Annotated in this window: 116 protein-coding genes, 1 tRNA gene and 1 other RNA gene (1 of these 118 running past the window's edge); 51 read left to right on the forward strand and 67 right to left on the reverse strand. The window is 61.0% G+C overall.

Translation table 11 applies throughout. The features are described from left to right. Both ASG19_RS24120 and ASG19_RS18150 read left to right on the forward strand, forming a co-directional pair. Window positions 1-531: hypothetical protein (locus ASG19_RS24120; RefSeq protein WP_062460583.1), on the forward strand; the 531-nt coding region annotated here is incomplete at its 5' end. A gap of 131 nt (window positions 532-662) precedes the next feature. After that, complete coding sequence (locus ASG19_RS18150) at window positions 663-1,166, forward strand: CopD family protein (RefSeq protein ID WP_180215467.1); 504 nt, start codon at window positions 663-665, stop codon at window positions 1,164-1,166. On the opposite strand, the gene ASG19_RS18155 is transcribed toward ASG19_RS18150, so the two are convergent. Next, window positions 1,144-1,644, reverse strand: coding sequence for a DUF2231 domain-containing protein (locus ASG19_RS18155; RefSeq protein WP_062460587.1), 501 nt, complete (start codon window positions 1,642-1,644; stop codon window positions 1,144-1,146). The genes ASG19_RS18150 and ASG19_RS18155 overlap by 23 nt on opposite strands. 60 nt (window positions 1,645-1,704) lie before the next feature. Between ASG19_RS18155 and coxB the strand changes: the two genes are divergently transcribed. Genes coxB through ASG19_RS18170 form a run of 3 tightly spaced genes read left to right on the forward strand, consistent with a single transcriptional unit; the run spans window position 1,705 to window position 5,222 of the window. Next, on the forward strand, window positions 1,705-2,373 hold the full coding sequence (gene coxB, locus ASG19_RS18160; protein WP_280136959.1) for a cytochrome c oxidase subunit II: 669 nt from the start codon (window positions 1,705-1,707) through the stop codon (window positions 2,371-2,373). Then, window positions 2,370-4,877: a cytochrome c oxidase subunit I gene (gene ctaD, locus ASG19_RS18165; protein WP_062460590.1), complete on the forward strand. Its 2,508-nt coding sequence runs from the start codon at window positions 2,370-2,372 to the stop codon at window positions 4,875-4,877. Before coxB ends, ctaD begins: the two co-directional genes overlap by 4 nt. Continuing rightward, on the forward strand, window positions 4,878-5,222 hold the full coding sequence (locus ASG19_RS18170; RefSeq protein WP_062460593.1) for a hypothetical protein: 345 nt from the start codon (window positions 4,878-4,880) through the stop codon (window positions 5,220-5,222). A gap of 21 nt (window positions 5,223-5,243) precedes the next feature. On the opposite strand, the gene ASG19_RS18175 is transcribed toward ASG19_RS18170, so the two are convergent. Further along, window positions 5,244-5,753, reverse strand: a complete 510-nt coding sequence (locus ASG19_RS18175) for a sigma-70 family RNA polymerase sigma factor (RefSeq protein ID WP_062460596.1) — start codon at window positions 5,751-5,753, stop codon at window positions 5,244-5,246. A 199-nt stretch (window positions 5,754-5,952) separates the two neighbouring features. Here ASG19_RS18175 and ASG19_RS18180 point away from each other — a divergent pair, with 199 nt between their 5' ends. Beyond that, window positions 5,953-6,387, forward strand: coding sequence for a pyridoxamine 5'-phosphate oxidase family protein (locus ASG19_RS18180; RefSeq protein ID WP_062460598.1), 435 nt, complete (start codon window positions 5,953-5,955; stop codon window positions 6,385-6,387). 95 nt (window positions 6,388-6,482) lie between these two features. Here ASG19_RS18180 and msrA read toward each other — a convergent pair whose 3' ends face one another. Continuing rightward, a complete protein-coding gene (msrA, locus tag ASG19_RS18185) occupies window positions 6,483-6,986 on the reverse strand; it encodes a peptide-methionine (S)-S-oxide reductase MsrA (protein WP_062460601.1) in 504 nt (167 codons plus the stop codon). A gap of 161 nt (window positions 6,987-7,147) precedes the next feature. Here msrA and ASG19_RS18190 point away from each other — a divergent pair, with 161 nt between their 5' ends. Both ASG19_RS18190 and ASG19_RS18195 read left to right on the forward strand, forming a co-directional pair. Next, window positions 7,148-7,591, forward strand: a complete 444-nt coding sequence (locus tag ASG19_RS18190; RefSeq protein WP_062460604.1) for a hypothetical protein — start codon at window positions 7,148-7,150, stop codon at window positions 7,589-7,591. Between the two features lie 32 nt (window positions 7,592-7,623). Next, a complete protein-coding gene (locus ASG19_RS18195) occupies window positions 7,624-8,001 on the forward strand; it encodes a PH domain-containing protein (RefSeq protein WP_062460606.1) in 378 nt (125 codons plus the stop codon). A 110-nt stretch (window positions 8,002-8,111) separates the two neighbouring features. Here the strand turns inward: ASG19_RS18195 and ASG19_RS18200 are convergent, their stop codons facing one another. The 5 genes from ASG19_RS18200 to bdcA all read right to left on the reverse strand — a co-directional run bounded on the left by ASG19_RS18200 (window position 8,112) and on the right by bdcA (window position 12,552). Continuing rightward, entirely contained in the window at window positions 8,112-9,275 is a 1,164-nt protein-coding gene (locus tag ASG19_RS18200; RefSeq protein WP_062460610.1) for a zinc-dependent alcohol dehydrogenase, read from the reverse strand. A gap of 55 nt (window positions 9,276-9,330) precedes the next feature. Next, complete coding sequence (locus ASG19_RS18205) at window positions 9,331-10,206, reverse strand: SDR family oxidoreductase (RefSeq protein ID WP_062460613.1); 876 nt, start codon at window positions 10,204-10,206, stop codon at window positions 9,331-9,333. Window positions 10,207-10,491: 285 nt separating this feature from the next. Continuing rightward, window positions 10,492-10,863, reverse strand: coding sequence for a hypothetical protein (locus ASG19_RS18210; protein ID WP_062460616.1), 372 nt, complete (start codon window positions 10,861-10,863; stop codon window positions 10,492-10,494). Between the two features lie 9 nt (window positions 10,864-10,872). Then, entirely contained in the window at window positions 10,873-11,673 is an 801-nt protein-coding gene (locus ASG19_RS18215) for an alpha/beta fold hydrolase (RefSeq protein ID WP_062460619.1), read from the reverse strand. A gap of 165 nt (window positions 11,674-11,838) precedes the next feature. Beyond that, window positions 11,839-12,552: an SDR family oxidoreductase gene (gene bdcA, locus ASG19_RS18220; RefSeq protein ID WP_062460623.1), complete on the reverse strand. Its 714-nt coding sequence runs from the start codon at window positions 12,550-12,552 to the stop codon at window positions 11,839-11,841. A gap of 74 nt (window positions 12,553-12,626) precedes the next feature. Between bdcA and ASG19_RS18225 the strand changes: the two genes are divergently transcribed. After that, window positions 12,627-13,217 (forward strand): TetR/AcrR family transcriptional regulator, encoded by a 591-nt coding sequence (locus tag ASG19_RS18225; RefSeq protein ID WP_062460626.1) that lies wholly within the window; start codon window positions 12,627-12,629, stop codon window positions 13,215-13,217. Window positions 13,218-13,316: 99 nt separating this feature from the next. On the opposite strand, the gene ASG19_RS18230 is transcribed toward ASG19_RS18225, so the two are convergent. Together ASG19_RS18230 and ASG19_RS18235 are read right to left on the reverse strand one after the other, a co-directional pair. Next, window positions 13,317-14,618, reverse strand: a complete 1,302-nt coding sequence (locus tag ASG19_RS18230) for a sorbosone dehydrogenase family protein (protein ID WP_062460629.1) — start codon at window positions 14,616-14,618, stop codon at window positions 13,317-13,319. 156 nt (window positions 14,619-14,774) lie between these two features. Continuing rightward, complete coding sequence (locus ASG19_RS18235) at window positions 14,775-15,485, reverse strand: FCD domain-containing protein (RefSeq protein ID WP_062460632.1); 711 nt, start codon at window positions 15,483-15,485, stop codon at window positions 14,775-14,777. A gap of 157 nt (window positions 15,486-15,642) precedes the next feature. Here ASG19_RS18235 and ASG19_RS18240 point away from each other — a divergent pair, with 157 nt between their 5' ends. From ASG19_RS18240 to hydA, 5 genes are all read left to right on the forward strand, one after another. Continuing rightward, on the forward strand, window positions 15,643-16,440 hold the full coding sequence (locus tag ASG19_RS18240) for a transporter substrate-binding domain-containing protein (protein ID WP_062460636.1): 798 nt from the start codon (window positions 15,643-15,645) through the stop codon (window positions 16,438-16,440). A 78-nt stretch (window positions 16,441-16,518) separates the two neighbouring features. Beyond that, complete coding sequence (locus ASG19_RS18245) at window positions 16,519-17,190, forward strand: amino acid ABC transporter permease (protein ID WP_062460639.1); 672 nt, start codon at window positions 16,519-16,521, stop codon at window positions 17,188-17,190. Further along, window positions 17,190-17,939: an amino acid ABC transporter ATP-binding protein gene (locus ASG19_RS18250; RefSeq protein ID WP_062460642.1), complete on the forward strand. Its 750-nt coding sequence runs from the start codon at window positions 17,190-17,192 to the stop codon at window positions 17,937-17,939. Before ASG19_RS18245 ends, ASG19_RS18250 begins: the two co-directional genes overlap by 1 nt. A gap of 26 nt (window positions 17,940-17,965) precedes the next feature. Then, window positions 17,966-19,234 carry a cysteine desulfurase-like protein gene (locus ASG19_RS18255; RefSeq protein WP_062460645.1) on the forward strand — a complete coding sequence of 423 codons (1,269 nt, stop codon included), beginning with the start codon at window positions 17,966-17,968 and terminating at the stop codon, window positions 19,232-19,234. 14 nt (window positions 19,235-19,248) lie between these two features. Continuing rightward, a complete protein-coding gene (hydA, locus tag ASG19_RS18260; RefSeq protein ID WP_062460648.1) occupies window positions 19,249-20,667 on the forward strand; it encodes a dihydropyrimidinase in 1,419 nt (472 codons plus the stop codon). Window positions 20,668-20,774: 107 nt separating this feature from the next. Here hydA and ASG19_RS18265 read toward each other — a convergent pair whose 3' ends face one another. The 9 genes from ASG19_RS18265 to kdpF form a co-directional block, all read right to left on the reverse strand. Continuing rightward, a complete protein-coding gene (locus ASG19_RS18265) occupies window positions 20,775-21,200 on the reverse strand; it encodes a plastocyanin/azurin family copper-binding protein (protein WP_062460651.1) in 426 nt (141 codons plus the stop codon). Window positions 21,201-21,300: 100 nt separating this feature from the next. Next, on the reverse strand, window positions 21,301-22,119 hold the full coding sequence (locus ASG19_RS18270; protein ID WP_062460654.1) for a GGDEF domain-containing protein: 819 nt from the start codon (window positions 22,117-22,119) through the stop codon (window positions 21,301-21,303). Window positions 22,120-22,326: 207 nt separating this feature from the next. Continuing rightward, window positions 22,327-22,998 carry a DUF2161 domain-containing phosphodiesterase gene (locus ASG19_RS18275; protein ID WP_062460656.1) on the reverse strand — a complete coding sequence of 224 codons (672 nt, stop codon included), beginning with the start codon at window positions 22,996-22,998 and terminating at the stop codon, window positions 22,327-22,329. 75 nt (window positions 22,999-23,073) lie between these two features. Beyond that, window positions 23,074-23,763 carry a response regulator transcription factor gene (locus ASG19_RS18280; RefSeq protein ID WP_062460659.1) on the reverse strand — a complete coding sequence of 230 codons (690 nt, stop codon included), beginning with the start codon at window positions 23,761-23,763 and terminating at the stop codon, window positions 23,074-23,076. Continuing rightward, window positions 23,760-26,462: a sensor histidine kinase KdpD gene (locus tag ASG19_RS18285; RefSeq protein ID WP_062460662.1), complete on the reverse strand. Its 2,703-nt coding sequence runs from the start codon at window positions 26,460-26,462 to the stop codon at window positions 23,760-23,762. Before ASG19_RS18285 ends, ASG19_RS18280 begins: the two co-directional genes overlap by 4 nt. 55 nt (window positions 26,463-26,517) lie before the next feature. Further along, a complete protein-coding gene (gene kdpC, locus ASG19_RS18290) occupies window positions 26,518-27,084 on the reverse strand; it encodes a potassium-transporting ATPase subunit KdpC (RefSeq protein WP_062460665.1) in 567 nt (188 codons plus the stop codon). A gap of 12 nt (window positions 27,085-27,096) precedes the next feature. Further along, window positions 27,097-29,184: a potassium-transporting ATPase subunit KdpB gene (kdpB, locus tag ASG19_RS18295; protein WP_062460668.1), complete on the reverse strand. Its 2,088-nt coding sequence runs from the start codon at window positions 29,182-29,184 to the stop codon at window positions 27,097-27,099. A gap of 206 nt (window positions 29,185-29,390) precedes the next feature. Beyond that, window positions 29,391-31,094: a potassium-transporting ATPase subunit KdpA gene (kdpA, locus tag ASG19_RS18300; RefSeq protein WP_062460671.1), complete on the reverse strand. Its 1,704-nt coding sequence runs from the start codon at window positions 31,092-31,094 to the stop codon at window positions 29,391-29,393. 33 nt (window positions 31,095-31,127) lie between these two features. Continuing rightward, window positions 31,128-31,217 (reverse strand): K(+)-transporting ATPase subunit F, encoded by a 90-nt coding sequence (gene kdpF / locus ASG19_RS18305; protein WP_062460674.1) that lies wholly within the window; start codon window positions 31,215-31,217, stop codon window positions 31,128-31,130. Window positions 31,218-31,622: 405 nt separating this feature from the next. Between kdpF and ASG19_RS18310 the strand changes: the two genes are divergently transcribed. The 3 genes from ASG19_RS18310 (at window position 31,623) to ASG19_RS18320 (ending at window position 35,348) form a co-directional block, all read left to right on the forward strand. After that, window positions 31,623-32,087, forward strand: coding sequence for a hypothetical protein (locus tag ASG19_RS18310; RefSeq protein WP_062460678.1), 465 nt, complete (start codon window positions 31,623-31,625; stop codon window positions 32,085-32,087). A gap of 195 nt (window positions 32,088-32,282) precedes the next feature. Beyond that, complete coding sequence (locus ASG19_RS18315; protein ID WP_082471999.1) at window positions 32,283-34,229, forward strand: AI-2E family transporter; 1,947 nt, start codon at window positions 32,283-32,285, stop codon at window positions 34,227-34,229. Window positions 34,230-34,352: 123 nt separating this feature from the next. Next, window positions 34,353-35,348, forward strand: a complete 996-nt coding sequence (locus tag ASG19_RS18320) for an MDR family oxidoreductase (protein ID WP_062461830.1) — start codon at window positions 34,353-34,355, stop codon at window positions 35,346-35,348. A gap of 50 nt (window positions 35,349-35,398) precedes the next feature. Here ASG19_RS18320 and ASG19_RS18325 read toward each other — a convergent pair whose 3' ends face one another. Beyond that, a complete protein-coding gene (locus ASG19_RS18325) occupies window positions 35,399-36,844 on the reverse strand; it encodes an aldehyde dehydrogenase (RefSeq protein ID WP_062460680.1) in 1,446 nt (481 codons plus the stop codon). Between the two features lie 409 nt (window positions 36,845-37,253). On the opposite strand from ASG19_RS18325, the gene ASG19_RS18330 reads away from it, so the two are divergent. From ASG19_RS18330 to ASG19_RS18355, 6 genes are all read left to right on the forward strand, one after another. After that, window positions 37,254-38,378 carry a metallophosphoesterase gene (locus ASG19_RS18330; protein ID WP_062460683.1) on the forward strand — a complete coding sequence of 375 codons (1,125 nt, stop codon included), beginning with the start codon at window positions 37,254-37,256 and terminating at the stop codon, window positions 38,376-38,378. 185 nt (window positions 38,379-38,563) lie between these two features. Beyond that, entirely contained in the window at window positions 38,564-39,868 is a 1,305-nt protein-coding gene (gene ugpB, locus ASG19_RS18335; protein ID WP_062460687.1) for a sn-glycerol-3-phosphate ABC transporter substrate-binding protein UgpB, read from the forward strand. Between the two features lie 68 nt (window positions 39,869-39,936). Then, on the forward strand, window positions 39,937-40,818 hold the full coding sequence (gene ugpA, locus ASG19_RS18340) for a sn-glycerol-3-phosphate ABC transporter permease UgpA (protein WP_062460690.1): 882 nt from the start codon (window positions 39,937-39,939) through the stop codon (window positions 40,816-40,818). An 8-nt stretch (window positions 40,819-40,826) separates the two neighbouring features. After that, window positions 40,827-41,675, forward strand: coding sequence for a sn-glycerol-3-phosphate ABC transporter permease UgpE (gene ugpE, locus ASG19_RS18345; protein WP_062460693.1), 849 nt, complete (start codon window positions 40,827-40,829; stop codon window positions 41,673-41,675). Next, window positions 41,675-42,724: a sn-glycerol-3-phosphate import ATP-binding protein UgpC gene (locus ASG19_RS18350; protein WP_062460696.1), complete on the forward strand. Its 1,050-nt coding sequence runs from the start codon at window positions 41,675-41,677 to the stop codon at window positions 42,722-42,724. The genes ugpE and ASG19_RS18350 overlap by 1 nt, the downstream gene beginning before the upstream one ends. A 130-nt stretch (window positions 42,725-42,854) precedes the next feature. Then, window positions 42,855-43,100 (forward strand): hypothetical protein, encoded by a 246-nt coding sequence (locus tag ASG19_RS18355; RefSeq protein WP_062460699.1) that lies wholly within the window; start codon window positions 42,855-42,857, stop codon window positions 43,098-43,100. Window positions 43,101-43,241: 141 nt separating this feature from the next. Here ASG19_RS18355 and ASG19_RS18360 read toward each other — a convergent pair. The 3 genes from ASG19_RS18360 to ASG19_RS18370 form a co-directional block, all read right to left on the reverse strand. Continuing rightward, window positions 43,242-43,318 (reverse strand) — tRNA-Met (locus ASG19_RS18360). 156 nt (window positions 43,319-43,474) lie between these two features. Then, complete coding sequence (gene mnmA, locus ASG19_RS18365; protein WP_062460702.1) at window positions 43,475-44,671, reverse strand: tRNA 2-thiouridine(34) synthase MnmA; 1,197 nt, start codon at window positions 44,669-44,671, stop codon at window positions 43,475-43,477. A 178-nt stretch (window positions 44,672-44,849) separates the two neighbouring features. Then, window positions 44,850-45,983, reverse strand: coding sequence for a mechanosensitive ion channel domain-containing protein (locus ASG19_RS18370; RefSeq protein ID WP_062460705.1), 1,134 nt, complete (start codon window positions 45,981-45,983; stop codon window positions 44,850-44,852). Window positions 45,984-46,089: 106 nt separating this feature from the next. Between ASG19_RS18370 and ASG19_RS18375 the strand changes: the two genes are divergently transcribed. Beyond that, window positions 46,090-46,530, forward strand: a complete 441-nt coding sequence (locus tag ASG19_RS18375; RefSeq protein ID WP_062460710.1) for a DUF1810 domain-containing protein — start codon at window positions 46,090-46,092, stop codon at window positions 46,528-46,530. On the opposite strand, the gene ASG19_RS18380 is transcribed toward ASG19_RS18375, so the two are convergent. The 3 genes from ASG19_RS18380 to ASG19_RS18390 form a co-directional block, all read right to left on the reverse strand. Beyond that, a complete protein-coding gene (locus ASG19_RS18380; RefSeq protein ID WP_062460715.1) occupies window positions 46,531-47,604 on the reverse strand; it encodes a Tim44 domain-containing protein in 1,074 nt (357 codons plus the stop codon). A gap of 244 nt (window positions 47,605-47,848) precedes the next feature. Continuing rightward, complete coding sequence (gene serA, locus ASG19_RS18385) at window positions 47,849-49,444, reverse strand: phosphoglycerate dehydrogenase (protein ID WP_062460720.1); 1,596 nt, start codon at window positions 49,442-49,444, stop codon at window positions 47,849-47,851. 92 nt (window positions 49,445-49,536) lie between these two features. Next, a complete protein-coding gene (locus tag ASG19_RS18390) occupies window positions 49,537-50,715 on the reverse strand; it encodes a phosphoserine transaminase (protein WP_062460723.1) in 1,179 nt (392 codons plus the stop codon). Window positions 50,716-51,083: 368 nt separating this feature from the next. Between ASG19_RS18390 and ASG19_RS18395 the strand changes: the two genes are divergently transcribed. Further along, a complete protein-coding gene (locus ASG19_RS18395; RefSeq protein WP_062461833.1) occupies window positions 51,084-51,347 on the forward strand; it encodes a hypothetical protein in 264 nt (87 codons plus the stop codon). 23 nt (window positions 51,348-51,370) lie between these two features. Here the strand turns inward: ASG19_RS18395 and ASG19_RS18400 are convergent, their stop codons facing one another. Further along, the gene (locus tag ASG19_RS18400; RefSeq protein ID WP_062460726.1) at window positions 51,371-51,670 is read right to left on the reverse strand and encodes a hypothetical protein; all 300 of its coding nucleotides are present in this window, start codon (window positions 51,668-51,670) and stop codon (window positions 51,371-51,373) included. 264 nt (window positions 51,671-51,934) lie between these two features. Further along, complete coding sequence (locus ASG19_RS18405) at window positions 51,935-52,768, reverse strand: outer membrane protein (protein ID WP_062460728.1); 834 nt, start codon at window positions 52,766-52,768, stop codon at window positions 51,935-51,937. Between the two features lie 549 nt (window positions 52,769-53,317). Here ASG19_RS18405 and ASG19_RS18415 point away from each other — a divergent pair. Next, window positions 53,318-55,153, forward strand: coding sequence for a glycoside hydrolase family 15 protein (locus tag ASG19_RS18415; RefSeq protein WP_062460734.1), 1,836 nt, complete (start codon window positions 53,318-53,320; stop codon window positions 55,151-55,153). A 73-nt stretch (window positions 55,154-55,226) separates the two neighbouring features. Here ASG19_RS18415 and glmM read toward each other — a convergent pair whose 3' ends face one another. The 10 genes from glmM to ybgC all read right to left on the reverse strand — a co-directional run bounded on the left by glmM (window position 55,227) and on the right by ybgC (window position 66,691). Continuing rightward, window positions 55,227-56,582 (reverse strand): phosphoglucosamine mutase, encoded by a 1,356-nt coding sequence (gene glmM, locus ASG19_RS18420; RefSeq protein WP_062460737.1) that lies wholly within the window; start codon window positions 56,580-56,582, stop codon window positions 55,227-55,229. A 252-nt stretch (window positions 56,583-56,834) separates the two neighbouring features. Next, the gene (ftsH, locus tag ASG19_RS18425; protein ID WP_062461836.1) at window positions 56,835-58,769 is read right to left on the reverse strand and encodes an ATP-dependent zinc metalloprotease FtsH; all 1,935 of its coding nucleotides are present in this window, start codon (window positions 58,767-58,769) and stop codon (window positions 56,835-56,837) included. Between the two features lie 103 nt (window positions 58,770-58,872). Next, window positions 58,873-60,207 carry a tRNA lysidine(34) synthetase TilS gene (gene tilS, locus ASG19_RS18430; RefSeq protein ID WP_082476441.1) on the reverse strand — a complete coding sequence of 445 codons (1,335 nt, stop codon included), beginning with the start codon at window positions 60,205-60,207 and terminating at the stop codon, window positions 58,873-58,875. A gap of 10 nt (window positions 60,208-60,217) precedes the next feature. Continuing rightward, window positions 60,218-61,240, reverse strand: a complete 1,023-nt coding sequence (gene ybgF / locus ASG19_RS18435) for a tol-pal system protein YbgF (protein WP_062460743.1) — start codon at window positions 61,238-61,240, stop codon at window positions 60,218-60,220. Window positions 61,241-61,545: 305 nt separating this feature from the next. Then, window positions 61,546-62,088, reverse strand: coding sequence for a peptidoglycan-associated lipoprotein Pal (pal, locus tag ASG19_RS18440; RefSeq protein WP_062460745.1), 543 nt, complete (start codon window positions 62,086-62,088; stop codon window positions 61,546-61,548). Between the two features lie 173 nt (window positions 62,089-62,261). After that, a complete protein-coding gene (gene tolB, locus ASG19_RS18445) occupies window positions 62,262-63,566 on the reverse strand; it encodes a Tol-Pal system beta propeller repeat protein TolB (protein ID WP_062460748.1) in 1,305 nt (434 codons plus the stop codon). Between the two features lie 11 nt (window positions 63,567-63,577). Next, on the reverse strand, window positions 63,578-64,759 hold the full coding sequence (locus ASG19_RS18450; protein WP_062460751.1) for a cell envelope integrity protein TolA: 1,182 nt from the start codon (window positions 64,757-64,759) through the stop codon (window positions 63,578-63,580). A 9-nt stretch (window positions 64,760-64,768) separates the two neighbouring features. After that, window positions 64,769-65,227 carry a protein TolR gene (gene tolR / locus ASG19_RS18455; RefSeq protein ID WP_062460755.1) on the reverse strand — a complete coding sequence of 153 codons (459 nt, stop codon included), beginning with the start codon at window positions 65,225-65,227 and terminating at the stop codon, window positions 64,769-64,771. Between the two features lie 27 nt (window positions 65,228-65,254). Beyond that, window positions 65,255-65,974: a protein TolQ gene (tolQ, locus tag ASG19_RS18460; RefSeq protein WP_062460759.1), complete on the reverse strand. Its 720-nt coding sequence runs from the start codon at window positions 65,972-65,974 to the stop codon at window positions 65,255-65,257. Window positions 65,975-66,241: 267 nt separating this feature from the next. Continuing rightward, complete coding sequence (gene ybgC / locus ASG19_RS18465) at window positions 66,242-66,691, reverse strand: tol-pal system-associated acyl-CoA thioesterase (RefSeq protein WP_062461839.1); 450 nt, start codon at window positions 66,689-66,691, stop codon at window positions 66,242-66,244. 122 nt (window positions 66,692-66,813) lie between these two features. Here ybgC and ASG19_RS18470 point away from each other — a divergent pair, with 122 nt between their 5' ends. Genes ASG19_RS18470 through ASG19_RS18480 form a run of 3 tightly spaced genes read left to right on the forward strand, consistent with a single transcriptional unit; the run spans window position 66,814 to window position 69,717 of the window. Continuing rightward, entirely contained in the window at window positions 66,814-68,034 is a 1,221-nt protein-coding gene (locus tag ASG19_RS18470) for an NAD-dependent epimerase/dehydratase family protein (protein ID WP_062460762.1), read from the forward strand. Window positions 68,035-68,041: 7 nt separating this feature from the next. Then, complete coding sequence (locus ASG19_RS18475; RefSeq protein WP_062460765.1) at window positions 68,042-68,851, forward strand: glycosyltransferase; 810 nt, start codon at window positions 68,042-68,044, stop codon at window positions 68,849-68,851. After that, complete coding sequence (locus ASG19_RS18480; RefSeq protein ID WP_062460768.1) at window positions 68,848-69,717, forward strand: NAD(P)-dependent oxidoreductase; 870 nt, start codon at window positions 68,848-68,850, stop codon at window positions 69,715-69,717. The genes ASG19_RS18475 and ASG19_RS18480 overlap by 4 nt, the downstream gene beginning before the upstream one ends. Window positions 69,718-69,736: 19 nt before the next feature. Here ASG19_RS18480 and ASG19_RS18485 read toward each other — a convergent pair whose 3' ends face one another. The 6 genes from ASG19_RS18485 to ruvC form a co-directional block, all read right to left on the reverse strand. Then, on the reverse strand, window positions 69,737-70,162 hold the full coding sequence (locus tag ASG19_RS18485) for a hypothetical protein (protein WP_348271498.1): 426 nt from the start codon (window positions 70,160-70,162) through the stop codon (window positions 69,737-69,739). Further along, window positions 70,155-70,376: a DUF2945 domain-containing protein gene (locus tag ASG19_RS18490; RefSeq protein WP_062460771.1), complete on the reverse strand. Its 222-nt coding sequence runs from the start codon at window positions 70,374-70,376 to the stop codon at window positions 70,155-70,157. The genes ASG19_RS18485 and ASG19_RS18490 overlap by 8 nt, the downstream gene beginning before the upstream one ends. A 55-nt stretch (window positions 70,377-70,431) precedes the next feature. Then, window positions 70,432-70,920 carry an NUDIX hydrolase gene (locus ASG19_RS18495; RefSeq protein ID WP_244476243.1) on the reverse strand — a complete coding sequence of 163 codons (489 nt, stop codon included), beginning with the start codon at window positions 70,918-70,920 and terminating at the stop codon, window positions 70,432-70,434. Between the two features lie 31 nt (window positions 70,921-70,951). Further along, entirely contained in the window at window positions 70,952-71,992 is a 1,041-nt protein-coding gene (ruvB, locus tag ASG19_RS18500; protein WP_062460777.1) for a Holliday junction branch migration DNA helicase RuvB, read from the reverse strand. A gap of 211 nt (window positions 71,993-72,203) precedes the next feature. Then, window positions 72,204-72,821 carry a Holliday junction branch migration protein RuvA gene (gene ruvA, locus ASG19_RS18505; RefSeq protein WP_062460779.1) on the reverse strand — a complete coding sequence of 206 codons (618 nt, stop codon included), beginning with the start codon at window positions 72,819-72,821 and terminating at the stop codon, window positions 72,204-72,206. Window positions 72,822-73,002: 181 nt separating this feature from the next. Next, complete coding sequence (ruvC, locus tag ASG19_RS18510; protein ID WP_062460782.1) at window positions 73,003-73,512, reverse strand: crossover junction endodeoxyribonuclease RuvC; 510 nt, start codon at window positions 73,510-73,512, stop codon at window positions 73,003-73,005. A gap of 218 nt (window positions 73,513-73,730) precedes the next feature. On the opposite strand from ruvC, the gene ASG19_RS18515 reads away from it, so the two are divergent. Beyond that, a complete protein-coding gene (locus tag ASG19_RS18515; protein WP_062460785.1) occupies window positions 73,731-74,582 on the forward strand; it encodes a methyl-accepting chemotaxis protein in 852 nt (283 codons plus the stop codon). A 129-nt stretch (window positions 74,583-74,711) separates the two neighbouring features. Next, window positions 74,712-75,722: an LLM class flavin-dependent oxidoreductase gene (locus tag ASG19_RS18520; protein WP_062461844.1), complete on the forward strand. Its 1,011-nt coding sequence runs from the start codon at window positions 74,712-74,714 to the stop codon at window positions 75,720-75,722. A 57-nt stretch (window positions 75,723-75,779) separates the two neighbouring features. Here the strand turns inward: ASG19_RS18520 and ASG19_RS18525 are convergent, their stop codons facing one another. Further along, window positions 75,780-76,526, reverse strand: a complete 747-nt coding sequence (locus ASG19_RS18525) for a YebC/PmpR family DNA-binding transcriptional regulator (protein WP_062460788.1) — start codon at window positions 76,524-76,526, stop codon at window positions 75,780-75,782. Between the two features lie 141 nt (window positions 76,527-76,667). Between ASG19_RS18525 and ASG19_RS18530 the strand changes: the two genes are divergently transcribed. Next, window positions 76,668-77,180 (forward strand): pyridoxamine 5'-phosphate oxidase family protein, encoded by a 513-nt coding sequence (locus ASG19_RS18530; RefSeq protein WP_062460791.1) that lies wholly within the window; start codon window positions 76,668-76,670, stop codon window positions 77,178-77,180. A 33-nt stretch (window positions 77,181-77,213) separates the two neighbouring features. Here the strand turns inward: ASG19_RS18530 and ASG19_RS18535 are convergent, their stop codons facing one another. The 8 genes from ASG19_RS18535 to ASG19_RS18570 all read right to left on the reverse strand — a co-directional run bounded on the left by ASG19_RS18535 (window position 77,214) and on the right by ASG19_RS18570 (window position 84,528). Beyond that, a complete protein-coding gene (locus tag ASG19_RS18535; protein WP_062460794.1) occupies window positions 77,214-78,077 on the reverse strand; it encodes an MBL fold metallo-hydrolase in 864 nt (287 codons plus the stop codon). A 142-nt stretch (window positions 78,078-78,219) separates the two neighbouring features. Continuing rightward, complete coding sequence (locus ASG19_RS18540) at window positions 78,220-78,558, reverse strand: hypothetical protein (protein WP_062460796.1); 339 nt, start codon at window positions 78,556-78,558, stop codon at window positions 78,220-78,222. A gap of 1 nt (window position 78,559) precedes the next feature. Then, window positions 78,560-79,384 carry a TIGR00282 family metallophosphoesterase gene (locus tag ASG19_RS18545; protein WP_062460799.1) on the reverse strand — a complete coding sequence of 275 codons (825 nt, stop codon included), beginning with the start codon at window positions 79,382-79,384 and terminating at the stop codon, window positions 78,560-78,562. Between the two features lie 11 nt (window positions 79,385-79,395). Then, the gene (locus ASG19_RS18550; RefSeq protein WP_062460802.1) at window positions 79,396-79,998 is read right to left on the reverse strand and encodes a 5-formyltetrahydrofolate cyclo-ligase; all 603 of its coding nucleotides are present in this window, start codon (window positions 79,996-79,998) and stop codon (window positions 79,396-79,398) included. A 13-nt stretch (window positions 79,999-80,011) separates the two neighbouring features. Next, window positions 80,012-81,292, reverse strand: a complete 1,281-nt coding sequence (locus ASG19_RS18555; protein ID WP_082476442.1) for a hemolysin family protein — start codon at window positions 81,290-81,292, stop codon at window positions 80,012-80,014. Window positions 81,293-81,547: 255 nt separating this feature from the next. Further along, on the reverse strand, window positions 81,548-82,579 hold the full coding sequence (locus ASG19_RS18560) for a sensor histidine kinase (RefSeq protein WP_062460805.1): 1,032 nt from the start codon (window positions 82,577-82,579) through the stop codon (window positions 81,548-81,550). Between the two features lie 9 nt (window positions 82,580-82,588). Then, on the reverse strand, window positions 82,589-83,032 hold the full coding sequence (locus ASG19_RS18565) for a response regulator (RefSeq protein ID WP_062460808.1): 444 nt from the start codon (window positions 83,030-83,032) through the stop codon (window positions 82,589-82,591). Next, a complete protein-coding gene (locus ASG19_RS18570) occupies window positions 83,029-84,528 on the reverse strand; it encodes an ATP-binding protein (protein WP_200933928.1) in 1,500 nt (499 codons plus the stop codon). Before ASG19_RS18570 ends, ASG19_RS18565 begins: the two co-directional genes overlap by 4 nt. A gap of 223 nt (window positions 84,529-84,751) precedes the next feature. Between ASG19_RS18570 and ASG19_RS18575 the strand changes: the two genes are divergently transcribed. After that, window positions 84,752-85,030, forward strand: coding sequence for a BON domain-containing protein (locus tag ASG19_RS18575; RefSeq protein WP_062460811.1), 279 nt, complete (start codon window positions 84,752-84,754; stop codon window positions 85,028-85,030). Between the two features lie 96 nt (window positions 85,031-85,126). Here the strand turns inward: ASG19_RS18575 and ssrS are convergent. The 3 genes from ssrS to ASG19_RS18590 all read right to left on the reverse strand — a co-directional run bounded on the left by ssrS (window position 85,127) and on the right by ASG19_RS18590 (window position 86,039). Then, a non-coding RNA gene (gene ssrS / locus ASG19_RS18580) (6S RNA) lies at window positions 85,127-85,285 on the reverse strand. Between the two features lie 99 nt (window positions 85,286-85,384). Then, window positions 85,385-85,756 (reverse strand): cell division protein ZapA, encoded by a 372-nt coding sequence (locus ASG19_RS18585; protein WP_062460814.1) that lies wholly within the window; start codon window positions 85,754-85,756, stop codon window positions 85,385-85,387. 10 nt (window positions 85,757-85,766) lie between these two features. Further along, window positions 85,767-86,039: a DUF4164 domain-containing protein gene (locus ASG19_RS18590; protein WP_062460818.1), complete on the reverse strand. Its 273-nt coding sequence runs from the start codon at window positions 86,037-86,039 to the stop codon at window positions 85,767-85,769. A gap of 319 nt (window positions 86,040-86,358) precedes the next feature. Here ASG19_RS18590 and tkt point away from each other — a divergent pair, with 319 nt between their 5' ends. Together tkt and gap are read left to right on the forward strand one after the other, a co-directional pair. Beyond that, the gene (tkt, locus tag ASG19_RS18595; RefSeq protein ID WP_062460821.1) at window positions 86,359-88,335 is read left to right on the forward strand and encodes a transketolase; all 1,977 of its coding nucleotides are present in this window, start codon (window positions 86,359-86,361) and stop codon (window positions 88,333-88,335) included. A 74-nt stretch (window positions 88,336-88,409) separates the two neighbouring features. Further along, on the forward strand, window positions 88,410-89,420 hold the full coding sequence (gene gap, locus ASG19_RS18600) for a type I glyceraldehyde-3-phosphate dehydrogenase (protein WP_062460824.1): 1,011 nt from the start codon (window positions 88,410-88,412) through the stop codon (window positions 89,418-89,420). Between the two features lie 126 nt (window positions 89,421-89,546). On the opposite strand, the gene ASG19_RS18605 is transcribed toward gap, so the two are convergent. Next, window positions 89,547-89,780: a hypothetical protein gene (locus tag ASG19_RS18605; RefSeq protein WP_062460826.1), complete on the reverse strand. Its 234-nt coding sequence runs from the start codon at window positions 89,778-89,780 to the stop codon at window positions 89,547-89,549. Window positions 89,781-89,971: 191 nt separating this feature from the next. Here ASG19_RS18605 and ASG19_RS18610 point away from each other — a divergent pair, with 191 nt between their 5' ends. From ASG19_RS18610 to ASG19_RS18630, 5 genes are all read left to right on the forward strand, one after another. Then, a complete protein-coding gene (locus ASG19_RS18610) occupies window positions 89,972-90,532 on the forward strand; it encodes a histidine phosphatase family protein (RefSeq protein ID WP_156466566.1) in 561 nt (186 codons plus the stop codon). 366 nt (window positions 90,533-90,898) lie between these two features. Then, on the forward strand, window positions 90,899-92,725 hold the full coding sequence (locus ASG19_RS18615) for a potassium/proton antiporter (protein WP_062460829.1): 1,827 nt from the start codon (window positions 90,899-90,901) through the stop codon (window positions 92,723-92,725). 118 nt (window positions 92,726-92,843) lie between these two features. Further along, complete coding sequence (locus tag ASG19_RS18620; RefSeq protein ID WP_062460831.1) at window positions 92,844-94,043, forward strand: phosphoglycerate kinase; 1,200 nt, start codon at window positions 92,844-92,846, stop codon at window positions 94,041-94,043. Between the two features lie 273 nt (window positions 94,044-94,316). Then, a complete protein-coding gene (locus tag ASG19_RS18625) occupies window positions 94,317-95,213 on the forward strand; it encodes a fructose bisphosphate aldolase (protein WP_062460834.1) in 897 nt (298 codons plus the stop codon). A 232-nt stretch (window positions 95,214-95,445) separates the two neighbouring features. After that, window positions 95,446-96,363 (forward strand): PhzF family phenazine biosynthesis protein, encoded by a 918-nt coding sequence (locus ASG19_RS18630; RefSeq protein WP_062460837.1) that lies wholly within the window; start codon window positions 95,446-95,448, stop codon window positions 96,361-96,363. Here ASG19_RS18630 and ASG19_RS24260 read toward each other — a convergent pair whose 3' ends face one another. Then, window positions 96,364-96,528, reverse strand: a complete 165-nt coding sequence (locus tag ASG19_RS24260; RefSeq protein WP_174196147.1) for a hypothetical protein — start codon at window positions 96,526-96,528, stop codon at window positions 96,364-96,366. 207 nt (window positions 96,529-96,735) lie between these two features. On the opposite strand from ASG19_RS24260, the gene ASG19_RS18635 reads away from it, so the two are divergent. From ASG19_RS18635 to ASG19_RS18645, 3 genes are all read left to right on the forward strand, one after another. After that, window positions 96,736-98,013, forward strand: coding sequence for an MFS transporter (locus ASG19_RS18635; RefSeq protein ID WP_062460840.1), 1,278 nt, complete (start codon window positions 96,736-96,738; stop codon window positions 98,011-98,013). An 18-nt stretch (window positions 98,014-98,031) separates the two neighbouring features. Continuing rightward, complete coding sequence (locus ASG19_RS18640) at window positions 98,032-98,223, forward strand: DUF1192 domain-containing protein (RefSeq protein ID WP_062460843.1); 192 nt, start codon at window positions 98,032-98,034, stop codon at window positions 98,221-98,223. Between the two features lie 441 nt (window positions 98,224-98,664). Continuing rightward, the gene (locus ASG19_RS18645; protein ID WP_062461855.1) at window positions 98,665-99,177 is read left to right on the forward strand and encodes a DUF1465 family protein; all 513 of its coding nucleotides are present in this window, start codon (window positions 98,665-98,667) and stop codon (window positions 99,175-99,177) included. A 56-nt stretch (window positions 99,178-99,233) separates the two neighbouring features. Here the strand turns inward: ASG19_RS18645 and ASG19_RS18650 are convergent, their stop codons facing one another. Both ASG19_RS18650 and rpmE read right to left on the reverse strand, forming a co-directional pair. After that, complete coding sequence (locus ASG19_RS18650; RefSeq protein WP_156466567.1) at window positions 99,234-99,770, reverse strand: AAA family ATPase; 537 nt, start codon at window positions 99,768-99,770, stop codon at window positions 99,234-99,236. Window positions 99,771-99,835: 65 nt separating this feature from the next. Further along, complete coding sequence (gene rpmE / locus ASG19_RS18655) at window positions 99,836-100,057, reverse strand: 50S ribosomal protein L31 (protein WP_062460846.1); 222 nt, start codon at window positions 100,055-100,057, stop codon at window positions 99,836-99,838. Between the two features lie 187 nt (window positions 100,058-100,244). Here rpmE and ASG19_RS18660 point away from each other — a divergent pair, with 187 nt between their 5' ends. Next, a complete protein-coding gene (locus ASG19_RS18660) occupies window positions 100,245-102,041 on the forward strand; it encodes an ABC transporter transmembrane domain-containing protein (protein WP_062460850.1) in 1,797 nt (598 codons plus the stop codon). After that, window positions 102,041-103,294: a glucoamylase family protein gene (locus ASG19_RS18665; protein ID WP_062460853.1), complete on the forward strand. Its 1,254-nt coding sequence runs from the start codon at window positions 102,041-102,043 to the stop codon at window positions 103,292-103,294. Before ASG19_RS18660 ends, ASG19_RS18665 begins: the two co-directional genes overlap by 1 nt. 21 nt (window positions 103,295-103,315) lie before the next feature. On the opposite strand, the gene ASG19_RS18670 is transcribed toward ASG19_RS18665, so the two are convergent. The 4 genes from ASG19_RS18670 to ASG19_RS18685 form a co-directional block, all read right to left on the reverse strand. Then, window positions 103,316-103,537: a hypothetical protein gene (locus ASG19_RS18670; protein ID WP_062460856.1), complete on the reverse strand. Its 222-nt coding sequence runs from the start codon at window positions 103,535-103,537 to the stop codon at window positions 103,316-103,318. A gap of 1 nt (window position 103,538) precedes the next feature. Then, complete coding sequence (locus ASG19_RS18675; protein WP_062460859.1) at window positions 103,539-104,570, reverse strand: peptidoglycan -binding protein; 1,032 nt, start codon at window positions 104,568-104,570, stop codon at window positions 103,539-103,541. Window positions 104,571-104,573: 3 nt separating this feature from the next. Continuing rightward, the gene (locus tag ASG19_RS18680) at window positions 104,574-105,644 is read right to left on the reverse strand and encodes a hypothetical protein (protein WP_062460863.1); all 1,071 of its coding nucleotides are present in this window, start codon (window positions 105,642-105,644) and stop codon (window positions 104,574-104,576) included. A 154-nt stretch (window positions 105,645-105,798) separates the two neighbouring features. Then, window positions 105,799-106,599 carry an inositol monophosphatase family protein gene (locus ASG19_RS18685; protein ID WP_062461861.1) on the reverse strand — a complete coding sequence of 267 codons (801 nt, stop codon included), beginning with the start codon at window positions 106,597-106,599 and terminating at the stop codon, window positions 105,799-105,801. Window positions 106,600-106,807: 208 nt separating this feature from the next. Between ASG19_RS18685 and ASG19_RS18690 the strand changes: the two genes are divergently transcribed. After that, window positions 106,808-107,164 carry a hypothetical protein gene (locus ASG19_RS18690; protein WP_062460866.1) on the forward strand — a complete coding sequence of 119 codons (357 nt, stop codon included), beginning with the start codon at window positions 106,808-106,810 and terminating at the stop codon, window positions 107,162-107,164. A gap of 9 nt (window positions 107,165-107,173) precedes the next feature. Here ASG19_RS18690 and ASG19_RS18695 read toward each other — a convergent pair whose 3' ends face one another. Both ASG19_RS18695 and ASG19_RS18700 read right to left on the reverse strand, forming a co-directional pair. Next, a complete protein-coding gene (locus ASG19_RS18695) occupies window positions 107,174-108,310 on the reverse strand; it encodes a tetratricopeptide repeat protein (protein WP_092659857.1) in 1,137 nt (378 codons plus the stop codon). After that, the gene (locus ASG19_RS18700; protein ID WP_062460869.1) at window positions 108,310-108,963 is read right to left on the reverse strand and encodes a thiamine phosphate synthase; all 654 of its coding nucleotides are present in this window, start codon (window positions 108,961-108,963) and stop codon (window positions 108,310-108,312) included. Before ASG19_RS18700 ends, ASG19_RS18695 begins: the two co-directional genes overlap by 1 nt. Window positions 108,964-109,099: 136 nt before the next feature. On the opposite strand from ASG19_RS18700, the gene ASG19_RS18705 reads away from it, so the two are divergent. After that, window positions 109,100-109,885 carry a sulfite exporter TauE/SafE family protein gene (locus tag ASG19_RS18705; protein WP_062460872.1) on the forward strand — a complete coding sequence of 262 codons (786 nt, stop codon included), beginning with the start codon at window positions 109,100-109,102 and terminating at the stop codon, window positions 109,883-109,885. 107 nt (window positions 109,886-109,992) lie between these two features. Then, window positions 109,993-110,250, forward strand: coding sequence for a metalloregulator ArsR/SmtB family transcription factor (locus ASG19_RS18710; protein WP_062460875.1), 258 nt, complete (start codon window positions 109,993-109,995; stop codon window positions 110,248-110,250). Window positions 110,251-110,368: 118 nt separating this feature from the next. On the opposite strand, the gene ASG19_RS23650 is transcribed toward ASG19_RS18710, so the two are convergent. After that, window positions 110,369-110,545: a DUF465 domain-containing protein gene (locus ASG19_RS23650; protein ID WP_082471995.1), complete on the reverse strand. Its 177-nt coding sequence runs from the start codon at window positions 110,543-110,545 to the stop codon at window positions 110,369-110,371. A 229-nt stretch (window positions 110,546-110,774) separates the two neighbouring features. On the opposite strand from ASG19_RS23650, the gene ASG19_RS18715 reads away from it, so the two are divergent. The 3 genes in view from ASG19_RS18715 to ASG19_RS18725 are tightly spaced (at most 22 nt apart) and all read left to right on the forward strand, a layout consistent with a single transcriptional unit that may run on beyond the window. Next, entirely contained in the window at window positions 110,775-110,978 is a 204-nt protein-coding gene (locus ASG19_RS18715; protein WP_062461867.1) for a YdcH family protein, read from the forward strand. 22 nt (window positions 110,979-111,000) lie between these two features. Next, window positions 111,001-111,498 (forward strand): 5-(carboxyamino)imidazole ribonucleotide mutase, encoded by a 498-nt coding sequence (gene purE, locus ASG19_RS18720; RefSeq protein ID WP_062460878.1) that lies wholly within the window; start codon window positions 111,001-111,003, stop codon window positions 111,496-111,498. An 8-nt stretch (window positions 111,499-111,506) separates the two neighbouring features. Further along, window positions 111,507-111,608, forward strand: the beginning of a protein-coding gene (locus tag ASG19_RS18725; RefSeq protein WP_062460881.1) for a 5-(carboxyamino)imidazole ribonucleotide synthase. 972 nt of this gene lie beyond the right edge of the window; the window shows 102 of its 1,074 coding nt (coding positions 1-102); the start codon lies at window positions 111,507-111,509; the stop codon falls past the right edge of the window.

Raw genomic sequence — 111,608 nt, forward strand, 5'->3', positions numbered from 1 at the left:
GAGATCCGCGCGCGCCTGCCTGCCGCTTCGCGCAAGTTGCTGGATCTCGATGGAGGCAGCCTTGTGCTTGCGATGCCCGAGACGTCGAAGACCGAATTCCGTTTTGTGTCGGGCGTTGTAAGCCAAGCGCTCGTCGGCATCGAAGGCCTCGCCGTGATACCGCGCGAAATCCAGGATATCCTGACGATTTCCGCGACCGAAAGACTTCGCTGGCTCACCGATGGCCGCTTGCCCAGCGCCGGAACTCGCACCGTGCGGCTGGCGGGACGCGCAAAGAAGATCACCTTCCATGTCTTCGATCCACGCCTCGTCGAAGAACTCCTCGACGGTGGCACCGTCGACGAGTGGCGGGAGGACGACAAGGCGATGGCGGCGGAAAACAGACGGCGGGCCGCGCTCAAGACGAAGCTGACCCGCTCGCTGAAGACCGCCGCCAAACGCCAATCGACGGCTGGAAAAACGGCTGATGACAACGAGGGCGCGGGCCTGTCGGGCTGGGAAGAATTCGGGCGCGACGGGTTGCTCGGATAGTCCCACAGCCTTCGATCTCGCCGCGCACGGACGGCCGCTACGAGGTCCTCACAGATTCGTGTCCTGGAAAGACGGGTACACGGCTCCATTTACGCACGCTTGCACCACATCCGTCATGCATTGGGCCGGTATTGATCATCGCATTCCTGAAATTCGTTCACATCACCACGATTGCCATCTGGGCAGCCGGGTTGATCAGCCTGCCGGGCCTTTACGTGCAACGTGCCCATGTGAAGGATAAGGATGCGCTTTACCGTCTTCAGATGATCGTACGCTACGCCTATGTGGCGATCATTTCGCCCGCGGCTTTCGTGGCGGTGGCCAGCGGCACGGCTCTGATTTTTGGACAGCAGACGTTTGCTGGCTGGTTTTCGATCAAGCTGCTGTTCGTTGGCCTGCTTGCCATCTTGCATGTCCTGACCGGCCTGATCATCATCCGGCTTTTCAAGGAGGGGGAGACGTATCCCGTCTGGCGCTTTGTTGCGGCAACCATCGTCACCACCGCGGTCGTCGGAGCAATCGTTTTCGTCGCACTCGCCAAACCGTTTATCGGACTGGAATTGCCCGGCGAATTCATGCGCCCGGGCGGCCTGCGCACGCTGGCCGAACGCATCAGTCCTTGGCCGATACCATGAGGCCGACACCATGATCGAAAATCAGCTTGCCGCCATGCCATCCAGCCATGCCCGTCATGATGCAGGTGAGCAGAGACACAAGAATTCCATGCGGCAACACGTCGCCGGCGCCAGTGACCCGCAGACCCCAGTTGAGACCGGCGCAGGCGATCAGCGTCACCGCGGCGATCGCATGTGCCCAGCTGGCGACGCGGCCGCGAATGCCCGGCACCGACAAAAGCTCGATCGTGCCGACAGCACCGGCTGCGAGACCGAAGAAGAAGACGCCACCGGAACTCCAGAGACCGGCCCGCAGCCAGAACGGATCGGCGGACCACCAGAACAGCGCATCGACCGCAAGCGTTATGAAGGCAAGGGCGATCGGGAAGTGCACGCTCATCGCATGCAGCGGGTGCCCGGCGACGGCAATTGCCGAGCTGGCATCCTTGTCCCTGACATCGGCCACGACCGGGTTCGTCGTTTCTGTATCGTCTTTCATTACGTCCCTCCGTTCGCAGGGCAAATCCATCAGGTCCGCACTTGGTTCCGCGTCCTCGCGCTGGCTGCTGTTTCTGCAGCGCTCAGCAGTTGCACCGGCGACCTCTCGGCGCTCGACCCCGCCGGACCATCCGCGGGTTCGATTGCCCAGCTGTGGTGGGTGATGCTGTGGGGGTCTGTCGTCCTCTTTACACTCGTCGTCGGGCTCTTTGCCGCCACCCTGTTTCACCCGCGCTTTGGACGCGGCCTCTCCCAGAGCGGCTGGATTGTATGGGGCGGCCTCGTTCTTCCCCTGCCCGTCCTCACCGCACTGACCTTCTACGCGTTTTCTCAAGGCGAATTTCTGTTGAATGGCGGCAGCGACAAGACCGAGGACGTGCTGGAGGTCAGGGCTGTCGGCAGCATGTGGCAATGGCAGTTCTCCTACCCGTCCCTGCCGGGCAGCCGGACCGCAACCGACCTCCTGCATATCCCGGCGGGCAGAACCATCGAAATCATCGCCGAAAGCGAGGACGTCATTCACAGTTTCTGGGTTCCCCGCCTTGGCGGCAAGATTGATGCCGTTCCCGGCCATGCCAACCGGCTGCGCATCCACGCCGACCAACCCGGACGATATGGCGGCGTCTGCTCGGAATATTGCGGCACCGGACATGCCGGCATGCGTTTCGAGGTGCGGGCGCACACGGCTGACGATTTCGAAAAGGCAATCATCGGGGAACTCGCCCGATGACCGACCCCACGTCGCCCGGGCACGACCCGATTGCGCTGCATCGCGCGCTGGACCGCTTATGGGCTGGAAAGCCCGGCTGGGGTCGTCTCGCCGCCGTCAACCACAATGTGGTTGGCGTCCGTTTCATGCTGACCGCTCTCGTGTTCTTTGCGATCGGCGGCATCCTGGCAATGTTGATCCGCACCCAGCTTGCCTCCGCCAACAGCGTGTTCATGGACGCCGAGACCTACGGGCAGGTGTTCACGATGCATGGCACCATCATGATGTTCCTGTTCGCGATCCCCTTCTTCGAGGGCATGGCGATCTACCTCTTGCCGAAACTGCTCGGCACCCGCGACCTCGCCTTTCCCCGTCTCGGGGCCTACGGCTACTGGTGCTACCTGTTCGGCGGCATGATCCTGATCGGCGCGCTGATCGGCGGCGTTGCGCCCTCCGGCGGCTGGTTCATGTACACGCCGCTATCTTCTTCGGTCTATTCTCCCGGCATCAACTCCGACGTCTGGCTGCTCGGCATCACTTTCGTGGAGATCTCTGCCCTCTCCGCTGCGGTCGAGATCATCGTGACGATCGTGAAGATCCGCGCCGCCGGCATGTCGCTTGACCGGATGCCGATCTTCGCCTGGTACATGCTCGTGGTCGCAACCATGATGCTGGTCGGATTTCCGCCGCTCATCCTCGGATCGATCCTGCTCGAGGTGGAGCGCGCCTTCGACCTGCCGTTCTTCGACCCCACGCGCGGCGGCGATCCGCTTTTGTGGCAGCACCTTTTCTGGCTGTTCGGTCACCCGGAGGTCTACATCATATTTCTGCCAGCAGCAGGCGCGATCTCGACCATTCTGCCCGTACTCTCAGGCACGCCGCTTGCGGGTTACCGGGTGATTGTCGCGGCCATCGTCTCGATGGCGTTTCTGTCCTTCGGCCTCTGGGTGCATCACATGTATACGGGCGGCATACCGCATGTGGCGCTCTCCTTCTTCTCGGCGGCAAGCGCGCTGGTCGCGGTGCCGACGGCCGTCCAGATCTTTGCCTGGCTCGCCACCATGGCGCATGGGCGCCCGCGCTTTTCCATTCCGATGCTGCATATCTTCGGGTTCTTCTTCGTCTTCGTCATCGGAGGCCTGACGGGTGTCATGCTGGCCATGGTGCCGTTCGACTGGCAGGCCCACGACACCCATTTCGTGGTCGCCCACCTGCATTATGTTCTCGTCGGCGGCTTTATCTTCCCGATGCTGGCGATGGCCTATTACTGGCTGCCGCATCTGACCGGAAAACAACCCGTTCAACACCTGTCGAATGCGGCGTTCTGGATGATCTTCATCGGGTTCAACGTCACCTTCTTCTTCATGCACCTGACGGGTCTGCTCGGCATGCCGCGGCGCGTCTTCGAATATCCGACCGAGTTCGGATGGGAGACCCTGAATTTCATCTCGTCGATGGGAAGCTTCATCATGGCGATGGGGTTTGCGCTGGTGGCGCTCGATTTCATCCTTCTGTTCAAGTTCGGTCGGCCGTTCAGACGAAATCCGTGGAAGGCCGGGACGCTGGAATGGGCGATGCCGACACCCCCTCCGTCCTACAACTTCGCTTCCATTCCGAGGGTGAACAAACGCGCGGACCTGCTCGATCCCGATACGCTCGGCCCCTACCTTGCGTCTGGCCGCGGCTACCTCGGCATGCCGCGCAATGATCGCATGGAAGTGCTGGGCGTGGATCCGGTAACGGGAGAGCCGGACCAGGTGGTGATGCTGCCGCGCCAGACATACCTGCCGCTCTGGACCGCGATCGCCACAGGCGCATTTTTCCTGATGATGCTGTTCAAGCTTTATTGGGCAACGCCCCTGGCGCTGATCTCCATCATCGCCTGCTTCTGGCTTTGGACACGCCGCGACCCCCTCCCCGTCGAAAACGATCTCGTTCCGATCGGGCATGGGTTAAGCGTGCCGGTTCACCTGCATGCGAGCACGCCGCCATCCTATCTGGCGATGGTGCTCACGCTCGTCGCCGATGCGACGCTCTACATATCCCTGTTGTTCGGCTGCCTTTTCCTATGGGTTTCCGCGCCCAACTGGCCGCCGGCCGGCTTTGTCGTCGACGTGAAGCTGTTGGCGCTCGCGGTCGGCGGGGTGATCATGAGCTGTGTCGGAGGTCGTCTGGCCGCACGTCCCAACGGGGCGGTGATGGTGGGCAGTGCGCTGGCGCTGCTCGGACACCTGATCTCGACCGGGCTGTTCCTCGCCATCGCGTTGCTGGTCCTCCCCGCGCCGTCGGGCCATGCCGCGATCGCCTCCGTGTTCGTGATCTTCATCTACGCCGCCCTGCACGGCACCATCGGCGCCGTGTTTGCGGCCCACGCCCTGTGGACGAGCCTCGGAAACAGGAAGGCTATTCTTTCCCTCGATCTCAGGATTGGCAGGCTGTGGCATGACTATACGGCAGCAGCAGGCATCTGCGCCGCGGCTTTCTATCTGGCTCTGCAAAGCCTGATCGGCGAAGGAGGCCTCTAGATGCGCCATCCGCTTCTGCTTGCTATCTCGGCGTTCGTGGTCTGGAGTGGAGCATTCCTGACGATCTACGCGGTTCAGGCGACCGGCTGCAGCCTGGACTGGCAGAGTGGCAACCTTGGAGCCTGGACATCGCCGCTCCGGCTGCTGTTGATAACGATGATGGTCGCCAGCGTTGCGGCGGTTGTCGTCATCCTGCTGCGCCAGTTACGACCGCGCCTGAAGGCACCGGTTTCCGAGACCTCCAGCTTTATCAACGGGGTTGCGATCTACGTATCGATCGCCGCCCTGTTCTCGACCGCCTTCTGCTTCACCGGCGTCGTCTGGCTGACACTGTGTTCAGCCTGACGCGATCCGGTCATCTGGCATTCAGATCGATGCCACGGTGGAAACAGTCTCGCCCATCTGGGCGGCGAGGAAATGCCTTGCGCGGCTGATCCGGCTCTTCACCGTACCGACGGCGACATTGCATTTGTCGGCTGCAACGTCATAGGACTGGCCGTCCTCAATCACCAGCTTGTAGGCATCCCGGTACGTCTCCGGCATCGCCATCAATGCCCGGTCGAACTCGCTCTTGCGGATGGCCCACTCCTGGGGCGAAGACGCTGCAGGCATGAGGTGCTCGAGATTTTCGGTTCCGATGCTCATGCGCTTTGCCCGCTGAAAGGCGGTATGATGGGTGTTGCGCATGATCGTGAACAACCATGATTTGAGGTTGGTCCCGGTGGCGAACGAAGGCAGCGCCGCAAGGCCCCGGAGCAAGGTTTCCTGGACAAGGTCGTCAGCATCGGTCGCGTTTCGATGGAAGCGCATCGCAAAGCGCCTCAGCGCTGGAATAAGTGCTACGACTTCGTGGTGCAATCTGAGATCGGCATCCATTCTCGTCTCCTCCTACTAGAGGTAACTCAAGTCGCAGTTGCGCTCATCGTTCCGTTCGATGACGCCCAATCCGGGAAGGGTACGTTAACGTACGTAGGTAAGTGACCGGATGCCGGTCTATGGCGCCCGAGACTGGCGCACCGGAACCAACGAGAGAACCGCCAGTTCCTACTCCATTCGAGCAACACCTGGAGCAACCATGTCCGAACTTACGCTGCACGACCTGTCGAAGAAGATGGCAAAGCTGGACTTTGCCATGCTGACCACCACGACATCATCCGGCAACCTCACTTCGCGGCCGATGAGCAACAACGGCGACGTCGAGTACGACGGCGACAGCTATTTCTTCGCCTACGAGCAGTCGAAAAAGATTGCGGAAATCCGCGCCGACAGCGCAGTCGGCCTTACCTATACGGGCGCAGTCGGCATGCTGGGTGGTTCGCCGCTCTTTGTCGGCGTTGAAGGCTCGGCAACGCTCATCACCGACAAAGCGACATTCAAGGATCACTGGACCAAGGACCTCGACCGGTATTTCCCGGAGGGGATCGACACCCCCGGTGTCGTGATGATCCGCGTGACGGCTAAGACGATCCGCTATTGGGACGGCAGCGACGAAGGCCAGATCTCGCTGTAAGCTGATCTGTCCCCAAGTGGGATGGCATTACGACTTGGGCCCGGTGTTTCCACCGGGCCCAAGTGCGTTTCGGGATAATGTTATCGGGCGACCCGTTACGCTGCACGCTTCGGCAGCCGCCAGTTGGGCCGCGGGAAGTGGCAGGTATAGCCATTGGGGATTCGCACCAGATAATCCTGATGCTCAGGCTCCGCCTCCCAGAATTCCGCCTCAGGCACGACTTCCGTCACGACCTTGCCCGGCCAGATACCGGACGCATCCACATCGGCGATCGTGTCAGCGGCAACATTCTTCTGTTCGTCACTGGTGAAGAAGATCGCGGAGCGATAGCTCGAGCCGACGTCGTTACCCTGCCGATTGCGGGTGCTTGGATCGTGGATCTGGAAGAAGAACTCCAGCAGGTCGCGGTAGGTCGTCTTGGTCGGATCGAAATTGATCTCGATCGCCTCCGCGTGGCCCTCGTGATTGCGATAAGTCGCGTTTGCAACACTTCCGCCCGTATAGCCCACGCGTGTGGATTGGACACCGGGAAGCTTGCGGATCAGATCCTGCATTCCCCAAAAGCAGCCGCCTGCTAAAACTGCGCGTTCGGTTGTCATGATGTATCTCCTGTTCGTCCGTCTCGCCAATATATGGTGTCGCCTTCCGCATTTAACCAGACGGCTCGAACGACTGATCGCAGCACTTGTCGGTAAACGAGCAGAGCAGTGGAACTGTGCAACCCGCCGTCAGTTCGGGAACCTTGCAGGAGAAAAGCGCAATGTCTGATATCGACGACATCCACGGTGACAAATTCTCGGACACCTCGATCAGCGAGACAAGGGTTGGGCAATCGGTCGAAAGCGAGGCCCAGATCAGAGACGCGTCGGTGACGACCACGCCCGGCGAAACGCTCAACATCTACAGGCTCGAGCCGACCGCCCGTAGCGACGATCCGCGGTGGCAGAATGCTCCCATGCAGGGCGCAGTCACGGTTGCCGCAAGGACTGCCGGCGATGCACGGATTGTAGCGACCAGCCAGGAAGTTGACTTCCAGCAAGTTGATGCAGCGCCTGCCGAAGGCGTCAGCACCGACTTCGCCAGCGCGTTCCGCGACGAAAAGCTCTACACCGTCATTGAAATTGCGCGTGGCCGAACCGATCTCTCTCGCGGCGTCATCGACGCCGGTGGTGTGATCGAGATGATCAAGCCGCTTCAGGACTAAAAACCCAAAACCTTTGCCGGGAGATTGCAATCATGGGCCTTTTTGACGGATTTCTGGGCCATGGATCGACAGTCGACCCGGCAGACCTGAACAAGCGTCTCGATGGCGTGCTGATCGATGGAGAACAGCCGCAACTCGCCTTCAAACTCATCCGCGATTTCTTCGTCTTCACCCAGTATCGCATCATTATGGTCGACATCCAGGGGATGACGGGAAGTAAGGTCGACTACATGTCGATTCCCTACCGGTCGATCACCCGGTTTTCGGTCGAGACTGCGGGAACGTTCGATCTGGATTCGGAGCTGAAAATCTGGGTATCGGGTAGCGACAGCCCGATTGCGAAAACGCTGAAAAAGGGCACCGATGTGCGCGGCATACAGCGCGCGCTCGCGACCGGCATCTTCCGTTAAAATCAAGGTATCAAAACGACAATGCGGTTGAATGCCCGGTGCTTCGCCGCATCCTCTTCATGCTTACAAGAGAATGGCCTGCGGCAGATGCCGCAGGCCATTCGATTTGATTAGCCGTTCGGGCGTATCACGACCTTGACGCAGCCGTCCTGCTTGTCGCGGAACGTCTTGTAGGCCTCCGGACCTTCCTCAAGTCCGATGCGGTGCGTGATCAGGAATGACGGATCGATCTTGCCATCCTGGATCAGCTTCATCAGCGGCTCGAGATAACGCTGAACGTGGGTCTGACCGGTCTTCAGGGTCAGGCCCTTGCCCATGAAGGCGCCCAGCGACGTCGGAACGGCCGGACCGACAAACACGCCGGGAAGAGAGACCGTACCACCGGGCCGGCAGGCGAGGATGGCCTGGTTGAGCGCGTAAGGACGCTCGGTTGCCGACAGTTTGGTCTGAAGCGTTTCCATCACGCCACCGGCGCCATGGCTCTCAAGACCCACCGCCTCGATGACCGCATCTGGCCCAAGACCGTTCGTCATGTCGAGAATGCGCTGCTGCAGATCCTCATCCGCATAGTCAAGCGTCTCGGCACCGGACTGTTGAGCAAGCGCTAAGCGCTCCGGCACGGTGTCGATCGCAATCACGCGCTCTGCACCGAGCAAGAACGCCGACTTGATCGCAAACAGGCCGACCGGACCACAACCGAACACGGCAACCGTCTGGCCCTGCTTGATGTCGCAGTTTTCGGCCGCCATGTAGCCTGTCGGGAAGATGTCGGAGAGGAACAGGACCTGTTCGTCGGTCAATCCATCCGGCACCACGATCGGCCCGACATCGGCGTAGGGAATGCGCAGGTACTGGGCCTGGCCGCCCGGGATCTGGCCGTACATTTCCGAGAAGCCGAACAGGCCGGCCGTCGGATAACCGATCTGCTTGGCCTGCATCGCGCCGTTGGGGTTCGATCGTTCGCAAAGCGAGAACTGACCCCATTTGCACTGACGGCACTCGCCGCAGGAAATCGTGAACGGCACGACCACGCGGTCGCCGACCTTGAGCTTCGAGTTTCCGCGGCCGACTTCGACCACCTCACCCATCGTTTCATGGCCCATCACGTCGCCTGCGTGCATGCCGGGAACGAAACCACCATAAAGGTGAAGATCCGAGCCGCAGATGGCGCAGCTCGTGACCTTGATGATCGCATCGCGGTCATGCTGAATGATTGGATCGTCTACTTCTTCGCAGCGGATATCACCGCTGCCGTGCCATGTAAGAGCTTTCACGTTCTAACCTCCGGTCGTGTTGCATTCGCGTTGGTGTTCATGCGCATGTTCATGTTCAAGGTTGCCCGCTGCCACCGGCAGCACCGTAGATCTGTCCCGTCGAGAAGCTTGCGCCGTTGTCGGCAAGCTGGACGTAGATCGAGGCAAGCTCGGCAGGCTGACCCGGTCGGCCGAGCGGCGTATCGCCACCGAACTCGACCAGCTTTTCCATCGTCGCGCCGCCCGACACCTGCAGCGGCGTCCAGACCGGGCCCGGCGCAACGCCGTTGACGCGGATGCCTTTCGGGCCGAGCTGCTTGGCCATCGACTTCGTGAAGCTCATGCCGGCCGCCTTGGTGATGGCGTAATCGACGAGGTTCTCGGACGGATCGTAGGCCTGTTCGGACGTTGTCTGGATGATCGACGATCCCGGCTGCAGATGCTTGAGCGCCGCCTTGGTCAGCCAGAACATCGCGTAGATGTTCGTCTTCATCGTCGCGTCGAAGGCTTCGGTGGTGATATCAGACAGCGACTGGGCCTGCTGCTGACGGCCCGCATTGTTGACCAAAATGTCGAGACCACCCAGAGCCTTTGCGGCATCTTCGACGAGCTTCACGCAGAATGCCTCGTCGCGCAGATCGCCGGGAAGTGCGATGCCCTTGCGACCTTCCTTTTCGATCAGGGCGATGACTTCTTTGGCATCCGGCTCTTCATCGGGCAGATAGTTGATCGCGACATCGGCACCCTCGCGGGCATAGGCAATGGCAGCCGCACGGCCCATCCCGGAATCGCCGCCGGTGATCAGAGCTTTGCGACCAGCCAGCCGGCCAGACCCCTTGTAAGACGTCTCACCGTGATCCGGCTTCGGCGTCATCTTGCCGGCCAGTCCTGGAAATGGCTGGGTCTGCTTCTGAAACGGAGGCTGCGGGTACTTGGTCGTCGGGTCTTCCATACTGGATGCCTTTACAGTCGTATCTTGAGAAAATGCCGGCAACGCCGAAGCGGCGAGCGCCGCTGTGGTGGACGCAAGCATGTGTCGGCGGGAAAGAATGAGCGATGGGAATGTCGGCACGATAATGTTCCTGGATTATAACCCAAGAACTAAGGTGGACGGGGAGTGTTCCCACATTCGCCTGTCTATCTTCACGGGAGGCTTCGTTCAGCCACCAGACCAGGCGTAATCCATGCAAAGAATGCACCGGCCGCAGCTCTGCTGCCGGTGCAATATGTCAGTGGTTCAGCGGATACGGCTGAGAAGCTGTCCGGCGATCAGCGGAACGGCAGCCGTCCCCACGGGTCCAAGCCGCAACCGTTGTGCAAGCCGACCAAGAACGAAGGTTGCCGTGGCGGTTCCGATCAGCTTCACCCACGAATTTTCTGGGGTCTGGGAGGACGGCAATGCACGCCGGGTCTGGCCCTCGCCTTCGATCTCGGCAATCCGGTTGCGCAGATAGACGACTTCCCGACGCAGCCGTTCCATTTCGGCTTCGCTGCCGGACATGGCCCCGGCCGATGCGCCGCGCTCGCCATAGGCGACGTCGTCCAACTCGTCGAGATGTTCATTGAGAAGAGCGGTGCTTTCGAACCCGCGTGCTTTGATATTGGTCATGGTTGTCCCTCAGATCGCGCTTGGAGCATAGATACGGTTGTCGACGTCGAACCGGTTCTGCTGAAGCCAGCCGTCGATATAGGCGGCGACCTCTTCCCAGCCGGGTTCACCGCAGATGTAGTGGCCACGGTTGGGGAACTCGCGGAAGTCGGTCACGCTGCCGGTATTCTCGTAGGCCTTGAAATTCTTCTCGTTGAGATCGGCGGGAATGATCTCATCCTTCTCGCCGGCAACCAGAAGCAAAGGTTCATGCGGACGGCTGAGATCGATCTTGCCGGACGAACCCATGCAGTCGCGCAGAACGTTGCGGCTGTCGTGGGTCGCCGTCTTCTCGAACTCGACAGCCGCCTGCTCTTCCGATAGCGTGTTGGCGAAGGAGCCATGGAACGTCTTTGCGTCCATGTAGACCGGCTCATCACCCTTCAGCGGATTGGTGATGATGGCGCTGTTCTTGATGAAGCCCCAGTCGAAATCGAGCATGGCATTCGGCGCAACCGACGAGATCGCCACCGCACCCGAGACGTGGCCATCCGCGAGCAGCTTCTGCGCGATGAGACCTCCGACAGAGTGACCGATGACGACAGGCTTATCGAGGCCTGCGACTGCCGATTTGATGGATGCATAGATGGCATCGAGGCTCAGCTCACCGAGCCCGGCTGGCGGGTTGTCGCGCAATGCCTTCGGATCGCCATCGTGGAGAGGCCATGCCGGGGCGCTGCAGTCGTAGCCTTTGTCGCTGAAGTAGCGAACCCAGTTGTCCCAGCTTTTGGGATTTTGAAACATGCCATGCACGAAAACGATCTGCGTCATCGATAATCCTCTCTTTTCTGAGAGAGAGGAACCGAAAACCCGCGCCGTTGTTCCCACGCGCTGAAAGACTTGGGCAAGCAGATCGCAGATTGCTGAGTCCAGAGCTGTAAGGCCAGTCGTGCGACTGGCCTTATGCGATGTCGCCCCGGATGGGGTATGCCGGGATTACGCTCCGAACGCACCGTCGATCGTGTGCATTGCCCCGGTCACGAACCCCGCCTCCGGGCCGGCGAGCCAGGCGACCATTCCGGCAACCTCTTCCGGACGACCGTGGCGCTTGATCGCCATGAAGCTGTGCATCAGGTCTTTCATCGGTCCGTTTTCCGGATTGGCATCCGTATCGATCGGCCCCGGCTGAACGACGTTGATGGTGATGCCGCGTGGCCCGAAATCGCGCGCCAGCCCGCGGGCCAGTCCCTGCAGGGCAGACTTGCTCACCGCATAGGAGGCCATGCCCGGAATGGGCATCCGGTCACCATTGACGGAACCGATGACGATGATCCGCCCGCCGTCCGGCATCTGACGCGCCGCTTCGACCGAGGCGTGATAGGGCGCATGGATATTGATCTGGAAAAGCCGGTCGATCGCGTCCGGATCCTGTTCAAGCGCATCGCCGAAGACAGCAATTCCGGCATTGACCACCAGCACGTCCAGCGGGCCGCTTTCTCGCACCCGGGCAATCACGGCATCGCGGCTGGAGCTGTCGGTCTGAACAGCCGTAGTCTTGGTCTCTGCCGCCAGCTCATCCGCCGCCGCGCGAGAGCCGGCATAGGTGAAGGTCACGTTGGCACCGTCGTTTGCAAACCGCCGCACGATGGCGGCGCCGATACCCCGGCTACCGCCGAGAACCAGAACGGATTTTCCCTGAAAAGTCGTCATCTGAGATCCTTGAGAAATACAGTAATGACTGCTACATAAATCATCAGGGTTCATCGTCAAGGTATTTTGTAATAATGACTACAGATATTCCGCGTACCCGCGGTCGCCCACGTCGTTTTGATGCCGACCAAGGTGTGGAGATCGCCCAGAAGCTGTTCCATGCGCGCGGCTATGATGCCGTGGGGGTTGCCGATGTCACGCAGGCACTCGGCATCAATCCGCCCAGCTTCTATGCCGCCTTCGGCAACAAGGCCGGCTTGTACGCGCGCGTTCTTGAACGCTACTCGCTAACGGCGGCGATTCCGCTTGCTGATATCCTGAGGCCCGACCGCCCGGTTGCCGAATGCCTTGCGGCCGTGCTGGAAGACGCCTGCCGGCGCTATGCGTCCGACCCGGCTACCGCTGGCTGTCTCGTTCTGGAGGGAACCCATTGCGATGATCCGGAGGCACGCGCGGCGACCCGTGCATTGCAGGCAGCAGCGGAGGATGTGATCCGCGGCTTTATCGCAGCGCGGCATCCGGAAAAGGCGGAAAGCGTGACCGATTTCGTCTCGACCACAATGACCGGCCTCTCCGCCAAGGCCCGCAGCGGATTGGAACTGGACCGCCTCATGGCCATTGCCCGCCTTGCCGGACGGATCCTGACGCAAGAGCTTGCGGATTGATCATCGCCGCTGCGGTCGGGCCTGCAGCGACGGAACGCGATTGCTGCGCACCCATCGGGTGGCACGCAGCAATCAACTCAAATGTTCTACGTCGCGCGATCAAGCGCCGGTGACGCGCCAGATGACATCGCCCACATCGTCCGCCATCAGCACGGCACCGTCGGCGGCGAGAGCCACTCCGACCGGACGGCCGAAGGAGTGCTTTTCGTCCTTGGACAGGAAGTCGGTGAGGATTTCGCGCGGCATTCCCACGGGCTTGCCGTTCTCGAAAGCGACGAAGGCGAGCTTGTAGCCGGAAAGCTTGGACCGGTTCCACGACCCGTGCTGGCCGATGGCCATCCCCGCCGGAAAGCCCGGCAGCGTGCCCGCCGGCAACCAGCAGAGCCCGAGCGACGCCGTATGGCCGCCCAGCGCATAGTCGGGCTGCTGCGCGGATGCCACCTTTGCGGCATCCTGCGGAACCCGGTCGTCCACGACCCGGTTCCAGTAGCAGTAGGGCCAGCCGTAGAACCCGCCGTCGCGAACCGATGTCAGATAATCCGGCGGCGTCTCGTCACCCAGGCCGTCGCGTTCGTTGACAACCGTCCACAGCATGCCGCCTTCAGGCTCGAACGCCATGCCGACGGGATTGCGAAGACCGCCGGCAAAGATGCGCGACTGGCCCGTCTGAAGGTCGTATTCGTGAATGCAAGCGCGGTTTTCTTCCACGCCCATGCCTTCGTCGGCGATATTGCTGAGCGATCCCACGGCCACGTAAAGCTTGGTACCGTCCTTGCTGACGATCAGGTTGCGCGTCCAGTGTCCGCCGGGCACCAGATCCATCAACTTCTTCGGCTGCGCGGTGATCTTCGTCGCGCCGGCTACGTAAGGATAGGCCAGAAGCGCGTCACTTGCTCCCACATAGAGCGTATCTCCGACAAGCGCGATGCCATAGGGCTGGCGCACGTTTTCGATATAGGCGAAACTTTGCTCGGCCACGCCATCGCCATCCGCGTCACGCAGCAACGTCACACGGTTGGGGCTGTCGCCGGAAGCGCGCGCCCGCTGCATCGTCGCGGACATGGCATGGTCGAAGAGGCTGCGCGGATTTCCCCGCTCGCCCATCGATTCCGCCACCAGCACATCGCCATTCGGCAGAACATGCATGTTTCGCGGATGTACGAGCCCGCGCGCGAAGGCATTGACCTTGAGGCCCGCCGCTGCCGTCGGCTTGTGATCGCCCTCCCAGCCCTTGGCTGTCGGCATCTTCAAGGTCGGGATCTTGCCCTGCGGCTTTGCGGCCGGAATGGCAGGCGTCGTGCCGAACACCGGCTGTCGCGGGCCATCCCCTGAATGACGAATAAGAACGGCGCCCTGGCCGATAAAGGCGACGACGCGGGCAAACAGAGAAGGCTCAGTCATGGGGGAACTCTGACATTGAGGAATCCGAAAAGCAGAACGCTAAAGCCTTTATGCAACAGACACTAGAGGGCAAAGGCACAATTTATCAGAGCATCCACCGCGGCCAGGGTTGCCGCCCGGGTGACCCTTCGGCCACCGGATGCGGCCCCTTCCTGCCTATGGCTGAAGACCGGCACAGCGCGCGGTGTTGCGGATATGCGTTTCCATTTCACTCTTCGCCAAAGCCGCATCGTTCGCTCTCAAGGCCGCAATGATGCGCCGGTGCTCGGCGATCGACTGTCGCATCCGCTCGGGATCGGTCATCGGAATCGGTTGCCGCTGCGTCTCGGTGACCTGGTCGCGCACCGTCTGGTAGAGCGCCTTCAGCATCGTGTTGGCGCAGGCCGAAACGATCGTGCCGTGGAAATCGAGATCTGCGTCGACGTTTGCGAGCAGGTCCTGGCGGGCCCAGCAATCCTCCATCGTCTGCGTCGCCATTTCCATCTTCTCGAGCTGCGCCTGCGACAGGCGGCCCGCGGACAGACGCGCGATCTCCCCTTCCAAGAGGATGCGGGTCTGGAACACGTCGAACACCGAATAGCTGTCCGAGTAACGCCACGGCGCCATGTGACCGGACTGGCTGATGGCGCCGTCCGAGACCGAGCTCGAACCCGCCGTCACGAACGTGCCGCGACCGGCTTCGGTCTTCAAAAGGCCTAGCGTTTCCAGGGTCAGCAGCGCCTCGCGCAAAGACGCCCGGCTGATCCCGAACTTTTGCGAAAACTCACGCTGTGACGGGATCTTCTCCCCGGCCTTCAGCTGGCCGGCCTGGATCATCGTCTGGATTTCGCGGGCCACCGACTGCGGAACGAGCGTTTTGTTGAGCATGCGAACCTATTCCAGCTGGGCCCCTGCGGCCTGTCAGATATATTTTTCCCCGACCTATCTTGCAAAGCCCAAAGTGCCGTGCTTGTTTGGTCGGACTGGTCTGACCAGTTAGACCAACATAGATTGCGTCTCATCATAAAAACAAGGGGTTCTCTCAATGCTACACGCGTCACGCATCAAAACCACTCTTCTCGCCGGCCTGTTTACAGCGCTCGGCGCAATCGGCGTTCATGCCGCCGATCTTACCGTCGGCGCCAATATCGGCAATGTGCCGTGGGAATTCGAAGACGCCAGCGGCAAGGTGACCGGTTTCGAGATCGATCTCGTCAACGAAATCGCGAAGCGCCTCGGCAAGACCGTCGAATTCGTCAACACGCCGTTCAACGGCCTGTTCCCGGCGGTCCAGTCGGGCCGCATCAACATGGCGGTGTCGTCGATCACCATCACCGAGAAGCGCCTGCAGTCGGTGTCCTTCGCCCAACCCTATTACGACAGCGACCAGTCGCTGACCGTCACGGCCGCTTCCGGCATCACCGGCCTCAAGGGTATGAGCGGCAAGGTCGTCGGCGTCGATACGGGCTCGACCGGCGACATGTGGGCAGACAGCCACAAGGGCGAATACAAGCTCGGCGAAATCCGCCGTTTCGAGGGCCTGCAGCCGGCCATGCTCGATCTCGTTGCCGGCCGTGTTGACGGCTACATCTCAGACATCCCGGCCCTGCTCTACTACGCCAAAGACAAGCCGGAGCTGAAGGTTGTCGAGCGCATTCCGACCGGCGAGAAATACTCGATCATGTTCAACAAGGGCGATCCGCTCGCAGCCGAAGTCAACGCCGTCATCACCACGCTGAAGGGCGAAGGCTTCATCGCCAAGCTGCACCAGACATGGTTCGGTGCCAAGGCCGAAGACACGACCTCGACCGTCGCCGTCCTCGACATGCCGAAGGCCAAGTAAGGCTCACGCGAGCAAACTTGAATTGCATCCGGCGGAGCGCCAAACGCTCCGTCGGCTTGCCAAGGGAGCCGATCCGGCATGAACCTTCTCAATACATTCTTCAACATACCGGTCTTCCTGAACAGCCTGCCGCAGCTGCTCTGGGGTCTGGTCGTCACGCTGCAGATCGGCATCACCAGCATTCTGGTCGGTCTCGCCGGCGGACTGTTTCTGGCGGTGGCACGGCTTTACGCTCCGGCATTCTTTCAGGTCCTGATCCGCATCTATATCGACATCTTTCGCTCGATACCGCTGCTGGTTCTGCTGATCGTCGTCTACTACGCCCTCCCCTTTGTCGGCATCCGCCTGTCGCCGTTCCTGTCGGCGGTAACCGCGCTGTCGCTCGTCTCGGCCGCCTATACCGCCGAAATCTTTCGCGCCGGCATCGAGGCCATTCCGCACGGACAGTTCGAGGCATCCTCGGCTCTTGGTCTATCGGGTCGGAGCACGATGATGGACATCATCCTGCCGCAGGCGATCCGGATCGTCATTCCGCCGCTCACCAACAATTGCATCAACGTCATGAAAGACACGGCGCTTGCCTCCGTCGTCGCCATGCCGGATCTTCTCAAGCAGGCAACCCAGGCGCAGGCGCTCAACGCCAACCCGACGCCGCTGATCGGGGCTGCCCTCATCTATATCGCGCTGCTCTGGCCGATGGTGGCCGTCGTTGCGCGTCTCGAAAAGCATTACAGCCGGGGGAAACGCTGATGGCGAAGACAACCGGCCCCTTGATTTCGATCCGCCGCCTGAACAAGGCCTATGGCACATTCACCGTTCTCCACGATATCGATCTCGATGTAGCCGAAGGCGAAGTGGTCTGCATCATCGGCCCCTCCGGCTCCGGCAAATCGACGCTGATCCGCTGCATCAACCACCTCGAAGCCTTCTCACCGGATAGCACCATCACCGTCGACGGCACCCGCGTCGCGCCGGGACCGGCGCTTGCGAAAGTGCGCGCCGAGGTCGGCATGGTGTTCCAGTCGTTCAATCTCTTCCCGCATATGACGGTGCTGAGAAACGTCATGCTGGCGCCGATGCGCGTCAGGAAGGCATCGCCTGAAGATGCGGAGCGCAAAGCCCGCGAACTGCTGGCCCGGGTCGGCATTTCCGAACAGGCGGAAAAGTTTCCGGGCCAGCTTTCCGGCGGCCAGCAGCAGCGCGTGGCGATTGCCCGGGCGCTTGCCATGGAACCCGGCGTGCTGCTGTTCGACGAGCCAACCTCTTCGCTCGATCCGGAAATGGTGGGCGAAGTGCTGGATGTGATGCGCAAGCTCGCCGGGACCGGCGTCACCATGATCATCGTCACCCATGAGATGGGGTTTGCCCGCCAGGTCGCCGACCGGGTGATCTTCATGGATGCAGGACGCCTTGTCGAAGCCGGCACGCCGGCCGAGATATTCGACAATCCTCGGGAAGAACGGACACGCAGTTTCTTGCGCGCCGTGCTCAATCATTGAAGAACAACAAACGCAGGACCACAGGGATGAACACCACTTCACCACTCGATCTCGATTATGTACGAAGCCAGTTTCCCGGCCTCGCGCGCGGCTGGACGCTGTTCGACAACGCCGGCGGATCGCAAATCCTCAAAGGTGCGGTTGAGCGCATCAACACGTTCCTGATCGAGAAGAACGTCCAGATCGGCGGCTCCTACGCGGTCTCGCAGGCAGCGGCCGCCGCACTCTACGAATCGCGCACCGCGGCCATGAACCTGGTCAACGCCTCGCGTCCGGAAGAAATCGTCTTTGGCGCTTCCACCACTCAGCTGCTGCAAAACCTTGCCCGCGCCATGCAGAGCCAGCTCTCGCCCGGCGACGAAATCATCGTCACCGTCAGCGATCACGAATCCAATATCGGTCCCTGGGACCGGCTGCAGGAGCGCGGCATCACGCTGAAGTTCTGGCCGCTCAACAAGGACACGTTGACGCTCGATCTCGCCGACCTTGCTCCGCTGATGAGCGATCGCACCAAGCTCGTCTGCGTGACGCACGTGTCGAACATCCTCGGATCGATCAACCCGATCAGAGAGATCGCCGATTTCGTGCATGCCCGTGGCGCAAAGATCTGCGTCGATGCCGTGGCCTATGCCCCGCACCGCGCCGTCGACGTGCAGGCGCTGGATGTCGATTACTACGTCTTCAGCCTCTACAAGACCTATGGTCCGCACTACGCGCTGATGTATGGCAAATACGATCTGCTGGCCGAGCTCGATACGCTCTATCATTACTTCTACGGCAAGGACAAAGTGCCGGGCAAGCTCGAGCCGGGTAACCCGAACTACGAGCTTGCCTATTCGACCTGCGGCATCGTCGACTACCTGACGGCGCTTGGAGAACAGGCCGGCGAGACCGGCACGGTGCGCCAGAAGATCGAGGCGGCGTTCGCAGCGATCACCGCCCAGGAAAACCTGCTGGTGGAACGCCTTCTCGCTTACTTGCGCTCGCGCAACGACTGCCGCATCGTCGGCCAGACGACGAACAGCGGTAGCACGAGGGTCCCGACGATCGCGTTCCGCTTCGATGGCCGCGACGCCGGCGAAGTCTGCAAGGCGATGGACGGCGAGAAGATCGCCATCCGCTTCGGCGATTTCCACTCGCGCCGGCTTGCCGAATACCTTGAGCTGACCGACCACGGCGGCATGGTTCGCGTGTCGATGGTCCATTACAACACGCTGGACGAGATCGATCGCTTTACCGCAGCACTCGATCGGATCCTCGCGACCGACGCTGGCCGCGCGGTCGCCGCCGCTTAAGAAGGGAACGGATCATGCGCTTCGATACGGTCATCAGACACGGCACGGTGGTTACCGCCAGCGACACGTTCGTGAGCGATGTGGGCATCAAGGATGGCCGGATCGCCGCCCTTGCGGCGGAACTCACCGATGCCGACGAGGTGATCGACGCCACAGGGCTGTTCGTCCTGCCTGGCGGAATCGACAGCCATGTCCATCTCGACCAGCCATCCGGCGACGGCATCGTCATGGCCGACGATTTCGATACGGGCACCCGGTCGGCGGCCATCGGCGGCAACAGCACGGTTCTCGCCTTCTGCATGCAGGAGAAGGGCCAGAGCCTGCGCGAGGCCCTGAAGATCTATCACGCCAAGGCCGAAGGCAGATGCCATGTCGACGTCGCCTTCCACCTTGTGATCACCGATCCGACCCCTGAGGTGCTTGGACAGGAACTGCCGGCGCTTGTCGAGGACGGCTATACCTCGCTCAAGGTGTTCATGACCTATGAGGGTCTGCGTCTGCGCGACGACGAGATCCTGGCCACGCTCGACACCGCACGGCGCACCGGCGCGCTGGTCATGGTTCATTGCGAGAACGAGGATGCGATCCGCTACCTGATCGGCCGGCATGAGGAAGAAGGCAAGTTCGCCCCGAAATTCCACGCCACGACCAGACCAATCGCCGCCGAACGCGAAGCCACCCACCGGGCGCTGTCGCTGGCCGAAATCGTCGATGTGCCTGTTGTCATCGTGCATGTCTCCAACCGCGAGGCGATGGAAGAGATCCGCCGCGCCCGAAAGCGCGGCCAGAAGATCGCCGGCGAAACCTGCCCGCAATATCTGATGCTGACGGCTGATGATCTCGACCAGACGGAGATGGAAGGCGCCAAATTCGTCTGCTCGCCGCCGCCGCGCGACAAGGCGAGCCAGGATGCCTGCTGGGAGGGACTGGAACAGGGCGTCTTCGACCTGTTCTCCTCCGACCACTGCCCTTTCCGCTTCGACGATCCGGAAGGTAAGCTGAACGAAAAGGGCAAGCGCAACTTTCGCTGGATCCCGAACGGCATACCGGGCGTCGCCACCCGCCTGCCGATCCTGTTTTCCGAAGGGGTCATGAAGGGGCGCATCGACATCAACACGTTCGTTGCCGTGACCTCGACCAATCATGCCAAACTCTACGGTCTCTATCCCCGCAAAGGCACGATCGCGATCGGCGCCGATGCAGACATCGCGCTTTGGGATCCGGACAAGCGCGTCACCGTCACGAACGACCTCCTGAAACACGGCGCGGACTATACGCCCTATGAAGGGCTCGAGATCCGCGGCTGGCCGGTGCAGGTGCTTCTTGGCGGCAGGACCATCGTCAAGGACGGAGAGCTGACCGGGCCCGAAAGCCGCGGCCGCTATCTCCCGCGAAACCGCTCGTCCCTGACATCGAGCCGCGGTTCAACCTGAGGCGTTGCACAGCTGCAACGCCTTTCGCTGGCCACCACGTCTGCCTGACGGTCCGATCGTGACTTGACCGCCGCTATGAGGCGGCGGAGCCCACACGCAAGCGGTGATTACTTCGTCACCGTGAGGGTCGCATGCATGCCGGCTTCGTAATGGCCCTTGATGTTGCAAAAGAGCATATACGTTCCGGGGACGAGCTTGGCCTTCAACTGGCCGTCGGCACCGGGCTTCAGATCGGCAACTTCGCCAAGGCTTTTCAGCGTCTTCTCATCGACGCGATGTTTGGCCTTGACTACGGTGAGTGTCTGATCTGGCGACTTCAACTTGACGAGCACCATTTCGTGCTCCTCGGTCGTCGCGTCGTTGTGGACCATAAACGTTGTGTCGCCTGCCGGAACGGTCGTCTGATCCATCGTCAACGTCATCGGCTCACCCGCTTCGCCGGACTCGACAACCTTGACCATAGAGGCGGCCAGTGCAGGCGTTGCAGCAACGAAAAGGGCAAGTGCAATAGCGGTGTTTCGGATTGTGAGCATGGGTTTACCTCCGGTTGTCATCACCGGATGGGTATGACGGCAAGCTGACAGCGGCCTGAACGAATTGGAGCGTGTTCTCACCACCTACCGGAGCAGGCCGTTACATCGTGGCCACCTTATGCGCGTCGAGAATGACCGCGATGTCTTTGCTGTGCACGACACAATTGCGCCCGGACGCCTTGGCAACGAACAGCGCCTTGTCGGAGGCTTGGTAGAGAGCCTCGAACGTAGGGTAGTCCTCCTGGTCCGCAACGCCACCGGACACCGTGATATCGACCTGCCTTTTGCCCGCTTGTATGGGCCGCGCAGCAATCAGGGCCCTGCAGCGGTGCGCGAGCGAGAGACGCTCCGTCGGCGAAAGCGCTGACACGAGGACTGCGAACTCCTCACCACCGATCCGGGCGACGGCACGACTTTGCGAAAAGATCTCGGCGAGCTGATGCGCAACTGCAATGATGGCCTGGTCCCCGATATCGTGGCCAAAGCGGTCGTTGATCGCCTTGAACTTATCGATATCGAACAGGATGAGAGAAGATGCGGCGGGAGCGCGCGTCACCTCATCCAGGAACGCTCGCCGATTCATCAGCCCCGACAACATGTCCGTCCGGCTCAAATGCTCGAAAGCCGCCCGGGAGATCGTGAGGTGATGAATTGCTAGACCAACGATATAGACGATCGAAAATGTCAGCGCCGATGCCACGACAGTCGAGATGATAACCCCAACCGTTGCGGCGGGCACGACGTCATACGGCAGCCATCCCAAGGCATGAAGCGTGTAGTGGGCCGCAACGTTGAGAATGTCGGCAACAACGGTGACGCAAACGGTCATGAGCAATGCGAATGCGAGGACTTTGCGTCGCGTCTCGAACCGGTCCGACGCACAGGCCTGCTTGATGTAGCGGTCGATCAAGGCAAGCATGCGATAATTCCAATACGGTTCGAAGCGACCACGCGGACGCGCCTGGCGGCTTTCAGCTCGCCACACTGAACTACAAACGCATTGAGACTTCGTGAATCCGAACACAAGTTAATTCGCGATTAAGTGTCGCAAATAATTCTCGCATTTCCTCATAAAACTGATGCAGCCATGGAACATTGGTGTAATCGTGGGAGCCCCTGCCCGTAATCAAACGTCAGAAGGGCGGGGATCCGGCTGGGGCCATCTCTGCAGTGCTTCACGGCCAGCGTCGGTGAGGCCGTAGACGCCTCTGTCGAGCCGCTCGAACCATCCATACACGTTGGAAAGCAGGATCTTGCCGGCATCCGGGGCAACCGCCCTGATATCGCGCACGCGGGACGGACCGTTGGAGACCATGGCGGCGCAGCTAAGCGCCTGCTGGCGATAGGCGGTCATGACGGGAACCCGCGTACTGCCGCCCAGCACGGGATCGCCGCGTCTCTTCTGGTGTTCGCGCATCAGCCTGGAACGTCGTTTCGGATTGGTCCGCGGCATCGGCGACACGGAGCCGACGATGACGCTCACATCTCCTGCGGCCGAAACGCCGAGAATACCGATGCCAAGCCGGCGGCAGAGGTCGCGGTACCGCTTGTCCGTTTCGCGGCCCTTGCCCTTCAGCGAAAGCTTTGCCGCAATCCACACCTCGTCCGCGATAGCCGCCCTGTCGACCGCCTGGAGAATAAGCTCCAGATTGAAGCTCAGCTTGAGCTCGCAGATGACGACGACGGTGGGATCGCCCTCACTCAGACCAACGAGATCACAGCCGCCAACTTCGCCCTTCACCACATAGCCTGCAGTCTCGAGAAAGGATTTGACCGGTAGATAGAGGGAGGTTTCCATGGATGCGCATCACAGTCGGGAATCAGGCTGCAGACATACACCGATCAACCGGCCAGATCACCCCGCGGCCGGATTTCAGCTTTCGGCCAGCCGGTAGCCGACGCCCGTTTCGGTCAGGATGTATCGCGGCTGGTCGGGCATTTCCTCGATCTTCTGACGGATCTGGCGCACGTAGATGCGTAGATACTGGATGTCGGTGATCTCCCCCCAGACCTGGTCGATGAGGTATCGGTGGGTCAGCACGCGCCCCGCATGCTGCACGAGGATCCGCAGGATGTCGTATTCCTTGCGCGAGAATTTTACCTCCTCGCCCTTCACCTTGACCACGCGTCGGACAAGATCGACACTGAGGTCACCCGTCTGGAAGATCGGCTTTTCGCCCTGGGTCTGCAGCCGGTGGCGCAACGCAACCCGGATCCGCGCAATCAGTTCGTTCATGTTGAACGGCTTGGTAAGGTAATCGTCGGCACCCATTTCCAGCGCCTTGACGATCCCTTCCTCATCCGTCCGGCTCGACAGGATCACGATCGGCAGCGTCAGCCCCTCGGCGCGCCATTTCGCCAGAAGATCGTGCCCGGCCATATCAGGCAGGCCGAGATCCAGCAGAACGAGATCGGGCTGGTCCGCGGCCACGAGTTCCATTGCGGTCCTCGCGTTCGGGGCTTCGATGATGACGAAATCCTGCGTCGAAAGCCCGACCCGCAACAGCTTGCGGATCGGCGGCTCGTCATCGACGACCAGAATTCTCGTGGCGGCCTGGTTCATCGCATGTCTCCGTCAATCTGCAGCTGGGCCGGAATTGGCATACGGATCGTAAAGATCGCGCCCTCACCCGCTTGTCTGTTTCCCGCCGTCAGACGCCCACCCATCGCTTCGATGAAACCGCGGCTGATGGACAGTCCAAGCCCCGTGCCGGCCTTGACATGATCGATCTTGCGCACCCGGTAGAAAGTGTCGAACACCCGTTCCAGGTCGGCATCGGGGATCCCCGGCCCCTCGTCCAGAACGGCGAGGGTGACGTATTTCGCATCTGACCAGCCCAGAACTTCAATCGTTGTGCCCTCTGGCGCATATTTGGCCGCATTGTCGATGAGATTGAAGAGTGCCTGCTCCAGTAGGACCGGATCGCTTCTGATCATCGGCATTTCGGATGGAATAGCCACCTTCAGCTTGTGATCCGCAGTAATTTTCTGCGCCCGCTTCAGTGCTGTCCCGACGATATCGCCGACATAATGAAGCGCAAAGTTTGGCTCCATGGCGCCGGAACCGATGCGCGTCATGTCGAGCAGGTTGACGATGAACCGGTTGAGCCGCTCGGACTCTTCGATCACGGTGGTCAGAAGTTCGTCTCGCGAGTGATCGGTCAGGTTCGCCCCGAAATCCTTGAGCGTGCTCGCCGATCCGAGCACGGCCGAAAGTGGCGTCTTCAGGTCATGCGAAAGCGAGGTCAGCAGTGCGGTGCGCAGTTTGTCCGTCTCGGCGGCAAGCTTTGCCTTGTCGACGTCAGCGACGAGTTGAATGCGCTCGATCGCGAGTGCTGCCTGATCGGCCAGCGCATCGAACAGACGCTGCTGGTCCGGGGTGAGCAACGGTCCCTGCCTGTCGTTGTCGAGCCCGACAACGCCGATCGCCCCGCGTCCTGTGCGCAACGGCAGGTACAACCGCTTGGCGCCGGGTAACGTATCGGCAGCGCGGCCGGCCGGACGATTGTGTTCCCATGTCCATTTCGCAGCCGCGATGTCGGCATCGACAAGCGTGTCATCAGGCGGATAGCCGGCCCGGACGGCAAGGGTGTCGTTCTCGGGCAACAGAATGACGACCCGAACCTTCAGCATGGAGGCGATCTGGAACGCGGTGGCCCAGAGCACGTCGTCAAGCGTTCCCGTGCCGGCGAGCTTTTTCGAGAACAGGTAGAGATCCTCGGTCGTGCGGGCTCTCTGCCGGGCGGCGATCGCCTGCCGTTGAACCGACGCGGCCAGATTGCTCGCGACAACGGCGGTTCCGAGAAACGAAAGAAGCGCAACGACGCTTTCCGGATCACGGATCGTGAACGTGTAGCGCGGCTCGAGAAAGAAGAAATTGAAGGCGAGAGCGCCGATGAAGGACGCATAGAGACCCGGCCCCAGCCCTCCCCGGATTGCCGAAGCGAGCACGCCCATCAGAAAGACGAGCGCCAGGTTCTGCACGTCGAGCGCCCGGTCGAGCAGCGTGCCGATCGCAACCGCCGCCGTCATGAACAGCGATGCGCGGATATAGTGTTTCGGATTGAGCCTTCTCGTCGGCGGCGCTGTCCTGACGCCCGTCGAGACAGCCTCCTCGCTGCCGCCGGACATGACATGAACGCTGATTGCCCCGGAATAGCGGATGAGATCGTGCGTGATCGACCCATCCCACAGCTCTCGCCAGCGCGGCTTGGTCGACTTGCCGATGATCAGGTGATTGAAGTTGTGAGCATTGGCGTAAGCGATGATTTCCCGCGACACCCGCGAGGCCGGCAGCGTCACGGTTTCTGCACCGAGCTGTTCGGCGAGCCGCATCGCAGCCGATAACCGGTCCTTGTCGGCCTCGCCCAGATTGGCAGATCCGGGCGTCTCCAGATGCAGCGCCGTCAAGGGTGCCCGCAGCCTGTCGGCCTGGCGTCTGGCGTAGCGCACCAGCGCCGCGCCGTTTCGGCCATGATCGAGGCAAACGAGAATGCGTTCGCCCGCAGCCCAGGGACCCGCGATGGCATGCGCCTGCATGTGATTGAGGAGCTGATCATCGACCCGCTGCGCCGTGCGACGCAGCGCCAGTTCGCGCAGAGCCGTGAGATTGCCCGGGGAGAAGTAGTTCTCGACCGCACGGCGCGCGGTCGTCGGCAGATAGACCTTGCCGTCATGCAGACGCTTGATCAGATCCTGCGGCGTAATATCGATGATCTCGATATCGTCGGCGCGGTCAATCACCGAGTCCGGTACCGTTTCCCGAACGCGGATGCGCGTGATCTGCGCAACGATGTCGTTCAGGCTCTCGACATGCTGGATATTCAGCGTCGAAAAGACGTCGATGCCGCTGGCGAGAATTTCGAGGACGTCGAGGTAGCGCTTGGGATGGCGGCTGCCGGGGGCGTTGGTGTGGGCCAGTTCGTCGACCAGCACCAGACGCGGGCGTCTCGCGAGGATCGCATCGAGATCCATCTCGTCGAGCTGCTGGCCGCGATAGTCGAACACGCGGCGGGGGATCATTTCGAAACCCTCGACCAGCGCTTCGGTTTCCTTCCGCCCGTGTGTTTCGACCACGCCGATCGCCACATCGATGCCGTCGGCCTTTCGGCTGCGGCCGGACATCAGCATTTCATAGGTCTTGCCGACGCCGGGTGCGGCCCCGAGAAAGATCTTCAGCCGGCCACGCCCCTCCTGCCGGGCGTACTCGAGAAGAGCGTCCGGTGATGGTCTGCTTGCGCCTTCGTGTTTTGCGTCCGGCATGGAGGTCTTTCGTTCCGCAAACGAGCGGCGGCCAAACTGACCGCCGCTCGTTCAACTACGACTTCTCGGCGTCGAGCGCCATATTCAGCGCCAACACATTCACCACTGGCTCACCCAGAAAGCCCAGTTCCCGCTGTTCGATATGCCGCTCGACTAGGGCGCGAACGGCCCCTTCATCCATGCTGCGCGCCCTTGCAACACGCTGTACCTGAAACAGCGCCGCTTCCGGCGAGATATGCGGATCGAGACCACTGCCCGATGCGGTGACGAGGTCGATCGGCACATCCGCGCCCGGGTTGGTCGCTTTCGCAGCCTCCGTGTCGGCCTTCACGCGGTCGATCAGCTTCTGGCTGGTCGGGCCGAGGTTGGAACCGGACGACGAGGCTGCGTTATAGCCATCGCCTGCAGCGGACGGGCGACCATGGAAATACTGCTCGCCGGTGAAAGCCTGGCCGATCAGCGCGGAGCCGACGACCTTTCCATTCTGTTCGATCAGGCTGCCATTCGCCTGGACGGGGAAGATCGCCTGGGCGATGCCGGTCATGGCAAACGGATAGACAAGACCGGTGATGACGGTGACGGCAACGATCATGACGATTGCCGGACGGATCTGTTTCAACATGACGAATGCTCCTTAGGCAAGACCGATGGTTGTGATGACCATGTCGATCGCCTTGATGGCAAAGAAGGGAAGGATGATACCGCCGAGGCCGTAGATCAGAAGGTTGCGCGACAGCAGCGCACCGGCGCCGACGGCGCGGTATTTGACGCCGCGCAGCGACAGCGGGATCAGGGCAACGATGATCAGCGCGTTGAAGATGATCGCCGACAGAATGGCGCTTTGCGGTGTCGCCAGCCCCATCACGTTGAGGACGCCGAGCTGCGGATAGAAGGCCAGGAACATGGCCGGGATGATCGCGAAATACTTGGCGATGTCGTTGGCGATCGAAAACGTCGTCAGCGCGCCGCGGGTCATCAGCAACTGTTTGCCGATCTCGACGATTTCGATGAGCTTGGTCGGATCGCTGTCGAGATCGACCATGTTGCCGGCTTCGCGGGCCGCCACCGTGCCGGTGTTCATCGCCACGCCGACATCGGCCTGGGCGAGCGCCGGCGCATCGTTGGTGCCGTCGCCGCACATGGCGACCAGCTTGCCCTTGGCCTGCTCCTCGCGGATCAGCGACAGCTTGTTTTCCGGCGTTGCCTGGGCAAGGAAGTCGTCGACCCCCGCCTCGGCCGCAATCGCTGCCGCCGTCATCGGATTGTCGCCGGTGATCATCACGGTGCGGATGCCCATGCGGCGCAATTCGGCAAACCGCTCGCGGATGCCGCCCTTGACGATATCCTTGAGCTGGATGACGCCGAGCAGCCTTCCGCCCCGGGCAACGGCCAGCGGCGTACCGCCGGCCTTGGCGATCTCGTCGGCAATCGCCTGGCATTCCACCAGGACGGCGTCCTGCGTGACGGGCCCACCGGCCACGGCATTCTGGCGGATATAGGAAAGGATGGAATCGACCGCACCCTTGCGGATCTGCTCTCCGTCCAGATCGACACCGCTCATGCGGGTCTGTGCCGTGAAGGGAACGAAGGTAGCCTTCAGGCTCGCCATGTCGCGGCTGCGGATGGCGTATTTTTCCTTGGCAAGCACGACGACGGAACGTCCCTCAGGAGTTTCGTCGGCCAGCGAGGCGAGTTGCGCCGCATCGGCAAGATCCTGTTCCGATACGCCTTTGACCGGACGGAAGGACGTCGCCTGGCGATTGCCGAGCGTGATCGTGCCAGTCTTGTCGAGCAGAAGCGTATCCACATCGCCGGCAGCCTCAACCGCGCGGCCGGACATGGCGAGCACGTTGAAGCGCACCAGGCGGTCCATGCCGGCAATGCCGATTGCCGACAACAGCGCGCCGATCGTCGTCGGGATCAGCGTCACGAACAGCGCGACCAGCACGATGACGGGGATGGAGCCGCCGGCATAGGAGGCGAACGCCGGAATGGTCGCAGTTGCCAGAACGAAGATCAGCGTCATGCCCGCGAGAAGGATGTTGAGCGCGATTTCGTTCGGGGTCTTCTGACGTTCCGCGCCTTCGACGAGCGAAATCATCCGGTCGATAAAGGTCGAACCGGCGGCTGCCGTGATGCGCACGCGGATCCAGTCGGACAGGACTTGCGTGCCGCCTGTCACAGCCGAGCGGTCACCACCGGATTCGCGGATGACCGGAGCAGATTCACCCGTGATCGCGGCTTCGTTGACGGAGGCGACGCCCTCGATCACTTCCCCATCCGAGGGAATGATGTCCCCGGCTTCGACGAGAACGATGTCGTTCAGCTTGAGAGTGGTGCCGGCGACCATCTGGAAATCGGTCCGCTCTTTGCCGGTGAGAAGTTTTGCCTGGACCTCGGTGCGGGCCTTGCGCAGCGATTCCGCCTGCGCCTTGCCACGTCCTTCGGCAACGGCTTCCGCGAAATTGGCGAACAGGACGGTGAACCAGAGCCAGATGTTGAGCTGCAGGGAGAAGCCCAGGTCGTCACTGCCGGCGGCAAGATCGCGCAGGAACAGCACGGTGGTCAGCACCGACACGGTGGCCACGACGAACATGACCGGGTTTTTGACGAGGGTTTTCGGGTTCAGCTTGGTGAAAGCACCGCCGATTGCCGGAACGAGGATGCGCTTGTCCAGGATACTTGCGGATCTTGGTGCGCTATCGGATTTTGCCTGGCTCATATGAGGCTCCAGCCTTGGAAAGGGAGGCGACCGGGAAAAGGTCAGCCACGAAGGATTTCTAGTGTTGCGACGATGGCGAGCAGGGCCGTCATCATCACGAGAATGGCGTTCGATCCGCACCACCAGCGGGGGACCGTCCCGCCACGCTTTGGCGTGACGGGAGGAGACTGTGCGGGGTGCGTCTGACGGTGACCCATGGCGTGACCTCAGAACGTCTGGCCGGCGATCATCATCAGGTGCTCGACGACAGGACCGAGCGCCAGTGACGGCAGGAAGGTCAGGCCACCGACGATCATGATCGTGCCGACCAGCAGACCGACAAACAGGGGGCCGTCGGTCGGGAACGTGCCGGCAGACGCCGGAACCGTCTTCTTGGCGACCAGCGAACCGGCAATTGCCAGCGCCGGAATGATGACCAGGAAGCGGCCCATCAGCATGCCGATGCCGAGCGTGATGTTGAACCAGGGCGTGTTGGCCGACAGTCCCCCGAAGGCGGAGCCGTTATTGGCGGCAGCCGAGGTATAGGCATAGAGGATCTCGGAGAAGCCGTGCGGACCGGCCGTCCCGATCGAGGCGACCGCCGAGGGCAGGACGCTGGCGACAGCCGTGAAGATCAGCATGGCGAGCGGCAGGCAGAGAATGGCGAGAAGTGCCATCTTCATGTCCTTGCCCTCGATCTTCTTGCCCAGATATTCCGGCGTGCGGCCAACCATCAGACCTGCCACGAAGACGGCGACGATGATGAACAGCACGATGCCGTAGAAGCCCGCGCCGACACCGCCGACGATGACTTCGCCGAGCTGCATGTTGATCAGAGGAATAAGTCCGCCGAGTGCCGTGAACGAGCCATGCATGGCATTGACCGCGCCGCAGGAGGCCGCCGTGGTGATGACCGCAAACAGCGACGACATGACGACGCCGAAGCGGACTTCCTTGCCCTCCATGTTGCCGCCGGAAAGGCCGAGCGTATGCATGATCGGGTTTCCGGACGCTTCTGCCCAGTAGACAACGGTGACGCCTGCCAGAAACAGGATGCCCATCGAGGCGAGGATCGCCCAGCCCTGGCGCTGATTGCCGACCATCCGGCCGAACACGTTGGTAAAGGCGGCACCGATCGCAAAGATCGACAGCATCTGGATCATGTTGGAAATGCTGTCGGGGTTTTCGAAAGGATGCGCCGAGTTGGCGTTGAAGAAACCGCCGCCATTCGTGCCGAGCATCTTGATGGCAAGCTGCGACGCGACAGGGCCGACGGCGATCGTCTGCTGGACGCCTTCAAGCGTCGTGGCATTGACGTATGCCGAAAACGTCTGGGGAACGCCGAGCGAGACATAGATGAGCGTCAGCAAGACGCAGAGCGGCAAGAGGATGTAGAGCGTGGCACGGGTCGTATCGACCCAGAAATTGCCGATCGCCTTGCCCGATGCCCGCGAAAACGCGCGAATGAGGCCGATGGCGATCGCCATGCCTGTCGCAGCCGAGGCAAAGTTCTGCACCGCGAGCCCAGTCATCTGGCTGAAATAGGACATGGTGCTTTCGCCGCCGTAACTCTGCCAGTTGGTATTGGCGACAAAGCTGACGGAGGTGTTGAACGACAATTCCGGTCCGGGCGATGCGAGACCTGCCGGGTTCATCGGCAGAACGTCCTGCAGCCGCAGGATACCGTAGAGCAGCAGGAAACCGGCGAGATTGAACATCAGCACGGAAAACGCATAGGCGGTCCAGTGCTGCTCTTCACGCTCGCTGGTGCCGGCCAGCGCGTAAAGCCCGCGTTCGATCGGACCGAACACGGGGGAGAGAAAGGTGCGCCCGCCGGAAAACACAAGGGCCATATAGGCCCCGAGCGGTTTGACGAGCAGAAGGAGGATCCCGCAATAGACGAGGATCTGTAGCCATCCGTTGAAGGTCATGGGAAGAGACTTTCGGGCAAGCTGAAGCTTTGGTCAGAAGCGTTCGGGGCGAATGAGAGCATAGGTGAGGTAGAGGGCGAGGAAGACGGTCACACCGCCGCCGAGGATATAATCGAGGGTCATGGCATCCCTCTCAAAGCCTGTCGCAGGCGCGGGTATAGACCGAGCAGAGACCGAAGAAGCCAACAGTCGCCGCGACGAGAATAAGGTCCATCATTGTTCTGGAATCCTGGTTGTTCGTGGTGTCAGCCAGGAAGGGCGTCGTTCTGATAACGCGTCATTCTCTCTCCGGCTGGAGACGATCACGATCCGTCTCGTCCTCAATATGCGGCGGAACCCCATAGGGATTCGAGATGGCCCAGAAGCCTAAGAAATATAAACCGCATAGGAATTTGCCCGCACGCTCGCGTGTCGGTATCTTGCTGTCGGCCGCTTAGGGCATGGCCTTTGCGGAGTTCCCGTTGCGGTTTAACCTCCAAATCCTTACATATACGGAGTTGATATCACTCCGGAAAAGACAGGTGCGCGATGATTTGGGTAATAGGCGCAGCAGCCGTCGTGGTTCTCTTCCTGTACTCGCGACGGGCGGGCATCGCGGCGGTCGCCGTTCTGGCGGTGCTTTATGTCGGGCTCTTGCTGATGTCGGGCCAGATCAATTCGCACGTGCCGACCAACCAATCCGTCGCTGTGGTCGCAAGCTCCTCAGGCGCGACCTGCCAGGCACCCGGCGCGCCCGTCTCCGTTACCTTCACCAACAACGCGGACAGACAGCTGCTCGCGACATCCTTCACGCTGAGTGCGCGCCAGGCGGGTCACAGCTCGCTGATCTACAGGGCAACGCTTCGAAGCGACAAGATCATCGAGCCGGGCGGCAGCTGGACCGAGTGCTACGGCCTCAATCCGCTGTCGTTTTCCGAACGGGACGTCCACTACAACCCCAGCGACCTCGAATGGTCGGCCGAGGTCTCGCTCTCGCGATTTGCGTCCAGCTAATCGTTTCCGGGACAAACCGTGCCGCAACGACTTGCGGTTTTGCTTGGCTTGAACGCTTCCACTTTCCCCGTCAGCGTGACCCGCAAACGGCTGTCGCGAATTATTTTTGCGTCACCGCTCGATAAGTTTTGTTCCAAGCGCATTTACACTGTCATGCCTGGCTTCTGGCAGCAGCGCATTCAATCGGGGACGGCTATGAGCGACATGAGTAAAGGGGCTATCGCAGCGGCGGGGATCGCGAACAAGCCTGTCGGGCTGAGCGCGCCGACCCTTTCGGGCCGAACGATCCTTATTCTCATCGGCGTGGCGGTGATCCTCTATGTCGGCCAGGAAGTGTTTGTGCCGCTTGCGCTCGCACTCCTTCTTACCTTCACGCTCGCACCCATCGTCAGTTTCCTGCGCAAGCGCTACGTCCCGAGGATCGCCGCCGTCCTCCTCGCCGTCGCCACCGCGTTTTTTGTCATTGCAGCCTTCGGTTTCATCGTGGCCGGACAGGTCGCCAATCTCGCGGACAATATTCCGACCTATCAGCGCAACATCGTCGCGAAGGTGCACTCTCTCAGCCAGGCGGGCTCCGGCAACGGCGTTTTCGAACATCTCAGCAAGGTCGTCGAGCGCATAGGCTCGGAACTGCAGGACAACGCCGAAGAAAGCAAGGAAGACGCGCCGCCACAGATCAAGCGTCGCGATCCGATGCCTGTCGAGATCGTAACCCGCGCCAACCCGATCGAAACGCTCGGCAATTTCATTCTGCCACTCATCAGTCCCTTTGCAACCGCGGGTCTGGTTATCGTCCTCGTGATTTTCATGCTGCTTGAGCGGGAGGAACTGCGCGACCGGTTCATACGCCTTGTCGGCCTCGGCGATCTCCACAGGACAACGGCGGCTCTTCAGGACGCGGGAAAACGCGTCGGCAAATATCTGCTGATGCAGTTGGTCGTCAACGCGCTGTATGCCTTGCCGATCTCGATCGGCCTCTGGCTGCTCGGCATTCCGAACGCCATCCTGTGGGGACTGTTGACGCTCGTCCTGCGCTTTGTCCCCTACATCGGTCCGGTCATCGGCATGATCCTGCCGCTGTTTCTGGCACTGGCGATTGCCCCCGGATGGTCGCTGGTTGCCTGGGTCGCCGCACTGTTTATCGTCACCGAACTCGTCAGCAACAACGTCGTCGAACCGTGGCTCTATGGAAGCCATACGGGCCTTTCGCCGCTCGCCATCATCGTCTCGGCCATCTTCTGGTCGTGGCTCTGGGGGCCTGTCGGACTGATGCTGTCGACCCCCCTCACCGTCTGTCTCGTCGTTCTCGGTCGCTACGTCCCGCAGTTCAGCTTTCTCGACGTGCTGCTCGGCAATGAGCCGGTTCTACAACCGCAGGAAAAACTCTACCAGAGACTGCTTGCCGGCGATCCCAACGAGGCGACCGACAACGCGGAGGATTTTCTCGAGGAGGAGTATCTCGTCGACTATTATGAAAAAGTCGGACTGCCTGCACTCAGGCTGGGTGAACTGGACCGGCAGCGCGGCGTGATGAGCGAGGCCCAGATCGCCCTGTTTGCCTCCACCACCCAGACGCTGATCGGCAATCTGGCGGAGATCGCGATCGAGGAAGAAGCGGAAGACGATCCGGCCGAAGGGGAAGCCGCTGTCACAGAGCAGATCACCGGTGAAATCGACCTGCCCAGCGGCGAAGGGAAATCCGTTCTCTGCCTCGGCGGCAGAGGCGCGATCGACGATGCCGCGGCCGCCATGTTGTCGCAGGTTCTCGCCATTCAGGGCGCCACCGTGTCTCAGGCCGACCACACGGCCGTGAGCGGCAAGACGGTAAGCCTGATGAACCTGACCGATGTCGACACGGTTCTCATCGCTTTCCTCAATGGCGGCTCCAAAGCCCACGCCCGCCAGGCCGTCCGCCGGTTCAAGCGACAGAAGCCGTCGGTTCGGGTGGGGATCATGATCACCGGCGTCGACGGTCAGCGGGAAAGCCCCCTTGCGACAGAGGACATCGATGCAGACTTTGTCGTCACCACCATTTCCGATGCGGTTCGTGGCGCGCTGACCACCGCCCAGGCGGTCGAGATCAAGGCGCCGAAGCGGATCGGCCGGCCTCGCGAGCGCAAGACCACGCCGCTCGTCGCCTGATCGGAGCACCCCGCAGGCAGGCCTGACCTGTGGGGTCCCTGATGCCGACGCGCCTGAGTGCATCGAGATCTGGATAGACAAGGATCAACTCGTCAAGACCTGAAGAGCCCGGGAGGCATGGACATGACCGAGACATTTACCGCCATGGTGATCGATACCGTCGACGGCAAGCCGAAAGGCGCCTTCCGGGAAATCTCCCTCGCCGATCTGCCTGACAATGACGTTCTGGTCGAGATTGCCTATTCGACGGTCAACTACAAGGACGGTCTGGCCATCACCGGCAAGGGCCGGATCGCTCGCCGGATGCCGATGGTCGGCGGCATCGATCTTGCCGGAACCGTGGTCGAATCACGCTCGCCAGATTGGAAGCCGGGCGACAAGGTGGTCGTGAACGGCTGGGGCCTGTCAGAAACGGAATGGGGCGCCTATGCCCGCTACCAGCGGGTCAAACCGGAATGGCTGATCCCGCTGCCCGACGCCTTCACGATGGAACAGGCGATGGCAATCGGCACGGCGGGCTATACCGCGGCACTCTGCGTTGACGCGCTTGAAAAATGGGGCTCGATCAAACCCGGCGCAGGCGAAGTCCTCGTGACCGGCGCCGCCGGTGGCGTTGGCTCGGTGGCGATCGCGCTTCTGGCGGCGCGCGGCTACGTCGTCACAGCCTCGACCGGTCGCCCCGAAACCCACGACTATCTGGCCTCGCTCGGTGCCACAAGCTTCATCGATCGCGCGACGCTTGCCGAAAAGGGCGGCCCGCTGCAAACGGAGCGCTGGACCGGCGGCATCGACAGCGTCGGCTCGACGACGCTTGCCAACGCCCTGTCGCAGACCATGCGGGGCTGCGCAATCGCAGCCTGCGGCCTTGCCGGCGGACCCGACCTTCCAGCGACGGTCCTTCCCCATATCCTGCGCGCCGTCACCCTGATCGGGGTCGATTCGGTCATGGCCTCGCGCCAACAGCGCCTCACCGCCTGGTCGCGCCTTGCCCGCGATCTCGACAGCCGAAAGCTTGCCGCCATGACCAGAACGGAACCGATGTCCAACCTGCCGCAACTGGCAGAAGAGATCATCGCCGGCAAGGTGCGCGGCCGGATCGTGATCGACGTCACGAGGTAACCCCGCGCGCCGTGCGCAATGGCCAGCCTCCCTCTTCAGCCGCGTTCGCGCTAGAACGGATAGTGCTGGTGCGGATCCTCGATGGTGATCCAGCGCAGATCGGTGAATTCGTTGATCGCAGCCCTGCCGCCGAAGCGGCCATAGCCGGAGCCCTTGACGCCGCCGAACGGCATCTGTGCCTCATCCGCGACAGAGGGGCCGTTGATGTGGCAGATCCCCGATTGCACCCGGCCGGCGACGGCGAGCGCGCGCTGGATATCGCGACTGTAGACCGAACCCGAGAGACCATATTGCGTATCATTGGCGATCCGGATCGCCTCCTCCTCGTCCTTGACCCGGATGATCGGCTTGACCGGACCGAAGCACTCCTCGTCATAGATGCGCATGCCGGGTTTGACGTGATCGAGCACCGTAGCCTCCACGACGCTGCCGGTGCGCTTGCCGCCCGCGGTGAGACTGGCCCCCTTGGCGATCGCGTCGGCAATGATCTCTTCCATCTTCTCCGCGGCACCGATCGTCACAAGAGAACCCAGCACAACGTGACCGCGCGGATCGCCCGCCGGAAGCTTGGCTGCGCGCTCGGACAGTTTCGCCACGAATTCGTCAGCAATACTGTCGTGGACGATCAGCTTTTCGGTCGCCATGCAGACCTGGCCCATGTTGATGAACGAGCCGAAGATCGCGCCGTTGACGGCAGCATCGATATCGGCGTCTTCGAGCACGAGCATCGGTGCCTTGCCGCCCAGTTCGAGAATCGCCGGCTTCAGATGGCGGCCGCAGAGTTCGCCGATGATGCGGCCGACCTTGGTGGAACCGGTAAAGTTGACGCGGCGGACTTCGGGTGCCGAAACCAGCGCCTCGACAACGACGGCGGCATCCTCGGGTGCATTGGTGATGACGTTGACGACACCATCCGGGAAACCGGCCTCGATAAACACCTTGCCGATCGCGACATGCAGTCCGGGGCATGCTTCGGAGGCCTTGAGGATGACCGTGTTACCGCAGGCAAGCGCCATCGCGATGGCCCGCACGCCGAGAATGATCGGTGCATTCCACGGCGCGATGCCAAGGCAGACGCCGACCGGTTGGCGCATCGCCATCGACAGGTTTCCGGGCTTGTCCGACGGGATGATCTCACCCTGGATCTGGGTCGTCATGGCCGCCGCCTCGCGCAGCATGTTGGCCGCAAGATGTGCGTTGAAGCCGGCCCATCCGCCGGTCGCGCCGGTCTCGGCGGTCATCAGCTCGGTGAGCTCACCACCCTTGGACGCAAGAACATCGGCCGCCTTGTTGAGAAGCGCGCGACGCGCACCGGGACCGGTCGTCGACCACGCCGGAAAGGCGGTCTGCGCTGCGGCGACCGCGGCCTTGGCATCCTCGATGCCGGACGCCGGTGATCGGCTCGCGACATTGCCCGTATAGGGATTGATCCGTTCGAACGTCTTGCCCGAAATGGCGTCGGCCGACTGGCCGCCGATGATCTGTTTGATGTCCAAGGTCGCGTCCTTTTTTCGAGAAACCAGATAGCCAGCTTCGAGGGATGCGCCACAGCCGTAAACGACGGCATCACACGTCCGCTTCCTCGACCGATCGCGCGAACAAACAGTCAGCCTGCGCATGACTTCGCACAGTCTGACCGTCAGTCTCCGCGGTTTCCATCGAGAAGCGAAGCCCCTCCTCCAACAGGCATGTTAACGAACTCCAGCCGCGACTCAAGGGGAGGATCAAACAGCCGCAGCCACGAACATGGCACCTGCCTCAAGCCGTCAAACGGAAAGATACGGGACTGATCTGCGCTACTTCGAGCAGACACGGCCCGCTCGGCTCTTCCACACCCTATCGACGAGGGATAGGTAGGATTGCGGAACCGGCGCCGCGGTCGACATGCGCAACTGAAAGTACCCAATGTTTCATCTCATCTTTGGACTGCCCTGGCTGATTGTCGTCCTCCGCTTCATTCAGCCGCTGCCCTGGCACTGGTCGGCGAAGGTGGCAGTGGCGGTGCTTTTGCTGATCGCCTCGCAATACCATTTCTTCAGCCGGCTCTCCTCCGGCTCGGTCTTTTCGCCGGAGTTTCCGCGACCGCTGATCATTGCGTTCAACCTCCTGTTTGGCGCGATCGTTTTCGTGGCCGTCTTCCAGATCGCACTCGATGTCGCCTCGCTCCTGATCATGCCCTTCAACGGACACTTCCCCGCCGCACCCGCCGGGCTCCGTTATGCCATGGGTGGCGTCGCGCTCTGCCTTTCCGCCTATGGTGTCAGCCAGGCAATCCGTGTACCGCCACTCAACGACATCGAGATTGCAATCGCAAACCTGCCGCCGGAATTCGAGGGCTATCGCCTCGTCCAGCTGACCGATCTCCACATCAGCCGGCTGTTCCCAGCGAAATGGGCCGAGGCGGTCGTATCGAAAACCAACGCGCTCGATGCGGACCTCATCGTCATCACGGGAGACTTTATCGACGGAAGCGTCGCAGACCGCCGCGGCGACGTCGCATCGCTGGCAAGCCTGCGGGCGCGCGATGGGGTCTATGCCATCCCTGGCAACCACGAATACTTCTTCGATTACCGGGACTGGATGCGCCACCTCGAAACCTTGAACATGACGATGCTTCAGAATGCCCACGTTGTGCTGACGCGAGGGAGCGGCAGGCTCGTGCTGGCCGGTGTCACGGACCTTTCGGCACGCGGACACGGAGCGCCGGCCCCGGACCTTGATACGGCTATTGCGGATGCCCCCGCCGACGCGCCGATCATTCTTCTCGACCATCAGCCCAGGTTGGCACAGAAAGCCGCCGCATCGGGGATCGCCCTCCAGCTGTCGGGACATACCCATGGCGGCATGGTTGTCGGCCTTGATCGCGTGGTCGCACGCGCCAACAACGGCTTTGTTTCGGGCCGCTATCAGATCGGCGGGATGACCCTCTACGTCAACAACGGCACGGGCATTTGGCCCGGTTTCGCGCTGCGGATCGGTGTTCCCTCCGAACTGACCCGGATCACGCTTCGGGCCGGTCAGCCGCTTTGAAGGCTGAAGCGACACCGCTTCATCTGCTTTCTCTATCCACAAACCATCGGCCCGCCGCGAACGACAGGTGTTGACGCGGGCGCTCTCCCCAACACATAGTCGCCGCCAATGCGCCGTCATCGACACGGTGCGTCGATCGGGATTGGAGGATCTCGACCGGTATTCATGCCAAGGGAGGAATTTTCATGAAAGTCATTACAGGCTCGGCAATTCTGGCGACCGCATCGTTTCTGATGGGATCAACCGCCATGGCCGCGACGGAAATCTCGTGGTGGCACGCCATGACCGGCGCCAACAACGAGGTTGTCGACCAGCTCGCCAAGGAATTCAACGAAAGCCAGTCGGACTTCAAGGTCATGCCTGTCTTCAAGGGCACCTACCCGGAAACGCTGAACGCCGGCATCGCCGCCTTCCGCGCCAAGCAGCCGCCGGCCATCATGCAGGTGTTTGACGCCGGCAGCGGCGTCATGATGGGCGCCCAGGGTGCCATCGTGCCGGTTGCGGACGTTCTGGAAAAGGGCGGCTTCAAATTCGACAAGAGCCAGTACCTGCCGGGGATCGTTGCCTACTATTCGAAGCCTGATGGCACGATGCTGTCCTTCCCCTACAACTCGTCCTCGCCGATCCTCTACTATAACAAGGATATCTTCGAGAAGGCCGGGCTCAACCCCGACACGCCGCCGAAGACCTGGGGCGAGGTGTTTGACGCTGCCAAGAAGATCAAAACCAGCGGTGCCGCTCCCTGCGGCTTTACCTCGACATGGCTCACCTGGATCCAGACGGAAAACTTTGCGGCCTGGAACAACCTTTCCTATGGCAGCAATGAAAACGGCCTCGGCGGCACCGACGTCAAGCTTGCCTTCAACGCCGAACCCTTCGTCAAGCATTTCCAGGCAATCGCTGATCTCGCCAAGGACGGCACGTTCCGTTACGGCGGCCGCACGTCTGAAGCCAAGCAGTTGTTCACATCAGGCGAATGCGCCATCCTGACCGAATCCTCCGGCGGTCTGGGCGACATCGTCAAGTCCGGCCTGAAATATGGCATTGGCCAGCTGCCCTATGCAGAAGGTCCGGGACGCCCGCAGAACACCATCCCCGGCGGCGCCAGCCTCTGGGTATTCGGCGGCAAGAGCGATGCCGAATACAAGGGGGTCGCGACCTTCTTCAACTTCCTGTCGCAGACCAAGATCCAGTCGCGACTGCACCAGGTCTCCGGCTACATGCCGGTCACGATGGCAGCCTATGAGGATACCAAGAAATCCGGCTTCTACGAGAAGAACCCGGCGCGCGAAACGCCGTTGCTGCAGATGATGGGCAAGGCTCCGACCGAGAACTCCAAGGGCGTTCGCCTCGTCAACCTGCCGCAGGTCCGCGACATCATGAACGAAGAGTTCGAATCGATGCTCGCCGGTAAGCAGGATGCCAAGGCCGCCCTCGACAAGGCTGTCCAGCGGGGCAATGCCGCCATTCAGCAAGCCATCGGCAAGTAAGCGGTAAGCATAAGGGCCGCCCCGGCGACTGTCGCGGGCGGCCTGCAGCATTTCAACGGAGCCTGCCCGTGCAAAGCGTCGTATTTCCCAACAAGGTGCTGCCCTATTTTCTGGTGGCGCCGCAGATTGTCCTGACCGTCGTGTTCTTCTTCTGGCCGGCCAGCCAGGCGCTCTACCAGTCGGCCATGCGCGAAGATCCGTTCGGGCTGCAGAGCAGCTTTGTCGGCTTCGCCAACTTTTCCGCCATCCTGGCCGACGAGAGCTATCTTCACGCGCTCCGCGTCACCGTCGTCTTCAGCGTGGCAACCGCGCTGCTTTCCATGGGTGTCGCACTTCTGCTGGCGACAGCTGCCGATACCGTCGTGCGTGGTAAGGGTTTCTACCGCACGATGATGATCATCCCTTACGCAGTGGCGCCGGCCGTTGCCGGCATGCTGTGGCTGTTCATGTTCAACCCGGCCATGGGCACGTTTGCCTATATCCTGCGGCGCAACGGCATTGCATGGGACCCGCTGCTGAACGGCGACCAGGCAATGTCTCTGGTCGTGGTGGCAGCCGCCTGGAAACAGATCAGCTACAATTTCCTTTTCTTCGTCGCCGGCCTGCAGGCAATCCCGAAATCCCTGCTCGAAGCCGCCGCGATCGATGGCGCGCGAGGCAGCCGAAGGTTCTGGACGATCGTCTTCCCGCTGCTTGCACCGACCACCTTCTTCCTTCTGGTCGTCAACACCGTCTACGCCTTCTTCGACACGTTCGGCATCATCCATTCGGTCACCGGCGGCGGACCGGCAAAGGCCACCGAAACGCTGGTCTACAAGGTCTACAACGACGGCTTCGTGAACCTCAATCTCGGTTCGTCTGCGGCCCAGTCGGTGATCCTGATGGTCATCGTCATCGCGCTGACCGCCTTCCAGTTCCGCTTCGTCGAGCGACGCGTCCATTACGGGTAAATTATCAGATGATCGAGAACCGTCCTGTCGCACGCCTGATGGCGCATCTGATGCTGATCCTTGGGATCATCATCGTCGCCTTCCCCATCTACTACACTTTCATTGCCTCGACGGCGACGTCGAGCGCGATCATCCGACCACCGCTGTCGCTCCTGCCGGGCGGCCATATGGTCGAGAACTACAGCGAGTCCATTTCCGGCGGTGTCGAGCGCGTCGTCGGCGTCAGTCTGGAGCGGCTGTTGTTCAACAGCTTCGTGGTGGCGGTCGCAATTGCCGTCGGCAAGATCATCATCTCCTTCCTGTCGGCATTCGCGATCGTCTTCTTTCGCTTTCCGTTCCGAATGGGCTTCTTCTGGATGATCTTCATCACCCTGATGCTGCCGGTCGAAGTGCGCATCCTGCCGACCTACAAGGTAATCGTCGATCTCGGCCTGCTCAACACCTATGCCGGCCTAACCCTGCCGCTGATGGCATCGGCGACGGCGACCTTCCTGTTTCGCCAGTTCTTCCTCACCATTCCCGGCGAAATGGTCGAGGCGGCGCGGATCGACAATGCAGGACCGTTCCGCTTCATGCGCGATATCCTGCTGCCGCTGTCGACGACCAATATCGCGGCCCTGTTCGTCATCCTGTTTATCTACGGCTGGACCCAGTATCTCTGGCCGCTGCTCGTCACCGACCGTGCGGAGATGAACACGATCATCATCGGCCTGCGCCGCATGGTCGATTTCACTGATGCATCAACTCCTTGGAACTACGTCATGGTCACGGCGATCCTGGCAATCATCCCTCCCGTCATCGTCGTGGTGCTCATGCAGCGCTGGTTCGTCAAAGGTTTGGTGGAGACCGAAAAGTAATGGCAACAATTGAACTGAAAGACGTCCGCAAGGTCTATGGCGGCAATATCGACGCCATCAAGGGCGTGTCACTGGACATCGCAGACGGCGAGATGATCGTTCTGGTCGGCCCATCCGGCTGCGGCAAGTCCACGCTGCTGCGCATGGTCGCCGGGCTCGAAAGCATCACCGGTGGCGACGTCATCATCAACGGCAAGCGCGTCAACGACATGGAACCGGCCGAGCGCGATATCGCGATGGTGTTCCAGAACTACGCGCTCTATCCGCACATGACGGTCAAGCAGAACCTTGCCTACGGTCTGAAGAACCGCGGAACCTCGAAGGACGAGATCGAACGGCGCATCACCGAGGCCGCGCGCGCACTCGAAATCGAGCCGTTCCTCGCCCGCAAGCCACGGCAGCTTTCCGGCGGCCAGCGGCAGCGTGTGGCGATGGGCCGCGCGATCGTGCGCAAGCCCGCAGCCTTCCTGTTCGACGAGCCGCTGTCGAACCTCGACGCGAAACTGCGCGTGCAGATGCGGGTCGAGATCCGCCGTCTGCAGCGGTCCTTGGCCACGACGTCGATCTACGTCACCCACGACCAGATGGAAGCGATGACGCTCGCCGACCGCCTCGTCGTCCTCAATGCCGGCCGGATCGAGCAGGTCGGCACTCCGATCGAGCTCTATGAAAAACCCGCTACCACCTTCGTCGCAACCTTCATCGGATCGCCCTCGATGAACCTGATGACGCTCGGCAAGGCCGGCGGCTGGAGCGTGGCCGAAGGCCTTCCCTCCACTGTCGCCACCGTCGGCATTCGTCCGGAAGACATCGTGATTGCCGAGGGAGAGGTTTCCTCGCCTTTCAGAGCCGAGGTCGAGGTCATCGCCGTCGAACTGGTCGGAGCAGAAAGCTACGTCCATGGTGCGACGTCGGACGGAAGCCCTCTTGTCTTCCGGGTCCCCGGCCGCTCCCGCATCGCGATCGGCGAGAAACTGCCCGTGACGACAGCGCCCCACCACCTTCATCTTTTCGACAGCGCCGGAAAGCGCATCGAACGTACCGGTTGATCCGGGACGCGCAAAGATGCGCAGGAGTGCGCTCTCGACGGACGCCTGCGCACTCCTGCAACTTCGCGACATTGACCCTATCGGAAAGTGAGCTATTACTCATGCGAGCAAAAAGGTTCGCATCGCAATAATGGTCACCATTCTCGTAACACTGCTGGGTTTCCTGGTCCTTCTGATTGCAGCCGTGTTCTTCGCAGTTCGCGCGCGCGCGCTTGCGTACGACAAGCACTTCCGCGATCAGGTCCGCCTGCAGCGAAGACTGGAGAACCGGGAGGCCAAGCTCAAGATCAGAGCTCGCAAGCACCGCCGCAACCTCGCAAAGAAACGCCTCGCCAGGATGAAGCGCGCAAAGGCGCTGGCCGCGCGGGCGAAGTGATTTTCCGCAACAGCTGCTGCCTGTGAAAACTGGCCAGCTGCAGGATTTAGCACGAGACCGTGCTGAAGAACTCAGCCGAGCGAACGCTCGCATATCTCGAGCTTGAAGCAGCAGAATATCAATCGGACAATCTGGGAAATTTGGTAGCGGAGGGCAGAATTGAACTGCCGACCTCAGGGTTATGAATCCTGCGCTCTCACCAACTGAGCTACCCCGCCACAGGGTGGATCGAGTGTCTCGATCCGTTTGGATGTGCGGCTTATAGAACCCGCGTCACTGAAGTGTCAAGCGCAGGATGGGAGAAAAACGGCGAGATTTGAGCCGCTATTTTCCCGATCCCTCGTTCATTCTCCAGGCCGAATAAAACCGGTCTTTCAAGCGGCTACAGGGGTCGCCAGAAGCGCCCGCAACGATGCCTCGGCATCGGCCGCTCGTTCGGACCGTTCGACGAAGCCGCCGCCGTGGACGCGCGCATCGGCACCTTCTGCGGAATAGAGAACGCAGGCCTGACCGGGTGCCACGCCCTGCTCGCCGATCGCCAGATCGACATAGACGCCGCGCTCATCCGTATGCAGCGTGGCAGGTGACGGCGGGCGCGTCGAGCGTACCTTGGCAAAGCACGCAAAGCCGTTGCCCGCATCATCCTGCAGCGTCCCGTCGCCAATCCAGTTGACGTCGCGCAGATAGACGCGGTGCGTATCGAGTGCTTCCTTCGGCCCGACGATGACGCGGCGCGAGCGGGCATCGAGATAAACCACGTAGAGCGGCTCGCCTGTCGCAACGCCCAGACCCTTGCGCTGACCGATCGTGTAATGGACGATCCCCTCGTGGCGGCCCAGCACGCGGCCGTCCATGTGGACGATATCGCCCACCAAAGCCGAGTTCGGCTTCACCTTGGCGATGATATCGGCATATTTGCCGGCAGGGACGAAACAGATATCCTGGCTGTCGGCCTTCTTGGCAACCACCAGCCCCATGTCTTCGGCCAGCTCGCGCACCTGCGCCTTGCCCATGCCACCCAACGGAAAGCGCAGGTAGTCGATCTGCTCCTGCGTTGTCGCAAACAGGAACCAGCTCTGGTCGCGGTCCGCATCGATCGGCCTGAACAGCGCACGCCGGCCCGGATTGTCGGCCGTGGGGTTCGGCGCCGAACGGATGTAATGGCCGGTCGCCAGAGCATCGGCCCCGAGCTCGCGCGCGGTCGCCAAAAGATCGGCAAACTTGACCGTCTGGTTGCAGGCAACACAGGGAACCGGCGTTTCGCCCATCGCATAGGCTTCGGCAAACGGATTGATCACCGTCTCGCGGAACCGCTTCTCGTAGTCGAGAACGTAATGCGGAATACCAAGCGTCTCGCAGACCCGGCGCGCGTCGTCGATATCCTGGCCGGCGCAGCAGGAGCCCGCCCGGTGCACGGCCGCGCCGTGATCATAGAGCTGAAGCGTGATCCCGATCACGTCATAGCCTTCGCGCTTCAAAAGGCCGGCCACGACGGAGGAATCCACGCCGCCCGACATGGCGACCACGACACGCGTATCTTCCGGCTTCTTGTCAAAATCCAGCGTATTCACGGGGTACTCTCTTAAAGTCTCTCAGGCCGCGGCAGCAAGCACGCCGGCAGAGTGGCACCAGATGTGCGGGATCGTCCGCGCAAAGGCTTTCAGAAAGAGGATATAGAAAGGAATGAGCTGGCGCGCAAGAGAAGCCCGTTCACCCCATCTGTGCCCTCAGTGTCAGAGAGCAGCAACATCAGGACTGGAAGTTCGCGTGACGCAGGGCCGTATCCGCGACGGCGCCGTTTGCGTGCCCGTTGCTGTTGCTCGCACCTTCGGCCCTTAGACGAGGCAGCGCTGCCGGATATTCCCGCTGAACGAAGTCGATGATCTTCTCGCGCATCTCGCAACGCATGTCGAACGTCTTCGGCGCGTTGTTGGCGGAAATCAGGATACGGATCTCCATCACGCTTTCCTTGAAATCCGTCACCTGAACATTGACCACGCGCCTGTCCCAGATCTTCGACTCGTTGGCGATTTCCTCGACCCTGCGCCTGATGGCGCTGACGGGAACGGAATAGTCGAGATAGATCATCACGGTGCCAATCAGGGCCGAACCTTCGCGGGTCCAGTTCTGGAACGGATTCTCGATGAAATAGGAGAGCGGCAGGATCATGCGCCGCCAGTCCCACAGCTTCACCACCACATAGGTCGACGTGATTTCCTCGACATTGCCCCACTCCCCTTCGACGATCAGCGCATCGTCGATGCGGATCGGCTGCGTGATGGCAAGCTGGATGCCGGCAAAGATGTTTTTAAGCATGGGCTGCAGGGCAAGGCCCAGCACGATACCGGCGACACCGGCGGAGGCGAGCACGCTGACGCCGTATTGCTGGACGGCCGGGAAGGTCATCAGCATCGCGGCGACCGTGACGATGACGATCATCGCGCCGGCAATGCGCTCGGCAATCCGCGACTGGGTCACGTGGGTGCGGGCAAGAAGGTTGTCTTCCGCATCCAGCTTGAAGCGGCGCAGATAGACCGTCATCCAAATATGCAAAGCCGTCTTTGCGACCCAGCCGAGCACGAGGATGAAACCCAGCAGCAGCACATGCCGGATGATTTCGGCGGGTCGAGCCGCAAGCGGTGCGATAGATGATGCAAACGATACAGTGAATGTCAGAACCGTCAAACGCATCGGCCGGCGCCCGCGCGACACCAGCGATCGCCAGAACAGGTCCTTATCTTCCACCAGCCGCTTGAAGATACCGAACGCGAAACGGTGGATCGCCAGACCAATCAGGACCGCGCCCACGAGAAGGCCGACGCTCACCATCCAGTTCGGCAGCCAGTCGGTATATTGACGAAACTCTGTAATCAAAAAATCCATCCAACCGATTTAGGGTGCAGTGCAGCATGAAACACCCCTGCCGCAAAAATTTCACAGTTGCGGTGTCTTCATGGCGGCCGTTGGGAGATGATGCGAGGAGCGCGGCATGACTGTCGATAACGGAAAATCCGATCTGACCCGATTCGTGGATGCACAAGATCCGGTCTACGCGCAGGTCATGAGCGAACTGCGAAACGGCCGAAAAGAGTCGCACTGGATGTGGTACATTTTCCCGCAGATCGCCGGTCTTGGTCCCTCAATCATGTCACAACGCTTCGCACTTACCTCTCTGGAAGAAGCCCAGACCTATCTCGACCATCCGGTGCTTGGACCACGTCTCCTCGAATGCACGCACGCCATGCTTCCGCATGAAGGACTTTCGGCGCGCACCATCCTCGGGTTCCCCGACGACATGAAGTTTCGCAGTTCGATGACGCTGTTCGATAAAGCCGCAACAGAAAAGGGCTCGCCTTTCGAGCGAGCCCTTGAGAAGTTCTTCGGCGGCCAGCGCGACGACAAGACGATCGCGCTGCTGGGGATTGGCTGATCAGGCAGCCGACTGGATGGCCGAGACCTTCCAGTCATTGGCCGGCTTGCGCACGAAGGTCCAGATCTCGACCGTTTCCGTGACGGCATTCGGATCCCCTTCGGCGACAGCGCCGGTGTTGCGATCGCTCAGGAAGTCGACGCTCGAGTAGCGCATCGCAACCGTTGCGTATTCCTGGCCGTTTTCGCGCCAGGCTTCCGAAAGGTCGCCCTGCAACAGGGTCACGTCGCGGACTTCGTTCTTCACGCCGTTGGTGGCGTTTTCACCAAGCTCTTCAGCCAGATAGGACATGGCTTCCGGCGTGGTGAGATTGCGAAGCTTCGCGTAGTCTTCCGCGCCATAGGCAGCCTGGACATCCGTCAGCATCTTTTCAAAGAGGCCGAGATCGCGACCGGTGATACCGACTTCATCCGTGTCGGGACCCGCCTGACGCGGAGCAGACGCAGCCTGCGTGGCACCGAAGCCACCCATCGCACCGCCGCCAGAACCGATCTTAGGGATCTGGAAGCCGCCACCGTTGTTCTGCGGTGCCTGGTAGGCATGGTTATTGTTGTCACGGCTGTTACCCCCGAAACCGTTATCGCGCGCGTTGCCCGCAGGACCCGCCGGGTGCTGCTGCTGGCGACGACGGGCGAAGAAGCGGAAGGCCAGCATGGCAAGACCCGCGATCAGCGCGATCTGCAACAGCATGCCGAACATGCCGGCCATACCGCCAAAACCGTTGCCCATCATCATGCCGAACAGGCCACCGAGAGCCAGACCGCCGAGAAGACCACCGGCCATGCCGCCGAACAGGCCACGACGCGGCTGAGCCGCCTGAGCGCCTGCGCCGTTAGCAGGAGACGCTGCGTTCTGCTGCGTGTTGGGCGTCATCGAACGATTGATGCCGGTTGCCGTGCCTGGTGCCGTGTTCGTGGTCGGCGGCGGTGCGAATGTGCGTGTACCGCGGCTGCCGAAGCTGGAACCGCCGCCGGCGCGGCGCGCCTCCGCCATATCGACGGCTGTTAGCGAAACTGCCATTCCGACCGCGAAGATCGCGAAGAGTTTCTGGAAACGCCGAAGCTTGGATAACATTGGTTTCTCCTCTGGCCGCCCGATGCGGTCGTGATCCTAGATATAGAGAGTGGCAGGCGCGAATTTTAGAGCCACCACCATCTTTTCCCGCCGAAGTAGATATCGGACGATGAAACGGGAGCCAAGCGATGCAAATACAACCAGCGGGAGATTTAGCGTATGGACCGATCACATCGGCTTGATCACAACGAAAAAGCCCGGCGCGCTGGCACCGGGCTTTGTCTTGGTCATCCGGGAGGATGGTTTATTCGACGTTGAAGACCAGCTGGCGGGCCTGACGGATCGCCGGGTTGGCGGTCAGGCGGGCGAGCACGTCGTTCGAAACAGGACCATCGACATAAAGCAGCGCGATCGCATCGCCGCCATCCTTCTCGCGGCCGAGATGGAAGTTGGCGATGTTGACGCCGGCATCACCGAGCGTGGTGCCCATGAAGCCGATCATGCCGGGTACGTCGGTATTGGAGATGTAGACCATGTTGGCGCCGACATCGGCGTCCATGTTGATGCCCTTGATCTGGATGAACCGCGGCTTGCCGTCGGAAAAGACGGTGCCGGCGACGGAACGGCTCTGCTTGTCGGTGGTGACCGTCAGCTTGATGTAGCCGTCATAGACACCGGTCTTGTCGCGCTTGACCTCGGACAGGACGATGCCCTTTTCCTTGATCATGATCGGCGCGGAAACCATGTTCACGTCTGCCACCTGGTTACGGATCAAACCAGCCAGAAGCGCGGAGGTGAGCGCCTTGGTGTTCATTCCGGCCGTTGCGCCATCAAACAGGATCTCGATTTCCTTGATCGGATCTTCCGTGACCTGACCAACGAAGGCACCGAGAACATCGGCAAGACGGATGAACGGCTTCAGGATCGGTGCTTCTTCAGCGGTGATCGAGGGCATGTTGATGGCGTTGGAAACGGCACCCTTGACGAGATAGTCCGACATCTGTTCAGCCACTTGCAAGGCCACGTTTTCCTGGGCTTCCGTGGTGGAGGCGCCCAGATGCGGCGTGCACACGACGTTGTCGAGTCCAAACAGTGGGCTTTCCGTCGCAGGCTCGACTTCGAACACGTCGAAACCAGCACCGGCGACATGGCCGGACTTGATGGCTTCAGCAAGCGCTGCTTCATCGACCAGACCGCCACGGGCGCAGTTGATGATCCGCACGCCCTTCTTGGTCTTGGCAAGGTTTTCCTTGCCGAGAATGCCGCGGGTCTTGTCGGTCATCGGAACATGCAGGGTGATGAAGTCGGCGCGCGCCAGCAGATCGTCCAGCTCGACCTTCTCGACGCCCATGTCCAGTGCGCGTTCCGCCGACAGGAAGGGGTCGTAGGCGATGACATGCATGCCGATGCCGATCGCCTTCTTGCAGACGATGCCACCGATATTGCCGGCGCCGATGACGCCAAGCGTCTTGCCGGTGATTTCGACACCCATGAACTTCGACTTTTCCCACTTGCCGGCCTGCGTAGAGGCATCGGCCTGCGGCAACTGGCGGGCAACCGCGAACATCAGCGCGATCGCGTGTTCAGCCGTCGTGATCGAGTTGCCGAACGGCGTGTTCATGACGATGATGCCGCGCTTCGAGGCAGCCGGAATGTCGACATTGTCGACGCCGATACCGGCGCGGCCAATGACCTTGAGGTTGGTCGCAGCAGCGATCAGCTTCTCGGTCGCCTTGGTGGCGGAACGGATGGCGAGGCCATCGTAATTGCCGATGATTTCGGCGAGCTTGTCCTTGTCCTTGCCGAGCTTCGGCTGGAAATCGACTTCGACGCCGCGATCGCGAAAGATCTGGACAGCGGTTTCGGAGAGTTCGTCGGATACGAGAACGCGAGGTGCCATGGGTTGGGCTCCTTGATAAGGGGTGTAATCTCTAAATGCGGATGAAACGGTGCCGCGTCCCTAGACGGGTGAGCGGCAGCACCGGAATTCGATCAGGCGGCGGCCTTGGAAAGCGCGGCCTTCTGCGTTTCGAACGCATAGGTGAGCCACGGCATCAGCGCCTTCATGTCCGCCTCTTCGACGGTAGCGCCAGCCCAGATGCGCAAGCCCGACGGTGCGTCGCGGTAAGCGCCGACGTCGAGTGCGACGCCTTCCTTTTCGAGGATTGAGGTCACGCCCTTGGCAAAGGCTGCCTGTGCGTCAGCGTCGAGAGCGGCGACATCGGCATCGGCGATCTTCAGGCAGACCGAGGTGTTGGAGCGGGTCTCATCGACCTGCGCCAGATTGGCGATCCAGTCGTTGGCCGCCACGAAATCGAAGATCACCTTCGCATTCGCGTCGGCACGGGCAATCAGCGCCTTCAAGCCACCGAGCGACTTCGCCCATTGCAGCGCATCGATATAATCCTCGACGCAGAGCATGGACGGCGTGTTGATCGTCTCACCCTTGAAGATGCCTTCGGAAATCTTGCCGCCCGAGGTCATGCGGAAGATCTTCGGCAGCGGCCAGGCCGGGACGTAGCTTTCAAGACGGGCGACAGCGCGCGGCGACAGGATGATCATGCCGTGGCCACCCTCGCCGCCCAGCACCTTCTGCCAGGAGAAGGTGGTGACGTCGAGCTTGGCAAAATCGAGGTCCTGCGCAAATGCGGCCGACGTTGCGTCGCAGATGGTGAGGCCCTTGCGGTCATCAGGGATGAAGTCGGCATTCGGAACGCGAACGCCCGATGTCGTGCCGTTCCAGGTGAAGACCACGTCACGGTCGAAATCGATAGTGGAAAGGTCGGGAAGCACGCCGTAATCGGCCTCGATCTTGCGCACATCCTTCAGCTTCAGCTGCTTGACCACGTCGGTGACCCAGCCGGCACCAAAACTTTCCCAGGCGACCATGTCGACGCCACGTTCGCCAAGCAGCGACCACAACGCCATTTCGACGGCGCCGGTGTCGGACGCGGGAACGATGCCGATACGGTAATCGGCCGGAACGTTCAGAACTTCACGGGTGAGATCAATGGCCTGCTTGAGCTTGTCCTTGCCAACCTTGGCGCGGTGCGAACGACCGAGCGGGGCATCGGAGAGAGCGTCGAGCGACCAACCGGGGCGCTTCGAGCAAGGGCCAGAAGAAAAATGGGCGTTATTCGGACGCAGGTCCGGCTTTGCGGCATTGGCCATATGTATACCCTTCCAGGTAATTGGCTCCTCGTTGGGGAGGAGTGTCCCGCCGCCGTGGATAGTGGAAAGATGAGAAAAGCGCAAGTGAAAATGGATTTCTGGAGAGTGCGGCTAGCAAGATCGCGCTGATGGACGCGGAGTAGCACAAGACCAAGATCGGTCCGCTAGCATATGTATGATATGCCGATTCCCCGACTGATCACCCTTGCAAAGTCCAAAAGACTATCGCGCCGATAGTGTCGAAATGGCGTGCAGCCCTGCAACGTCAGTGCGTCTTCAGCAATATGAGCCTGAAGCCCGCAGCTTGTCAGGAAACTTTTCTCCGCCCAGGCTGTTTGACAGCTTACCTACAGATCCAGGAGCAGACCATGAAACGCTTTCTTGTACTGGCTGCAGCAGGCCTCCTCACGGCCTGCTCGACATCACAGGTCGACCTTTCCCCCATCCCCGGGAGCATCACATACAAAGGGCAGCCTCACACGCGGCTGAAAAACGCACCGGTGGGCAGCAGGATACCCCATGAATTTCGCAACCAGTTCGGTGAACGGATCAGCGAAACTTACGTCATCGAACCTGATCGTAGCCTGCGCATAATCGACAGACATAGGATCGACGGTCCGTTCGATGACTGACCGTCGATCATACTCACCTGTTGTCAGTAACGTGGCCGACGTCTTGGATCGCAATCCTGGCGATCAAGCCTGTCGATGTCGTCGATCACGCCTCTGCCTCCGTGCAACGCGAGGCAGGTTCGGCCGTCGAACATGAGTGCGTAGCTGCCGCGCCGGTCCGAAATGCGTCCAACATCGCGAAAGCCCTGGTCGCGCAGATCGTCTTTCACGGCATTGATGCGCTGTCCAACGTAGTCATCAAGGTATCTCTGGGCCGATGCCGAACCGGCAAACGCTGATAATGCAACGCCAGCTACAACCGCCGAAACAAAATACTTCTTCATTCATCCTCTCCCACAGCGCGATCAAAATCGCGTTTATCGACATTTCGGGCGGAGAGTGCGTTCGTCAAGAGTTCGTGATCGGCTGCCGATGCGGTTGGTGCTGTGACCGGGCTCTACCGCGCAGTCCTCGTAACGCTCCCGGTGTCCCAGTGAGATGACAGGGCGAAGCAGCGGGGCCAAACGGAAATTCGTCTTCGTCTGGGCCGCCAAACGACAAAAGGCCGCCCGGAAGGCGACCCTTTTTTCTCGAGGTCGAGATAAAGCTTACTTATAGACCAGCGGAGCCGGTTCCGGCTCGTAGGCGACGGGTGTCGCGCAGCCGCCGAAGACGTAGCGAGCGCCAAGGCGTGCTTCGTGGCTGTAGAAGCCCTTGTCGCGGCCCGGACCACCATTCGAGGCGTAACCGAACATGTCGCCGCCGTCGACATAGCGGAAGCGGTAGCCGACATCGGCCTTGACGTTGCAGGTCACGTCGATGGTCGCGCCAGCCATCAGGGCACCGGTCGCGCGCCACGAGCCCTTGCCGCCGTGTTCAACCGAATCATCGCACAGCGCCGGGTTTCCGGTGGCGCAGGACGTGTTGCGCAGCTTGTCCCATTTCACGTAGGTCGCACCGATACCGGCGCCGACATAGGGCGTGAAATAGGCGTATGTGCCGAGATCGACATAAACGTTGGCGAGAAGGCTATAGGCCCTCATCGATGCACGATCCTTGGAGATGCAGTCCGCCGCCACGCCGCAGCTGCCGCTCGTCGACCCTTCAAAGTCGCTCTTCGTCAGGTAGTCGAAAGTCACGTCCGAGCGAAGGTAGTTGTTGATCTGGTAACCGACACCACCGCCGAACGTGAAGCTGTCGTCGATATCCGTCGACCGGAAATCCGTTTCGCTTGCCGAGCTGCCGCCCTGAAAGAACTTGGCGCCGCGCAGCTTGTTGAAGGAATAACCGACGTCGCCGCGCAGGTACCACCCGGTCGACTCCTGAACGGTCACTTCCGGTGCATCCTGAAAGGCTTCCGGCTGCGGCTGATAGACATCCGCGGAATAGGCAACGGTGGTCGTCAGCAAGAACGCCATCGTGGCTGCTAGGCACTTCTTCATGGCTCATCTCCAAGCTTGTCGCGTCAATGGCAGGCACGACGCCCGGCCACCTCTTTGACAATGAAGAATGAAGAAAAAAGGTTAAATGCTGATTAACTATAACCCCAGCAAGGTTATATTCGTGAAGATTTGCGGTTAACAGCACACTGCTCTTAACGACATGTTCACATTATATAAGTGAATTCTAAAAAATTATCGGCGAATTTTTCGTGGATGACGCCCTCGCCTGCCGCCCACTCGCGTCAGTCAGCCTTCCCGGTCCGCTTTGGCTTTGCGTTTCAACTCGGCCACGGATCGAAGATGGTCGGCGAGCGCAGTCCTCAGTTTTTCCTGCTCATGCCTTGCGACAAGTTTGACCGCTGCCCTGCGGACAGCTTCGATTTTAACGTGCTGCATCTCTTCCATCCCGTCCTTGCGGGAAAGAGAACGCACCATCTCGAAGTTCGATCCCTAAAAAATCAGGGGTAACTTCTTGGCGAGCCAAGACGTTATCGGCGAACCGATCTGCTGCTTCGGAGTTGTCCGTTCTGCATAGGAAAGGGTCAGGTTTTGACACAACTGAATACCGATACTGGGAAATCATTGGCGGTCCACGCCGACGTGCCGCGACCGATCGCCGAACATGGTGCGGTCGGCAATCTGAGAACCCTAGCGCTGGTTGCGCGCGATGGTGCGCTCGATTTTCTCTGCTGGCCGGATCTGGACAGTCCCAGCATCTTTGCCGCACTCCTCGATCCGGAAAAGGGCGGCGCGTTCGAGCTTTCGCCTGACATCGACGATGCCCGTCGTCTGCAGATGTATATCCCCGAGACCAACGTCCTCCTCACCCGCTGGCTCGGACAGCACCAGAGCGCCGAAGTGGTCGATCTGATGCCGGTGCCAAAAACCGAGGACGGGGTGGAGAACCTGATCCGCCGGGTTGAAGTCACCCGCGGCGAGATGACGTTTTCGCTGCGTTGCTGGCCGCGCTTCGACTATGCGCGCAAGGTGCCCGAGGTCACGGTCGACGGCGGCGTGTCAACGTTCCGCTGCGGTGATTTCACCCTTCGCCTCTCGGGCCCGGTGACCTTCGAAAAGGAAGACGGCGGTGTCAGCGCCACGTTTTCATTGAAAGCCGGAGAGACGGCCGACTTTGTTCTGGACGGAGACGACGGCGACGTCTGGGACAAGGACGCTGTCAGCGCTGCAATCGCGGACGCCATAGAATACTGGCAGGGCTGGGCAAAACGCTCGACCTATACCGGTCGCTGGCGCTCCTCCGTCACCCGCTCGGCACTGGCGCTCAAGCTTTTGACCTCGCAAAAGAACGGTTCCATTGCCGCAGCGGGAACATTCGGTTTGCCCGAAGCTCCGGGCGGCCCGCGAAACTGGGATTACCGTGCGACCTGGATCCGGGATGCCTCCTTCACGATCTACGCGCTGATGCGCCTTGGCTATCAGGACGAAGCGAACGCATTTTCCCATTGGCTCGTCGACAGGACGGACCGGTCGCCAGGTGGGGAAATACAGATCATGTACAATCTCGATGGCAGTCGCGTTGACACCGAACAGGAACTCGACCACCTCTCGGGCTATGGCGGTGCCAAACCCATCCGCGTCGGCAACAATGCCGCCGAACAGATCCAGCTGGACATCTACGGCGAGCTTCTCGATTCGGTCTATATCAGCAACAAATACGGCGAGGCGATCTCCCACGACAACTGGAATGCTGTCCGGCGCATCGTCGACCACGTCTGCGACATCTGGCAGGACGCCGATGCCGGCATCTGGGAAATCCGCAGCGAGCCGCAGGAACATCTGCATTCCCGGCTTATGTGCTGGGTCGCGGTGGATCGTGCCATCCGGCTGGCTCAGAAGCGGTCGCTAACAGCTCCGTTCGGACGCTGGGTCGAGGCACGCAATGCCATCAGCGACGACATCTGGGCAAACTTCTGGAATGCCGATCTCGGCCACTTCGTTCATGCCAAGGGTGGCAGTGATCTCGACGCGTCCATGCTGATGATGCCGCTCGTGCGCTTCATCAGTGCCACCGACCCGGCCTGGCTGGCGACGCTCGATGCAATCGGCAACGAACTTGCCGATGATGCGCTCGTCATGCGCTACAAGCGCAAGGACGGCCTGGACGGCGATGAAGGCTTCTTCGCCGCCTGTTCGTTCTGGTATGTGGAGTGCCTCGCCCGCGCCGGTCGTCTGGCCGAAGCCGAGATCAACATGGAAAAGCTGCTCCTGTTCGGCAATCACCTGCAGCTCTATGCGGAAGAATTCGATCCGCGCGGTGAGTTCCTCGGCAACTTCCCGCAGGCCTTCACCCACCTCGCCCTGATCAGCGCCGCCTTCTACCTCGACGGCGCACTGGACGGCAAGTTCAGGCAGTGGCGGCCGTAACAGCGAACGGCCACGAGGTCGTGGCCCATCCCTCTCCCGTCATAGCCGGGAGAGGCTAGATCCAAACGATCCGTCAGGCCGCTTCCGGTCTGGCGTTGGCAATCACCGTGACGAGATCGCCGACGATGCGCTCCACCTGGGCCCGGTCGTCGCCTTCAGCCATGACACGGATCAGCGGCTCGGTGCCCGACGGGCGAATGACGAGGCGGCCCTTGGTGGCAAGCTCGGCTTCCGCATCCGCGATCGCCTGCCGCACAACGGCGTTTTCCAGCGGCTTGCCACCGGCGAAGCGTACGTTTTTTAACAGCTGCGGCACCGGCTCAAACCGGCGGCAGACTTCGCTCACCGGGCGATCGAGCCGCTTTACGCGGGCAAGGATCTGCAAGGCTGCGACAAGACCGTCACCGGTCGTGCCGAAATCCGACAGCACGATATGACCGGACTGTTCGCCACCCACGTTGAAATCGTGATTGCGCATGTGTTCGACCACATAACGGTCGCCGACCTTGGTGCGCGCAAGCGTCAGGCCCTTGGTCTCCATGAAGCGCTCGAGCCCGAGATTGGACATGACGGTCGCGACAATGCCGCCACCGGTCAGCTTGTCGTCTTCCGCCCAGCTTTCGCCGATGACCGCCATCAGTTGGTCGCCATCGATGATATCGCCATTCTCGTCGACGATGATGACACGGTCCGCGTCGCCGTCGAGCGCAATGCCGATATCGGAGCGCGTCTCGTGGACCTTGCGCTGCAGCGCCGCCGGGCTGGTTGAGCCGCAATCGAGATTGATGTTGGTGCCGTTCGGCTCGTTGCCGATCGTGACCACTTCGGCGCCGAGCTCCCACAGAGCCAGCGGCGCGACCTTGTAGGCGGCACCATTGGCGCAATCGATCGCGACCCGAAGACCGTGCAGCGTCACGTCACGCGGGAGCGTGCGCTTGGCCTGTTCGATATAACGGTAGATATCGCCCTCGACGCGCTTGGCGCGACCGATATCGGCCGATTTTGCCAGCTGCGAATGGAGGTCGCTGTCGAGCAGATCCTCGATCCGCATTTCCAGCTCATCGGAAAGCTTGTAGCCGTCGGGGCCGAACAGCTTGATGCCGTTATCCTCGAACGGGTTGTGTGAAGCGGAAATCATCACGCCGACATCCGCACGCAGGGAGCGCGTCAGCATGGCAACCGCGGGCGTCGGGATCGGGCCAAGCAAAAACACGTCGAGGCCGGCTGCGGTAAAGCCTGCGACCATGGCATTTTCCAGCATGTAGCCGGAAAGACGGGTATCCTTGCCGATCACCACGCGGTGGCGGTGCGTTCCGTTGCGAAAAATTGTTCCGACGGCAATACCGACGCGCATCGCAAGATCTGGCGTCATCGGATAGACGTTGGAATGCCCGCGGATGCCATCAGTCCCAAAATAGCGGCGTGTCATGTAAGCTCCCTGGTACACGCGCTCTCAAAAGCGCGGTCTTCGCCCGGTTATGTCTGTATGTGCAACATGCCCGAGCGGATCGGCGGCACTGCCGTCCAAGATCGGCTCATGCCACAGTTCATCTGCGTTGGCACCTAAATTACCGTCAAAATCGCTTATATCCCGTTACCGAACCAGTCCCGCTAAGGTCGATAAGCAAAAGCCGCCGCGGATGTTTCCGCAGCGGCTTCAATAGGTTTGATGCAGTAGAGATCAGTGCGGCTGAGGTTCAAGACCGCCTTCGGGCGCATCGCCCTTCGGCTCGTCCTTCTTTGCACCGGCGCTCGGCACAGCCGAACCACGGCTTGGCGTCGAATCGTCGCCAAGGTCGCGCGACGGCTTCTGGCCGAGAATCAGCGCTCTGATTTCGTCACCCGAAAGGGTTTCGTACTCGAGAAGGCCCTCAGCGATAGCCACGAACTGATCGTGGTATTCGGTCAGGATATGGCGCGCTTCCGTATAGGCTTCGTCGATCAGACGGCGCACTTCGCTATCGATCTTCTGGGCCGTCGATTCGGACACGTTCTTCGACTGCGAAACCGAATGTCCGAGGAAGACTTCCTGCTGGTTTTCACCATAGGCGACCTGACCGAGGATGTCGGAGAAGCCCCACTGGGTGACCATGGCACGCGCAAGCTTGGTCGCCTGCTCGATGTCAGAGGATGCACCGGACGTGATGTTTTCCTTGCCGAATGTCAGTTCTTCGGCAACGCGGCCACCCATCATGATGGTCAGGCGCGACACCATCCACTTGTAGCTCATCGAATAGCGGTCGCCTTCCGGCAACTGCATGACCATGCCGAGCGCACGGCCGCGCGGAATGATGGTCGCCTTGTGCAGCGGATCGGCAACGGCCACCTTGAGGGCGGTGATCGCATGACCGGCTTCGTGATAGGCGGTGAGCTTCTTTTCGGCTTCAGTCATGGCGGACGAGCGACGCTCGGCGCCCATCATGATCTTGTCCTTGGCGTCTTCGAATTCCTGCATGGTGACGAGACGCTTGTTGCGGCGCGCTGCCATCAGGGCAGATTCGTTGACGAGGTTCATGAGGTCGGCACCGGAGAAACCGGGCGTACCACGGGCAAGAACCTTGAGATCCACATTGGGAGCGAGAGGCACGTTACGCGCATGCACCTTGAGGATGCGTTCACGACCAACGATGTCAGGGTTCGGCACGACGACCTGACGGTCGAAACGGCCTGGACGCAGAAGAGCGGGATCGAGAACGTCGGGACGGTTGGTCGCGGCGATGAGGATGATACCCTCGTTCGCCTCAAAGCCGTCCATCTCGACCAGAAGCTGGTTCAGCGTCTGCTCGCGTTCGTCGTTACCACCGCCGAGGCCTGCGCCACGGTGACGGCCGACGGCGTCGATTTCGTCGATGAAGATGATGCAGGGCGCATTCTTCTTGGCCTGCTCGAACATGTCGCGCACGCGGGATGCGCCGACACCAACGAACATCTCCACGAAGTCCGAACCGGAGATCGTAAAGAACGGCACGTTGGCTTCACCTGCCACCGAACGGGCGAGCAGCGTCTTACCTGTGCCCGGAGGGCCGACAAGCAGCACGCCGCGCGGGATACGACCGCCGAGACGCTGAAACTTTTGCGGATCGCGCAGGAATTCGACGATTTCCTCGAGGTCAGCCTTGGCTTCGTCGACGCCGGCAACGTCCTCAAACGTGACGCGACCATGCGCTTCGGTCAGAAGCTTCGCCTTCGACTTGCCGAAGCCCATCGCACCGCGTGAGCCACCCTGCATCTGACGCATGAAGAACAGCCAGACACCGAGGATCAGCAGCATCGGCAACAGCGTGCCGATATAGCTCAGGAAGCCAGACGATCCGTCTGTCTCGGGGCGAGCCATGATCGAGACGTTCTTCGACTGAAGACGCTCCATCAGGCTGTCATCGATGACCGGGGAGTAGGTCTGGAAGTTGGTGCCGTTCTCGGTATAGGTGCCGAGGACACGATTGCCGGTCACGACGACGTCGCGAACGCGGCCGGAATCCACGTCACGCAGGAACTGCGAATACGGAATTTCGCGCGAGGACGTCTGCGACGGCGCCGTCTGGAACATGCTGAACAAAGCGATCAGCAGCAGGGCTATAATGGCCCAGAGGGCAAAATTGCGAAAATTTGGGTTCATCGAACTCCCCAGTATGCCAACGGTCACATCATGGCGACCGCCCTTCTTGGAACCTAACATAGGGTTGAGCTTTGGCATTGCCAAGGCGAACCGGCACGGACGCCTAGCTTTTCCGCTGGGAAAGCTTAACCGGAAGCGGGGGTATATCGTCGCATCCGACCAAATCGGCGAACTGGGCTGCAATTTCGAGCTCGAACTGCGACAGGAAGCGTTCGAACGTCCCCAGGACCGGGTGCATGTCAATCGCGTGCAGCAGGCCAGTTTCGAGTGTTTGCACCTGTGGCATTGCCGCCATGGCCCGCATCGCGACCGACCCGGGCGCATTCGGGAAAAGCGAGCCCGCCAGCGTGCGATCGGGAATGGTCGGCCCGATCACGATTTCGCTATTGGTTGGGTTGTGGACGCGGTATCGGCCATCCCAGACCTTCACCGCCCCCGCCGCGATGCGAACAGGGTTCAGATTGCGGCTTTCCCGGTAAAGATACAGCCCATCCCGACGCAGATCGAAGATGACCCGCCCTGCAGACATTCGGCCGAGCTGCCGGCCATCCAAAAATGCCGCGACCCGTGTCATCGTCTCGGTCGAAGGAACGTGTTCCCGTCCGCCCAGGAGCGCGATGAGATGTCCGAGCAGATGGTCCCGAGCCAGTGGATCGCCGCCCAATGCTTCGACCGGAAGATAAGCCAGAACCCCATGGCTGATCGTCAGCTGCTCGCGGGCCAGTTCCGCCGCGAGACTGGAAAGGGACGTTCGCGAAGCGCCGGCCGCAGCAATCTCGTCCATCGTCACCGTTTCGATGCCCGTCAGAGCATTTCGAGTTCTGACCCTCTCGTAATGGCTGTCGAGGTTGCTCGGGTCGTCGATCCAGCCCTCGCCTCCCGCTGCAAGAAAATCCCGGATCGCTGAGCGACGCACAGACAGAAACGGTCGCAGCAGCCAGCGCCGTCTGTCGAGCAGGACTGCACCTGCCATGCCCGCCAGACCCAGCTTGCCCTTCGTGCCGTTGCGCACTGCGCGCATCGCCACCGTTTCGATCTGGTCATCCAGCGTATGGCCCGTGAGGATGGCGGTGGCTGCGATCTCATCAGCGATCTCCATCAGCAGCCGGTAGCGAGCTTCTCGTGCAGCAGCCGGAATGCCGGTCGTTGGTTTGTCGCCGTCCCAGCGGCGGATCGTGTGGGGAATGCCCTTGCGTGCGCAAAGAGATGCCACCGCGCCGGCCTCCGCGCCTGATTCGGCTCGCAGCGCATGATCGATCGTGGCAGCGGCAAGTTCGATCCCGCCTTCCGGGTCAGTAGCCAGCGCCTCCTGAAGCGCGAGCAGAAGCCCGGTCGAATCACTGCCGCCGGAGATCCCCACAAGCAGTTTCGCCGGCCTTGAAAGACCGGCGAGAAATTCACGAACCGCTGACTGCGGGGATGGATCCGGGGTGGTCACCGCCGCAGGATCAGCAGGACAGCCGCTTCTGCTCGGTCGTCACCTTGCCGAGCACGGCGCGCTGCGCATTTGGATAGCGCTTGGGTACCTCGCGAAGCGTCGCGCAGGCCGTATCCTTGTTGTCGAGAGCCGCAAGCGACATGCCGAGCTTCAGCAGCATTTCCGGCGCCTTGGCGGACTTGCCGTAGGTCTGGTGCGCGTTGAGAAAGGTCTTTGCCGCATCGGCATATTTCGCCTGCGAGAACTGCGCTTCGCCGAGCCAGAAATTGGCGTCTGCGGCCCGTGAGCTCTTCGGGTAGCTGGCGAGGTAGCTGGAGAATTCTTTCTCGGCGAGCGGGTAGTCGCCGGAAAGAACATGGTCATAGGCGATCTTGTAGCTGTCGCCCTCACTGCCGAGCGAGGCCGTCTGCTGCGGATCCTGGGACCCACCGCTTCGCGACGAGCCGGAAGCAACACCGGGAAGACCGGCCGAATTGCGGGCATTGTCGTTGCGGGACGCACCGACAGTATTTCCGCTCGTGTCGAGATTCATCGAGCCAAGCGTTGTTGGCGCTGGTGCGGCGCGGTTGCCTGTGGTCGCGGATGGGCTGGAAGGCTCACCAATGATGCGAGCCACGTCGTCGGCGCCTTGCGCAGCAGGTGTGGAGGTTTCGCCGGAGGAAGCCGAAGACGAAGGGCGGTTGGACGCCACGGCCGGTTGCCCGCCCGTGTCGCCCAAGTCGCTTCTCTTCTTCTTTTCCAGGTCCTGGAAACGGAATTCGTTATCTTCCTGCGTTTTGCGCAGTTGTTCCTGCATCTGCAGGAGCTGATAACTCATTTCCTCGATACGGCCGTTAAGCTGCCGTACCTCTTCCTGAAGCTGCTGCGTCCGGACGGCATCGCCGCCCTGCGCGAGGATCACAGGCCGTTGTTCGGCCTGCGGCTGTTGCGGAACGCTTTGCTCGCCCTGGAAGAGTTTCGGAAATGAGAAGGCCCCAGCAGGGCCCGCCATCGCCGCCAGCCCCAGCATCGCTGCCAAGACAATTTTCTTCATGTCGTCCGTCCTGCTTCCCGCGCTTCGGCCCTCAAGCCGGAATGGCTTTCGGAAAGAACGAAGCGCAACCTATGTTCTACAACGCGCTGTGCGCATCGGAAACCCGGTGCGCGGCGCTGTAGCTTGCGCCGGATTGGCGCAATACGGATTTTTCTGAACTGCCGTCAAAAAGCAACCAAGTCGACGTTCAAAATCAAGGGAAACGGGGCCAAACTAAGGAAAAACAAAAAAGGTGGCGCGAAGGCCACCTTTTCTCACCAAAATGTCATGTGTGGAACGGAGACTGGCCCCGCCCCTCACCGGCATTACATGCCAGCGCCACCGAGAACGGTAACCGCGCGGCGGTTCTGCGACCAGCAGGAGATGTCGTCGCAAACGGCGACCGGACGTTCCTTGCCGAAGGAAATGGTCTTGATGCGGTTGGCAGGAATGCCGCGCGAAGCAAGATATTCCTTGGTGGACGAAGCGCGACGGGCGCCGAGTGCCAGGTTGTATTCGCGGGTACCGCGTTCGTCGGCATGGCCTTCAACGGTGATCGCGTAGTTCGGGTAACGCTGCAGCCACTGAGCCTGACGATCGAGCGTCTGCTGGGCATCTGCACGGATCGAGGTCGAGTCCGTATCGAAGAAGATCCGGTCGCCGACATTGACCGTGAAGTCCTGGCTCGAGCCAGGTGTCGCCGAGCCGCCGGCGCCACCGCCGTTGAGGCCAAGGTCACCCGCGTTGTTCGGAAGGTTCTTCTTGTTGGCGCAGCCTGCGAGAGCGAGGGCCAGCGTCAGAGCGATGACGGCCGGGTTGCGAGCGAGGGTCTGCATACGGCTCATCGCCGGGGTATGAATGCGGCTCATGGCCGTTCTCTCCTTGATCATTTAATTTAAGAGTTGCCGAACTCTAACGGATTTAGGTTAACCATGATCAAACGCTTATGGTTAACGAATTCCTTCCGGTGCCCTATTTTTCAGTCGTTCGCTGCCGGTTGGAACGCAAGCGCGGCAGATCTGCCGCGCCTCAAACGTGCCTCCTATTCAAGAAGCGGCGACCAGGCCGGGTCGGACCCGAATGCCGGTGTCTTGACCATCTGCTCGTTATAGCCGCTGAGATCGATCGAATACAACTGCGGACCACCGGCGCCGGCGTTCTGGCGGAAGAACATCAGAACGCGACCGTTCGGTGCCCAGGTCGGACCCTCGTTATGGAAGCCCGATGTCAGAATGCGCTCGCCAGAACCGTCCGGACGCATGACGCCGATCGAGAACTTTCCGCCCGACTGCTTGGTGAACGCGATCAGATCGCCACGCGGCGACCAGACCGGCGTCGAATAGGAACCATCGCCGAACGAGACGCGGCTCTGGCCCGAACCGTCGGCCCCCATCACGTAGATCTGCTGGCGGCCGCCACGGTCGCTTTCGAACGTGATTCGGGCACCGTCAGGCGAATAGGACGGCGCGGTATCGATCGCAGCCGTAGACGTCAGGCGCGTCGTCGTGCGCGAACGCAGGTCCATCGTGTAAATATTCGCGTTGCCTTCCTGCTGAAGGCTCATGATCACCTTCTGACCGTCAGGCGAGAAGCGAGGCGAGAACGTCATGCCGGGGAAATTGCCCACCACTTCGCGCTGTCCGGTTTCCAGCTGCAGCAGGTAGACCCGCGGCTGGTTGCCCTCGAACGACATGTAGGTGACTTCCTGACGGCTTGGCGAAAAGCGCGGCGTCAGCACGAGATCCTTGGTGCCGGTCAGCATGCGGACGTTGAAACCGTCCTGGTCCATGATTGCCAACTGACGCTGACGGGCAGTCTTCGGACCGCTTTCGGATACGAACACGACGCGGGTGTCAAAGTAGCCCTGCTCGCCGGTGATCTGCTTATAGATCGCGTCGGCGATGATGTGCGCCAGACGACGCCAGTTTTCCGGCTGAGTAAAGAACTGCTGGCCGGTCATCTGCTGGCCGGCAAACGTATCCCAGAGACGGAATTCGGCGCGCAGACGACCGTCGCCTTCACGGCTGACGCGACCGACGACCAGCGCCTGGGCGTTGATCGCCTTCCAGTCTTCGAAACGCGGCGCGCGGCCCGGATCGGTGATCTTTTCGATGAACGCCTGCTTGTTCACAGGCGCGAACAATCCCGAACGCTGAAGATCGGCGGCGATAACCTGCGAAATCTGCGGTCCAAGCTCGTTGTTGGACAGGAAATCGGTAATCGCGATCGGCAGCGGCTCAACATTGCCCTTGTTGATGTTGATCTCGACCACCGCGTTTGCGGGGTTGGAGATCGCGGCAGCACCGGCGGACGCCATCATGAGCCCGAGGAAGGAACGTCTGATCATGGTTTGGCCTTTCAAAGCATATCAAGATCGCTGGGGCTGAAGTTCACGATGACTTCGCTCCACGCATCGTATTTGTCTGCCGGCAGGTTCTTGAACGGCGACGAACGCAAGACAGCGCGGCGCGCGCTGGATTCAAGCGTCCGGCGGGCCGTATCTGAACCGCCGCTTGAGGAAACTTCGGGTTCGCCGACGATCATGCCCGACTGGTCGAGCCGCATATGGACGCGGATGACCACGCCTTCTGCACCTTCGATGCCGGCGATATAGGACCAGTTCTTGCCGATCTGCCCGCGCAACGCGTCCATTTCGCTGACGCTGAGCTTCGAACCGGTGGATGGCTTCGTGCTGCCCGTGGAAGCAGGCGACGTCGAACGCTTCGCACCGCCGCCGGACGCGTCCTGCTTGTTGAGGAGCGCTGCGATCTGGTCGGCATTGAAGTCGCTGGCCTTGGAAGACGAGGACTTGGCGGTCTCCTGCTTCTTGCCTTCCTTCTTGTCGGTCGGCTTGGAAGCTTCCGTCGCCTTGGTATCCGCCTTGGCGGTTTCGGTCGGCTTCGGCGGGTCAGGCTTTTTCTCGACCGGCTTTTCGACGGGCTTTGCCTGCTCCTTCGGCGGTTCCTGCTTCGGCTTGGCGGCCGGCAGCGGAACGCTGTCTGGAAGCGGCGCTTCCTCGGTCTTGGCTTCGGTCGGAGTTGGGGTCGGTGGCGGTGTCTCGGCCTTGGGCGGCGTCGGCTCGGGCTTTGGCGGGGTCGGCTCCGGCTTCGGCTGCGGCAGCGCTGCCACTTCCTGAGGCTTCGGTGCCGTCTCTTCCTTGACGATATCCTTGACCTGGTTGTCCTCGTCCGTCGGGGTCGGCGTCGGGCGCTCCACCGGCTTTGGCGCGGCGGCGGCTTCGGTCTTCAGGGGCTTCTTGGCGGGTGTCGGCGGGGACTTCAGGTCGATGTCGCTCTCGCCGGCATTCTCGGCGTTTTCGACGACCTTCTGGTTCTTGGTTTCCTTCACCGAAGGCTTTTCGGTGAGAGGCGCCTTCTTGTCACCCTGCTGCATCTGGGTGATCGATTCCACCGGGACGATGTCGACCGGCAGCGCCTCGACGTCGGCGACGTTGAGCTGCATCGGTGAACTCAGCGAGACAAGCGCCCAGCCGAGAAGCACCGAATGGAGAACCAGCGATGTGCCGATACTACCCTTCATGGCGTGGGATCACTGCTCCTGTTCCTGAAGGGTAACGAGGCCGAGGTTCTTGTAACCGGCAGACGAAATGCGGGCCATGACCTTCATCACCACGCCATAGGCAGCGGCAGTGTCGCCACGCACATAGATGCGCTCGTTATAGCCGGTCGTGGCGATCGCCTGCAGCTTCGGCAGGATCTCGTCGATCGTGATCGGGGTTTCCTGCAGGAAGATCTGCCCTTCCGGATTGACCGAAACGGTGATCGGCTGCGTATCGGAATTCATCGCCTTGGCCTGGGTTTCAGGCAGGTCGATCGGCACGCCGACAGTCATCATCGGTGCGGCGACCATGAAGATGATGAGAAGCACGAGCATGACGTCGACAAGCGGCGTGACGTTGATTTCGCTGATCGCGCCGCTACGGCTGCGCCCACCGCGACGTCCGCGACGACCGCCTCCCGATTTTGCTCCTCCGGCCGACATGCCCATGGTGCTTACTCCTGGCGTTGTGCCTGATTACTGAGCGGCCTGGCGTGGCTGCAGCTTCTCGTCGATCTGGCGCGAAAGGATGGCCGAGAACTCGTCGGCAAAGCCTTCCATCCGCGATGAAAGCTTGCCAGCCTCGCCCATGAAACGGTTGTAGGCGATAACCGCCGGGATAGCGGCGACGAGGCCGATGGCGGTTGCCAGCAGCGCTTCGGCGATACCCGGTGCAACGACCGCAAGGTTGGTGGACTTCGATCCGGCAATCGCCTGGAAGGAGGTCATGATACCGATGACGGTACCGAACAGACCGATGAACGGACCGGCCGAACCGATGGTCGCCAGCGACCCGAGACGTGCCTCGTAGGCTTCGCCTTCGCGCGACATCGTCACGTCCATGGCGCGGTCGATACGCATCTGCAGACCGATCGGCGAACGGGCGCCGCGCTCAAAGCTCTTCTTCCATTCGCGCATGGCAGCGACGAAGATGGCGGCAAGGCCCGTGTTCTGGCGCTCGCCAAGCGTGCGGTAGAGTTCTTCGAGCGACTGACCCGACCAGAACACCTGCTCGAACTGATCGAACTGGCGCCGCGCCTTTGCAAAGCTCATATATTTGTCGATGACGATCGCCCAGGTCCAGACCGAGGCACCCATGAGCCCGATCATCACCATCTTGACGATCAGTCCGGCCTGCATGAACAGCGCCCAAAGGCTCACGTCATGCGTCGCAGCTTCCAGAGCTACCTGTTCCATCTGTCTTCAATCCCCGAATCCAAACGCCCGGCATTTCACAACCGGGCGGGTTCCAAAGCGCGCTCTCGCGAGAATGTTTCTGTCCGCCGAGATCGCCGCCTAACGCCCAAGATGTCCTGAGTTTTCAGCTTGGCTTCTCGCCTTCAAATTTGGTCAAAGGAAGGCGTGCGTTGCACAAATTCCTCACGGGTTAGTAAGACTACATTATCGTTAATAATGTGTTACGGCCGCAAGCTTGATCAGCGCTTTGGCTCTATTGTCTGAAGCTCAGATCGGCGCTGTTAGAAACTTCTCCGCGATCGCCTCCGGCAGTCGTCGTGGACGGCCGTATCTGTTGATGACGGCGATGACCACCTTCGCCGCAATCAGCAGCGTTTCGCCGCGGCGGATTTCCTGGGTGAGAACCATCTTGGCGCCACCCGCCTTTTCGGTGATCGTCTGGATCGTCAGTATATCGTCCATCCGGGCCGGTTGCTTGAAATCGATCTCCATGCGGTGCACGACGAAGACCAGCCCCTCCTCATCCGCCGACAGAAGCGCACCCTGCTCGCAGCCGAGGCAACGCAGATAATCGGTTCGGCCGCGCTCGAGAAAGTGCAGGTAGCGGGCGTGATAGACGAGGCCGGAGAAGTCCGTGTCCTCGTAATAGACCCGCTGGACGAGGCTGTGACCGCCCTCGATCAGTTCTCCGGATAACAAAAAATTCTGCTCTGTCATAAGCTTGCCTTGAAATTCCATCTTCATCCCCTGGATAAAGGCGGAATACCGATCCACTTTCGGTGTCCTGTCATACTTCCCGCCCGCATAAAATAGGGCACCCGCGAACGGAGAGAACATTCATGAAGATTGCAGTCCTTGGCGGCGATGGTTTCGTCGGCTGGCCGACATCGCTTCACCTGTCCTATGCCGGCCACGAGGTGCATATTCTCGATAACCTGTCGCGCCGCTGGATCGATACGGAACTCGGTGTTCAGTCGCTGACGCCGATGGACAGCATTCAGGAACGGACCCGCATCTGGCACGCCGAGACCGGCCGCCGCATCCACTTTCACCTGATCGACCTTGCCAAGGATTACGAGCTTCTGAAGGGTTGGCTGGCGGCGAACCGTCCAGACGCCATCATCCACTTCGCCGAACAGCGGGCAGCCCCCTATTCGATGAAGAGCGACCGCCACAAGAACTACACTGTCAACAACAACGTCAACGCCACGCACAATCTGTTGAACGCCATGGTCGAGCTCGACCTCGACGCGCATCTCATCCACCTGGGCACAATGGGTGTCTACGGCTACTCGACCGTTGGTGCTGCGATACCGGAAGGTTACCTTCCTGTTGGCATCGAGACAATGGACGGGCGCACGGTCAGCCAGGAGATCCTCTATCCAAGCAATCCCGGCTCGATCTACCACATGACGAAATGCCTCGATCAGCAGCTGTTTGCCTTCTACGCCAAGAACGACGGCCTGCGGATCACCGATCTCCACCAGGGCATCGTCTGGGGAACCCACACGGAGCAGACCCGCCGCCACGAGCAGCTGATCAACAGATTCGATTACGACGGCGATTATGGCACGGTTCTCAACCGCTTCCTGATCCAGTCGGCGATCGGCTATCCGCTGACGGTACACGGAACCGGCGGCCAGACGCGCGCCTTCATCCATATTCAGGATTCGGTGCGCTGCATCGAGATCGCGCTCAACACACCGCCTGCCCGCAACAACCGGGTCGAGATCTTTAACCAGATGACGGAAACCCACCGGGTCCGTGATCTCGCCGAAATGATCTCCAAGATGAGTGGCGCGCAGATTGCCTGGCTGCCCAACCCGCGCAAGGAAGCCCCGGAGAACGATCTCGTCGTGAAGAACGACAAGTTCCTGAGCCTCGGCCTGCAGCCGACGACGCTCGGCGAAGGCCTGCTCGCCGAGATCGTTGATGTCGCGAAGAAATATGCCTACCGCGTCGATCGCAGCCGTGTCCCCGCCGTTTCCGCCTGGACGCGCGATATCGCCGCCAAGGTGGAGCACGATCCGGAAGGCATGCGGCTGAAATCCGTCTCGTGATGGCGCGATGAAAACCGCCTTCGTCACCCTCGTTACCAATGCCGATTACGCGATGGGCGCCACGGCACTGGCCCGATCGATCAAACTGACCGGGACCACGGCCGAGATCGTCGTGCTGCATACGGCTGCGGTCTCAGCTTCCGACCTTGGCCCGCTCGAGGCCCTAGGCTGCAGGCTGGTGGAAGTCGCGCACCTTCCGCTGTCCGACGCGTTCAACGACCGTCACGCCCGAAAGAAACTGCATGGGGCGGCGCCCTTTACCAAAGGCAACAAGCCGGATTTCCACACGCCGCTCGACAACTTCTGCAAGCTTCGCCTGTGGCAGCTGACCGACTACGACACAACAGTCTTCATCGATGCCGACGCGCTGATGCTGAAGAACATCGACAAGCTGTTCGCCTATCCGGAGTTTTCCGCGGCACCGAACGTCTACGAGAGCATGGCCGACTTCCACCGGATGAACTCCGGCGTGTTCGTGGCCAAGCCATCGCTGCAGACCTTCGACGGTATGATGGCGGCGCTGGACGTTCCCGACGCCTTCTGGCGGCGCACCGACCAGACGTTTCTGGAACACTTCTTTCCGGACTGGCACGGCCTGCCGGTGACCATGAACATGCTGCAATATGTGTGGTTCGCAATGCCCGATCTCTGGAACTGGGAAAGCATCGGCATCCTCCACTACCAGTATGAAAAGCCCTGGGAGAAGGATCACCCGAAGGCGCAGCAGTTGAAACCTCTGATCGATCTCTGGTGGAACTTTTACGAAGGGCGCTCGCCCGACATCACCGCGCTGCCCAATCCGGCGCCGTTACCATGAAAGTCCTCGTCTCGGGTGGGACCGGACTCGTTGGCCGCTATATCGTCGAAGCGTTGCTGGACGCCAGCTACACGGTCACCGTCGGCGGCCGGACACGGCCGCAACCCGACCTGTTCTCGAAACCAGTCGAATTCGTCCCCCTCTCGCTCGATCCCGATCTCGACCAGAGTGATGTCTTCACCGGTGCCGATTTCTTCGTCCACGCCGCCTTCGACCACGTCGCGGGAAAATACCGGGGCGGCGAAGGCGACGATCCCACGCGGTTTGCCCGCATGAACCTCGATGGCACGATCAAACTGTTCGAGACTGCCAAACGAGCCGGTCACCGCCGCGCAGTCTTCATCTCCAGTCGCGCCGTCTATGACGGCCTTCCGGAAGGCTTGCCCCTCACCGAAGACGCGGATCTTTCACCGACAAGTCTCTACGGCGAAATCAAGCATAAAGGCGAATTGGCAGTCGCCGGGCTTTGCGACCCGGACTTTTCGACCGCAAGCCTGCGGTTGACTGGTGTGTACGGAGATCTGAGACCCAACAAGTGGGATCAGATGTTTGAAACCTACCGTTCCGGCAGCGTCATCGAACCGCGTGCGGGAACGGAAGTACACGGCAGCGATGTCGGCTCCGCCGTCCGTCTGATGCTGGAAGCCGAGGCCGTCAGGATCGCTGGCGAAAGTTTCAACGTGTCAGACATACTCACCGATCGAAGCGAGATCCTCAGTCACGTCGACAATGGCCGCGGCTTGCCCGAGAAGGCTGATCTGTCGCGAGTGCGCGTCATGCCGACGGCAAAGATCGAGGCGCTTGGCTGGAGGGGCGGTGGCAAATCGCTGCTTACGCAAACAATTCGCCGCCTCGCCTCCTCCTGATCTTATCCCCGCTACGACCCTAGTGGGACGAGGCGCGTTGCGTCTTAGCCTCTTGTTTCGTCTTGTCGATCTGCCTCATGTGCTCTTCGGCCCACTTCTGGCCGGCGTCGCCACCCCACAAAAGCCAGGCGATGTAACCCGCCGAAGGGTTGCCGTCGTCGCCGAAATTGTCGGAGCGTTTGTCGACATTGTGCCGCTTGAAGTAGCTCACCATCCGCTTCACCGTCTGTTCCGACAGGTGCTTGCGGTGCTGAAGATCGCGAGCGCGGGCGATCCCGACCGTCGTGCCGCCACGCCGGTATTCGGCGCGAAGCTTCAGGCCCTTCTCGGCCGCAGCCGCAACGTCGGCCGGCGGCTTGTGGTCAAGCTGCGATGGTTTGGACGGGCTGCGCGCGCGAGTCTTAGACTGCTCGTGCTGATGTTCGTGCGAAGATCTTTCAGCCATCGGTCTTCTTCAGCTCCGATTGGCTTTTCAAAACCTTGTCGCCGTCTTCCTGCTTGACGAGGAAGGCGGGCTTGTCGGCATCTGCCTTGCGCTTGATCGTCTTGCCCTTGATCTTACGCTCGACATCCTTGGTGAACTTCTCGGCGACCTTGCCTTCGGCCTTCGACTTTCCCCATTTCCATTCGACTTCGTTTCCGACGCTGATCTTCTGCATGGATCATCTCCTTCTACTCCTGAAAAAACTCAAGCGAGCAAAGGATGTTCCAACATCAGTCTTTCAGATCGAGATCGCCATCGCGCCAGACCACGTGTTTCGGGCTCATGGTCAGATCTTCGATCTCGTCCGCGATGAAATAGGGCGGAATATCCAGCGCCTTCAACGAGTCCCTCGTCGCCTTCACCCACTTGAACTCGAGTTCGTGCGTGTCGACGATCCGATGGACGATATCGGTCGGATGAAACGGAAAGCTCTCCGGCAGCTCCATCAGGTAGTAGAAGCCGAGTTCGTGCCAGTCGCGGTCTTCGTAGTGGAAGAAGTTCTCGACCGCCCAGAGCAGCCGTCCGACCTTCACCTCGACCCCGAGTTCCTCGACCATCTCGCGTTTCAGGGTCTCCTCGGAGGTTTCGCCCACTTCCGCGCGTCCGCCGGGAAAGGTCCAGAACGTCTCATGCACGGCGCGGTGCACCAGCACATGGCCGTCGCGAAAACCAAGCCCCGCGATGCGCATCTGAAAAATGCGCTTCGGCTTGAACTTCATCCGGATGCGCAAATCCTGGGGTTCGTCGCCTTTACTCATCGTCGAAACTGATCCTGAACTGGGCCGCTTCCATATCCTTGGGCGGCTGCAGGCCGAGATGCTTCCAGGCGACTGCCGTCAGCACCCTGCCCCGCGGCGTGCGCTGGATAAAGCCCTGCTGGATCATGTAGGGCTCGATAATGTCCTCGATCGCGTCGCGCGGCTCCGAAAGTCCCGCCGCAATCGTCTCGATGCCCACGGGCCCGCCGCCGAAGTTGACGGCGATCATGTTGAGATACCGCTTGTCGAGCTGGTCGAAACCGGCGTGGTCGACATTGAGGCGGATCAGCGCCTCGTCGGCGATCTCCTTGGTCACGGCTTCCGCACGCGCCACTTCGGCGAAATCACGCACACGGCGCAACAGCCGTCCGGCGATACGCGGCGTGCCACGGGCGCGCCGTGCGATCTCGCGCGCGCCGCCATCGGTCATCGGCAGGTTCATAAGGCGCGCACCACGCCGGACGATGCCTTCCAGTTCCTCGACCGTGTAGAACGACAAGCGCACGGGAATGCCGAACCGGTCGCGCAGCGGCGTCGTCAAAAGCCCGATACGGGTCGTGGCAGCAACCAGCGTGAATTTCGACAGGTCGATCTTGACCGACCGGGCCGACGGCCCTTCGCCGATGATCAGATCGAGCTGGAAATCCTCCATCGCCGGATAGAGGATTTCCTCGACCGCCGGGTTGAGACGGTGGATTTCATCGATGAACAGCACGTCGCGGTCTTCGAGATTGGTCAGAAGCGCCGCAAGATCACCGGCCTTGGCAATGACAGGACCGGAGGTCGAGCGGAAATTCACGCCCAGTTCCTTGGCCATGATCTGCGCAAGCGTGGTCTTGCCGAGACCCGGCGGGCCGACGAACAGCACGTGATCCAGGGCCTCGCCCCGGTTCTTGGCGGCCTCGATGAAGATCTTGAGGTTGGCGCGAGCCTCTGCCTGCCCGGTAAACTCGTCGAGCGACTGCGGGCGCAGCGCCGTATCGAAATCTTCGCCCCGTTTTTCCGGCGAGATGAGGCGGTTTTCGTCGGTCATGCAAGAATTTCCATCTCGGGCGCGCAGGATGCGGCCTTTGTGTCTGATGTCATGGAGCAGTGGCACCGGCCATGTGGAGCAGCAACTCTCGGCACGCCGCGATCCTTGATCGCTATCCTGATCTGACCTTCAAGAGCCATGGTCGTGAACGCACCCAATCTGTTACTTCCCGCAATTGTCCGGCCCTACCGATATCCCAGTACCCCGGATATCACGACCTCGCCAGTTCCTTCAGACCCAGCCGGATCAGCTTGGCGCTGTCGGCATCCTCACCGGCTGCCTTCAAAGCAGCGGCGACGGCATTGGCCGCCTGATCGCGAGAATAGCCAAGATTGGTGAGCGCCGAGACCGCATCGCTGACGGGCGCAGACGCCACGCCCTCGCCCAGTTCCTGCTTGAAGCCGATATTTGCGGATGCCTCGCCGGCAAAGGCGGGCGCCTTGTTCTTGAGTTCTGTGACAATGCGGACGGCGACCTTGGGGCCGACACCGGGCGCCCGCGAAACTGCGGTCTTGTCCTGCAGCGCAATCGCATTGGCCAGTTCGCCCGGTGTCAGCGTTGAGAGCAAGGCCAGCGCCACCTTGGCGCCGACGCCCTGCACGCTCTGCAGGAGGTTGAACCACTCGCGCTCCAGTGCCGACAGGAAGCCGAACAGTTTCAGCTGGTCCTCGCGCACATAGGTCTCGATGAACAGCACCGCCGCCTCCCCCACGTTGAGGCGGGCCAGCGTGCGAGCCGAACAGAAGGCTTCGTAGCAGACGCCGTGCACGTCAACGAGCGCGTAGTCCTCGCCGATCTCGTCGATAGTGCCTTTGAGCTTGCCGATCATGTTTTAGGTCCGCCGCTGAGGATGAAGGAGAATGGGTTCCGGAAATCATGATGCCGAGCATCGGGAAACAGGCACGATAGCGCGCTGCATCGCGCGTCAGAAGCCGATGCGAGCGTACGGCCTCTGCCGAAATACCTACTGAGGGCGGCAGAACAAGTCAAGAACAGAGGAGGCTGTTGCGTCAGCCGGCCAAAGCTTGGCGCATGCGGTTTGCAACGCGGTTATGGGCGTGGCAGATGGCGATCGCCAGCGCGTCGGCGGCATCGTTACCCTTGAACTCCGCCTTCGGCATCAGGATCTTCACCATCATGTGGATCTGCTGCTTCTCGCCGTGGCCAACGCCGATGACGGCTTTCTTGACCGCGTTTGGCGCATATTCGGAAACAGGCAACCCGGCACGCGCCGGCACCAGCATCACGACGCCACGCGCCTGACCAAGCTTCAGCGTCGCCACCGCATCCTTGTTGACGAACGTCTGCTCGACCGCCGCCTCGTCTGGCGTGTAGGTATGCACAACTTCGGCCAGGCCATCGTGCAGCTGGCAGAGGCGCGAGGCGAGGTCGATGTCACCGTCGGACACGACCGTCCCCGATGCCACAAAGCGCAACGAGTTTCCCAGTGTCTCGATAACACCCCACCCTGTGCGGCGAAGCCCCGGATCGATGCCGATGATGCGAATCGGTTTTGTCATGGCAACTGTTGTGTCACGCCGGGAATCCTGCGCCAAGGCCGAAACGCGGAGTGACTTTGCAGGCCAACACGCGAACGGGAGAGGTCGGAAGCGTTCATATTTTGTTAACCATAACCGCATCGTTTTGGGCAGAAGTGGTGATCCAACCGCAACAACCTTTTCCTAATGGCGTTGGTTCGTCACAAAGGGTTTCTTAAGAATCACGAGGAGGCGCCCGAATGATACGGGACTATGATCGGAATGAGACCGAGCTGCGCGATCTTCGCAGAACCGCCGACATCCTGGACGGCGGTCTGCGCCGCTTTGCAAGCGGTGATATCCGCACCACACTTGATGAACCCATGCCCCTTCGTTTCGAGGGCATGCGCCGCGATTTCAATCGTGGCCTCGCAACAATCGACCGGACCATCGGCACCGTCGTTTCGAGTGTCGAGACGATGCGGGCCGACACCGAAGCCATGGCCGCCATCCTGCGCAGCCAGGCTCAGGCCCGCCAGGATCAGGCAGACAGAATTACCCGCGCGAAGTCAAAGACCAGCGCGCATGAGAGAAGCGCCAAGCAGCGTCAGGCAATCACCCGTCATGTCGGCACGATCGCCCACAACACCAAGCTCGACATGCGCCGACCGCGCGAAGCGGTTGCTGCCGCGTTGAAGCTCATTGAGACGATGGAACTGTCGGCCGGCACGTCCAGTGCTACAGGCATGAGCGCAATCCGCGCCAAGACCGAAGAGATCGAGCGCGAACTGCGTGCGATCGGCCTTTACGTCGATGCATTGGCCCAGAACGTCGAAGAACTGACCGAATCCGCCGATGCTCAGGCGGCCGAGGCCGAGGCTATCCGTGGCGAACTCGACGAAATGGCCAAGGCAAAGGATGCCCAGGCCCCCGAAATCCTGACCACGCCGCTTGTTCTCGACAGTCTGAACCGCAGCATCGGCGAGATCGATCGCGCTGCCGCACGCTACTCCGACGTGACCATTTTGCCGGCGCCGCCAGTCTTTCCGCCTGAAGGATCGCCGCCGTCGTCGGGAGGTCGCAAGCCCTTCCTGCGCCTGATCAAGACCTGAGGCAGAGACCTCACTGTCGGACCTCCACCGACCCCGCCTAGCGACTTTCATCGCCGGCGGGGTCGTATTTGCAAGACCGGCTGCCTAGATAGGGAGAACACGTTTTCCTATCCATTTCAGGATATGCCGATGATCCCGTTTTCCATTCTCGACCTTTCGCTGATCGGCGAAGGGTATTCCGTCAGCCAGGCTCTCGACCAGTCCCGCAGGCTGGCGATCAAGGCCGAACAGCATGGCTATAACCGCCTCTGGCTTGCCGAACACCATGGCATGCCGGGCATTGCCAGCGCGGCTACCGCGCTCGTCATCGCCCATGTCGGCGCCGCGACCAAGACCATCCGGGTTGGCTCCGGCGGCATCATGCTGCCAAACCATTCTCCTCTTGTGATCGCCGAACAGTTCGGCACGCTGGAAGCGCTGCTCCCCGGCCGCGTCGATCTCGGCCTCGGCCGAGCGCCCGGAACCGACATGCGCACGGCAAATGCGCTGAGACGCAATCTCGATGCCGGCGCAGAAAACTTTCCGCAGGATATCGTCGAGCTCAAGCATCTGCTTGGAACGCCCGTCCCGAACCAGGCAATCCTTGCCGTGCCGGGAACCGAGGCGAATGTGCCGATCTGGCTTCTCGGCTCCTCGACCTACAGCGCCCACGTGGCGGCCGCTTTGGGTCTCCCCTACGCGTTTGCCTCGCACTTTGCGCCAGATATGCTGCTCGACGCGATCGCCATCTACCGCGATCGCTTCCAGCCCTCGGCGGATCTCGACAAACCGTATGTGATGGCCGGTGTCATGGGTGTGGCAGCAGATACGGATGAGGAAGCAAACAGGCTCTTCACCTCGTCGCAGCAGCAGTTTGTCAACCTGCGCAAGAACGTCCGCGGCCTTTTCCCGAAACCGCTCGATACGATGGACGGCTTCTGGACGCCGATGGAGAAGATGAATGTGGAGCACACGCTGCGCTACGCAGCGGTCGGCTCGCCACGAACCATCGAACGCAAGCTTGGTGAGTTCCTGGCCGAAACCCAGGCCGACGAGCTCATCATCTCGATGCCGATCCACGATATCGACAAGCGTCTCCGCTCGGTGGAATTGTTTTCGCAGCTGTCGCTGATGGATAGCCAGCTGCAGCGAGCCGCGTAAACGAATACGGGCCGGTCTCAACGACCGGCCCGCTTCATTTCAGGACTAGAGAGGCGATCAGGCCGACAACTTGGCCATGACCTCATCCGAGACTTCGAAGTTCGAATAGACGTTCTGCACGTCGTCGTCGTCTTCGAGATTGCCGATCAGCTTCATCAGCGACAGCGCGCGTTCCTCGTCGACTTCGATCGTGTTCTGCGGCTTCCAGATCGACTTGACGGTCTCGGCACCACCGAGCGTGGCGTCGAGCGCCTTGGAGACTTCACCGAGCGCCTCAAACCCGCAGATGATCGTGTGGCCTTCCTCGTCGGAAATCACATCGTCGGCACCCGCTTCGATCGCAGCTTCCATGACCGTATCCGCATCGCCGACCGACGCCTTGTAGGTGATCTCGCCGACATGGTCGAAGGAGAAGGACACCGAACCGGTTTCGCCAAGAGCGCCGCCGGCCTTGGTAAAGATCGAGCGAACGTTGGAGGCGGTACGATTGCGGTTATCGGTCAGCGCTTCGACGATCACGGCTGTGCCGCCGGGACCGTAGCCCTCGTAACGCACCGCGTCGTAGTTCTCGGCGTCGGCGCCCGAAGCCTTCTTGATGGCCCGGTCGATATTGTCCTTCGGCATCGACTGAGCCTTGGCGTTTTGAACGGCAAGGCGCAGTGCCGCGTTCATATCCGGGTCGGGTAGACCGGATTTTGCCGCAACGGTGATTTCGCGTGCAAGCTTGGAGAACATCTTGGAACGGATACCGTCCTGCTTGCCCTTGCGGTGCATGATGTTCTTGAACTGTGAATGGCCAGCCATGGCACCCCTGTCTGCATCATTATCTGGAATTGTGCCGCCTTATAGTTTCGAAGCGGAGGCCGTTCAAGAGCCTTTCGGATGAGGAACAAACCCCGCCCCGCCTCCGTTCTTCAACCGCACGACAAAGAAGGAGAATTATAGATGGCGAGCCTTACCGAAGCACGCGAAGCCCCCGAACGTCAGATGTGGGACGAAATCAACGGAATCCATGCGGGCATGCTCGGCATCGAAGGTGCGCACATGCACTTCCAGCCGATGGCGCCGAATGTCGATTCCGAGACCAACACGATCTGGTTCTATACCAGGACCGATACGGATCTGGTGAAGGCGCTCGGCACAGCCTCCCGCGCCCACTTCAACGTGGTCGGCAAGGATCACGATTACCACGCCTGCCTCTCGGGCACCCTGGAAGTCCGCAAGGACGAGGCGAAGATCGATGAATACTGGAGCGCCGTGACGGCTGCCTGGTACGAACACGGTAAGTCCGATCCCCATCTCACCATGCTGGCCTTCCGTGTCGATGATGCGGAAATCTGGGCGTCGACCGACAGCACGCTCAAGTTCGGCTGGGAAATCGCCAAGGCGAACCTGAATGACGAGAAGATGCCGGAAGTCGGCGTCAACAAGCGCCTGACCTTCACGCGTCACGCCTGATCAAAAGACCGACAGGGGCTTGAACAGCCCCTGTCACAGCCCTTGCGGCACCATGATCGTCGGCTTCTTCGGAAGGCTGCGCATCGACACGGTGATCGTCTCGCTCGGCGCGTAGGCGATCTCGAACTTGCCGTCGAACATCGACAGGAACCGCTCGAGCGGCGGTCCGAAACGGTGCATCGGCAGGATCAGCGACGACCGCAGCCGTTGAACGACGCGGCTCATGCTGTCCGCCCCCATCGTCAAACCACCATCAACAGGCACCATCAGAATATCAAGCCGACCGATCTGCGTGTACTGCTGTTCGTTGAGTTCGAAATGCAGGTGGCCGAGATGCCCGATGCAGAGACCGGCGACTTCGAAGATGAAGATCGAGTTGCCGTCCGGCTCGATCCCGCCGCCCCAGTTGCGGATATCCGAGACGACATTGCGGATATAGACATCCCCGACCATCTCCCGATGCTCGGCCTTTTCACCCGGCACATCGCTCCATCCGCGCATCACGTGGGCGATCGCAGGATCCGGCATCATCGTATAGTGGGTGGAATGCGCCTTGTTCATCGTCACTACGTCAGGAATCCGTGACGGCTGGTGAACGCCGCTGTAATCGGTGGCGATGCCGATACCGTCGGGGCTCTGGATGAAATAGGTCGAGTGGCCGACGAAGGTAATCTTCACCTCTTCCCGCGCCGACAGGTTTACCGGTTTGATGACTGGCGCAAACGTGGGACCCGAGGGATTGAAGCTGGCATAGCGGACATGGGGGAAATTCTCGCCCGGCAGGTTCTGCGCAATCGCCTGGCATTGGCTGACCGGCAACCCGCCCTCCTGCGCCAGCGCCGATATGGCGGATAGAAGGAGAGCCGAAAAACCGAATGCCAGCGTTCGCAGCTTCATGCCACACCCCGAACCGCGTTGCGAAAAATCGAGCCGATGCGTTCATGCCATTCCGGGGCTCAGGATGGGGCAAGCATGGCGAAGCGTCCAGCGACGAAGCGCCGTGGTCGTCTCACAATCATGTCATTGAGTGGTTAGCGCCTCAACGCGTCCGGCAGACGAAGGGCAGAAATGAGCTCGCTGTCCCGAAGTTCATCGCGGCCATGGTGAGGCGATTGGCAAGATCGATATCACCCTTGGACGACGGGCACACATCCGCACCGTTGGAGCAGCCGGCTGCAATGAAGGCCTCGTTCCCCTCAATGAAAGCACGGGTAACGTCGCCGCCAGCGGACATCGAAAGCATGTCGTGCCAAGCCTTGGCGTAGAAACTGCACTTCTTCTGAGCCCACGTTCCGGCTGAAGGCTGGACGCTTTGCTGTGCCGATGCTCCGAAAACCGGAAGCATCAGAACCGCAAACAGAAGCAGCGCCCGAACCATTCTACCGCCAGAAGCTCGGAATGGTCTCCGCGAGCCGCGGCCCGATCCGGAGCGGCTCGATCTTCTCGGCCAGTCCCGTCGTGTCGGAAATCTCGATGCCGAGACCGCAGATCGTCGCGGGACCGTTTGCCGCCTCGAAACGGCCCTTCGGCATTTTCGAGATGAACCGGTTGAGCGGCTCCTCCTTGTCCATGCCGAGCGACGAATCGTAGTCGCCGCACATGCCGGCATCCGACATGTAGCCGGTGCCGCCGTTCAGGATCTGGCAGTCGGCGGTCGGGACATGCGTGTGGGTGCCGACGACAAGCGACGCGCGACCATCGACGAAATGGCCGAAACACTGCTTTTCGCTGGTGGCTTCCGCATGGAAGTCGAAGATGATGGCATCCGCCTGTTCCTTCAGCGGGGCCGCGGCAAGGATCGCCTCGGCGGACTTGAAGGGATCGTCGAGCTCCGGATGCATGAAGACCCGGCCCATGATGTTGGCGACGAGGATGCGGGCGCCGTTGCGGCCGTAGAAGATGCCGGATCCCTTGCCGGGCGTGCCGGCCGGATAGTTGGCCGGGCGCAGGAACTGGTCGTGGCGGCCGGCAAACCCGACGGCTTCCTTCTGGTCCCAGACATGGTTGCCGGTGGTGACGACGTCGGCACCGGCATTGATCGTCTCGAGAAAGATCTCTTCGGTAATGCCGAAACCGCCGGCGGCATTCTCGCCATTGACGATGACGAAGTCGAGTTTCAGGTCGGACACCAGCCCCGGCAACTTGTCCCAAACCGCCGTACGGCCGGTTTTGCCGACCATGTCACCCAGAAACAAAAGACGCATGCTTGTCCAATCTACGCGGGCATATCCGCGAACGGCCGATAGCCGCTTTCGGTCAAGACGGCATCGAGCTTCATATCATGAGGTTCTTCAGGCACTGATGCCACTTCCTGGCAGTCGAATGCAATGCCGATCAACCGCGGGTTCAAGCCTTTTTCGCGCAAACGGTGAATGGCCCGGTCATAATATCCGCCGCCATAGCCAATCCGGTGGCCGCGGGCGTCGAAGGCGGCCAGTGGCACGAGCATGATCTCGGGCTCGAGTTCTTCCTCCTCGGGTCCAGGACCCGAGGTCCCGAACGTACCGGGCACAAGCACCGTCTCAGGCGTCAGTTCGCGAAACACGATCGTTTCCTTGTCGAGGACGACCGGCAGGCAGATGCGCCCGCCGCGATCCCGCAGCAATGCCATGAGAGGATGGAGATCCACCTCGGATCGGATCGGCAGAAAGCCCGACACGATCGCTCCGGTATGCAACTCGATTGCCCCGGCGCCATGAACGGCAAGCGCCTGGTTCTTTCCGACCCTATCCGAAATAGACAGAGCGTCTCTCGCGGCGAGGCTCTGGCGCCGCAGTTCCGTCTTGCGCATGCGATTGTCGGAAAAAGCCTCGCTCATCGGTCCCGTACCGTCAGTCTGGTGCTCGGCTGAGCAGCAGCTTGTCGATACGACGTCCGTCGAGATCGATCACCTCGAAGGTCCAGCCTCGTGTGGTGAACTTCTCGCCCAGTTCCGGCAGATGCTTCAACTCGTCGAGAACAAAGCCTGCAACGGTCTCGTAACCCGGGTCATCCTCGATCGGCACGCCCATCTGCGCGGAGAACTCGTCGACTGCCATCCAGCCGGCGACGAGATAGGATCCGTCGTCGCGCGCGACGATGGCGGGTTCTTCAACCTCGTCCTCCTGAAACACGCCGGTAATGGCTTCGAGCACGTCGCCCGAGGTGATGATGCCTTCGAAATGGCCGTATTCGTCATAGACGAGAACCATGTGCGCCGGGGACTTGCGCAAAGCCTGAATAACGTCGAGCGCGCCGGTCAGGTCGGAAACGACAGGCGCTTCGCGCATCAGCGAGGCGGGATCGCCGCCCCTGCCGCCGGCCATGAATTCATAGGCGTCCTTGACGAAGAGCACGCCCTGGATCTCGTCCGACGAGCCCTTGCGTACCGGCAGACGCGAGCGTGTCGTCGCCCGCAGCTGCGCACGAAGCTCTTCCGGCTCATCTTCGGTATCGAGCACCTCCACATCGCGGCGTGGCGTCATGAGGCCGCGCGCGGTACGGTCGGCCAGTCGCATGACGCCTGATATCATCGCCGATTCCTCGGTCTCGATCACGCCCGCGCTATGTGCCTCGGCAAGCACGGTGCGGATTTCCTCGTCGGTGACTTTCTCGTTCGATTCCCCGCTCTGGCCGAGAAGGGCCAGAAGAAACCGACCCGAGATATCGAGAAACCACACGACCGGGGCACCGATTGTCGCGACCATCTTCATCGCCGGCGCCACTTTGGCGGCCACGAGCTCAGGCGCCCGCAATGCGATCTGCTTCGGAACGAGTTCGCCGACAATCAGCGACATATAGGTGATGACCACGACGACACCGCCGACGCCGAGCCAGTCGGCGAAGTTTTGCGGCATGCCCTGCTCGGACAGCCAGTTGGTCAGACGGGTGCCGAGCGTTGCACCGGAAAACGCGCCGGAGAGAACGCCGACAAGGGTGATGCCGATCTGAACGGAGGAGAGGAAGCGGCCCGGATCTTCAGCCAGCTTGATGGCGGCTGCTGCGCCACGATTTCCCTGCTCTGCCATGACCCGGAGACGCACGGGACGCGAGGACACGACGGCAAGTTCCGACATTGCGAGGACACCATTGAGAATGGTGAGTGCAACGACGATGAATATTTCGGTTAACAAAAGGGGCTCTTAATCTGGAACAATATCCTGCCTGCAAAACTGACGCCACGGCCCACTTCAACGAGAACCGTTATCGAACGCACCCTATGGGCGCGTCGGCGCTGCTTCGCGCACAGTTCGGAAAACCGCCCGCAATCCTTGGGGGTTCTCGGAGCTATGCACCTTCGCTCGCGGTGGAAATCATAGGGTCAGCATGCGTCCAATGCAATGGCCGTCACTGTGGAACTTGCGAGCGTCCGGTCGGAAAGGGAGAAATCACGCCGTCAGGTCGATCAGCAGTTCGGCGCGGGTGCCGCTTTCGCGCGGCACATATTGGATGGAAGCACCAAGCGTTGCCGCCATCGACTTGACGATCCGACTGCCAAGACCCGTGCCCTTCGGCATGTCGCCTTCCTTCCAGCCGACGCCGTCGTCCTCCACCGCAAGCAGCGCCTTGTCATCATCCTGCCGCTTGAGAAGCACACGCACCTCGCCCTCAGCGCCCGGCGGATAGGCATATTTCAGCGCATTGGTGAGAAGTTCGGTCACGATCATCCCGACGGAGACGGCCCGGTCGGACTTCAGCGAGAGTTCGTCGGCCTGCAAAAGGATCGTCGCGCTCTGGTGATCGTTGACCGTGCCCTGCACTTCCTTGACCAGAGTGCCGAGATACTTGTCCATCTCCACCTGGCGCACGTCGTCGGACGTATAAAGGCTGCGGTGCATGCCGGCGATCGCGGAGATGCGCGCCTGCGTCTCCGACAGGGCCGCCTTGACGTCGTCGTTCTTGCTGCTCGACACCTGGAGACGGATCAGCGCGGCGACCAGCGCCAGGCTGTTGGCGACGCGGTGGTTGACTTCCGTCAACAGCACCTCGGCGCGTTCCTTGCCAAGCCGGATCTCCTGATCGGCGCGCTCCTTGGCGCGGCGAAGCTCGGCGGTCGCAATCCCCTGGCCGATCGCGCTCTGCATCAGCGGCCAGAACTCGTCGCCCACCGTCTTGATGACATAGTCGGACGCACCGTTCTTCAATGCGTCGATCGCGATCGTCGCATCGCTCGAACCGGTGACGTAGATGACCGGGAGCCCCGCCCCCATCTCGTTCAGCCTGTGAAGGATTTCGAGGCCGGTACCGGTGCTGAGATAGTGGTCGAGAACCACTGCGTGCACGCCACCCTTCTCAACGGTCTCCATTGCCGCGGACAGATCCACGGCATGGACGACCTGATAGCCGAAGCGACCCAGATTGCGCACGGCAAGCCGCGCAAGGGCAAGGTCGTCATCGACGTAGAGAATGGTGTGCTGCATCACGTCTCGTCATTGTCCGGGAATTTGCATCACGGCAAAGAACAGACCGAGCTGTCTGATGGCGTGCGCGAAACTCTCATAATCCACTGGCTTCGTTATATAAACGTTGGCACCGAGATCGTAGCACCGCTGGATCTCTCGCTCGTCGTCGGTCGTGGTCAGGATGACCACAGGCAGTCGCTTCGAGTGAGGGTTGGACTTCACCTTCTCAAGTATGTCAATACCCGACATATCGGGGAGGTTGAGGTCGAGAAGGATCAGCAAATACCGATCCGCATTGGCCGCTCCCAGGCGGTCAGCGCCGAGAATATAATCGAGCGCTGCGTTTCCGTTCGTGAACGGTACGATCTCGTTGTTGACGCCTGCTCGACGGACATTCTTTTCGATGAGGCGCGCATGCCCCTCGTCGTCCTCGACCATAACGATGGTAACTTCTTTGCCGGCAGCATTCATGACCCATGACTCCTGACATATTGGGACAGATCGGTGGGCAGACGGATGATGAATGTCGCACCGCCGCCCAAGGTTGACGTGATCGTAATCTCGCCACCTAAATTTCTGACTAATGATCGCACATGCGCAAGGCCGATGCCCTCGCCGGGCTGGTTCTGCACGCCGGAACGGCGGAACAGCTCGAACACCCGTTCGTGGTCTTCCGGCGCGATGCCGCGCCCGTTATCGGCAACCTCGATCCGGACGAAGCTTCGCCCGAGCGGCGTTGACGTGATTGACAGCGCCAGCGGCCGGTCGGGATGCTGGTATTTGACCGCATTGTCGAACAGGTTGCCGAAAACCTGCTCCAGCGAGAACCGGTCGGTGACGAGGGTCTTTGCGGCCGACGTGGAAATCGCCACTTCGCCGCCGCCCTCATTGACCTGGTGGTAGACGCTTGCAGCGGTTGCCTCCAGCAGTTCGGCGAGATCGATCCGCTCCGGCTTCAGCTCACGCCTTCCGTCGCGGGAGATCTTCAGGATGGCGTTGATCAGGCCATCCATCTTCTTGGTCGACGAACGGATAAAACCGATTGCCTCTGGAAGATCTTCCTCGACTGCAAGCCGGGCGTCCCTCACCTGAAGTTCGCTCGGCTTGACGTCATCGGCCAGCACGTAGGCGGAGATCGATTTGAGCGAACTATCCAGCTCGCTGGTAAAGCCCATGATGTTGACAAGCGGCGCTCTCAGATCGTGCGAGACGATATAGGCGTATCGCTGGATCTCGCGGTTTGCCTGGATGAGGTCTTCGGTACGCTCGTTGACCCGCTCCTCCAACCCGGCATTCAAGGTTTCCACCTCGGCACGGGCCTTCTGAAGCTGGCGGACATGCTGGAAGACGATGGCAATCGCGCCCCCGAGAACGAGAATGATCAGGATACCGCCGCCGACGGTAAACCACTGCAGCTTTTCGGAACTTCCGCGAATCTCGCCAATGCCGGAAATCAGGTGTCCATCCAGTTCGCCGATCACGCCGCCAAGCAGGGCGCGCAATTTCTGCATGGCCTCAAGGCCCGACTGGTTGCGAACGATGGCGACTGCCTGCTCGACCTGACCCGAACTTGCGAGCGACAGCGTCGCCTGCATCTCATTGGTCTTTAGCGCGATCAGGCTGCGGATCTCGTCCAGCGGAACGCTGACGATGTCCTGATTGGCCGCCGTCCGCTCCACCTTCTGCAGCTGGAGCGGCAGCGCACCGATGGATGTCCGGTAGGGCTCGAGGAACAGCGGATCCTGCACCAGCAGGTAGCCGCGCTGTCCGGTCTCGGCGGTTTGCACAAGCAAAAGCAGATCGGCAGTGGTCGCCCGCAATGCTCTCAGCTTCGTGACGTCATCGAAATAGGTCCTGGTCATCTGCGCCAGGAAGAAAGAAGACATCACGATGCCGAGCAGGATGGCCGCGCCGATGACGAGCATCAGGAGCGACGAGCGGGCGAACGTGGCTTTTGCGTTGGGCATGAAGAAGTCCGCCGATTGAAAACACGGAGACTTACTCGGAAACGGCGCGGCCATTGTCAAGCGTCAGACAGGGGCGCCTGATGCCACATCAGGGGAAAACCGGACTGGCAATCTGACGAACTCGTGTACTGGAAAAAGAAATTAGAAAAAGCGCGGACACATTCGGAACATAAACGTAAGACAACAGTTCATTCATCAGACGTTCATGTTGGGAGTTTCGACAATGTTCTTGAGCAGCCTTCAGCCTACCGCTTCATTCGCATTTGCCCATGACCACGGCATGATGATGGAAAAAACCGCTATCGAAACGGAACTGAGTTACCTCCCCAACTTCGACAGCAGCAACCTCACTGTCGACGTGACCGGCGACTTCATTGTTCTTGAAGGCGTTGTCAGCTCCAGTGGCGACCATGCCCGCGTTATGCGGATCGCCCGCGAAATCGTCGGCTATGAGCGCGTTCTTTCCCGCGTCCTGGTCTGCTCGATCGAAAAGCGCTCGTAAGCATCCCATCGACTAGACGTGCAAAACCCCGCCTTGAGCGGGGTTTTTCGTTTTTGGACCCGACCATTATGAATGATCGAGCCCGAATTCTGTAAGGTGCGATCCGCGGCGACCGATGGATTTTTACGATCCTGGGTGCCTACAAACGTAGGTGGGCGCCATATGTCCAAGCCCACGGGCCTGGCCAGGGACAGCTCCCTTTGGATCGAGTATGGCCCCAGGGATTGTGGTTCCTGTCGAGAAGCGCAGAACGCATTTTCAATATAAGGCTGAAGTCGATGGCGCGCCAGTGGCATCGCGAGGCATTTTTTTCTGCAGGCTTTCAGCGACGCTGAACACCGGCGTGAGACGGTCTTAGTTCGCCGGCACACGGCCGTTGAGCTTCGCGGTCAGGCCTTCGAGTCTGGATGAAAGCTCGCTCAGGGCGGAGACGACAAGCTCGTCGCTGCGGCTCTGGTTTTCAGCGGCACCGGCGCGGTTGGATTTCAGCGACTGCACCTCGCCTTCGAGCGCACCGACCTTGCGGGTCAGCTCGGAAAGCTCATCCATGATCATGATCCCGGCCATGACCGTGATGCGAAGATCACCGATCTCGCCGAACTGACCCTTCAGATGTCCGACATAGCGGTCGAATTGGTCGGCGAGATCCGTCAGGTGCTGTTCCTGACCTTCTTCGCAAGCCATCCGATAGGCTTTGCCGTCGATCGTTACCGTTACCTGGGCCATCTCTTTTTCCTTACCGGTCCAGAACCGCGCGGATCGTCTCCATCGCCGTCACCAGACGGCGGGAAACCTCGCGGTTGACCTCTTCGAGACGATTGGCCCGAAACTGCGACTGATCCAGCTCCTGCGCCAGGCGCGATCGATCGGCATGCACGCGCTTGACCTCGCCTTCCATCTCGCCCTGGTCTCTTTGCTGCTCGATGCGCACATCGACGGCATTCTCCAGCCCGCTTATCGCAGCCCGAAGTTCCGAAAGCGCCAGATCCACCGTCTTTTCTGCCGGCATGCGTATATCCCGTGAGGTCGCGATCGGCGCCGAATCGTACGGCAGCGCCTCGCCAACAAGCGCCGTAGACTATTCACCGCTTGAAAGCCGGTCAATAAAACACGCAGACGATACCGCATCGAACTGTGGATCGTCGCTGATCAAGGGCACTCGGCGGCGGTGCCGAAATAGCAGGCAGACTGTGCTAAACCCGATCATTATGTGCCGCCGGTGGCCCGCCTTTTGTTGACTTGCGCGCCCCACCTGATATGGATCGGACGCTTCCTGACGAGGCCCGATCATAGGGCCTGACCGACACTCGGACGATAGTGGATTAGCCATGATTTCTCGCGAACAACACGACCGGATGGCCAATGCGATCCGTTTCCTTGCCATGGATGCCGTCGAAAAGGCGAATTCCGGACACCCGGGCATGCCCATGGGCATGGCTGACGTCGCAACGGTCCTGTTTACCAAATACCTGAAATTCGACCCGACCAAGCCGCATTGGCCCGACCGTGACCGCTTTGTGCTGTCGGCCGGCCACGGCTCGATGCTGCTGTACTCGGTACTGTATCTGACCGGCTACCCTGACATGTCGGTGGACGACCTGAAAGGCTTCCGCCAGCTCGGCTCCAAGACTGCCGGACACCCGGAATACGGCCATGCGACCGGCATCGAGACCACCACTGGTCCTCTCGGCCAGGGCATCGGCAACGCCGTCGGCATGGCAATCGCCGAACGCAAGCTGCGCGAAGAATTCGGCGCCGACCTGCAGGATCACTACACATATGTGATCAACGGCGACGGCTGCCTGATGGAAGGCATCTCCCACGAGTCGATCGCACTCGCCGGCCACCTGAAGCTGAACAAGCTGATCCTGTTCTGGGACAACAACTCGATCACCATCGACGGTGCCGTATCGCTGTCGGACTCGACGGACCAGATCGCCCGCTTCAAGGCCGTGCACTGGAACACGATCGAGATCGACGGTCACGATCAGGCCGCCATCGCAGACGCGATCGAGCAGGCCCACAAGTCCGACCGCCCGACCTTCATCGCCTGCAAGACCACGATCGGCTTCGGTTCGCCGAACAAGGCCGGCAGCCACAAGGTTCACGGTTCGCCACTCGGCGCCGAGGAAATTGCAGCGACCCGCAAGGCACTGAACTGGGAATACGAACCCTTCGTCATTCCCAACGACGTTCTGTCCGACTGGCGCGAAGCCGGCGTCCGCTCTTTGGAAGCCGTGAAGGCCTGGGAAGACCGCCTTGCAGCGTCTGCCCACAAGGCCGAGTTCGACCGCCGCTTTGCCGGTGACCTGCCGGAAGGCTTCGACACTGCCATCAACGACTACAAGAAGAAGCTTGCCGAAACCAAGCCGACCGTTGCGACCCGCAAGGCGTCGGAAGACGTTCTGGAAGTCATCAACGGTTTCGTGCCGGAAACGCTCGGCGGCTCCGCCGACCTGACGCCGTCGAACAATACCAAGACCAGCCAGATGGTCTCGATCACGCCGACGGACTTCTCCGGCCGTTACATGCACTGGGGCATCCGCGAACACGGCATGGCATCCGCCATGAACGGCGTGACCCTGCATGGCGGTCTGATCCCCTACGGCGGCGGCTTCATGATCTTCTCGGACTATTGCCGTCCGCCGATCCGCCTCGCGTCCCTGATGGGCATTCGCGTCATCCACGTCCTGACGCATGACTCGATCGGCGTTGGCGAAGATGGCCCGACCCACCAGCCGGTTGAACAGGTGGCAAGCCTTCGCGCCATCCCGAACCTGATGGTGTTCCGTCCGGCCGATGCGACCGAGACGGCCGAATGCTGGCAGATCGCGCTCGAAACCAAGGACCGTCCGTCGGCTCTTGCACTGACTCGTCAGAACCTTGCACCGGCCCGCACCGAATATTCGGAAAAGAACCTCTGCACGCTCGGCGCCTACACGCTGTCGGGCAATGCGGATGCCAAGGTCACCATCTTCGCATCCGGTTCGGAAGTCGAACTGGCGATCGCGGCTGCAAAGACGCTCGAGGAAAAGGGCGTCAGCACACGCGTCGTTTCCGTGCCCTGCACCGAACTGTTCTTCGAACAGCCGGACGAGTATCGCCGCGAGATCCTCGGCAACTCGCCGGTCAAGATCGCGGTTGAAGCTGCTGTCCGCGAAGGCTGGGATGCCTTTATCGGTCCGGAAGGCTCGTTTGTCGGCATGAAGGGCTTTGGCGCTTCAGGTCCTGCCAAGGATGTCTTCAAGCACTTCGGCATAACGGCTGACGCCATCGTCGCTGCGGCCGAAGCAAAGCTCGCCTGATCATTCAAACGACGGGGCGACGGTCACACCGCCCGCCCCGTCCAGCTGCCAAACTATTTTTTCGGGAGAACCCTATGACTGTAAAGGTTGCCATCAACGGCTTTGGCCGTATCGGCCGCAACGTCCTGCGCGCGATCGTCGAATCCGGCCGCACCGATATCGAAGTGGTCGCGATCAACGATCTCGGCCCGGTCGAGACCAATGCCCACCTCCTTCGCTACGACTCGATCCACGGCAAGTTCCCGGCGGACGTTAAGGTCGAAGGCGACACGATCATCGTCGCCGGCGGCAAGCCGATCAAGGTAACCGCGGTGCGTGACCCGGCCCAGCTGCCGCACGCCGAAATGGGCGTCGATATCGCGCTTGAGTGCACCGGCATCTTCACCGCCCGCGACAAGGCCGCCGCCCACCTGACGGCTGGCGCCAAGCGCGTCATCATCTCGGCGCCTGGCGACAATGCTGACCTCACGGTCGTGTTCGGCGTCAACGACGACCAGCTGACCAAGGACCACCTGGTCATCTCCAACGCATCCTGCACCACGAACTGCCTGGTTCCGGTCGTGAAGGTGCTGAACGACGCTGTCGGCATCGACCACGGCTTCATGACCACGATCCATTCCTATACCGGCGACCAGCCGACCCTCGACACGATGCACAAGGACCTCTACCGCGCCCGTGCAGCGGCTCTGTCGATGATCCCGACTTCGACCGGTGCAGCCAAGGCCGTTGGCCTCGTTCTGCCGGAACTGAAGGGCAAGCTGGACGGCACGTCGATCCGCGTTCCGACCCCGAACGTCTCGGTCGTCGACTTCAACTTCGTTGCGAAGCGCGCCACGACGGTTGCCGAAATCAACGACGCCATCAAGTCTGCCGCAGACGGCAAGCTGAAGGGCATCCTCGGCTACACAGACGAGCCGCTGGTTTCGCGCGACTTCAACCACGACAGCCACTCCTCGATCTTCGCCTTCGACCAGACGAAGGTTCTCGAAGGCACGTTCGTGCGCATCCTGACCTGGTACGACAACGAGTGGGGCTTCTCCAACCGCATGTCGGACACCGCAGTTGCCATGGGCAAGCTGATCTGAAGATAGCGCGCATGCCGGTCCTTGAGGACCGGTCCTGACGCTCAGGCTTTTGACCCCCTCCCCTTAAAAGGAGGGGGTTTTGCGTTATGGGACATGGTCGGGAGAGGTCGCCCGTGCGAAAGTTCGTCAGGACGCCGTAAACTTCACCGTCACGCCGCGCTGGCGAAAATAGGCCTGCATCAGCTTGCGGCCCTGGCGATTGTTCTGCACGATCCGCGCCGGGTCGAACTCGGCTTCCTTCTGGCCAGCCTGGGTGAGCGCTGCCTTGAGAGCGGCGATATGCGTGTCGAGATCGGCATTGTTGGCCTGAAGCGATTCATAAATGCGGTTTGTCGCTTCGGCTACGGTCGGTTCGCTCATGTCATACTCCAGTCATTGTTTCGCCGGCGCTTAGCACACTTTCTGGCACGACCCAATTGCGATGATGACCCGTCGGCGTCAGCAGATACCCTATGTGAGGGATGTTATTGTGCGTGAGGGTGAAACCACGCAATATCACCGCACGTATTGGCTTTGGACAGACAAACGCCAGCACCACCTGGAGATACGCCATGTTTCTGCGACGCCAGTTGCTGATCGCCTCCGCCCTTGCCCTGACCAGCAATGCAAGGGCGCAATCCGATACGTGGGCAGAGCTTCGCACTGGCGCGGCTATCATGCTGCTTCGCCACGCGATTGCGCCCGGAACCGGCGATCCGGCGAATTTTGCGGTCAATGATTGCAGCACGCAGCGCAATCTCTCCGCACAGGGCATCGCTCAGGCGGGCCGGATCGGCACGCTCTTCCGGAAAAATGGCGTGGCGCAGGTGCAGGTCTTTTCCAGCCAGTGGTGCCGCTGCATCGATACCGCCAAAGGTCTTGGTCTTGGGTCGGTCGAGCCGCAGCCGCTGCTCAACTCGTTTTTCGGCAGTCCCGAAGATGGCAGGCCGCAGACGCAGGCCCTTCGCGCCTGGATGACGGGCTTGCCACCCGGCCGGCCGGTTGTGCTGGTCACCCATCAGGTCAACATAACCGGCCTCACCAGCATCGTTCCTGCCAGCGGCGAACTCCTGTTCGTCACGGCAGGTGCTGCCGATCCACTGACGGTGATTGGCAGGGTCGCCGCTGAGTAGGCAGCGACCGGAAACGCTTTTCGCTCCTTAGACCTGCGCTGCGGGCAGCTCTTCGGCGTGTTCGCGACCACGCCTACCTTCGCAACGTGCTAACCGACATTGACGCCATCGTGGCCGAGGTCGCTGCCGGTCGGGCCTGCGCCAACCATTCACTTCGCACGGCGTGCTTTTTCTTCGCCCCCGGCCCTTCTCTTGCCGGATTTGTTCCCGTCTATTTGAATATGCACATCGAATCGCCCGGCCACTGACCGGGATCTGCTCCATGGCTATCTTGTCGCATCGCGACAGCGGCACAGGATCCGACAATCGCCGGGCCTGCTGATGGATGGATTTCCGTAAACGGCGGCGAGAGGAAGGACGGGGACTTTGGAGGCTTTCTACATCATCCTGCTGGTCGGCACGGTTCTGGTGTTGGCTGCGGCCTTTTCCAGCCTGCTTGCCTTCCGGTTCGGCGCCCCCCTGCTTCTCGTCTTCCTGTCGATCGGCCTGCTGGCCGGTGTCGATGGTCTTGGCATCCGCTTCGAGAACTACTCCTTCACCTTCATGCTGGGGTCGTTGGCGCTCGCCATCATCCTGTTCGATAGCGGCTTCGGCACCTCGCTCCACTCCTTCCGCATAGCCGCGGTTCCGGCGCTCACGCTCGCGTCCGTCGGCGTGCTCTTGACCGCCGGCGTATTCGGCGTCGCGGCCAAGTATTTCCTGGGCTTCAGCTGGCTCGAAGGCTTCCTGCTCGGGTCGATCGTCGCCTCGACTGACGCTGCCGCGGTGTTCTTTCTGCTGCGCATCGGCGGCATCAACATCCGCGACAAGGTGCGCTCCACGCTCGAAGTGGAATCCGGCACCAACGACCCGATGGCGATCTTCCTGACGATCGCGCTGTCCGAACTGCTCGCCACCGGCCAGGGCTTCGGCGGCCTCGACCTGCATTTCGCCGTCATGTTCCTCGAGGAAATGGGGCTCGGCGTCATCTTCGGCCTGCTCGGCGGCTTGATGATCGTCTGGGTGCTGAACCGCTTCACCTCCGATCGGGGTCTCGCTCCGATCCTGGTCCTCACGCTTGCGTTGCTCGTGTTCGCCTTCACCGGCGCCATGGGCGGCAGCGGCTTTCTTGCGGTCTATGTGGCCGGCATCTACTCGGGCAATCGCAAGATGTTTGCCAAGCACCAGATCACGCGCTTCAACGAGGGGCTGACGTGGCTGGCGCAGATCATCATGTTCCTGGTGCTCGGCCTGCTCGCCACACCCTCCCAGTTCCCGATCCTGCTCGTGCCGGCGATCGGTCTGGCGCTGTTCCTGATTTTCGTCGCCCGCCCCATCGCCGTGTGGATCAGCCTGATGGCCTATGACTTCACGCAGCAGGAAATCGGTTTTCTGTCCTGGGTCGGTCTGCGCGGTGCGGTGTCCATCCTGCTCGCCATCACGCCGATCCTGTCGGGCGCCGAAAACGGGTCCGTCTTCTTCAACGTCACCTTCATCATCGTGCTCGTCTCGCTTCTCCTGCAGGGTTGGACGATCAAGCCGGTGGCGCGGTATCTCGGGTTGATCATCCCGCCGCGGATCGGCGCCGTCGACAAGCTGGAACTCGACCTTCCCGGCAAGGCGACCCATGAACTGATCTCTTACCGCGTCCTGAAAGACAGCCCGATCCTGTCCGGCGAGCGCATTCCCCGCTGGGCCATGCCGTCGCTGGTCATCCGCGACGGCCGCAGCCTGCGTTACCAGTATGCCGGACGCCTGCGGGAGAACGATCAGGTCTACCTGTTCGTGACGCCGAACTATACCAAACTGCTCGATCGGCTGTTTGCGAGCCGCGTGCCTGTCGATGATGACGATGCCGAGTTCTTCGGCGCCTTCGCCATCTCGCCGACACGGCCCGCAACCGAACTGGACCTCGCCTATGGTCCGGGCCTGCTCTCGGCAACCGAGCAGGCAATGACGATCGGCGAACTGATGCATTCCAGGCTGGGCGGCAAGACGGAATATGCCGACCGCATGCGCTTCGGCTCGATCGTGCTGATCGTGCGGGAAACCGACGAGCTGGACCATGTCACCAAAATTGGCGTCTCGCTGGAACCGGTGGAGCCTGCAACCAAGCTGCCGATCTTCATCAATATGCGCGAAATCGCCCACCGGATAAGGGACCAGATCCGCAAGTATCGCGGCAAGCCGGTGCCCGGCCGCCCCTCCGCCTGAACCCTGGCCGCCATCCGGCAACCGGCGCAAAGGCTATTTCGTTGAGCCGACAGCCTTGCGCCGTCGGACAAGAATAGTATGGTCCCGCCACCCTTTATCAAGCAACGGGATCAGTACCATGCCGGCCTTCAAGACCCTCGACGACCTCACCGATATCGCAGGTAAGCGCATTCTCGTCCGCGTCGACCTCAACGTTCCCGTGAGCGACGGCAAGGTGACGGACGCGACCCGTATCGAGCGCGTTGCTCCGACAATCACGGAACTGTCGAAGAAAGGCGCCAAGGTCATCCTGCTCGCCCATTTCGGCCGCCCCAAGGGCGAACCGGTCGCCGACATGTCGCTGTCCCAGATCGTCATGGCCGTCAATCAGGTGCTCGGTCAGAAGATCCTCTTCGCATCCGACTGCATCGGCCCTGAAGCCGAGGATGCTGTCGCCTCGATGAAGAACGGCGATGTCCTGCTTCTCGAAAACACCCGCTTCCACACGGGCGAGGAAAAGAACGACAGCGGCTTTACCGAAGAACTGGCGAAGAACGGCGATATCTATGTCAACGACGCCTTCTCGGCCGCCCACCGCGCCCATGCCTCCACGGAAGGTCTTGCCCACCGCCTGCCCGCCTATGCCGGCCGCACGATGCAGGCTGAGCTCGAAGCGCTGGAAAAGGGTCTTGGCGCCCCTGCCCGCCCGGTCGTCGCCATCGTCGGCGGCGCCAAGGTTTCTAGCAAGATCGATCTGCTGCAGAACCTGGTGAAGAAGGTGGACGCGCTGGTGATCGGCGGCGGCATGGCGAACACGTTCATCGCAGCGCAAGGCATCGATGTGGGCAAGTCGCTCTGCGAGCATGATCTTGCAGACACCGCCCGCGCCATCATGGCCGAAGCAGAAGCGTCCGGCTGCACCATCGTGCTGCCAAGTGACGGCGTCGTTGCCCGCGAGTTCAAGGCGAATGCCGACAACGAAACCGTCGCTATCGATGCGATCCCGTCCGATGCGATGATGCTCGACGTCGGCCCGAAATCCGTCGAAGCCGTCAACGAATGGATCGGCAAGGCCTCGACGCTGGTCTGGAACGGCCCGCTCGGCGCCTTCGAGATCACCCCGTTCGACACAGCGACCGTCTCCGCTGCAAAATTTGCAGCCGCTGAGACGAAGGCCGGCAGGCTGGTTTCAGTCGCCGGTGGCGGCGATACGGTGGCAGCACTCAACCATGCAGGCGTGGCCGACGATTTCTCCTACGTCTCGACCGCTGGCGGCGCCTTCCTGGAATGGATGGAAGGCAAGGAACTGCCCGGCGTTTCGGTGCTGACCAAGGCCTGACCGACCGGCATTCCAGAACGCGACCCCCGATGGGTTCAGAGGCGCGGGAGATAGGCTTCCGCGCCCGATCGGCAAGGCGAATTTAAAGAAATTCAATATTTTAAACGATTGAAACGATTTCAATCGTTTCAATGGCTTAGAGCATCATTTCCCTTTAAAAGAACTTCTGTTATCGGCGGGAGAGAACTTCGGATATGCTCTTCAATATCGGGCTCTCCGAAGATTGAATGGGCACACGCGCGCAACGCGCCATTGTGAGGGATAGGAGCGATTATGGTAGACGCGAAGATGTTGGACAAAGTCAGGTCGGCGCCCGGTTTCATTGCGGCGCTTGATCAGAGCGGTGGTTCGACACCCAAAGCGCTGCTGCTCTACGGCATTGCCGAAACCGAATACCAGGGCGACGAAGAGATGTTTCGCCTGATGCACGCCATGCGCGCCCGCATCATGAAGGCACCGGCCTTTACAGGCGACAAGGTCGTCGGCGCCATCCTGTTCGAGCGCACAATGGATGGCGATGTCGACGGCGAACCGGTTCCCTCCTACCTCTGGAACAAGCGCGGCGTCGTGCCTTTCCTGAAGATTGACAAGGGCCTCGCTGCCGAAGAAAACGGCGTGCAACTGATGAAGCCGATGCCTGATCTCGACGCTCTCCTGATCCGCGGCCGCGAAAAGGGAATTTTCGGTACAAAGATGCGCTCGGTGATTGCCTCTGCCGACAAGGCCGGCATCGCTGACGTCGTGCAGCAGCAGTTCGAAGTCGCGCGCCAGATCATCGCACAGGGCCTCGTTCCGATCATCGAACCGGAGATCCTCATTAACAGCCCGACCAAGGCTGAAGCTGAGACTATCCTGCGCGACGAGATCGCCCAGCAGCTCGACACGCTCGGTCCGGGCGAAGACGTGATGCTGAAGGTAACGATCCCAACGGTCGCCGATTTCTATGCGGATCTCGCCGCTCACAAGTCGGTCGTTCGCCTCGTTGCCCTGTCCGGCGGCTACAGCCGCGTCGATGCCTGCGAAAAGCTGAGCCACAACCGCGACATGATCGCGAGCTTCTCGCGCGCGCTCACCGAAAACCTGCGCGTCTCAATGAGCGATGCAGATTTCGACGCGAGCCTGGCTGAAACCATCGACGGGATCTATTCCGCGAGCGTCAACAAGGCCTGATGCTCTAACCCAGATGCTGCGGCATCGGGAACACGAACCTGGAAAAGGCCGCCTCAGCTTTAATAGCTCTGGCCCTTTTCATGGGAGGAAGAGGCCGCACCGGGGGGTGCGGCCTTTCTCGTTTCCAGACCCTGCCCAGACAATCAGGATTGATGTCTTCCATCAAAACCATTGTCTGGTGATGGGAGATCGCAGGCTCTAGAAGTTACGTTCTCAACTGGGGAGCCCGTCCATGCCTGTCGTCGATTTCGTCACCGTCGATGTCTTTACCGACCAGCGCTTCTTCGGCAATCCGCTTGCGGTCATCACAGACGCCCGCGGCCTTTCGGGCGATGAGATGCAGGCGATCGCAACGGAGTTCGGCTATTCCGAAACCACGTTCGTGCTTCCACCGGACAATCCAGCCAACACGGCGCGCGTGCGCATCTTCACACCGACGACAGAGGTTCCCTTTGCCGGCCATCCGAATGTCGGAACTGCCTTCGTCCTTGGAAACCTGCCCGACCTGTTCGGCAACGCTTTAGGCAACACGCTCCGCTTCGAGGAAATCGCCGGACTGGTCGAGATCGACCTGATCCGGGAGGGCGATGTGGTTGTCGGCGCAACCATCCGGGCACCGCGGCCACTTGAACTGGGCGCCGAGATCGAGCCCGAACGTATCGCCGACTGCGCATCCATCGGCGTCGGGCATGTCGTCATGCACAATCACGCACCCGTCTTCGCATCGGTCGGCTTGCCATTCGCAGTTGCTGAGTTGGACGGCCTGCAGGCGCTCGCCGCGGCCAGGCCGGATCTCACGTCATTCCATCGCGCGGCCGAGATCGGCCCGGGCGATCAGATGGAGTTTTCGCTGTTTCTCTATGTCCGTGATGCCAAGGATCCCCTGCATATCCGTGCCCGCATGTTCGCACCGCTCGACAATGTGCCGGAAGACCCGGCAACGGGTAGCGCGTCTGCAGCGCTCGGCGCGTTCCTCGCGACGCTTGACCCTGAAACTGACGCCGATATCCGCATGACCGTCGAACAGGGTGTGGAGATGGGCCGCCGCAGCGTGATCGAGCTCGCCATGGTCAAAAGAGAGGGTCGCGTCACCGATGTGCGGATCAGCGGAAGCTGCGTGAAGGTGATGAGCGGCCGGATCGAGCTGTAATCAGCCGACGAACTCGCGCAGCAGCAGTGCTAAGGACCAGAGCGCGAAGGCGACCAGCGCCAGCTTCCAGAAATCCATCCGGCGCCTGAGGCCCGGGAGGTTCAATGGCTTGATGATCTGCACGACCATGGCCAGCATCAACAGGACGGAGATTGTTTTTGTCATCTGTCTTTCGTCACTGTTTCAAAGGCTCGCCACAGGCTGGACATTTTTGCTCTCCACCACAGTTAGACCGGGAGGAGAATCGGGGTCTGTTGCGTCATGATCTCTGATCTGCCTTACCTTCGTTAACGTCCTGTGCCGGTCTGCGCAACATCGCTCCGGCACGGCAGGGCGGATCACCGACCACGAAGAGAGCTGACAGTATAGACGATGAGCCGTAATCTCCTTCCCGTTCTCGCCCTCCTCACTGGTACGCTCTTTCTGTTCCTCGGCAATGGCCTGCAGGGTCTTTTGTTGCCGGTGCGCGGTTCGATCGAAGGCTACTCGAACGAGGTTCTCGGCCTGCTCGGCACAACCTGGGCCTCAGGTTTCGTCATCGGTTGCTTCGTGGCACCGAATGTCGTGCGCCGCATCGGGCACGTTCGCGCTTTTTCCGGCTTTCTGGCCCTGATCTGCCTCAACGTGCTTATGACCGGCCTGCTGGTCGATGACGTCGCGTGGCTCATCCTGCGGGCAATCACCGGCTTTTGCACTGCCGGTACGTCGATGATCATCGAAAGCTGGCTCAACGAACGTGCCACACCGGAAAACCGGGGCACGATCTTTTCCTTCTATATCTCCATCACCCTGTTCGGCGTTGTCGGTGGCCAGTTGATGGTGCCGTTTGCCGATGTGACGCTGCCGACGCTGTTCATGGTCTGCGGCATCCTCTACTCGATCGCCGCCCTGCCGACGACGCTGTCCAAGGCTGCGTCACCACAACCGCTGAAACGCGCGCGGCTGGATCTCAAGGGACTGTTTCGAAACTCGCCGATCTCCTGCGTAGGCATTCTCTTGGTCGGCATCGCCAACGGGGCCTATGGCACGCTCGGCGCCGTGTTCGCGACCAAGGTCGGCCTCGACAAGGGATCGGTCGCCGCAATGGTATCGATCACCATCTTTGCCGGCGCGATCATGCAGTTTCCGGCGGGCCGGTTGTCGGACAGGCTGGACCGCCGTCATGTTCTTGCAGTCCTCTCCGGCGTCAGTGCGCTGGCAGGCCTTGCCGTTGTGCTGGTTGCGCCGACCAACGTCTACACGATCGTTATCCTCGTCGCCACCTATGGCGCCGCCGCAAACGCGCTCTACCCGATCGCCGTTGCCCATGCCAACGACTTCGCCCAGCCCGAGGACTTCGTAAAGGTCTCCGGCGGCCTGTTGCTTCTTTACGGCATCGGGACGATCATCGGCCCGACGCTCGGAGGTCCTGTCATGACCTGGGCCGGCCCGCACGCTCTGTTTGGCGTCACGGCTGTCGCCCATCTGATGATCACCGTCTATGCGATCGTCCGAAGCCGGCAGCGCGCACCCGTCCCTGCCGGCGAACGCGACGCCTACACGACGGTGACTGGAACCAACGGACCACTCGCGACACCCGAGGGCCTCTCGCTCGATCCGCGCGCAAGACCCAAGGATGCAGCCGCGCCTGAACAGCAGACGACGCCATAACGGCCAAGGAGCCTTGAAATGTCATTTCTCGACGACGACCGCCCGAAGAAACCCGCAGCCCACGAGATCGGCGCCGATCTCTCGCTGCTCTCTGCGGACGAACTGCAGACGCGCATCACCATCCTGCAGGAAGAGATCGCGAGACTGGAAGCAGAGAAGGCGAGGAAGGCTGAGGGTCGCAAGGCCGCTGACAGCTTTTTCCGGACCTGATGTGCCGGACTAAGAATAAACCGCAAAACCACGACCAATCTTAAGCAAACATTAATCATTAACAGAGAATATAGCGATGTTCGGTTCTGCCGGACTCAGACAGTTTCACCGCTCGGCGAATGGTCTGATTTCTCCCTGTTTTACCTTGAGAGCCGCTTTTGCGGCTCTTTTTTTTGGCGGTCGGTCTGTACAGGCTCACGCAGCCATCAAAAACCCGTGCAAAAGGCCATTTTTAGGGGACTTGCGCTTTCGCAAGATCTGTTTCATTTCAAGAAGATCGAGGGCGTTTACCGGTTCCTGTGGGTATTAACCTTTCATTAAGAAACGCCTTGCGGATTTCCAGTATAAGGATCATGTTCACTTCATTCAGCGGGCCAGATGGAACTTTTTGAGCCACTTCGCCATTGCCTGAGTAAGAAAGCATTAGCAGGAATGAATTCGATGTCCGAGCAGGGATTGAACACAGTGAGTTTTGCGGGCCGCGCCGCAAGCTCTGCCCAGTTCAAGTCACTATACTCCGAAGGCATGGCTCTTGTTGAAGAGACAGCAAGCTATCTGGACGGTCAGGGTCGTGCTGCATCCAAGGTTCTGCCGCGCATGGCCTCGGTTCTGTATGCAGCTGAATCCATGCGTCTGACGACTCGCCTGATGCAGATGGCATCGTGGCTTTTGCTTCAGCGTGCCGTCAACAACGGCGAGATGAGCCGCGATCAGGTGCTTTCGGAAAAGAGCAAGGTGCGTCTCGACGGCTTCAATGTCGATCGCAACGCTCCGGGCTGGCTCGATCTGCCGGAAAGCTTCCGTGATCTTGTCGAACGCTCGCTTCGTTTGCAGAACCGCGTCGCTCTTCTGGACCGCGAAATCTATCGCGCCCCGGAAGCCGTTGTCATCTCCGACAACGAAAACAGTGTCCGCGCCCAGCAGAACCTGCTTCACACCGCATTTGGTGGCTGAGATCTGAACGTCGACGGTCCAAAGGCAGGCATTGGCCTGCCTTTTTGCGTTTGGGACTATAGAGATAGCGACGCCAGATAGGCGTTGACACTGTCACGACAGTCAAGCCGATGTTTCGGGCCCTCGAAGGCGCTGAACATCCGGTCATGCGCCTCGAATGAATTCCAGTTGTTGTGTCGGAAGCGATAGCCCGCCACCCAATGGAGTAGCTCTTCGAAGGACGCAACGCTTCCCCCGCCCTGAAGACCGCGATGGCGAATGTTTTCGAGGCAGACGTCGTCGGCGATGTCGAGGAAGATCAGCGTCGTTGCCCGGGTGATGGCGAGACTGGCAAGCCGGCCATAGACGCCCTCGATCAGCCAGACATCCTGTGCTGCAATCCGGCAAACGTCGTCGTCAACGACCTGCCTGTCACGGGCGATGCCGTAACGTCCCGGCTCCCAGTGGACGTCGTCCAGATGAATCGGGTGATGGCCGAGCGCCTCCCCCATCCTTGTCGCAAGCCACGTCTTACCCGATCCGCCATTGCCGAAAATGAGCACGCGGCAGAGCGGAAGCGGTAGCTTGGACAGACAGTTGGCCTTCTCCTCCATGCCTCCTAGAAAAACAAAAAAGCCCGGCTTTCGCCAGGCTTCTTTTGTCAAAATGCAAAAAGCAATTAGAGGCCGAGACCGCCGAAACGCTTGTTGAACTTGGAAACGCGGCCACCGCGGTCCAGCATCTGCTGGTTGCCGCCGGTCCAGGCCGGGTGCGATGTCGGGTCGATTTCGAGGTTCATGGTGGCGCCTTCGGTGCCCCAGGTCGAGAACGTCTCGTATTCGGTACCGTCGGTCATGACGACCTTGATCTTGTGGTAGTCGGGATGAATGCCAGCCTTCATGTCGCTATTCCTGCTCTGCGAGGTCCATTCGCCGCATTGCGCGAGCAAGAACCGTCTTTAACAAATGAAGCCGCAAACCGGACCGGTCACGGCTTCCCAATTGGATGCGGAGCCTATACAGGAAGGACGCCGCATGTACAAGTCCCCGAAAGGCTGAGATTCCGCTGCCGGGGGCCATGGAGACGACATGGCCGAAAGCCGAGAAGAACAGAAGAAAAACCGCAGTCTCAAGCCGCTTTCCCGACTGCTACCCTATCTTTCCCGCTACCGTGGCATGGTTGCCGGCGCGACTTTTTTCCTCGTCCTTGCCGCCTGCACCACACTTGCGCTGCCGCTGGCCGTCCGCCGCATGGTGGATCATGGATTCGCATCCTCTGACGGGCATTTCATCAACAACTATTTTGTAATGCTGTTCGTGCTGGCGGTCCTTCTCGCGATCGCAAGCGGCATGCGCTACTATTATGTCATCACCATCGGCGAGCGGGTGGTGGCGGATCTGCGCCGTGAGGTTTTCTCGCATGTGACGCGGCTGTCTGCTTCCTTCTTCGACGTCAACCAGTCCGGCGAGATCGTCTCGCGACTGACCGCCGATACGACCCAGATCAAGTCCGCCTTTGGTTCTGCCGCATCGCAGGCCCTGCGCAACACCATCCTCTGTCTCGGAGCGATGGGCATGATGGTGTATACGAGCCCTAAACTCTCGGCTCTGGCGCTTGGCGCCATCCCGCTGATCGTGTTCCCCCTCGTTGGCTTCGGCCGCTCGGTGCGCCGCCGGTCGCGTGCCGCCCAGGACATGCTGGCCGCGACTTCCGCCTATGCAGCTGAAACGATCGGCGCCACCCGCACCGTTCAGGCCTTTACCGGCGAGGCTGTCGCCACCTCGCGCTACAGCGACACGGTGGAGAATGCCTTTGAAGCCGCCCGCAAGTCGATCCGCGCCCGCGCGCTTCTGACCGGCTTCGGCATCGTGCTGATCTTCGGCTCGATCGTCGGCGTCCTCTGGTACGGCGCCCAGAGCGTGCTTGCCGGCACGATGACACCGGGCACGCTAGGCCAGTTCGTGCTTTATTCGGTGATTGCGGCAAGCTCGCTCGGCACACTGTCGGAAGTCTGGGGCGAGCTGTCTTCTGCAGGCGGCGCCGCCGAACGGCTGTCCGAACTGCTGGATGAAGTGTCCGCCGTGCGTGACCCGGAACACCCGAAAGCCCTCCCCTCACCCCCGCGCGGCGATGTCGCGTTCGACAGCGTCTCCTTCGCCTATCCCGCCCGTGTCAGCGCCATCACGCTCAATGCGCTTTCCCTGCATGTGGCGCCCGGAGAAACTGTCGCCATCGTCGGTCCCTCCGGTGCCGGCAAGAGCACGATCTTTTCGCTGCTGCTGCGCTTCTACGATCCGACGGCCGGATCGATCCGGCTCGACGGCGTCGACCTCCGCCATGCGACCCTTGAAGACATCCGCTCACGGCTTGCGATCGTACCGCAGGACGTGACGATCTTTGCAGCCTCCATCCACGACAACATCGCCTTCGGGGTACCGAACGCGACCCGCGAGGCCGTGCGTGCCGCAGCAATCGCTGCCCAAGCAGACGAATTCATCGCGAAGCTCGACAACGGCTATGACACGCTCGCCGGCGAACGCGGCATCACCCTGTCCGGCGGCCAGCGCCAGCGGATCGCCATCGCCCGCGCCATCCTGAAGGATGCTCCGGTCCTGCTGCTCGACGAAGCCACCTCGGCGCTCGATGCGGAAAGCGAAACACTGGTGCAAAAGGCACTCGACGGATTGATGCGCAACAGGACCACGCTCGTCATCGCCCATCGCCTCGCGACGGTGTTGAAGGCCGACCGGATCCTGGTGCTGAAAAACGGTCGCGTCGTCGAGGAAGGCACGCACCAGAGCCTGGTGGCGGCTGGCGGTCTCTATGCCAAGCTCGCGCGGCTGCAATTCCATGATCTCGAGCAAACTTCCGTCAGCGCGATCTGATGGACGCGACCCCCATCATCTCCGCAGATCTGGATAGTCTGCTCGATGACGTTCAGCATCGCACCTTCCGGTATTTCTGGGATGGTGCTCATCCGCAGAGCGGTCTCCCGTACGACAAATGCCTTCTCAACGGCACACCCGGCATCGATGCGATCTCGATCAGCGGCACGGGCTTTGGTCTGATGGCAATTCTGGTCGCCTGCGAGCGCGGCTGGATCACCAGCGACGAGGCGCTGGTTCGCATTACCACGATTGTCGAGAGCCTCGAACTGGCACCGCGCTACCACGGCGCGTTCTCTCACTTCATCAATCCCGCTACCAGCGCAATGATTCCGTTTTCTGCGCTGGATGATGGGGGCGACATCGTCGAAACGACCCTTCTCCTTCAGGGCCTGATCTGCGCCCGTGAATATTTCGCGGCAGAGACCATTTCCGAGAAATCGCTGCGCACCGCGATTACCCGGCTGTTCGACGAGGTCGAGTGGACCTGGTACACCCGCGGCAAGACCGACGGCCCGATCTACTGGCACTGGAGCCCGATCAACGAGTGGGCGATGAACCTGCCGATCACCGGCTGGAATGAGGCGCTGTCAACCTATGTCTTTGCCGCCGGCTCGGACACGTTTCCGATCGATCCGCAGAACTATCACTGCGGATGGGCACGCAACGGCGCCATGAAGAACGGCGAGGAATATTTCGGCATACAGCTGCCGCTGGGCGAACCCATGGGCGGGCCGCTGTTCCTGTCGCAATATTCCTTCTGTGCACTCAATCCACGCGGCCTGTCCGATCGCTACGCCGATTACTGGCGCCAGGCGGTCGCGCATTCACGGATCAACCGCGCCTATTGCCTGACTGTGCCGGAATATGCCGCAGCCGGCGTCTGGGGGCTGACGGCATCGGAAGCCCAGGCCGGCTACGCCGCCAATTCGCCGCTGGTCGATTTCGGCGCGATTGCACCGTCTGCAGCACTGTCGAGCTTTCCTTTCGTGCCCGGCCATGCGGAAGAAGCCTTGCGCGCGCTCCTTGCCTACGAGAACGGACGGCTGGTCAACCGCTTCGGCTTCGCCGACGCGTTTGCGCCAAAGACCGGCTGGGTCGCATCGACCTACATCGCTATCGACCAGGGTCCGATCGTCGCGATGATCGAGAACCACCGCTCGGGTCTGCTGTGGAAACTGTTCATGGCCGCTCCGGAAGTGCGCCGCGGCCTCGACCGGCTGGGATTCCGCTATCCCGATGTCTCCGCCTGAGGCGAGAGCGCAGCCGCCTGATCACTTCGCGCGCTTGAACGTCCATTTGACGACATGATCGCCATTGCGCTTGATCTTGGTCTTCATCTTCAGCTGGACCGATTGCTCGCCGAACGCAGCCTGCGCCTCCTCGAAAGCACGGCGCGCCTGCGCCATCGCCTCGTGATAGGCGGTATTGTCGCGGCGAGGCGTATCTGCCACGGCCTTGGCGATCGCGTCGATATCGGGCTTGCTGTAGGTCATGTCAGCGTTCGGTAAGCTTCAGTTCGATGCGGCGGTTCTGGTTTCTGGCATCCGACGTATCGCCAGCCGCGATCGGCTGGAACTCGCCAAAGCCCGCGGCCACCAGACGGTTGGCCGGCACGCCCTTCGAGATCAGATACTTGACCACGGATGTGGCGCGCGCGGACGAAAGCTCCCAGTTGTCGCGGTAACGTCCGGTGCCGGAAAGCGGCGCATTGTCCGTATGCCCGTCGACACGCAGCACCCAGTTGATCTCGGCTGGAATTTCCTTGGCGAGATCGAGGAGTGCGGAAGCAAGCTTGTCCATCTCCACGAGGCCGGCAGAATCGAGTTCGTTGCCGCCGACAGGGAACAGCACTTCCGACTGGAACACGAACCGGTCGCCGACGATGCGAATGTTTTCGCGGTCGGACAGAATTTCACGCAGACGCCCGAAGAAGTCGGAGCGGTAGCGATTGAGCTCCTGCACGCGGGCCGCAAGCGCCACGTTGAGGCGACGACCAAGATCCGAAATCTGCGCCTGCGAGTTGGCGTCCTTCGTTTCCGACGCCTGCAGTGCCTGTTCGACGGCGGCGATCTGGGCCCGCAGCGCCGCGATCTGCTGGTTGAGAAGCTCGATCTGGCTCATCGCCCGGGCGCTGACCTGCCGCTCGTTGGAGAGTTCACCCGTCAGAGTGGTCACGCGGGAATTGGCCGCGTCGCTTGCACCACTGCCCTGGTTGAGAAGCTGCTGCAGCCGCGACCGGTCGCTTTCAGCAACCGCCAGCGACGATTGCAGGTTGGCGAGCTGGTCTTCGATATCCTGATTGTTGCCCTTTTCCAGCGCCAGAAGCTCTGTCAGTTCCGCGATCTGGCTGTTCAGCCGGTTCAGAACCTCGTCGCGACCGGAAATCTCGCGTGTGAGCAGGAACTGCGCCAGCACGAACACCGTCAGCAGGAACATGATCGCCATCAAAAGCGTGGTCAGCGCGTCGACGAAGCCCGGCCAGTAGTCCACGCCGTGCTGGCGGCGACGGTTCTTGCCCAGCGCCATGGTCTACTTGCTCCCGATCTTGTCGGACTGACCGATCTTGTCGGAGAGCCGGTCCAGCGTGCGCCGCAAGGCCTTCGATTCTTCCTGCTGCGCCTCGATCCAGTCGCGCAGCATCTGCTGCTCGTTGCGCATGTTCTTGACCAGCCCCTGAATGCCTTCGGCAAGGTTTGCCATGGCAGCAAGCGACTTCTCGTTCTGCTGGACATCACCGCTGCCGGTTCTGCCCTGAGCCGCCGCAATCTTGCGCAGCTCGTCGGCAAGCGTCTTGAATTCGCCGGAGGAACCAGCTGAAAGCCCTGCCGCCGCAACCGGCGCGTCCGATCCCGTATCGGTCACCGATGAGAGCCAATTTTCGAGTTCCGTATAGAACCGGTTCTGGGCACGTCCTGCCTGGAGATCGAGGAAGCCGAGGATCAGCGAGCCCGAGAGGCCGAGCAGCGACGAGGAGAACGCCGTGCCCATACCGGCAAGCGGCTGCGCAAGACCGGTCTTGATAGCCGACAGAATGTCGTTGGAGCCGCCGGCGCCCGGATCGAGCGCACCGATGACGTCGCTGATCGAGCCGATCGTGCCGATCAGGCCCCAGAACGTGCCAAGCAGGCCGAGAAACACCAGGAGCCCGATCAGGTAACGGGACGTGTCGCGCGATTCGTCGAGGCGGGTACCGATCGAATCGAGAATGGAGCGCAAGGTTGCGGTCGAAAGCGCCGTCTTGCGGCGACCACCGATCAGCGAGCGCATCGGCGCCAGAAGTTTCGGCTCGCGGCCCACCTTGTCGACGGTGCCGGCAGCGCGGAACGAGTTGAACCAGCGCACTTCCGGAATAAGGCCGATGACCTGCAGGAAAACCAGGACGATACCAATCAACAGGACGCCGAGGATCAGACCGTTCAGACCCGGATTGGTCTGGAACGCTTGTGCGGCCTGACGGTACAGGATCGAGCAGACAAAACCGACGATGATCAGGAAGATCAGCATCGTCCAGAGGAAGGAAGCCGGGTTGGAAAGCTTTTCGGTAAAACGGCGGCGGTTAGCTTCAGTTTCGTCCAGATCGTCCACTGTCGCATTCGCCATAATAAGCCTCGCCTCTGGGTCGCGTCGCGCGGAGGCTAGAGCAAAATTGCGACGAATTGAAGTGTCGCCACGGTGCAAAGACCGGGACAAGCCGAAGTTTTTTCCTCGCCATTTCAAATGACAAGCAGCACTCGGGCCGTCACCGCATCAGCAATCAGCGCGACGGAACCGGACGATTGGAAACTTCCAGCAGCGCCTTCTGGATCAGCTCGTTGCCGGCAACAATGCTCTTGGTGCCGAACATATCGGTCGAGCCCTTGATGTCGCTGACAAAGCCGCCCGCTTCGCGGATGAGGACGAGGCCGGCAGCGATGTCCCACGGCGAAAGACCGATTTCCCAGTGACCGTCGAAGCGACCGGCAGCGACATAGGCAAGATCAAGCGACGCAGCGCCAAGGCGACGAACGCCCGCCACTTCGCCCATCACATGGCGCAGTTCGACCAGGAACTTGCCGTGATCGCCGCGGCCGAGATGCGGCACGCCGCAACCAACCACGCAATCGGACAGGACCCGGCGTGCGGCAACGCGAATGCGACGGTCGTTCAAGAACGCGCCGCCGCCCTTTTCTGCCGTATAGAGTTCATCGGTGCCCGGGTTGAAGATCACGCCGGCGACGATTTCGCCATTGCGCTCCAGCGCGATCGACACCGCGAACTGCGGAATGCCGTGCAGGAAGTTGGTCGTGCCGTCGAGCGGATCGACGATCCAGCGATGAGCGCCGTCCGTGCCCTTCTCCTCCTGGCTTTCCTCACCGAGGAAGCCGTAGGTCGGGCGCGCCTTCATCAGCTCGTCATGGACGATCTTTTCCGCCTTGAGATCCGCCTGGGTCACGAAATCGCCCGGTCCCTTGACCGAAACCTGCAGGTTCTGAACTTCGCCGAAATCCCTGGAGAGCGACTTGCCTGCCTTGAGGGCGGCCTGAACCATGACGTTGAGAAGGGCTGAGCGGGCCATGCGGGAAATCCTGATCGTATGGTCCCGAACATGCATCAGCCGGGACGTGTCTGTGGCGAATTGTCTTGATTGGCCGGTTCAAGACCACAAAACCAAGGGAAATTCAAGTCGAAGCCGACAAACCCCGCGTGAACGGACAAAATGCGACATTGCCCGCCTGCCTGCGATCTGCCAGAACGCCGGCTATCGAGATTTTAGGAGTATCGCCGTGAAGATCGCATTGCCATTCGGCATCAGCCTCGGACTTGTGGGCGTGATGACCATGCTGTCGCTGGGTCTGATCTCGGCGCTGCCGGCCGATACCCAGTTGCCGATCCACTTCACCCTGACCGGCACACCGACCAGCACGGCACCGGCCATGATCGCGCTGCTGCTTCTGCCGGCCTGCGCGCTCTTCGTGACAGCCATGTTCGCACTTGGCCCCCGCATGGGCGGCCGTATCAAGGCCTCGCCGGGCATCTACCTGATCGTCTGGCTGGTAACGCTGCTGATCCTGGCGCTTGCCCACGGCTTTATCATCCGCCACGCCCTTTTCACGCTGGCGGCGATGAAGGCGACGGCCTGATCACGTCAATTACTGGCGTCGGAAGCGGTTCGCCGCGTCTATCGCCTGGCGCTGCTGCTCGTCGTTGATGCCGAGGTAGAAATCCTCTAGCGCCGCGTCCTGAAGTCCGGCGCGACGGGAAAGCACATACCACTTGGCGGCCTCGACCGGGTTCGGTCGTGTCCCCAGCGCCTCGATATAGAGATGCGACAGCTTGTTCTGGGCAACCACATTGCCGCGATGGGCCGCAATCCGCAGCCATTCGAAGCCCTTGTCGTAGTTGCGTTCGCCGCCGACGCCGTTGACGAACCAGATGCCCATGTCGAGTTGCGCCGTGTCGAACCCGGCCTTCGCCGCGCGCTCCAGCCAACGGCGAGCCTCGGCCTTCTTCTCCTCGGGCACGCCCTTCATGTTCACGTAGAGCTGGGCCACCGCATATTGCGCATCCGCCACGCCCTGCTTTGCCGCCCGCTCGTAGAAGGGCAACGCCAGCTTGAAACCTTTATCGCCGGGATTGTCCGACACCAGGATCTGGCCCCAGTTGAACTGCGCCGATGAATTGCCGGCTTCCGCCGCCTTGCGCATATAGTCGTCGGCCTTCTTCTTGTCGGCGGGCACGTAACGGCCGCTCATCAAAAGAAGCGAATACTGGAACATGGCGGCAGGATCGCCGCGCTCGGCAGCCTGCCCGTACCAGAAGGCCGCGGTCTTTGCGTCGCGGTTGATGCCGAGCCCCTTGCTCATCATTTCGGCGACAAGCGTCTGCGACGCCGCATCACCGGCCGACGCACGCTTCAGTGCGACATCGAGCGCCTTGACGTACAAGCCGCGCTGGAACGCACCATAGGCCTCGTCGATCGGGCCCGTATAGGGCTTCTCCGGCGGCAGCGGCGGCAAGGTCACGCCCATGCGCTGATAGAGTTCGACACCGGCGGACGGCACGATGCCATCGGGCTGTGCACCGCGTTCGACGCCCATTGCATCCGGCGCGACCGGTCTCGTCACCACCTGACGCGACTGCGCCGCCGTCGGCCCCTCCTGCTCCACCGCACCGGGTTGCTGCACCTGCGCAATTGCCGGATGCGGCAAGACGGCCGACGCGGAAAGGCTGGCGGCAAGCATCAGGACGGTGGATGAGGCGCGACGAATCGATGGCATGGAGACCATCAAGCCTCAAACCGTGGCGCTTTTTCGTCCAGATCGGCGTTGACCAGTCGAACTGCTTCCTGCGGTCCTTCGGGATGATCGAAGACAGCCAGTCTCAAAGCCACAAATTCCGCTCCGTTTTCGGCAACCTCGAGCGCCGAGGAAATGTCCGTGCCGCCCATGGCGATGCAGGGAATTTCCACCATCGAAGCCCACCATTCCGCAAGCGCGACGTTCTTCGGATGCGCCTCCGGCTTGATGTCGCCATCGAGCTTGCCGAAGAAAATATAGTCGGGGCGGCGCTCGCCCACTTCGAGCGCCGTGTGACGCTCGGATGCACCACCGGCGCCGACGATCATCTTCGGGCTGAATTTCTCGATCGTTTCTTCCAGCTCTTCCATCGAACCGGCCATATGCAGGCCATCTGCCTTGACGCGACCTGCGACGCGGCTGTCTCCGGCGATCAGCGCTGCGGCACCCGCGGCCTGGATCATCGGCACCATGAGTTCGGCGCGGTCCTGGAACGCGGTATCGTCTTCATCGTATTGCGGCAGGATCACCGAGGCGACATCGCCGCCCGCAAGCGCCTTCTCCAGTCGGTCCGCCTGCGCTTTCGCATCCGCATCCTGCGGCACGATCAGCACCAGACGGCAACGCTCTTCCTGTTTCTTCATGTTTCTTCCCATGCAGCGAACCGCAACCCGGCGATCCGCACTCGTTTTCTCTTGAATGATTCGATAGACCGGAAGGATTGCGCAATCAACCGCTCATCCCATCTGCCCGCCTCAACGGTGCAAGCCTGAAGTGCCCATGCCAGACATATTTTCCTCCGATACGCTCAGCCTCGCCTTCTTTGCAGCAGCGGTGCCCGCCGTGATGCTGGTCGGGCTTTCCAAGGGCGGCATTGGCGGCGCGATCGGCCTGATGGGCATGCCGCTGATGTCGCTTGCCGTCGACCCGGTCAAAGCGGCGGCGATCTTCCTGCCGATCCTGATCCTGATGGATATCGTGGCGCTTTGGTCCTGGCGCCATTTCAACGACAGAAAAACCCTGCTGATGATCCTGCCGGGCGGTGTCATCGGCATCGCGCTCGGCTGGGCGACCTCGGCCTATGTCTCGGACGACGCGTTGCGGATTGTTATTGCCGCGGCAACGATCTTCTTCGCCCTCCGCTACTTCTGGCAGGTCTACGGCCCGGATAAGAACCGTCCGGCCGCCGCACTGCCGCATCGTCCGGCGGCCGCCACGTTCTGGGGCGCGCTGTCGGGCTATGCCAGTTTCGTGGCGCATGCCGGCGGCCCGCCCTTCCAGATCTACGTTCTGCCGATGAAGCTCGATCCTAAGAAATACACCGGGGCCAGCATCCGCTTCTTCGCCATCGTCAACGCCGTCAAGATCATCCCCTATTTCCTTCTCGGCGCATTGGGGGCCGAAAACCTGACGATCTCGGCGACATTGCTGCCGGCAGCCCTGGTCTCGACCATGCTCGGTGCCGCGATCGTCAAGCATCTGAAGTCGGAAGTGTTCTATCCGATGACCTACGCGCTCGCTCTCGTTGCCGGCGTAAAGCTTCTGTGGGACGGCCTGCCGATCTGACCGGTCCATCCGAACATCATAAAAAACCCAATTACAATAAGGCCTTCCGCCGGTCGCGAGACACGAAAACGGTTGATGCTTCGTCAAGTTATGCTTAGCTTCAAACTATGACACTCGATCCGTTTTCAGCCATTGCCGACCCGAACCGGCGCCATCTCCTCGAAGAGCTGAGACGCGCGCCGAAAACCGTGAATGAACTTGCACAAGGACTGCCGATCAGCAGGCCGGCCGTCTCGCAGCATCTGAAAGCACTGCTGGACAGCGATCTCGTGACTGTCACACCAGAGGGAACGCGGCGCATCTATGCCGTGAACGGCAGCGGCTTCACCCGGCTCAACCTGTGGCTCGACCAGTTCTGGACGTGAATTCTGGCCGCGACTGTGACGTTACGACCAGAACTGTTGCTTTTAGTCTTGGAATTTATCGTGCCGCTGTGGGCACCCTCTCACGAATGTACGTGAGGCGCGTGGCGCTTTTGATCGCCTAATGACGGGTGTCGGTCTTTAACCGCTCCACCTCGTCTTTGATGCGCAGCTTGCGGCGCTTGAGCTCTGCGATCTCACGATCGTCGGCGGATGGAGATGCGAGAACGGACTGGAGTTCCTCTTCGAGGTCGCCGTGCTTCTTTTCAAGCGATGCGATATGCGCCTGGACGGTCATGTGGCATGTTCCTTCCTTAGGTACCTGCCTTGGCACTCCTCTGAGCCAAGGCTTCAGGTTTGCAACAGAAGTGTGACACGGTTGGTCCGCTTTGTCGAAGGAGAAATCATGGTCTCTCAGCGGCAAATTCGTGGCGTCGGCTAACTTCCAGTTAACGCGGTTTGATGGTAGGAGCTTGCGGATGAAGCCGGGGTTTGCAAAAAGCCGGCGTAAAGAATGGGGACTGAGCATGCGTGATCAGGAACAGGCGGATAACCGGCTGGTACTCGCGAAACTTCGCCAGGAACACGAAGATTACGACGCCGCGATCAATGCCATGATCAAGGTCGGCTGTGAGGCTCTTCGCATCCAGCGCATGAAGAAGAAGAAGCTGGCCATCAAGGACCGGATGACCCAGATCGAAGACCAGATCATTCCCGACATCATCGCTTGAGTTCACCTTAAAAGGGCCTGGAATGTCAGAAAGACCCGCAGTCGCCATCATCATGGGCAGCCAGTCCGACTGGGAGACCATGAAGAACGCCGCCGACACGCTTGATACGCTCGACATCGGTTACGAAGCACGGATCGTCTCGGCACACCGCACGCCGGACCGGATGTACGAATTCGCCAAGAGCGCCCGCGACGAGGGCTTCAAGGTCATCATCGCCGGTGCCGGCGGCGCTGCCCACCTGCCGGGCATGACAGCGGCCCTGACGCCGCTTCCGGTGTTCGGCGTGCCCGTCCAGTCAAAGACCATGAGCGGAACCGACAGCCTTTACTCGATCGTGCAGATGCCCGCCGGAATTCCCGTCGGCACGCTGGCGATCGGCCGTGCGGGTGCGATCAACGCAGCTCTTCTTGCCGCAGCGGTGCTTGCCCTCTCCGACGAAGACCTCGCCGACCGGCTCGACGCCTATCGCGCGCACCACACCGCATCGGTCGCCGAATATCCCATCGACGAAGCACCCTGAGAAACATCATGACGATCCGCACCATCGGCATAATCGGCGGCGGCCAGCTCGGCCGCATGCTGGCGATCGCTGCCGCACGCCTGAACTACCGCATCATCATCCTTGAGCCG

This window comes from Rhizobium sp. Leaf306, assembly GCF_001423425.1.
GTDB lineage: Bacteria > Pseudomonadota > Alphaproteobacteria > Rhizobiales > Rhizobiaceae > Neorhizobium > Neorhizobium soli.

Excerpts from the sequence above, each read along its gene's own strand:
- ASG19_RS18155 (WP_062460587.1), bottom strand. The coding sequence starts at position 1,644 with ATGAAAGACGATACAGAAACGACGAACCCGGTCGTGGCCGATGTCAGG.
- ctaD (WP_062460590.1), top strand. The coding sequence starts at position 2,370 with ATGACCGACCCCACGTCGCCCGGGCACGACCCGATTGCGCTGCATCGC.
- ASG19_RS18170 (WP_062460593.1), top strand. The coding sequence starts at position 4,878 with ATGCGCCATCCGCTTCTGCTTGCTATCTCGGCGTTCGTGGTCTGGAGT.
- ASG19_RS18175 (WP_062460596.1), bottom strand. The coding sequence starts at position 5,753 with ATGGATGCCGATCTCAGATTGCACCACGAAGTCGTAGCACTTATTCCA.
- ASG19_RS18180 (WP_062460598.1), top strand. The coding sequence starts at position 5,953 with ATGTCCGAACTTACGCTGCACGACCTGTCGAAGAAGATGGCAAAGCTG.
- msrA (WP_062460601.1), bottom strand. The coding sequence starts at position 6,986 with ATGACAACCGAACGCGCAGTTTTAGCAGGCGGCTGCTTTTGGGGAATG.
- ASG19_RS18190 (WP_062460604.1), top strand. The coding sequence starts at position 7,148 with ATGTCTGATATCGACGACATCCACGGTGACAAATTCTCGGACACCTCG.
- ASG19_RS18195 (WP_062460606.1), top strand. The coding sequence starts at position 7,624 with ATGGGCCTTTTTGACGGATTTCTGGGCCATGGATCGACAGTCGACCCG.
- ASG19_RS18205 (WP_062460613.1), bottom strand. The coding sequence starts at position 10,206 with ATGGAAGACCCGACGACCAAGTACCCGCAGCCTCCGTTTCAGAAGCAG.
- ASG19_RS18210 (WP_062460616.1), bottom strand. The coding sequence starts at position 10,863 with ATGACCAATATCAAAGCACGCGGGTTCGAAAGCACCGCTCTTCTCAAT.
- ASG19_RS18215 (WP_062460619.1), bottom strand. The coding sequence starts at position 11,673 with ATGACGCAGATCGTTTTCGTGCATGGCATGTTTCAAAATCCCAAAAGC.
- bdcA (WP_062460623.1), bottom strand. The coding sequence starts at position 12,552 with ATGACGACTTTTCAGGGAAAATCCGTTCTGGTTCTCGGCGGTAGCCGG.
- ASG19_RS18225 (WP_062460626.1), top strand. The coding sequence starts at position 12,627 with ATGACTACAGATATTCCGCGTACCCGCGGTCGCCCACGTCGTTTTGAT.
- ASG19_RS18230 (WP_062460629.1), bottom strand. The coding sequence starts at position 14,618 with ATGACTGAGCCTTCTCTGTTTGCCCGCGTCGTCGCCTTTATCGGCCAG.
- ASG19_RS18235 (WP_062460632.1), bottom strand. The coding sequence starts at position 15,485 with ATGCTCAACAAAACGCTCGTTCCGCAGTCGGTGGCCCGCGAAATCCAG.
- ASG19_RS18240 (WP_062460636.1), top strand. The coding sequence starts at position 15,643 with ATGCTACACGCGTCACGCATCAAAACCACTCTTCTCGCCGGCCTGTTT.
- ASG19_RS18245 (WP_062460639.1), top strand. The coding sequence starts at position 16,519 with ATGAACCTTCTCAATACATTCTTCAACATACCGGTCTTCCTGAACAGC.
- ASG19_RS18250 (WP_062460642.1), top strand. The coding sequence starts at position 17,190 with ATGGCGAAGACAACCGGCCCCTTGATTTCGATCCGCCGCCTGAACAAG.
- ASG19_RS18255 (WP_062460645.1), top strand. The coding sequence starts at position 17,966 with ATGAACACCACTTCACCACTCGATCTCGATTATGTACGAAGCCAGTTT.
- hydA (WP_062460648.1), top strand. The coding sequence starts at position 19,249 with ATGCGCTTCGATACGGTCATCAGACACGGCACGGTGGTTACCGCCAGC.
- ASG19_RS18265 (WP_062460651.1), bottom strand. The coding sequence starts at position 21,200 with ATGCTCACAATCCGAAACACCGCTATTGCACTTGCCCTTTTCGTTGCT.
- ASG19_RS18270 (WP_062460654.1), bottom strand. The coding sequence starts at position 22,119 with ATGCTTGCCTTGATCGACCGCTACATCAAGCAGGCCTGTGCGTCGGAC.
- ASG19_RS18275 (WP_062460656.1), bottom strand. The coding sequence starts at position 22,998 with ATGGAAACCTCCCTCTATCTACCGGTCAAATCCTTTCTCGAGACTGCA.
- ASG19_RS18280 (WP_062460659.1), bottom strand. The coding sequence starts at position 23,763 with ATGAACCAGGCCGCCACGAGAATTCTGGTCGTCGATGACGAGCCGCCG.
- ASG19_RS18285 (WP_062460662.1), bottom strand. The coding sequence starts at position 26,462 with ATGCCGGACGCAAAACACGAAGGCGCAAGCAGACCATCACCGGACGCT.
- kdpC (WP_062460665.1), bottom strand. The coding sequence starts at position 27,084 with ATGTTGAAACAGATCCGTCCGGCAATCGTCATGATCGTTGCCGTCACC.
- kdpB (WP_062460668.1), bottom strand. The coding sequence starts at position 29,184 with ATGAGCCAGGCAAAATCCGATAGCGCACCAAGATCCGCAAGTATCCTG.
- kdpA (WP_062460671.1), bottom strand. The coding sequence starts at position 31,094 with ATGACCTTCAACGGATGGCTACAGATCCTCGTCTATTGCGGGATCCTC.
- kdpF (WP_062460674.1), bottom strand. The coding sequence starts at position 31,217 with ATGACCCTCGATTATATCCTCGGCGGCGGTGTGACCGTCTTCCTCGCC.
- ASG19_RS18310 (WP_062460678.1), top strand. The coding sequence starts at position 31,623 with ATGATTTGGGTAATAGGCGCAGCAGCCGTCGTGGTTCTCTTCCTGTAC.
- ASG19_RS18315 (WP_082471999.1), top strand. The coding sequence starts at position 32,283 with ATGAGCGACATGAGTAAAGGGGCTATCGCAGCGGCGGGGATCGCGAAC.
- ASG19_RS18320 (WP_062461830.1), top strand. The coding sequence starts at position 34,353 with ATGACCGAGACATTTACCGCCATGGTGATCGATACCGTCGACGGCAAG.
- ASG19_RS18330 (WP_062460683.1), top strand. The coding sequence starts at position 37,254 with ATGTTTCATCTCATCTTTGGACTGCCCTGGCTGATTGTCGTCCTCCGC.
- ugpB (WP_062460687.1), top strand. The coding sequence starts at position 38,564 with ATGAAAGTCATTACAGGCTCGGCAATTCTGGCGACCGCATCGTTTCTG.
- ugpE (WP_062460693.1), top strand. The coding sequence starts at position 40,827 with ATGATCGAGAACCGTCCTGTCGCACGCCTGATGGCGCATCTGATGCTG.
- ASG19_RS18350 (WP_062460696.1), top strand. The coding sequence starts at position 41,675 with ATGGCAACAATTGAACTGAAAGACGTCCGCAAGGTCTATGGCGGCAAT.
- ASG19_RS18355 (WP_062460699.1), top strand. The coding sequence starts at position 42,855 with ATGGTCACCATTCTCGTAACACTGCTGGGTTTCCTGGTCCTTCTGATT.
- ASG19_RS18370 (WP_062460705.1), bottom strand. The coding sequence starts at position 45,983 with ATGGATTTTTTGATTACAGAGTTTCGTCAATATACCGACTGGCTGCCG.
- ASG19_RS18375 (WP_062460710.1), top strand. The coding sequence starts at position 46,090 with ATGACTGTCGATAACGGAAAATCCGATCTGACCCGATTCGTGGATGCA.
- ASG19_RS18380 (WP_062460715.1), bottom strand. The coding sequence starts at position 47,604 with ATGTTATCCAAGCTTCGGCGTTTCCAGAAACTCTTCGCGATCTTCGCG.
- serA (WP_062460720.1), bottom strand. The coding sequence starts at position 49,444 with ATGGCACCTCGCGTTCTCGTATCCGACGAACTCTCCGAAACCGCTGTC.
- ASG19_RS18390 (WP_062460723.1), bottom strand. The coding sequence starts at position 50,715 with ATGGCCAATGCCGCAAAGCCGGACCTGCGTCCGAATAACGCCCATTTT.
- ASG19_RS18395 (WP_062461833.1), top strand. The coding sequence starts at position 51,084 with ATGAAACGCTTTCTTGTACTGGCTGCAGCAGGCCTCCTCACGGCCTGC.
- ASG19_RS18400 (WP_062460726.1), bottom strand. The coding sequence starts at position 51,670 with ATGAAGAAGTATTTTGTTTCGGCGGTTGTAGCTGGCGTTGCATTATCA.
- ASG19_RS18405 (WP_062460728.1), bottom strand. The coding sequence starts at position 52,768 with ATGAAGAAGTGCCTAGCAGCCACGATGGCGTTCTTGCTGACGACCACC.
- glmM (WP_062460737.1), bottom strand. The coding sequence starts at position 56,582 with ATGACACGCCGCTATTTTGGGACTGATGGCATCCGCGGGCATTCCAAC.
- ftsH (WP_062461836.1), bottom strand. The coding sequence starts at position 58,769 with ATGAACCCAAATTTTCGCAATTTTGCCCTCTGGGCCATTATAGCCCTG.
- ybgF (WP_062460743.1), bottom strand. The coding sequence starts at position 61,240 with ATGAAGAAAATTGTCTTGGCAGCGATGCTGGGGCTGGCGGCGATGGCG.
- pal (WP_062460745.1), bottom strand. The coding sequence starts at position 62,088 with ATGAGCCGCATTCATACCCCGGCGATGAGCCGTATGCAGACCCTCGCT.
- tolB (WP_062460748.1), bottom strand. The coding sequence starts at position 63,566 with ATGATCAGACGTTCCTTCCTCGGGCTCATGATGGCGTCCGCCGGTGCT.
- ASG19_RS18450 (WP_062460751.1), bottom strand. The coding sequence starts at position 64,759 with ATGAAGGGTAGTATCGGCACATCGCTGGTTCTCCATTCGGTGCTTCTC.
- tolR (WP_062460755.1), bottom strand. The coding sequence starts at position 65,227 with ATGGGCATGTCGGCCGGAGGAGCAAAATCGGGAGGCGGTCGTCGCGGA.
- tolQ (WP_062460759.1), bottom strand. The coding sequence starts at position 65,974 with ATGGAACAGGTAGCTCTGGAAGCTGCGACGCATGACGTGAGCCTTTGG.
- ybgC (WP_062461839.1), bottom strand. The coding sequence starts at position 66,691 with ATGACAGAGCAGAATTTTTTGTTATCCGGAGAACTGATCGAGGGCGGT.
- ASG19_RS18470 (WP_062460762.1), top strand. The coding sequence starts at position 66,814 with ATGAAGATTGCAGTCCTTGGCGGCGATGGTTTCGTCGGCTGGCCGACA.
- ASG19_RS18475 (WP_062460765.1), top strand. The coding sequence starts at position 68,042 with ATGAAAACCGCCTTCGTCACCCTCGTTACCAATGCCGATTACGCGATG.
- ASG19_RS18480 (WP_062460768.1), top strand. The coding sequence starts at position 68,848 with ATGAAAGTCCTCGTCTCGGGTGGGACCGGACTCGTTGGCCGCTATATC.
- ASG19_RS18485 (WP_348271498.1), bottom strand. The coding sequence starts at position 70,162 with ATGGCTGAAAGATCTTCGCACGAACATCAGCACGAGCAGTCTAAGACT.
- ASG19_RS18490 (WP_062460771.1), bottom strand. The coding sequence starts at position 70,376 with ATGCAGAAGATCAGCGTCGGAAACGAAGTCGAATGGAAATGGGGAAAG.
- ASG19_RS18495 (WP_244476243.1), bottom strand. The coding sequence starts at position 70,920 with ATGAAGTTCAAGCCGAAGCGCATTTTTCAGATGCGCATCGCGGGGCTT.
- ruvB (WP_062460777.1), bottom strand. The coding sequence starts at position 71,992 with ATGACCGACGAAAACCGCCTCATCTCGCCGGAAAAACGGGGCGAAGAT.
- ruvA (WP_062460779.1), bottom strand. The coding sequence starts at position 72,821 with ATGATCGGCAAGCTCAAAGGCACTATCGACGAGATCGGCGAGGACTAC.
- ruvC (WP_062460782.1), bottom strand. The coding sequence starts at position 73,512 with ATGACAAAACCGATTCGCATCATCGGCATCGATCCGGGGCTTCGCCGC.
- ASG19_RS18515 (WP_062460785.1), top strand. The coding sequence starts at position 73,731 with ATGATACGGGACTATGATCGGAATGAGACCGAGCTGCGCGATCTTCGC.
- ASG19_RS18520 (WP_062461844.1), top strand. The coding sequence starts at position 74,712 with ATGATCCCGTTTTCCATTCTCGACCTTTCGCTGATCGGCGAAGGGTAT.
- ASG19_RS18525 (WP_062460788.1), bottom strand. The coding sequence starts at position 76,526 with ATGGCTGGCCATTCACAGTTCAAGAACATCATGCACCGCAAGGGCAAG.
- ASG19_RS18530 (WP_062460791.1), top strand. The coding sequence starts at position 76,668 with ATGGCGAGCCTTACCGAAGCACGCGAAGCCCCCGAACGTCAGATGTGG.
- ASG19_RS18535 (WP_062460794.1), bottom strand. The coding sequence starts at position 78,077 with ATGAAGCTGCGAACGCTGGCATTCGGTTTTTCGGCTCTCCTTCTATCC.
- ASG19_RS18540 (WP_062460796.1), bottom strand. The coding sequence starts at position 78,558 with ATGGTTCGGGCGCTGCTTCTGTTTGCGGTTCTGATGCTTCCGGTTTTC.
- ASG19_RS18545 (WP_062460799.1), bottom strand. The coding sequence starts at position 79,384 with ATGCGTCTTTTGTTTCTGGGTGACATGGTCGGCAAAACCGGCCGTACG.
- ASG19_RS18550 (WP_062460802.1), bottom strand. The coding sequence starts at position 79,998 with ATGAGCGAGGCTTTTTCCGACAATCGCATGCGCAAGACGGAACTGCGG.
- ASG19_RS18560 (WP_062460805.1), bottom strand. The coding sequence starts at position 82,579 with ATGCAGCACACCATTCTCTACGTCGATGACGACCTTGCCCTTGCGCGG.
- ASG19_RS18565 (WP_062460808.1), bottom strand. The coding sequence starts at position 83,032 with ATGAATGCTGCCGGCAAAGAAGTTACCATCGTTATGGTCGAGGACGAC.
- ASG19_RS18570 (WP_200933928.1), bottom strand. The coding sequence starts at position 84,528 with ATGCCCAACGCAAAAGCCACGTTCGCCCGCTCGTCGCTCCTGATGCTC.
- ASG19_RS18575 (WP_062460811.1), top strand. The coding sequence starts at position 84,752 with ATGTTCTTGAGCAGCCTTCAGCCTACCGCTTCATTCGCATTTGCCCAT.
- ASG19_RS18585 (WP_062460814.1), bottom strand. The coding sequence starts at position 85,756 with ATGGCCCAGGTAACGGTAACGATCGACGGCAAAGCCTATCGGATGGCT.
- ASG19_RS18590 (WP_062460818.1), bottom strand. The coding sequence starts at position 86,039 with ATGCCGGCAGAAAAGACGGTGGATCTGGCGCTTTCGGAACTTCGGGCT.
- tkt (WP_062460821.1), top strand. The coding sequence starts at position 86,359 with ATGATTTCTCGCGAACAACACGACCGGATGGCCAATGCGATCCGTTTC.
- gap (WP_062460824.1), top strand. The coding sequence starts at position 88,410 with ATGACTGTAAAGGTTGCCATCAACGGCTTTGGCCGTATCGGCCGCAAC.
- ASG19_RS18605 (WP_062460826.1), bottom strand. The coding sequence starts at position 89,780 with ATGAGCGAACCGACCGTAGCCGAAGCGACAAACCGCATTTATGAATCG.
- ASG19_RS18610 (WP_156466566.1), top strand. The coding sequence starts at position 89,972 with ATGTTTCTGCGACGCCAGTTGCTGATCGCCTCCGCCCTTGCCCTGACC.
- ASG19_RS18620 (WP_062460831.1), top strand. The coding sequence starts at position 92,844 with ATGCCGGCCTTCAAGACCCTCGACGACCTCACCGATATCGCAGGTAAG.
- ASG19_RS18625 (WP_062460834.1), top strand. The coding sequence starts at position 94,317 with ATGGTAGACGCGAAGATGTTGGACAAAGTCAGGTCGGCGCCCGGTTTC.
- ASG19_RS18630 (WP_062460837.1), top strand. The coding sequence starts at position 95,446 with ATGCCTGTCGTCGATTTCGTCACCGTCGATGTCTTTACCGACCAGCGC.
- ASG19_RS24260 (WP_174196147.1), bottom strand. The coding sequence starts at position 96,528 with ATGACAAAAACAATCTCCGTCCTGTTGATGCTGGCCATGGTCGTGCAG.
- ASG19_RS18635 (WP_062460840.1), top strand. The coding sequence starts at position 96,736 with ATGAGCCGTAATCTCCTTCCCGTTCTCGCCCTCCTCACTGGTACGCTC.
- ASG19_RS18640 (WP_062460843.1), top strand. The coding sequence starts at position 98,032 with ATGTCATTTCTCGACGACGACCGCCCGAAGAAACCCGCAGCCCACGAG.
- ASG19_RS18645 (WP_062461855.1), top strand. The coding sequence starts at position 98,665 with ATGTCCGAGCAGGGATTGAACACAGTGAGTTTTGCGGGCCGCGCCGCA.
- ASG19_RS18650 (WP_156466567.1), bottom strand. The coding sequence starts at position 99,770 with ATGGAGGAGAAGGCCAACTGTCTGTCCAAGCTACCGCTTCCGCTCTGC.
- rpmE (WP_062460846.1), bottom strand. The coding sequence starts at position 100,057 with ATGAAGGCTGGCATTCATCCCGACTACCACAAGATCAAGGTCGTCATG.
- ASG19_RS18660 (WP_062460850.1), top strand. The coding sequence starts at position 100,245 with ATGGCCGAAAGCCGAGAAGAACAGAAGAAAAACCGCAGTCTCAAGCCG.
- ASG19_RS18665 (WP_062460853.1), top strand. The coding sequence starts at position 102,041 with ATGGACGCGACCCCCATCATCTCCGCAGATCTGGATAGTCTGCTCGAT.
- ASG19_RS18670 (WP_062460856.1), bottom strand. The coding sequence starts at position 103,537 with ATGACCTACAGCAAGCCCGATATCGACGCGATCGCCAAGGCCGTGGCA.
- ASG19_RS18675 (WP_062460859.1), bottom strand. The coding sequence starts at position 104,570 with ATGGCGCTGGGCAAGAACCGTCGCCGCCAGCACGGCGTGGACTACTGG.
- ASG19_RS18680 (WP_062460863.1), bottom strand. The coding sequence starts at position 105,644 with ATGGCGAATGCGACAGTGGACGATCTGGACGAAACTGAAGCTAACCGC.
- ASG19_RS18685 (WP_062461861.1), bottom strand. The coding sequence starts at position 106,599 with ATGGCCCGCTCAGCCCTTCTCAACGTCATGGTTCAGGCCGCCCTCAAG.
- ASG19_RS18695 (WP_092659857.1), bottom strand. The coding sequence starts at position 108,310 with ATGGTCTCCATGCCATCGATTCGTCGCGCCTCATCCACCGTCCTGATG.
- ASG19_RS18700 (WP_062460869.1), bottom strand. The coding sequence starts at position 108,963 with ATGAAGAAACAGGAAGAGCGTTGCCGTCTGGTGCTGATCGTGCCGCAG.
- ASG19_RS18705 (WP_062460872.1), top strand. The coding sequence starts at position 109,100 with ATGCCAGACATATTTTCCTCCGATACGCTCAGCCTCGCCTTCTTTGCA.
- ASG19_RS18710 (WP_062460875.1), top strand. The coding sequence starts at position 109,993 with ATGACACTCGATCCGTTTTCAGCCATTGCCGACCCGAACCGGCGCCAT.
- ASG19_RS23650 (WP_082471995.1), bottom strand. The coding sequence starts at position 110,545 with ATGACCGTCCAGGCGCATATCGCATCGCTTGAAAAGAAGCACGGCGAC.
- ASG19_RS18715 (WP_062461867.1), top strand. The coding sequence starts at position 110,775 with ATGCGTGATCAGGAACAGGCGGATAACCGGCTGGTACTCGCGAAACTT.
- purE (WP_062460878.1), top strand. The coding sequence starts at position 111,001 with ATGTCAGAAAGACCCGCAGTCGCCATCATCATGGGCAGCCAGTCCGAC.